Source organism: Microbacterium algeriense (assembly GCF_008868005.1).
In the GTDB taxonomy this organism is placed as follows: domain Bacteria; phylum Actinomycetota; class Actinomycetes; order Actinomycetales; family Microbacteriaceae; genus Microbacterium; species Microbacterium algeriense.
This window is the reverse complement of the sequence record NZ_WAAO01000003.1, coordinates 565,973-677,831: the sequence shown is the minus strand read 5'-3', so window position 1 is coordinate 677,831 and position 111,859 is coordinate 565,973. Positions and strand designations below refer to the sequence as shown.

Sequence of the window (111,859 nt, the reverse complement as noted above, 5' to 3'; positions counted from 1 at the left end):
TCAATGCTGTCCTCCAGGTCGGTCCACGTTTCCAGCACGACAGGCTCTCCATCGATGAAGAACGAGGGGGTACTGCTGACACCGAGCTGCTCACCCTCGTCGAGATCGAACTGGACCCGTTCTGCTGTCGCCGGATCAGCGACCGCATCATCGAACGCGGCCATGTCCAATCCGAGTTCCTCCGCAAACCCCCGGAACAGGTCCGCACGAGACTCTTGAGCCTCACCCCATTGAGGCTGCGTCTCGAACAGGCGGTGATACATGTCTTCCAGCCGCCCCTGCTGCGCTGCGGCTTCGGCAGCGATTGCGGCGTTCTTCGAGTTGAGGTGACCAGGCAGCGGGAAGTAGCGGATCACGTACGTGATCTCGCCATCGAACTTGCCGCGGAGATCCTCGACGAGGGGATAAAACGCACCGCAGGCCTCGCACTCGAAATCGAGGAATTCGACAACCGTCACCGCCCCTTCCCCTCCGTCATCGAGGACATGCGAGTTCTCACGGACGACCTGTGGACCGTCAGCGGTCCCCGTCTCGGGTGCGGCAGCTCGATTCTGATTGACAAGGACGAAGACCAGCGCGACGAACAGCAACACCACGGCGAGAGCAACGGTGACAAGTACCGCTTTCACGGAAGATTTCATAGACACTCCAAACACACACAACGAACGAGGGCGACCAGTGGAGCGCCATCGAAGAGATGGCGCCGCCAGAGTCAGGTCCGCGACAGAGAAAGCTGTGTGAGAGAAGGAGGCAATGCGAACAGGCGCCCCGTCATGGCCGCCAGTGATGGTGCGCGCGGCAAACGTTCGCGAATGTGAGAACCGGGGACGTGCCGGCGGAAGGTCCGCGTGACGATGAGCACCAAGAAGCAGCAGATGATACCCAAGAGGCACCCGGCAACACCGATCACGATGTCGTTTGCGGTATCCCCGGTCACGAATTGTTCGGCGGTCGCGCCGACAACGCTTTCACCGGAACCAGCGGAGTCCTGGCCGACAGAAGGCGTCCCTAGTGACGACGAGGATGTCGTGCTCAGATACGGAGTCGTATCTGTCACGTCACGATGGCCGCCCGGCCATGCTCCGACAACGAGAAGAAGCGCCAGCCCGAGGGCTGTAATGATCTTCGTTATCAGGAACTCGTCGGCTCGGCTAACGCATTTGTGAGCGCGACCGTGGACGACCATGACCTCAGGATGATACCAGCCCCACCAATCAAGTCTTCTTGCGAACCCGTGAGCCACGCGCCCGTTCTACGGGCGAAGCGAGAAAGCCTTGGGACGTCGTCCGCTGAGCCAGCCCATCACCCATCAACTGGACCAGTTCCAACAAACCGCCACCACACCCAACCCGCCCCGATCATGCCCGGAACGATCACCAGCCATCCCAAGTAGAAGTTCTCGGCAGGGCGGCCATACGCGTTACTCCAGAGTGCGATGAGACCGCCGTGCAGCAAGTACAGGGACAACGCCACCTGACCGCACGCGCACAGGGGAACAAAGACAGCACCCCAAAAACGCTCTGCATGCTCCCGCCTCACCGTAGCCCCCAGCACAACGCAGACGTAGACGGCGAACACCAAGCCAATATCCCTCAGAGAGTCCAGGTAGTCCCCCGATAACACCGTGCCGAAGCGCTGCCCGAAACCCCAGGCAAGATACGCCAACAGCGCCACAGCCGCCATGATCCACAACAAGCGATCGCGTTTCAAGCCGTGACGGATCAACAGGGCACCGATGAGGAACACCGGCAACAGGTTGACCACCCGATACTGAGGGCCCAGGAACATCCAGGTCGTGACCTCACGCACGGGCGGCGGCGCGGTGTAGACCCAAATCCAGGTGCGTGCGACGCTCAGCAATGGCTGACTGGCCAGGACAAGGACCGCTGTCGCGGCGATCACGACCGAGCTGCGCAGGAGTAGAAGGGGCGCGCCGAGGATGATGAGCAGCCCGAGATAGCTCAGGATGACCGCCAGCCAGGAGCCCCACGTGGCCATCCACACACCCAGGACGATGAGGAACAGGCCACGCAGAGCCTGTTGCAGCAACGTCACCCCCGCAGCGCCGCCGCGTCTCCACACAAGCTCCGCCGACATGCCCATGACGAGTGCGAAGAGCGGCGACGCGACACTACTGAAGTTCGCCGTGACGAATTGCACCGCCCACGGTGCGTTCGGCACGAACGGAGCAGCGTGCGCGATGAGCATCGCGACAATCGCGAACCCGCGGAGCGCGTCCGGAACCAGAAGACGGCTCATGTCAGAGACGCGTCGAGCTCGCCTGTGCATTCTGGGCGGCAGCGTTCTTTCGGGCTCGAAGACCATGCCCTGAGGGCATTGGCTTGACCGCATAGGAAATAGGTCAGCGGAGACTGTATAGTTCAGCTTATGCTGACCATTGCTTCTCGTCTCGACGTCATGAACCGGCTCGGCCGCGCCATGGCTGATCCTACGCGTTCTCGGATTCTCATGACTCTGCTCGGTGGCCCGAGCTACCCCGCAGTCCTGTCCCGTGAGCTAGAGCTGACGCGCTCCAACGTGTCGAACCATCTCACCTGCCTGCGTGACTGCGGGATCGTTGTCGCCGAGCCTGAGGGCCGGCAAACCCGCTACGAGATCGCCGACCCTCATCTCGCCGCGGCCCTCCTCGCGCTTGTGGATGTGACGCTGGCTGTGGACGAGCACGCGCCGTGTGTGGACTCGGCCTGCACGGTGCCGGGCTGCTGCGGAGCAGGGGCTGACGCGTGAGCGCGGCGTGCGGCTGCGAGCACGAGTCCGCCGCCCCGGCGGGAGAGGAACACGAAGAGGCTGAGCGGCCGTGGTGGAGGGACCGCGGGATCATGGTGCCGGTCCTTTCCGGCGTTGCGTTCCTCGTCGGCCTGATCCTCGAGTGGTCCGGCCTCGAGATTCCGGCGCTCGTGCTGTTCTGGGCCGGTCTGCTGCTGGGTGCGTCGACGTTCACGCCTGGCGCGATACGAAAGCTGTTCAAGGGCAAGCTCGGCATCGGACTGCTGATGACCATCAGCGCCATCGGTGCAGTCGTCCTCGGATACGTCGAGGAGGCCGCGGCTCTGGCGTTCCTGTACTCGATCGCTGAGGCGCTCGAAGACAAGGCGATGGACCGGGCCCGCGGGGGGCTACGGGCGCTCCTGAAGCTCGTCCCGGAAACAGCGACCGTGCTGCAGGGCGGCAACGCTGTGCAGGTGCAAGCGAGAGAGCTTATGGTCGGTCAGGTCATGGTGGTCCGCCCGGGCGAGCGGATCGCAACGGATGGGATCGTCCGCTCCGGTCGCTCCAGCCTGGACACCTCGGCGATCACTGGGGAGTCGATCCCGGTCGAGGTCCAGCCTGGCGATGTTGTGTCGGCCGGCGCGATCAACAGCGCCGGCGCGCTGGAGGTCGAAACGACGGCTGCGGGCACCGACAACTCGCTCACCACGATCGTCGAACTGGTAGAGAAAGCACAGACCGAGAAGGGCGAGCGTGCTCGTCTCGCGGACAGGATCGCCCGCCCGCTGGTGCCCGGCGTGCTGATCCTCGCAGCGCTTGTCGCGATCATCGGTTCGCTGCTGGGCGACCCCGAGGTGTGGATCACCCGCGCGCTCGTCGTGCTCGTCGCGGCCTCCCCGTGTGCGCTGGCGATCTCGGTGCCGCTGACGGTCGTCGCTGCGATCGGTGCGGCGAGCAAGTTCGGTGTGATCATCAAGTCCGGCGCCGTTTTCGAGCGCTTCGGGACGGTCCGGCACGTCGCCGTCGACAAGACCGGAACCCTCACCCGCAACGAGCCCGTGGTCACCGCCGTGCTCACCACGAACGGTGTAACCGAGGTCCAGGCGTTGGCGTGGGCGGCTGCCCTGGAGCAGCACAGCACACATCCTCTTGCCTCAGCAATCACCGCCGCAGCCTCGGGGACACCGGCAGCTGCAGATGTGACCGAGCAGGCCGGCCACGGTATTGACGGCACCGTCGACGGATCGAGAATCACCGTCGGCAGTCCCCGCTGGCTGGACGCCGGCGACCTCGTCGAGCGGGTCGCAACGCTGGAAGAGCAGGGCATGACCGTCGTCATCGTGCACCGCGACGGGTCACCGGTCGCCGCGATCGGCGTCCGTGACGAGCTGCGCCCTGAAGTCTCTGACGTAGTCCGGACACTCACCGGCCAGGGCGTCGGCGTGACGATGCTCACCGGCGACAACGCCCGGACCGCTCGTGCTCTGGCTGCGCAGGCCGGGATCAGCGCCGTGCGAGCGGAGCTGCGCCCGGAGGACAAGGCGACCGCGATCGCAGAACTGTCGAAGGCAGGACCGGTCGCGATGATCGGCGACGGCATCAACGATGCCCCGGCCCTCGCTAGCGCAGACGTCGGCATCGCGATGGGCGCGACAGGCTCCGACGCAGCGATCGAATCCGCCGACGTGGCCTTCACCGGCCATGATCTGCGCCTCATCCCGCGGGCGTTCGATCACGCCCGGCGCGGTCGACGGATCATCAACCAGAACATCATCCTGTCGCTGCTGATCATCACCGCCCTGCTCCCGCTCGCGCTCTTCGGCGTCCTGGGGCTCGCGGCTGTCGTCCTGGTCCACGAGGTCGCGGAGGTCATCGTGATCCTCAACGGCCTGCGTGCCGCCCGCACGCCACGACTGGAAAGCTGATGCTCGCCACCATCGGTTCAGCGATCGGCCTTTTTGCGGCGACGAACATCGACGACATCGTCGTGCTCACCGTGCTGTTCCTCGCCTCCAGTCGAGGGAAACCCCGCCCGTGGCAGATCATCGCAGGCCAGTATCTCGGGTTCATCACCCTGGTCGTGATCAGTGTGATAGCCGCGCTCGGGCTCACGATCGTTCCGGACGAATGGGTCGGGTTCCTGGGTCTGATCCCGCTCGGCATCGGCGTGTGGACGCTCATTCGCGGCTTGCGCCGCAACGGCGACAATGACGACGACGACTCCAAGATCACCGCGGTCGGACTATGGGGCGTCGCAGGGATCACGATCGCCAACGGGGCCGACAATATCTCCCTCTACACGCCAATCTTCCGCACCAGCACCCCAGTCGACGTCGCGATCATGATCGTCGTGTTCCTCATCCTCGTCGCGGTCTGGTGCGCGGCCGGCCGGCTGATCGGCACCAACAAGGCTGTTACCGAGGGGCTGGAGCGCGTCGAGCACTGGCTCGTACCGGCCGTGTTCATCGGCCTGGGCCTGTTCATCCTGATCGAATCTGGGGTCATCGTCCGTCTGATCGAGGTGCTCGCATGACCTCCTCCCAGTCAGAGGCTCATCCGCCCGCTGCGCGCAAGCTGTCGTCGACCCGGCGGCGGCAGCTCACTGGTGGAGCGCTCTTGATCGCCGTGGTCGTCGTGCTGATCGATCAGGGAACCAAGGTGTGGGCCGAAGCGACCCTCACCGACCGTGAGCGCATCCCGCTGATCGGTGACCTGCTGGGTTTGCAGCTCGCCTATAACCCCGGAGCGGCATTCTCCTTCGGGGAAGGCTTCACCTGGGTGTTCGCGCTGCTCGCTGTCGCCGCCACGGTCACAGCGATCGTGTTCGCGTTCCGAGTGCAACGCGTGAGATGGGCGATCGTCATCGGCGCGCTCGGCGGCGCTTCCGCCTCACACGCAGGCGACCGCCTTTTCCGGGACCCCGGATTCGCCCGTGGTCACGTCGTGGACTTCCTCGCCTACGGAAACTGGTTCATCGGCAACATCGCCGACATCGTAATCTTCGCCGCAGCGATCACCGGAGCAGTTTTCATGATCCGCGCCGGGGATGAGAGCACCGAGTGAGATCCGTTGTGCGGTGGTGGGACACCCATCAACTCGCCCTCTACATCGGCGCGATCGCCGTGGGCAGCCGTTGAGTGAGTTCACGCTTAGGCAGGCGGGCGGTCGCGATGTAGGCGCAGAGCCACCCACCAGCCGCATCGTCGACAGATGAAAGCGCGATCGTCTCCGAGTGCGTGCAGCTTCTTGCGTGGCAGATGTCGCCCGCAGCACGTGCACGCAACGTCCTCGTCAGTCGCCATGAGCGGAGAGCGCCTCTCGAATCTGTTCAACCGTTGGCATCCCGGCCAGCCCAGCAGGGGTGCTGTAAATACGGCAGGCGAGGTCATTGCTTCGCCCCGACCCCGGAAAGAGATCGTTGCCATCCAGGGTGATCGTGGGGGAGCCCGCGAACGAGACTGCGCCCGCGTCCTCCTCCGTCCGGATGAGTCGGTAGTGAACCTCCGATTCGTCGTGGCCTGTTTCTCGTAGCGCCTCAGAAACACGAAGGCCAGCCTCAACCCAGCTGGGGCAACCGGCGATATAAAGCAGCTCAATCTCCACGACTCAATCATCCTCGACTTCGCTGTTGATGTCGTGCCCGGGCTACCACCGAAAACGATCGTTTGCGGCCGGGCACCCGTGGTGGTGCTGGGGAAGTGCGACACGCCGAGCGTCGCCCCGCCGTAACCCCCTGCCGAAACGTTAGGGCGCCGAAACGGGTGGTGTATGGGTTTCGGCGCAGGTTCTGCCGACCGCCAACCATCCGTATTCGGGGTCTGGATGTGCGCGCGTTTTGACCGTCGTCCTGCATGAGTCGGCCTGACGATCTGACTTTCCTCGCGACCGCAGCTGGCTTCATTGCCACTCCGAAGGGAGGCGGCCCCCAGCACTCTGCTTTAGATCGGACTTAGTCCGATCTCGCCGCGGGTAGTCCGGTGTAAAGCCGTTAGTCCGATCCAAAGGCGGAAATCACAATAGAAGTATTGACACCGCTTCGCCGTGGGCATAACGTACAACCAAATGGTTGCACAAGAGAAGTTGAGCGAAGCGGAGGTCGACCGTGTGTTCCACGCACTGGCGACGTCGACCCGGCGCGACATCCTGCGCCGGACGATCGAGCGGGAGCAGTCCGTCTCGACCCTCGCCTCCGAATACGAGATGTCGTTCGCCGCGGTGCAGAAGCACGTCGCCGTGCTCGAGGCCGCGAACCTCATCGTCAAGCGCGCCGAGGGACGCGAGCGGCTCGTCCGCGCGAACCCCGAGATGATCGCCCGCGCCAGGGCGCTCCTCGCCCGATACGAAGAGCTGTGGCGGTCGCGCATCGCCCGACTCGACGACCTGCTGGCGGACCCTTCGACAAGCTCAGGGACCCACGGGGTGAGCTCAGGGACCCACGGGGTGAGCTCAGGGACCCACGGGGCCCCAGGGGGCGACCGCACCGAGAGCACCGAGAACACGAACACCGAACAAGGAGACTGAAATGCCCGTCACCGATGTCACCACCGACGCCGACAACCTCACCATGACCGTGGTCGCGGACTTCGCCGCCCCGGTCGAGCGGGTCTGGAGCGCCTACAGCGACCCGCGCCAGCTCGAGCGCTTCTGGGGCCCTCCCGGATGGCCGGCGACCTTCACCGCCTGGGACCACACCGTCGGCGGCAAGGCCGTGTACACGATGAACGGACCGCGGGGCGAGCGCTCCTCCGGCTCGTGGGAGTTCCTCTCCATCGACGAGCCGCGCGGCTTCGAGGTGATCGACTCCTTCGTCGACGAGAACGGCACACCGCTGGACGGCTTCCCCGCGCAGCGCATGTCGTTCGCCTTCGAGCCGACCGCGGACGGCACCCGCATGGTCACGACGAGTCACTTCGACTCGGTCGACGCGCTCGAGCAGGTCGTGTCGATGGGCCAGGTCGAGGGCATCAAGATGGCGATGAGCCAGCTGGACGCGGTGCTGCAGGACCTCCGCGACTACGCGCAGGGCAAGGGCACGCGTGTGGAGCTGCTCGACGACACGCACGTGCGCATCACGCGGCTGGTGGAGGGACCGCGCGAGCTGGTCTGGCGCGCCCACTTTGAGCCGGAGCTCATCCGCCAGTGGATGCTCGGTCCCGACGGCTGGGAGATGACGGAGTGCGTCGCCGCGACCGAGGTCGGCCAGTCGTACCGGAACTCCTGGGCGCCGGTCGGCGACACCGAGGGCGAGCCGTTCGGTTTCGAAGGGGAGGCGCTGCTGATCGACGCGCCCCGTCGCGCCGTGACCACCGAACGGATGCAGGGCATGCCCACCGAGACCCTGAACGACCTGAACCTCTACGAGGAGGACGGCGCGACCCTCGTCACGGTGCTGATCGAGTACCCGGACAAGGAGACGCGCGACATGATCCTCGCCACCGGCATGGCCGACGGCATGGAGGCATCGTTCTCCCGCCTGGAGCGCCAGCTGCTCGCGGTCTGACCCCCCGCCCCCGCGCCATCCCGCGCCGGATCAGGCGGTCACGCCGGTCAGGCGGTTCTCTCCGGAGACCGCCTGATTCGGCGTTTCTGCCTGTACTGGGGGAACCGGGGCGCCGGGCGAGCGAAGCGGAGGCGACGGATGAGGGATAAAGTGGCGACACGATGAGGATCACGCGCCGTACTCTGCTCCTCGGCGCCGGAGCCGGTGTCGCCTCGGTGCTGCTCGCCTCCTGCACACCCGAGCCCGTGCCGACGCCCACCCCGACCCGCACGCGCGAACCGGAGCCTCCCCCCGGGGTGCCCGCCCCGGCGGGGAGCATCCGCAGCACGTGGACCACCGACCCGTTCGCCCTCGGCGCGGTCAGCTTCACCCCGGTCGGCGTGCTGTCCGACACCCGCACCGCGCTGGCCCGACCCGTCGACAAGCGGCTGTTCTTCGCGGGCGAGGCGACCGATCCGGATGCTCCCGGCACCGTGCGCGGCGCGATCAGCTCGGGGCAGCGGGCGGCGGACGAGCTCCTGATCCCGGCGACCTCGGGAGAGCGCATCGCCGTGATCGGGGCAGGGCTCGCCGGAGCCACCGCCGCGGCCCGACTCGCGGAGAGCGGGATGCAGGTGACGGTGTTCGAGGCGCGGGACCGCGTCGGCGGCCGTGTCCTCTCGCGCGAGGACGACTCCTGGCCGCTCCCGGTGCAGCTCGGCGCGTGGCTCTTCGGCGCGGACGACGCCGAGGTGCTCGACCGCCTGGGCGGCGGCGAGGTCGACGTCGAGGACCTGACCGGCGAGCTCTGGCGCAGCCCCGAAGGCGACACCGACCCCGTCGACCCCGAGCCCTTCACCGCCGCCGTCGCCACGGCCCAGGCCGCCCCCGAAGACTCCTCGATCGCAGACGCGCTGGCCGCGGCGGGCCTCGACCCCGCTGATCCGGGGACCGCCGCGCTGCTCGCGATCCTCGCCACCCGCACGGGCGCCGGAGCCGATGAGCTCTCCAGCTGGTTCGCACCGCCGCTGCCGACGGGAGACCTGTCCGGCGCGCGCGACAGCCTCACCCCGTTCGTGGATCAGGCGCTCGACGGCGTCCAGGTGGGCCTGAACTCCCCGGTCTCCCGACTCGCCTACGACGACAGCGGGGTCAGCGTGCGCCTCGGCACGGGCGAGGCGATGTCGTTCGACCGGGTGCTGGTGACCGTGCCGCTGGGTGTGCTGCAGGATCGTGCGATCGAGTTCGATCCGCCGCTGCCCTTCTCGAACCGCGGCGCGATCTCCGCCCTCGGCATGGGCGCGATCGAGACCGTGTGGCTGCGGTGGGACGAGCCGTTCTGGGAGAACGAGGAGGCCATCTGGCACTCGGTGGGCGCCGACGTGGCCATCCCGACCTGGATCAACCTGCGACCGGCGACCGGCGAGAACGTGCTGGTCGGGATCGTCGGGGGATCGGCGGCAGCGGACTTCGCGGCCCTCGACGAGGACGACGCCCTCGATGCGGCGCTCGCCTCACTCGCCCTCTACCTCTGAGTCACGCGCTCCCGGACGGCGAGGGCGTCCGGCGCAGGTCCCTGCGCCGCATCCTCCTCGCCGCCGCGTCGTCTCGGCAGCGGCATCCGGCTGATCAGGACGAGCGCGCAGGCCACCACCGCGAACGTGCCGAGAGCGATCGCGGAGGAGACGAGGAATTCGAGCGGTCCGCTCACCTGTCGGGGGTCGAGGAAGTAGTACGGGTACCAGCCGATCATCGGCCCGCGGACCATCGTGAACACGCCCCACAGCACCGGGTAGGCGAGCGTGATCGGCACCACCCGCCAGGGGACGGAGCGGTGACCGGGAGCGAGCGCCCAGGCGGCGACCGTCACCGCCGGAAGCCAGAAGTGCAGCACCTGGTCCGACCAGGGCACGTCGATGCGGATCCCCCGGAGCCCGGCCTGCCACACGAGGATCGCGAAGACGAGCCCGGCCGTGATCGTCCAGGTGAGCACGAGCGCCAGGGCGACCGTGAGCCACCGCGGATCGCGTGCTGTGCGGAGGGCGATGACACCGGCGATCGACAGCAGCACCACGAACGCGATGTTGGACTGGTTGGTCAGGTAGGCGAAGAAGTTCTGGCTCGCGATGGTGTGGGATGCGAGACCCCACGCGAGGCGATGGATCAGCGCCACGAGGCAGACGACGGCGGCGGCGAGGCGGAGCAGGCCGAAGACGGTGCGGGCCTTCACCGCTGCGTCACCACCCATTCCGTCATCCGCCGAGTCTACGGATCGCGGGTCAGCGGATCATCGAGAGCAGGAGTCGTCCGGCCTCGTCGCGCGTCGGCGCGGTGAACATCGGCAGCGCCAGCACGTAGCGGCCGAACAGGAATCCGACGACGGCCACGGCGATGCGGCGGGCATGCTCGCGACCGAAGTCGACGGCGAGCGGCTCGAAGACGGAGCGTTGGATGTAGTCGCCGATCGCGTCGGACGAGCCGTCGCCGGACGCCAGCCGCCGCGCGAACTCGGCGAGTCGAGTGCCGTGCTCCTGGTGCTCCCAGACCGCGAGGATGCCGTGAGCAAGGCGCGACAGATCGACTCGTCCGCCCTCGTCGCGGGACAGGGCGATGACGTCGTGCGGCGCGGCACGCAACGCGATCGCCGCGGCCACCAGCTGCTCTCGCGAGCCGAAGTGATAATTGACCAGGGAGTGGCTGACGCCGACCTCGGCGGCGAGGTCCCTGGACGAGACGGTCGGCAGGTCGCCCGCGTCGAAATGGCGTTGGGCGGCATCCAGGAGCCGCTGTCGCACGGTCGACGGCCCCCGTGGGCGCCCGGCTCGTTTATCGACCATGCTCGCATCGTTGCACGGAGCGATGCACGCTTTCCCCATGGACACGGAGATCGAGACGGATGCCGTCATCGTCGGCGGCGGGCCCGCAGGACTCATGCTGGGGCTTCTGCTGGTGCGCCGCGGCCTCGACGTCACGGTGATCGAGAAGCACGCCGACTTCCTGCGGGATTTCCGCGGCGACACGATCCACCCCTCGACGCAGCAGCTGCTCGCAGAGCTCGGCCTCCTCGACGAGTTCCTGGCCCGTCCGCACGCCGACATGTCGCGGGTCACTCTCAGCTGGCACGGCGCCGAGTTGACGCTCGCCGACTTCTCCCGTCTGCCGACCGCGAGGCGGGTGATGACGTTCATGCCGCAGTGGGACTTCCTCGATCTGCTGGCGGATGCCGCGGGCCGGCGCCCCGGGTTCCATCTGCTCCGGTCGACGCGGGTGGCGGGTGTGACCAGGGAGAACGGGCGGATCGTCGGCGTCACGGGCACCGGACCAGACGGCGCGGTCGACGTGCGCGCCCGCGTCGTCGTCGACGCATCCGGGCGCGATTCCGAGGTCCGAGCCGCGGCGGGCCTGACGCCCGTCGGGGTGGCGGCCGCGATGGATGTGCTCTGGTTCCGGCTGCCGAAGCACCCGGGAGAGACGCATCCGTTCATCCAGGCGGGCGAGGGGATGATCATCACGATCGACCGCGGGGAGTTCCTCCAGATCGCGCATGTGATCCCCGCCGGGACCTGGACCGGATCGACGGACGATGTGCAGCGGATGATCCAGCGGGTGCGCCGCATCGCCCCCGGGCTCGGAGCCGCCGCGGCCGATCTGACCGGCGAGGATGTGCACCTGCTGCGCGTGCGGCTCGAGCGCCTGCGTCGCTGGTGGAGCGACGGCCTGCTGTGCATCGGCGATGCCGCCCACGCCATGTCCCCGGCCGGAGGCGTGGGCATCAACCTCGCGATCCAGGATGCGGTGGCCGCCGCGCGCGTCCTCGGTCCGGCGCTGGAGCGGGGGACACCCCGCATCCGCGACCTTCGACGCGTGCAGCGCCGACGCACCTGGCCGGTCGTCGTCACGCAGGGAGTGCAGCGGATCCTGCAGCGTCCGCTGCTCGCCTCCACGCCGGTCGGCGCACCGCTTCCCGTCCCGCTGCGGCTGCTGCGCGATCATCCGGCGCTGACGCGGGTCACCGGGCGGTTCGTGGGACTGGGAGCCCGGCCGGAGCGACTGTGACGGGGGCGGTCGCGGGCGTCAGCGGCGAGCGGGGCGGGTCGACCACAGGGCCAGTGCGACGAGCACGGGCTGGAAGAACAGCCGCACGAACCGCTTCATGTCCGTGTCGAGTCCGAAGCCGTCGCGGTGATGCATCCACTGCGCCACGTTGCCCGGGAACACGGCGATGAAGAACAGGGCCGCGATCCGCCCGACCGCGCGTCGGCGCCGATGCGCCCAGAGCAGCGCCGATCCCAGCGCGATCTCGGCCACGCCGGACGCGAGCACCGTCGCATCCGGATCGAGGGGCAGGGATTCGGGCACCTGCGCCTGGAACTCCTTCCGCGCCACCGTGAGGTGCGACACTCCCGCGAAGACGAGGGAGGAACCGAGGAAGATGCGGCCGATGGTGCGAGCGGGAGTCGACATGGTGCGAGTGTACGCGCCGACGCGGGGTGCGGCGCCGGTGCCTCAGATCAGACGGCGCAGAGCCTCTTCCAGGGTGACCCCCTGCGCCTCGGCGCGGTCGCGCAGCCGGGCGTGCTCGTCGGAGGAGAGCGGGATGCGCACCTCGATCGGGTCGTCCACGGGGGCGTCGAGACCGTCGAGCAGGTCGGATGCCTCGGCCCAGAGCGGCTCTGCGGCAGCGGGGGCCGGTGTCGCAGTCGGTGCCGGATCGGGAGCGGGGGCGGCGGCTGCGGCCACGGAGGCGGACGCGGCCACGGCGGCTCCGGCATCCGTCGCCAGCGTGAACCCGGGGCCACGACGCGGCTCCTGCTTCTGCTGGTACGCCTTGGCCGCGGCGTTCGCGCGCTCGTCCGCGGCCTCGTTCAGGGGGTGCCCCGCGTGTCCCTTGACCCAGGAGAACTCCACGTCGCGGCCGCGGATCGCCTCATCGATCCCCTCCAGCAGGTCACGGTTGAGCACCGGGCCGCCGTCGGACTTGCGCCATCCGCGCCGCTTCCATCCCGGCATCCACTTGGTCACGGAGTCGATCACGTAGCGGCTGTCGCATTCGATGAGCAGCTTCTCGTCGGTGCCGGCCGTCGCGCGCAGCAGTTCGAGCACCGCACGCAGCTCGCCCTGGTTGTTCGTCCCGTGCGGGGAGCCGCCGGCCGCCCAGTTGGCTTCGTCGATGTACCAGGCCCAGCCGTTGGGGCCGGGGTTTCCCAGGGCGGAGCCGTCTGCGGCGGCGGTGATCGTCATCCCTCCACCGTAGCCGCGGGCGGGTGCGTGCCCGTGCCACCGCCGTTTCGCACCGAGGTCGCAGCGGAGGGGCGCAGGGATGCGACGCGAGCGCGAATCTGCGGCGGGGTCAGTCCTCGGGCTCTCCGGTCTCCGCGCGCTCCTCGGCAGGGGGCGGGGGCGGCGCGACGGGGAACAGGATCGAGCTGAGGTCGCCGCTGGTCTCGGCCCCGAGGCCGATCGAGAGCGGATCGACCACGGGGGCGGTGTCCAGCTGATCCGACTCCGAGTGCTCGAGCGGCTCGGAGGGCAGAGCCCACGGGTTCTCTTCTTCTTCAGGCTTGTGCTGGAACAGTCCCATGCGGTCCATTGTGACCCCCGGAGGGGGTAGCCGGGTCTGATTCACACCGGATTGATCGGATGCCGGTGCCTGCGCGATCCGTCAGGCAGCGGCAGCGCGGACGGCCTGGACGAGCGCGAGCCAGGGGCCGTCCAGGGCAGAGTCCGGGAGCTCGCGCTCGCGGCGCTCGGAAGGGGTGCGGGCGCGGATCCGCCAGACGAAGCGGTCGGCGCCGGTGTCGGCATCCGTCTCCTGGTCCCAGGGGCAGCGGTCGATCAGGTCGATCCACTCCGACGCGTCCGACGATTCCACCTCGACCCGCCACTGCCGGCGGATCCCCGCGATGCCGCCGGAGCGCACCACCGCGACCACGACCTGCGGGTCAGTCGGCGGAGGGGACTCGCTCATCCTCATAGACTCCCACGGCCGTCCACGCGCGTCGAGCCGCTGCGACCGTGGCGCGGTCGATGGCCTCGGCGGCGGAGACCGTGGCGTCAGCGAACTCGGTGAACGTCGCGGTGTCGGACAGCCCGCCGGTCAGCGCCCGATACCAGACCGTGCCAGCGCGCTCCCAGGCGTTGCCGCCGAGATCGCGGGCGAACAGGGCGAAGGCCCGGTTCGGGATGCCGGAGTTGATGTGCACCCCGCCGTTGTCCTCCGTCGTGCGGACGAAGCCGCTCATGTGGTCGGGCTGCGGGTCTTTGCCGAGCTCATCGTCGTCGTAGGCCGTGCCCGGAGCGATCATCGACCGCAGGGCCGCACCCTCGACGGCGTCGGTGAAGATCTCGGCGCCGATGAGCCAGCTGGCCTGGTCGGCGGTCTGCCCGAGGGCGTACTGCTCGGTCAGGGCGCCGAAAACATCGGCGATCGACTCGTTCAGGGCGCCGGGCTGGCCCTGGTATTCGAGGTTGGCCGTGTGCTGCACGACCCCGTGTGCGAGTTCGTGGCCGATCACGGTGAGAGACGCGGTGAACCCCTGGAACACCTCGCCGTCGCCGTCGCCGAACACCATGCGCTCGCCGTCCCAGAAGGCGTTGTCGTAGTCGACGCCGTAGTGCACCGTCGCGTCGAGCGGCGCGCCGGCATCGTCGAGCGAGTTGCGGCCGAACGCCGCGAGCAGCATCTCGAACGTCGCCCCGAGGCCGTCGAAGGCCTCGTTCACCGCGGCGTCTTCGACCGGGGCGTCGTCTTCGCCGCGCACGATCGCCCCCGGGAGCTGCTGCGTGTTGCCGGCGTCGCTGATGGTGCGGTTCGGCGCATCGGAGAGCTGCGCGACGAGGTCGCCGTTCTCGTCGATCGAGAGGTCGATGCGGGCGCGGAACGGCGGGCGCCCCGCGGTCAGCGTCTGCCGGGCGGCGGCCGCGGCCTTCGGGAAGCGGCCGGACTCGGCGAGGCGCGCCAGCAGATAGGAGGGAATCACTCCGTGACGTACCGCCGCTGTGCTGCTCATGCTGCGACCCTACGCCGGGGTGGCGACGTTCGCGCGCATCCGTCTCCGACGCCCGGACCCACGCGGCATCGGACTTCCGACTTGAGGATGAGAATCATTCTCAATAGGGTGAGAGAGCCATGACACGCTCCGCTCCCCGCCTCGCCGTCGCCTCCGCCGGACTCGCGCTCCTGCTCACCCTCGCCTCCTGCGCGGTCGCCCCGACGCCCCGCCCGGCCACCACCGAGGTTCACGGCTTCGACGCCGGGGGTGCCGCCGAGGTCGCCTCCCCTGCCCTCGCGCTCGTCATCGCCGACGAGGAGGGAGCGCTCACCCTGATCGACCTCGACACCGAGGAGCGGGAGAAGTTCGCATCCCCCGGAGACGTGACCGCGGTGTCCGGCGACGGGCGCCTGATCTACCGGGCTCTCGCAGACGACGCCGGCGTCGAGGTGATCGACACCGCACGCTGGACCGTTCCGCACGGCGACCACACCCATTCGTTCCGCGGCGACGCGCGGTCGCGGGGAACGCTCGACGGCACCGGCGACGTGCGCGTGACCGCAGGAGGGCAGCGTGCGTCCGTCGCGTTCGGCGGCTCGAGCCTCGTGGTCCTCGACCATGAGGAGCTCGGCGCGGGGCTCGAGTCCGCGGACCCGGTCGCCGTCATGCACACCGGCCCGGTGGTGCCGTTCGCCGGCGGGCTGCTCGTGCCCGCCGACAGGGCGGTCGCGGCGACCGATCTCTCCGGCGCCGCGCTCGATGCATCCGCGCCCTGCCTCGACGCTTCCGACGCGGACGTCACCCGCGTCGGCGCCGTGTTCGCGTGCCCCGACGGCGCTGTGCTGTTCACCCGCGAGGTGGGGGGAACCGTCGCCGCCGAGGTCATCCCCTTCCCCGCGGATGCTCCTCCGGCGACCGACCTCGCCGGGCGAACCGATCGTCCTGATCTCGCCGGCGTCGCCGGTTCCGCGGGGGCCTGGCTGCTCGACGTCCGGCAGCGCCGCTGGACGTTCCTGCACTCCGATGTGCCGCTGCTGCGTGCCGTCGCCGTGGGCGATGACGACAGCCGCACGGTCGCGGTCGACGCCGAAGGGTGGGTGCGGATCCTGGCAGCGGACGGCTCGGTGCTCGCACGGACGGAACCGCTGCTCGCGGATGCCGTCTCCGACCCGGCGCTGCGCGAGCGGGTGCAGCTCGTCGTCGGCGGGCGGCACGCGTACCTCGCAGACCCCGCTCTCGGCGCCGTGCACGAGATCGACCACACCGACGCGCGCATCACCCGTTCCTTCGACGATCTCGACCCCTCGTTCCTCCAGCTCGTCGGCTGACCCGAGTCTTCGGCGGCCCCGGTCGTCACCGCGCACCCGCGCACCCACCACACAGAGAAGGAGACCACCCATGTCCCGACCCCGCACCCGCTTCGCGCTCGCCGCGTTCGGCGCGCTCGCCGTCGCGGCGCTCGCCGGATGCGCCGGCGCCGCCCCCGCCGGCTCCTCGGCCGACGCCCCGAGCGGCGAACAGCATGACGGCGACACGCGCGTCGCCGTCACCTACGACGGAGGAGTCCTGGTGCTCGACGGGAAGACCCTCGAGACGATCGGGGAGGCGCCGCTCGGCGGCTTCCTGCGCGTCAACAGCGCCGGCGATCACGACGGTCACGTCTTCGTCACCGCGGAAGACGGCTTCCACGTCCTCGACAGCGGCCTCGCCTCCGACGCCGTGGAATTCACGGGCGAGGTGTTCGAAGCCGTCGCAGCCGGCCACGCCACTCCGCATGCCGGACGCACGGCCCTGTTCGACGACGGCACAGGCGAGGTGCGCGTGTTCGACACGGACGCCATCGGCACCGGCACGCTCCCCGAGGTGGACACCCTCACCTCCGAGGCGGCCCACCACGGGGTCGCCATCGAACTCGCCGACGGCACCGTCCTGTCGACGATCGGCACCGCCGAGGCGCGTTCGGGTGTCCGGCATCTGGCTGCCGACGGCACCGAGCTCGCCCGCAGCGAGCAGTGCCCCAGCGTGCACGGCGAAGGAGCCCTGAAGGACGAGGTCGTCATGTTCGGATGCGAGGACGGCGTGCTGCTCTTCGACGACGGCGCGTTCACCAAGATCGAGGCGCCCGACCCGTTCGGTCGCACCGGGAACGCCTACGTGTCCGAGACCAGCTCGATCGCCTTCGGCGACTACAAGACCGACCCGGATGCGGAGGGATACCTGCTGTCGCAGCTCGTCCGGATCGACGCGGACTCCCGGACGCTGTCGGTCGTCGACCTGCCGGACGGCGTGGAGTACACGTGGCGCGGGGTCGGGCGCAGCGCCCACGATGACGTCGTCGTGCTCGGCGCGGACGGGGCGCTGACCGTGCTCGACGAGGCCGGCGCGCCGGTGGACTCGTGGCAGGTCATCGATCCGTGGGAGAGCCCGACCGAGTGGCAGCAGCCGCACCCTGGCCTGCGCGTGGTGGGGGATGTCGCGTACGTGACCGAGCCGGCGAAGAAGCGCATCCTCGCGGTCGATCTGCACACCGGCGAGGTGGCGGCGGAAGCCACGCTGGATGTCGTGCCGAACGAGTTCGTCGTCGTGGGAGCCGCGGGCCACTGAGTCCCCTCGAAGGGCGGGCCGGCGCGGCCCGCCCTTCGTCGTCCCCTGAGGTCAGTCGCGCTCGATGCTCAGCACGGTCGTGCGGAGGCCGTCGGACTCGTGCTGCACCGGCATGCCGGGGTGGTCGATCGAGAACCAGAAGACGCCGTCCGCGGTGTCGTAGCGCCGACACGTGAGATCGCCCAGCGGAGTGCTCAGGGCCACCGTCGAGACGCTGGTCGTCTCCGCGTCGAAGGCCGCATGGCTCTGCAGCTCGACCCAGGTCACCCGGTTCGACACGACGGCCTTCGGATCGTCGACGGCCCAGCGGTCGAGGGTGGCGCCCTCGTCGTCGGTGTCGTGGAAACGGTTCACGTGCTCGCCGAGCGGACCGTCGGGGCCTTCCAGCAGCAGGTGGACGGTCGTGCCCGCTCCCGTCGCATCGCGGATCTCGGCGGCGGTGAACGGCGTCGGCAGGAGCCCTGGTCCGAGGAGGTGGGGATCGGTCATGAGGACAGTCTGCGCCATGATCCTCCGAGGCGCCGGGTCCCGACTGCGGGCGTCGAGTGCACGGGATCTCGACGAGTGCACGGCTTCGTCGCGTCGTTAGGCCGTGCGCTCGGCGACGAGCCGTGCACTCGACGACCGACGACCGGCAACCGACGGCGGGCGTGCTCGGCGCCGGGCGGATGCCCAGGACACTCGCGTAAAATCAGGACAATGACCGACGCCCCCTCCGACGCTGCACCCGACCTCGGACCGGGCATCGACCCCGAAGACCTCGCCACGACGCTGCGCGTGCTGGCCGAACTGCACGAGATCGACAACGAGCACCCCGACTTCGTCGCCGTGCGCCATGCGACCGCGGCGATGTTCAAGGCCGTCAAGCGCGTGCGGCGCAAGGAGATCCGCGACGCGATCGCGGAGGCCGACAAGGCCGTCGTCGCCCGCACCGCCACCGGGGCGCCGGACCGCATCGACGACGAGACGCGCGGCAACGACCTCGCCACCAGCGTGGTCGACGCCCCGATCGCCGGCGAGCTCTTGAAGCCGCGCAACTGCTACATCTGCAAGCAGCCCTACACGCTCGTCGACGCCTTCTACCACCAGCTCTGCCCGGACTGCGCCCGCTTCAGTCACGGCAAGCGCAACGCCCGCACCGACCTCACCGGCAAGCGTGCCCTGCTCACCGGCGGCCGCGCCAAGATCGGCATGCACATCGCGCTGCGGCTGCTCCGCGACGGCGCCCACACCACGATCACGACCCGCTTCCCGCGCGACGCCGTGCGCCGCTTCTCGGCTCTTCCCGACTCGGCGGACTGGCTGCACCGGCTGCGGGTGGTCGGGATCGATCTGCGCGACCCCGCCCAGGTGATCGGTCTCGCCGACTCGGTCGCGGCCCAGGGCCCGCTCGACATCCTGATCAACAACGCCGCGCAGACCGTGCGCCGCTCACCCGGCGCGTACTCGCTTCTCGCGGATGCCGAGCTGCAGCCGCTTCCCGATGGACCGCTGCCCGAGATGGAGACGTTCGGGCACACGGCCGACCCGCACCCGCAGGCGCTGCAGGCTTCGGTCGACGCGCACCCGCTGCTCTCCGTCGCAGCCCTCGGCGGCACGGTCGCCGAGCAGGGCGGCCAGGCGCTCACGGCCGAAGACCTCGCGCGGCTCGCGATGGCCCCCGGATCCTCCTCGCTCGAGAAGCACGCCGACGGCACCGCGATCGACGCCGGCGGACTCGTGCCCGACGTGAACCGCGTGAATAGCTGGGTGCAGTCGATCGATCAGGTCGATCCGCTCGAGATGCTCGAGGTGCAGCTCGCCAATACGACGGCGCCGTTCCTGCTGATCAGCCGCCTGCGCGCCTCGATGGCCGCGTCATCGGCGCACCGCAAGTACGTGGTGAACGTCTCGGCCATGGAGGGCCAGTTCTCGCGCCGCTACAAGGGCCCTGGCCACCCGCACACGAACATGGCCAAGGCCGCACTGAACATGCTCACCCGCACCAGCGCCGGCGAGATGCTCGAGAAGGACGGCATCCTGATGACCGCCGTCGACACCGGGTGGATCACCGACGAGCGCCCGCATTACACGAAGGTGCGCCTCGCCGAAGAGGGCTTCCACGCCCCGCTCGACCTGGTCGACGGTGCCGCCCGCGTGTACGACCCGATCGTGCGCGGCGAGGCGGGCGAAGACATCCACGGCGTGTTCCTGAAGGACTACGAACCCAGCCCCTGGTGAGCGCCTCCGGCTAGTGGGCGCGTTCGGCGAGGTTCGCCGAGGCCCAGCGGCCGAGCTGATCGAGGATCGGCAGGAGTCCCTCGCCGCTGGACGTGAGCGCGTAGGAGACCGCGACGGGAGGGCCGGCGTCGACGGTGCGGGCGACCAGCCCGGCGTCGGCGAGTTCGGCCAGCCGGTCGGACAGCACGGTGTCGCTGATACCGCCCACCGCGCGGCGGAGCGTCACGAAGCTCGAGGGGCCGCCGCCGAGCGACGACACGATCATGCCGTTCCACCGTTTCCCGAGCACGGTGAAGGCCAGGGTGACGGCGGTATCGCACACCTGACGCTCTTCGTCGATCTCGGACATGCGCCCATCCTACCCGTGCTACGTTAACCGATGCCGCTAAGAAAAACCTAGCGACTACGAAAACGAGAGGTAGGCCCATGTCCCTGTTCCGCCTGGATGCCAGCATCCTTCCCGCGTCGTCCGCCAGCCGTGCGCTCGCCGACATCGTCGAGGCCGAGTGGACCGCGTCGCACCCCGACTCCACCGTCACCCGCCGCGATCTGGCGAGCGACCCGGTGCCCGCGACCGCGTGGGCTGATGCCGTGACCGGCGGCTTCGTCGACGAGGCCCAGCGGACCCCCGCGCAGAACGAGGCCCGCGCCCTCGCGACGCAGTTCGCCGATGAGCTCATCGGCGCCGACGCGCTGCTGTTCGCGGTGCCGCTGTACAACTACGGCGTCTCGCAGCACTTCAAGACCTGGTTCGACCTGGCCTACACCGACCCGCGCATCGATCCGACCGGCACCGCCCTGAACGGCAAGCCCGCCACGCTCGTCACGGTCCTCGGCGGCAACTACGCTCCCGGTTCGCCCAAGGAGGGCTGGGACCACTCGACCGGCTGGCTGCGCCGTGTGCTCGAAGACGTCTGGGGTCTCGACCTGCGGGTCGTGCAGCGCCCGTTCACACTGGTCGGCGTCAACCCGGCGCTCGACGCGTTCGCCGACACCGCGCGCGAGCTCAAGGAGAACGCCGAGGCCGACGCCCGCACCTACGGCCGGGAGCTCGCCGCGACGCGCGATCCTCGCGTGGCCTGAGTCTCTCCGTACACCTGTCGGGCGGACGGACGGATGTCGGACCGGAAACCGCGTTCCGGTCCGACATCCGTGAAACCGTCCGACATCCGGCACCCGGCACCCGACACCCGACACCCGGCACGCACCCGGCACGGGTGTGGGGGGTCAGGACAGGGCGGCGGGATAGGGGTGCGGGAGCCAGACCGTCACTATGAGGCCGCCCTCCGCGCGGGGCGTGAGCACCAGGGTGCCCCCGTGCGCCTGCGTGAGGCGGTCGACGATCGCGAGGCCGAGCCCTGCGCCGCCGTGATCCTCGTCGCGGGTGCGGTCCGCTCCCCGCTGGAACGGCTCCACCAGGGTCGCCACGCGGTGGGCGGGCACCACATCGCCGGTGTTCTCGACGACGAGCGCGACCGCGTGCGGCAGCGCATGCGTGCGCACGGCGATCGAGCCGCCCGAGGGCAGGTTGTGCACGATCGCGTTGACGACGAGGTTCGTGACCAGCTGCGGAAGCAGCGCGGACGACCCGAGCGCGGGTGCCGACGCTCCGCTCACCTCCACCGAGACGCCCCGGCGATCCGCGAGCGGCAGCAGGACCTCGACGGCCTCCTCCGCGAGCAGGGACAGATCCAGGACCTCGCGACGGAACGTGCGCTGGTCGGCCTTGCTGAGCAGGAGCAGGGCCTCGGTCAAGCCGATCGCGCGGCTGTTGACCTCCTGCAGCCGTGCGATGAGCGCATCGACGTCGCGGTCGGGGTCGTCCCGTGCGACCTCGAGCATGGCCTGTGTGATCGCCAGCGGGGTTCTGAGCTCGTGCGAGGCGTTGGCCGCGAACCGCTGCTGCTCGGCGACGTGGGCCTCGAGCTGCTCGAGCATCGAGTCGAAGACGTCGGCGAGGTCCCGGAACTCGTCCCGCGGACCGGGGAGCGCCACCCGGTGGGACAGCGATCCCTGGGCCGCGAGCCGCGCCGCGTCGCCGATGCGCTCGAGAGGGGCCAGCATCCGCCCGGCGAGGATCCACCCGCCACCGAGGCCGATCGCGAGCAGGACGATCATCGCGATCGTGACGACGGGAACGAAGGCTCTCGTCAGATCACTCCGGTTGGGGAACACGTTGACGGTGTCGGGGACGTACCTCAGGAGGTAGAGGACGACCACGGCGAGCAGCAGCACCCCGGACACGACGACGACGCCCGCATAGCTCAGGGTCAGCTTGAGGCGGGCGCTCATCCCGGGGCGGCGTCTAGGCATCCGCGTCCGTTCCGATCCGATACCCGACACCGGGCACGGTGAGGATGATCCAGGGCTCGCCGAGCCGCTTGCGCAGGGAGGAGACGGTGATGCGGACGGCGTTCGTGAACGGATCCGCGTTCTCGTCCCAGGCGCGCTCGAGCAGCTCCTCGGCACTGACGACGCCGCCGTCGGCATCGACGAGCACCTCCAGCACGGCGAACTGCTTGCGGGTGAGCGCCACATATCGGTCGTCGCGGTAGACCTCGCGACGGAACGGGTCGAGACGGAGCCCGGCCACCTCCAGCACGGGGGGCCGCGAACGCTGGCGTCGACGATCGAGAGCCCGCAGTCGCAGCACGAGCTCGCGCATCTCGAACGGCTTGGTCAGGTAGTCGTCGGCGCCGATCTCGAAGCCGCTCGCCTTGTCGTCCAGGCGGTCGGCAGCGGTGAGCATGAGGATCGGGATGCCGCTGCCGGACGCCACGATCCACCGGGCGATGTCGTCGCCGGAGGGACCGGGCACGTCGCGGTCGAGCACGGCGATGTCGTAGGAGTTGATGCCCAGCAGCTCCAGGGCGGTGTCGCCGTCGCCCGCGATGTCGGCGGCGATCGCCTCCAGGCGCAGGCCGTCGCGCACCGCCTCGGCGAGGTAGGGCTCGTCCTCGACGATCAGCACACGCATGGCAGCGATCCTACGCACCTCGGCATATCGGGAGCATATGGAAAAGCGCATACGCCCTCGCAACCGGCGCCCTTCTTCACTGGGAGCATGAACACCCGCACCATCCCCCACTCCTCACGGCGCCGCCGACGCCGCATCGCCGTCGTGCTGACCGCGCTCGCCTCCGCCGTGGTCATCGCGTTCGCCGTGCAGCAGTCGCTGGCTGCGGCATCCGCCGATGCCGTCCAGGAGGGCACGTCCCCCGCCGCGCCTCCGGCGCCGTCCGAGCAGATCGACGGCACGGTCATCGCCCCGAGCGAAGCCGACGGGGTGATCCGCGACGGCGACCAGCCCACGGTCTTCGACGTGGACCGGGTGGCGGTCGGCAACCTCGACCCCGCCCTCCTCGCGGCGCTGCAGCGGGCGGCGACCGACGCGGAGGGCGACGGCGTCACGTTCCTCGTGAACAGCGGCTGGCGCTCGCCAGCCCTGCAGGAGCGGCTGCTGCAGGACGCGATCGCCGAGTACGGCTCCGAGGCCGAGGCACGGCGCTGGGTGGCGACCGCGGAGACCTCAGCCCACGTGTCGGGAGATGCAGTCGACCTGGGTCCGCTTCCCACGCTCGACTGGATCGCCCAGCGCGGATGGCGCTACGGGCTCTGCCAGATCTACGGCAACGAGTCCTGGCACTACGAGCTCCGCCCCGAGGCCGTGACCGACGGCTGCCCCGAGATGTACACCGACCCCACCGAAGACCCGAGGATGCAGCCATGACCGCCCTTCTCCTGCCGCCGCGCGCGACGACCACCCGCCTGCAGGCGCCGATGCTGCGCACCCTGCCGGAAGCCGTCGCGGAGAACGTCCGCCGGGTGCGAAGCCGGACCGCCGTCCCCATCATGGCCGTCGTCAAGGCGGACGGATACGGGCACGGCGCCGCCGCAGTGGCCCGGTCGGCCGTCGATGCGGGCGCCGCGTGGCTGGGGGTCACCGATGTCGCGGAGGGCGTCGCGCTCCGCGATGCCGGACTCGAGGTGCCGATCCTGACCTGGCTCAACCCGGCCGGGGTCGACGCGACGACGGCCGCCCACGCGCGGATCGACGTCGCGGTCGGCTCGGTCGACGAGCTGCGCCGACTGATCGCGGATGCGGCCGAGCCCGTGCGCATCCACCTGCACCTGGACACCGGGATGGCCCGCGGAGGGTGCCCGTTCGGGGAGTGGCCGGAGCTGCTCCGCGTCGCCAGGGCAGGGCGGGGCAGGGTGGAGGTCGTCGGGGTGATGGGGCACCTGCCGCGAGCGGACGAGGCCGACCCTGCAGCGAACGCCGCGGCAGTACTGCGCATGCGCCAGGGGAGGGATGCCGTGCTGCGGGCAGGCTTCGGACCGGTCATCGTCCATCTGGCCGCGACAGCGGGCGCGCTCACCGACCCCGCCACGCACTTCGGCATGGTGCGGATCGGGGCGGGGCTGGTCGGCATCGATCCGTCCGAGACGACCGAGCTGGCCGGAGCGTCGCGGTGGACGGCCCCGGTCGTGCACAGCGCGCGGATCGCGGCGGGGACCGCGGTCGGCTACGGCGGCGACCACGTCGCCGAGCGGGAGACGCACCTCAGTGTGATCGGCGTGGGATATGCGGACGGCATCCCCCGCGAACTCTCACCCGGAGCCGGTGTGGCGATCGGTGGCGTGCGGCATCCGATCGTCGGACGCGTCTCGATGGACCAGATCGTCGTCGACACGGGGCCGGTGATGTTCCCCCGGGGTGAGGTGGCGACCGTGTTCGGACCGGAGGGAGGGCCGGTGCCGTCGATCCAGGAATGGGCCCAGTGGGCGGGAACGATCCCGCACACGATCGTCACGGGCATCGGGAACCGCGTGCAGAGGAGTGCGGCATGACGACGAAGGTGCTGGTCATCGGCGGCGGGCAGAACGCCGAACACGAGGTGTCGCTCGCCTCGGCCGCTGCCGTCGCGGCCGCCCTGCGACTGGGAGACCACGAGGTCACGAGCGTCACGATCGACCGGGAGGGCGTGTGGCGTGCGGACGGCCTGCCGAACGGGGGCACGGTCGCCGACTCGCTCGCGCAGGCTCTTCCCCTGCTCGCCCGCACGGACGTGGTGTTCCCTGCTGTGCACGGCGCGCTCGGGGAGGACGGTGCCCTCGCCGCCCTGTGCGCGCTCGCCGGGGTGCGCGTGGTGGGGTCCGCGCTGCGGGCGGGAGCGATCGGCATGGACAAGTGGGCCACCAAGCTCGTGGCCGCCGCCGTCGGACTCGGCACCGCGCGGGGACGCCTCATCGCGGCGGACGACATCGGCGACGTGGAGTTTGAGGGGGACGTCGTGGTGAAGCCGGTGTCGGCCGGATCGAGCCACGGGGTGAGCCTGGTCACCGAGGAGGATCGGCTGTTGGAGGCGCTGCGCGAGGCGGCGCGCTTCGACCGGAGGATCCTCGTCGAGGAGGTCGTGCGGGGGCGCGAGATCGACGTGGCCGTGCTGCGCGAGAAGGGCGGCATCCGATGGGCGGCCCCTCCGCTGGAGATCCACACCGCCGGACTGTTCGACACCGCGACGAAGTACGACGGCAGCGCACGATTCACCGTGCCGGCGCAGCTCACCGCGGCGGAGAGCACCGCGCTCAAGCGGGCGGCCATCGCCCTGTTCGATGCGCTGGGATGCGACGGCGTCGCGCGGATGGACTTCTTCCTCACCGACGGGGGGCCCGTGCTGAACGAGGTCAACACGATGCCGGGGCTGACCGCGGCCTCGCAGGTGCCGCGGATGTTCGCGGCCGCCGGCGTGGACTACGTCGACCTCGTGGGACGGCTCGTGCGCGCCGCGGTGTGAGAGGGCCTCGACAAGCGGCGGGCGGAGGCGGATGCTGGACCCATGGCAGCTTTCACGACGGACAACGCGTTCAGCGGATTCAGCGTCGACGACATCGACGCGGCGAAGGAGTTCTACGGCACGACCCTCGGGCTCGACGTGGAGGTCAATGCGATGGGGTTCCTCGATCTGAAGCTGCCGCGCGGCGGCTCGATCCTCGTGTACGCGAAGCCGAACCACACCCCGGCGAGCTTCACGATCCTGAACTTCCCGGTGGCGGACGTCGACGCCGCGGTGGACGAGCTCAACGACCGAGGCGTGCAGACGAAGATCTACAGCGACGACGAGTTCCCGTCCGATTCGCGCGGCATCGTCCGCGGTAACGGCCAGGGCCCGGACATCGCCTGGTTCCGCGACCCCGCGGGCAACGTGCTCGCGGTGATGCAGGCCTGAGCTACAGCCGGTCCACCCCGGTCACCGTGACCACCGCCTGACCGGCCTCGTCCGACGCGGCAAGGTCGACCGTCGCGGAGATGCCCCAGTCGTGGTCGCCGGCGGGGTCGTCGAAGATCTGCCGTGCGGTCCACGCGGTCGGCCCCTCCGTGAGGATCAGCAGCTTCGAGCTGCGGGCGTCCGCGCCGGTCAGGATCTCGTCGTGGTCGGCGAAGTACCCGTCGAGCGCGTCCGACCAGGCGTCGGCGCCGAAAGCCGGATCGAGTTCGGCGAGGGCATCCACGTCTTCCCTCGCCGCGAGCTGCACCCGGCGGAACAGTTCGTTGCGCACCAGGATGCGGAAGGCGCGGAGGTTGCTCGTGAGCCGCTTGGGGGCGGGCGGGACGATCGGCTCGTCGGGCGCATGCGGGTCGAAGCGACCGTTGTCGACGCCGGCGATCAGCTCCTCCCACTCGTCGAGGAGGCTCGAGTCGACCTGGCGGACGAGTTCACCGAGCCACTCGATGAGGTCGCGCAGATCCTCGTCCTTGAGCTCCTCCGGGATGGTCTGCGAGGCCGCGCGGTAGGCGTCGGAGAGGTACCGCAGCACGACCCCTTCGGAGCGAGCGATCTTGTAGTAGGCGACATATTCTCCGAACGACATGGCTCGTTCGTACATGTCGCGGACGACGGACTTGGGGTGAAGCTCGAAGTCGCGGATCCACGGCTGCGCGGTGCTGAACACCTCGAAGGCGGCGGTCAGCAGCTCGTCGAGGGGCTTCGGGTAGGTGATCTGCTCGAGCAGCTCCATCCGCTCGTCGTACTCGATGCCCTCGGACTTCATCGCCGCGACCGCTTCGCCGCGGGCGAGGAACTCCTGCTGGCTCAGGACGGCGCGCGGATCGTCGAGCGTCGACTCCACGATCGAGATCATGTCGAGCGCGTACGACCCCGTCCCGACCCCCTGGGTCCCTGAGCCTGTCGTCCCCTGGGTCCCTGACCCTGTCGTCCCCTGGGTCCCTGAGCCTGTCGTCCCCTGGGTCCCTGAGCCTGTCGTCCCCTGGGTCCCTGAGCCTGTCGAAGGGTCGAGCAGCTCGAACGCGGCGAGGGCGAACGGGGACAGCGGCTGGTTCAGGGCGAAGTTCGGCTGCAGGTCGACCGTGAGGCGGATGTCGCCGTCTGGCGTCTTCTCGACGACGCCCGATTCGCGGAGCGTCCGGTAGATGCCGATAGCGCGGAGGGCGAGCTCGCGCTGGCGCTTCCGCGGTTCGTGGTTGTCGTATACCAGCGCGCGCATATTGGCGAAGACGTCGCCGCCACGGGCGATCACGTTGAGCATCATCGCGCTGGTGATCTGCATGTGCGAGGTCAGCGTCTCGGGAACGGCATCGATGAGCTTGCGGAAGGACGGCTCGCCCCACGACACGAAACCGTCCGGTGCCTTCTTGCGGACGATCTTGCGCTTCTTCTTCGGGTCGTCGCCGGCCTTCTTCACCGCCGCGACGTTCTCGCTCTCGTGCTCCGGCGCCTGGGCGACCACGGTGCCGGCGGTGTCGTAGCCCGCGCGACCCGCACGGCCGGCGATCTGATGGAACTCGCGCGCGTTCAGCTGTCGCATCCGGGTGCCGTCGAACTTCGTGAGCGCGGTGAGCAGCACCGTGCGGATCGGCACGTTGATCCCGACGCCGAGGGTGTCGGTGCCGCAGATCACCCGCAGCAGGCCGCGCTGGGCGAGCTGCTCCACCAGCCGCCGGTACTTCGGCAGCATGCCGGCGTGGTGCACGCCGATACCCGCACGGAGGAAGCGGGAGAGCGTCTTGCCGAACGCCGTCGTGAAGCGGAACTCGGCGATCAGGGCGGCGATCTCGTCGCGCTGCTCTCGGGTGGCGACCTTGGTGCTCGACAGCGCCTGAGCGCGTTCCATCGCGGCGGCCTGAGAGAAGTGCACGACGTAGACCGGCGCCTGCCCGGTGCTCAGCAGGTCGTCGATCGTCTCGTGGATCGGGGTCGTCTCGTAGAAGTAGTGCAGCGGGACCGGCCGCTCGACTCCGGTGACCGTGGCCGTCTCGCGTCCGGTCCGGCGGGTGAGGTCGGCGGCGAGCTCGGTGACATCGCCGAGGGTCGCCGACATCAGGATGAACTGCGCCTGCGGCAGCTCGAGCAGCGGCACCTGCCACGCCCATCCGCGGTCCGGGTCGCCGTAGAAGTGGAACTCGTCCATCACGACCCGCCCGACCTCCGCATCGGCGCCCTGGCGGAGGGCGAGGTTCGCGAGGATCTCGGCCGTGCAGCAGATGATGGGGGCGTCGGCGTTGACGGAGGAGTCGCCCGTGATCATGCCCACGTTCTCGGCACCGAACACGTCGACGAGGGCGAAGAACTTCTCGCTCACGAGGGCCTTGATGGGCGCGGTGTAGTAGCTGCGCACGCCGGCGTTGATCGCGGCGAAGTGGGCGCCGACCGCGACGAGCGACTTCCCCGTGCCGGTCGGGGTCGACAGGATCAGGTTGTTGCCCGAGATGATCTCGATGACCGCCTCGTCCTGAGCGGGGTACAGGCGGATGCCCGTCGACTCCGCCCATTCGACGAACGCCAGGTAGACCGTGTCCGCGTCTGCTCCGGCGGGAGGGGCGGCGTCGAGGAGGGAAGGCATGATCCATCGATCATCCCATCCGGCGTCGGGGGGCTCAGCGCCGGAGAGCCCTGGCCCGGTATATTCGCGCGTCGCTCGCTAGGAGGCCGCACACGCCCGTGGCATCATCGACGGACGACCGGATGCGGTGGCCGCACCGCGAAGGAGGGACGACGATGTCTGACCAGATCTACACGTTCGCCGCACTCGGGGTGTACTTCGCGGCGATGCTGCTCATCGGCTGGATCGCCTTCCGGCGCACCGGCGACCATGAGGACTACATGCTCGGCGGACGCAATCTGCCGCCGTGGGTGGCCGCGCTCAGCGCCGGGGCCTCCGACATGTCGGGCTGGCTGGTGATGGGACTCCCCGGCGCGATCTACGTCTCCGGACTCATCGAGGCCTGGATCGCGATCGGCCTCACGATCGGCGCCTACCTGAACTGGCTGCTCGTCGCTCCGAGGCTCCGCGCTTACACGCAGGTCTCCCGGAACTCGATCACGGTGCCGAGCTTCTTCGAGAACCGCCTCCGCGATACGACGCGACTGCTCCGCGTGGTCTCCGGCGTCGTCATCCTCGTGTTCTTCACCCTCTACATCTCCTCGGGCATGGTGGCCGGAGGAGTCTTCTTCGAGAGCTCCTTCGACGGCGACTACCTCACCGGGATGCTGCTGGTCACGGGGGTCACCCTCGCGTACACGCTCTTCGGCGGGTTCCTCGGCGCGTCGCTGACCGACGTCGTCCAGGGGCTGATGATGGTGATCGCGCTGATCGTGATCCCCGTCGCCGCGATCGTCGCGATCGGCGGCCTGGCGGAGACGGGCGAGCTGATCAACGAGGTCGCGCCCGACCATCTCTCGCTGCTCTCCGGAACCGCGCTCACGGGCGGCACCATCCTCGCCATCGTCTCCTCGCTCGCGTGGGGTCTCGGATACTTCGGTCAGCCCCACATCATCGTGCGCTTCATGGCGCTGCGCTCGCCGCAGGAGGCCAAGAGCGCCCGGCGCATCGGCATCTCGTGGATGATCGTCTCCCTCGGCGGCGCGGTGCTCTCGGGTCTCGTCGGCGTCGCCTACATCGCCAAGACGGGCGTCGATCTGGCCAATCCGGAGACGGTCGTGCTGCTGATGTCGCAGACGCTGCTGCATCCGTTCGTCGCCGGGCTCGTGCTGGCGGCTGTGCTCGCCGCGATCATGAGCACGATCTCCAGCCAGCTGATCGTGTGCTCCTCGGCGCTGGTGGAGGATCTGTACGGGGTCTTCCGGCGCACGCCGCCGTCGCAGAAGACGCTCATGCTGATGGGGCGACTCGGGGTGCTCGGCGTCGCGATCGTGGCGGCGGTGCTGGCGATCACCCCGAACGACACGATCCTCGGGCTCGTCTCCTTCGCGTGGGCGGGGTTCGGAGCCGCGTTCGGCCCGGTCATCCTGCTGAGCCTCTACTGGCGCAAGCTCACCAACTGGGGCGCTCTGGCGGGGATGTTCGTCGGAGCCGCGACCGTCTTCATCTGGAAGGCACTCGACACCGGGCTCTACGAGCTGCTTCCCGCCTTCGTGTTCGCCCTGATCGCGGCGGTCGCCGTGAGCCTGGTGACGTACCGGCACGACGACGAGATCCAGCAGGAGTTCACGGACACCGGCGCGATGGTGGCGCTCCCGCGCCCTCATGCCGTCGGCGACACCCCCTGACCCGCGTCCCGCCGCGCCTTCGCGCCTGTCGAGCTCAGGCGATCCCGCCACCTCAGGCGACTTTCGTCAGCATCCGCCTGACGCGGCGTGATCGCCTGATGCGGCGGGGCGGCGGATGCCGCGTCAGGAGGTGGCGGCGCGCAGCGCGATGCGGATCATGTCTCCGAACGTCTGCTCGCGCTCCTGCGCGGTGGTCTCCTCGCCGGTGACGATGTGGTCGCTGACCGTGCAGATCGCGAGGGCGCGGCGACCATGGAACGCCGCGAGCGTGTAGAGCCCGGCTGCCTCCATCTCCACGCCGAGGATGCCGTGCCGCACGAAAGGCTCCGTGGCCTCGGGGCGGGTGCTGTAGAACTGGTCGCTCGAGAACAGCTGTCCCACGTGCACGGTCGACTCGAGGGTCTCGGACTCGCTCGCCTCCACCGCGGCCCGCAGCAGCGAGAAGTCGGCGACGGGGGCGAAGTCGAGTCCGTGGAAGCGCACCCGGTTGATGCCCGAGTCGGTGCTGGCGCCGTTCGCGATGATGATGTCGCGGATCTTCACCCGCTCGGTCAGGGCGCCGCACGAACCGACACGCACGATGGTCTGCACGTCGTACTCGGTGAACAGCTCGTTCGCGTAGATCGCCATGGAGGGCTGCCCCATGCCCGACCCCTGGACGGAGACGCGGTGCCCCTCCCAGGTGCCGGTGAATCCCAGCATCCCGCGCGTCTGGCTGTACAGCTCCGCGTCGTCGAGGAACGTCTCGGCGATCCACTTCGCCCGCAGCGGGTCGCCGGGGAACAGGACGATGGGGGCGATCTGACCGGGTGCGGCGGCGATGTGCGTGCTCATGGCTTCAGCGTAGCCAGGTCCGCGTGCGCCGACTCAGGGGGTGCAGCGGGATCAGGCGGATACGCGGGAGAAGTGCCTGATCCCGCGCGAATGCCTGATCCGGCGGGGGATGCCGCGCGTGCTCAGCCCTCGCGGCGGCGGACGATCTCGCCGATCCACAGCGGCGCGAAGGGCGAGGTGCAGCCGGGTGCGGTCGGGTAGTCGGCGAGCACCTGCAGCCGCTCGCCGATCTCGAGCGCTCTGGTGCGGAGCTCGGGATGGAAGATGCCGATGTTGGCGAGGGTCTCGTTCATCGCCCACTGCAGCCGCGACGGCGCGTCCTTCAGGTCGCGCTCGATCAGGTCCAGCAGGTGCGGGAGGTCGAGGCCGGCGGAGTCCTTCGTCACGCGCACGGTCGTGAGCGACCAGGCGGCGGCCGCGACGGTGGGATCGGCGTCGTCGAACCAGCGCAGACGCAGCTCCTCCGCGTGCGGGCTCTTCTTGAGCACGTAGTTCACGAACCAGTCGTCGACCTTCGGCGGGAGGGGCTCTCGGAGCATCGCGTCGAGCTCGTCGGCGGCGAACTCCCGCGGAGCGCAGATCAGCAGCGCCAGCAGCCGGGCCGGAGTCTCGCCGGTCGCCCACAGCTCCCGAGCGAGCGGCTGATCGGTCTTGATCCGCTTCGCCAGCGCCCGCAGCCTGCTCAGGTTCATGCCGTGGTCGTCGCCGCGCTTCTCGTTCGCGGCGCGCATCTTGGGGTCTTCCAGCGCTGCGAGCTCGCCCAGCGCCTCGGTCACGGTCATGTCCGCCATGCCACCAGCGTAGGACGGTCAGTCCTCGTCGAGCAGCTCGCCCCTGATCCGGCGCAGGTCCTCCATGAGGGAGCCGATCAGGATCCAGTGCTGCGAAGACGGCGGCCGGATCACGAGCGGAGCCGTGAGCGCGGGGATCGCGGAGGTCATGGCCTCCGGCTCCGGTGATGCGGCGGCGATCTGCACCGCGAGGCGGACATCGTGCCCGGCGCGGCGCAGCTGCTCGGCGATGGCGGCGACCGCTGGTTCCTCGCCGATCGAGTCGTCGTAGTGGTCGAAGTAGGCGCGGGTCATGCCGATCGTCTGCGTCACGATGGGGGAGAGCCGGTCGAGCAGCGCCCGCATCTCCGTCAGGTCGGCCCGGTGCGTCGAGCGCCGCGGGTTCAGGGTGAGCGACTCCTCCCCGGCGGCGATGGATGCCTCCGCCGCGTCCTTCATGGGGCGCAGCAGTCGCACCTCCAGCATCAGCTCCTGCAGCCGCGCCGGCGTCTGGGGTTCGGGCAGCGCGTCGGCGAGGCGGTCCAGGCTCGCCGCGAGTTCCCGCCCCAGCAGACCGACGTCCCGGCGTGCCGGCTCGACCAGCACGGGCGGCACGATCAGGGCGTTCACCACGATGCCGATCACGACGCCGATCAGGGTCTCCACGATGCGGGCGAAGGCGTACTCCGGACTCGACGAACCCAGGGCCAGAACGAGCATGGCCGAGATCGCCACCTGGTTGCCGGTTCCCGGCGATGCGCGGAAGATCCAGGCCACGAGCATCGCGATCACGATCGCGAGCAGCACGATCCAGCTCGGCGACCCGAGCAGCAGGCCGAGAGCGACGGCGATCACGACGCCGACGATCACCCCGATGCTGCGCTCCAGGGCCTTCGACAGCGACTGGTTCACGCTGGGCTGCACCACGAGCAGCGCCGCGATCGCCGCGAAGACCGGCAGCTGCGCGGGGAACACCCACCCGGCGATGAGCCACGCGGCGATCGTCGCCGCGGCGGACTTGACCACCTGCAGCAGCGGGGAGCGCTTCGAGGCGCGGATCGCGGCGGGGATGCGCATGTCCTCCACGGTAGTCCCGCCGGTGCGACGTCGCCCACGCCGGACCGGAGCGCCCGCGGCGGGGCATGATACGCGCCGCGGCGGATGCCGTCCATCGGGGTGGTGGATCGGCGGCGGGGGCACAGAGTGGGCCGTTCATCCCCGACGCCGAGGAGGCCGACATGTACTTCCATCTGCAGCAGCTGATCAACGAGATCGAGCCGGACGAGCCGGATCCCGCGGCGGCGAACGCCCTGCAGGAAGGGCTGGGAGGGCAGTTCGGCGAGATGCGCACGATGATGCAGTACCTCTTCCAGAGCATCAACTTCCGCGGCCCGGCCGGCAAGCCCTACCGCGACCTGATCCAGGGGATCGGCACCGAGGAGATCAGCCACGTCGAGCTCATCGGCACCACCATCTCGCGCCTGCTCGACGGCTCCCCCGCGTATCAGGGCAAGAAGGACGCCCCGGTCGACGCTCCCGGAGCCGGCGGCGCGGTCCCGCTGGAGATCGCCCTCGACCACAGCAACATCCACCACTACCTGGTGGGGGCGCAGGGTGCGCTGCCGGTCGATGCGGCGGGGAACCCGTGGATGGGCAGCTACGTCTACAACTCCGGCAACCTCGTGCTCGACCTGCTCTACAACCTGATGCTCGAGTCGACGGGGCGCCTGCAGAAGTGCCGGCTGTACGAGATGACCGCGAACAAGACCGCGCGCTCGACGATCTCGTACCTCATCGTCCGCGATCAGGCGCACGAGAACGCGTACGCGAAGGCACTGGAGACGCTCGGTGTGAACTGGCGGACCAGCCTGCCCATCCCGAAGACGAACGCCGAGAGCTTCCCCGAGGTCAAGCGCCTGCTCGATCTGGGTCTGCAGAGCAAGCAGTACTCGTTCGATCTCGACGACAGGTCGGAGGCCGGTCGCATCTTCCAGGGGATGTCCCCGTCGGGAGACGGCACGCATCTGGTCGCCGACGAGCAGGCGCCCGAAGGTGTGCCGTCGACGATCGCTCCTGAGCGTCCGGAGGAGTTCTCGCCCGGCGCGGACGCCGACCTGCAGGCCCTCATCGAGGCGACCGCCGAGATGGAGATGGCCGACATCGATGCGACGTTCGGTCGGATGTCGACCAGCTGAGCACATTCGCGGGATCGGCGGCGGATGTCAACCCCGTCGCCGATCTTCGCGATCACCGGCTGAATGGAACCACACGAACGACGAACAGTGAGGAGCATCCCATGGTGCAGATCATCGAGACCATCGACGTCGACGTTCCCGTCCGCACGGCGTACAACCAGTGGACGCAGTTCGAGAGCTTCCCCAAGTTCCTCGACGAGGTCGAGTCGATCACCCAGATCGACGACACGCACACGCACTGGAAGGTGAAGGTCGGCGGCGCGACGCGCGAGTTCGACGCCGAGATCACCGAGCAGCACCCGGACGAGCGGGTCGCCTGGAACAGCGTCGGCGGCGAGACGGAGCACGCGGGGGTCGTGACCTTCCACAAGCTCACCGACACCTCCACGCGCGTGAGCGTGCAGCTGGACTGGGAGCCCGAGGGGCTGCTCGAGAAGCTCGGCTCACTGGTGGGTGCGGGATCGCACGCCGTGAAGAAGGACCTGGAGAACTTCAAGGAGTTCATCGAGGGCCGCGGTGTCGAGACCGGCGCCTGGCGCGGAGACGTGGACGCCTGACCGGAGATCAGATGCAGAGAAGGCCCGACGGCAGTGCGCCGTCGGGCCTTCTTCGTGCGGCAGGGGGGTCAGACGAAGGTCTTCCCGCCGTCGGGGGTGCGTGCTTGCATGGGCGCATGGACCGGGATGAGCGGTTGCGCGCGGAGACGAGGGCGGTCTGGGCGACCGTCATCTGCTTCGTGCTCGGCGCGGTCGTCGGCGGGCTGCTTCTGCGCGGCGATGCGCGTCCGCTCACCGGCGAGGCATCGCTCGCCGTGCCCGCCGCGACGGGCGCCGGTGCCGTCGCCGCCGCCGCGTTCCTCGCGAGCACGCTGATGCACCGCCGCGCGGAGACGACCCCGATGCCGCGGTGGCAGGCCGTGGTGTCCGACCTGTCGACCGGCGCGGTGACCATCGCGTTCGGCGCGGTCACCGCGGTGGGTGTGCTGCTCGCCGCGGAGGTTCTTGCGGCCGGGCTCGAAGGGCTCCGGCTCGCGGCGGTCGGCGGCGGGATCCTGACCGGCGTGGCCTCCGCCGTCGGAGGACGCTTCGCCTTCGGAGCGGGCGTCGAGCTGAGGACCGCCGACCTCGCAGCGCTCCTGTTCGGGTTCCTCGTGATCGGCACGCTGTTCGCCATGGTCACCGCGGCGGATCCGCGCTGGTGGGAGGCGAACTTCTCCCAGCTCGGGGTCGGCTGGGCGTTCAACGGCACCCTGGTCGTGGCGGGACTCCTGGTCGCGACCGTCGGCTCCTACATCGGCCGCGATCTGCACCGGTTGCTCGGCGACGGGGCTCTCGGGCGCGTGGCGGCGGTGGTCGCGCTGTGGGCGGTCACGGGTCTCGCGCTCGCCGCAGTCGGACTGCTGCCGCTGCACCGCGTGCCGGTCCCGCATGACATCGCCGCGTTCGCGAGCCTGGTGCTGTTCGTCGCGGCCGCGGCGTGGACGACTTCCGTGGTGCCGGACACCCCGCGCGCGCTGCTGCTCACCTCCGTCGGGGTCGGCGTGCTCGTCGCGGTCGCCGTGCTGCTGTGGATCCCGTTCGGTCTGTACTCGGCCACCGCGCTCGAGGCCGTGGTCGTGGGACTCGGGCTGCTGTGGATGGCGACGCTGGTCCGGGTGCTCGCCATCCTCACTCCGCCGCAGTCGCGGCCCTCCGCTCGCCGCACGCTGCGGTCGCACGCGTGAGGTCAGGCGATCACGCGGGATCAGGCCGTTCGCGCGTCCACCCGCCTGATGTGGCGTGACCGCCTGATTCCCGGTGGCATCCCTATGGGGAGAGCTCCGAAAGATAGGGCATCCGTCCGATGTGACGAGGGGGACTCAGAGCGGAATCTAGGGATACAGCAGATCGTCGAGGAGAACCCATGTACGAGCACCCGTATCTCAGCCAGCAGCTCACCCGCTTCGAGCAGGAGGAGCTGGAGCGCGCCGCAGCCCGACGCCTGTTCCTCGCCGAGCACGCCGACCAGATCGTGCCGCGTCCGGCCGGGGCGCTGCGGCGGATGCTGCAGCGACTGTTCGCGCGTCCCGCAGCCCGGCGGACCGGAGCGCGGGAGGCGGGGGCGAGCGCGCGGATCACGGTCGACCGCAGCGCCAGGCCGTGCGACACCGCCGCCGTCTCCGCACGGTGACGGCCGTCATCTCCGCGGAGCCGGGAGGCGCCCCGAATGTCGGTCGGGGGTGGGACGATGAATCCATGTCCTCCTCTCTGTCGAGCGTCGCGATGGTCGGCCGTGCGGCCGAGCTCGCCGAGCTGCGCCGGGTGTTCGCAGAGGTCCGCGACGGCGCCCCGGCCGCCGTGCTCGTGGAGGGCGAGGCGGGGATCGGCAAGTCGCGGCTGCTGCGCGAGTTCGCCGCCGAGATCGGACAGACCGCCGACGTGCACGTGGGATGGTGCCTCGACCTCGGCGCCTCGCGCACCCCGTACGGCCCTCTCACCGGCGTCCTGCGATCGATCGTCGCGCGCATGGGCGTGGAACACGTGCGTGAGTCGGTCGGCGTGGGCGCCGAGGCGCTCGGCATGCTGCTGCCCGAGCTCGTCGACGCGCCGACCGAGCGGGAGCGCACCAGCCCCGAGCGCCTCCGCGACGCGATCGCCTCCCTGATCGAGGCGGCGGCCGAGCGCGCCCCGCAGGTGCTCGTGATCGAAGACCTGCACTGGGCGGACGAGTCGACCCTCGCGATCCTCTCCTTCCTGCTGCGGGCGCTCGGGCGCGGACGCATCCTGCTGCTGCTGACGTGCCGCACCGACGACGTGCGCCGCGGCGATGCCGTGAGCCGCTTCATCGGCGAGGCCACCAGGGCGCGGCTGCTCCAGCGGCTGACGCTCGGACGGCTCGACGACACCGCGGTGCGCGAGCTGGCCGAGCAGATCACGGGCACCCCGCTCACGGCGTCAGCGCTCGACCGGATGCAGGAGCGCGCCGAGGGCGTGCCCTTCTTCATCGAGGAGATCGCCGGATGCTCGCAGGGGCCGCTCCCCGACAGCCTGCGCGACCTGCTGCTGGCCCGCTTCGACCGTCTCGGCGACGACGCGCGCCGGGTGGTCCAGGTCGCGTCCGGGGCGGAGCGTCCGCTGTCGCACCCTCTCATCACGCGTCTGGTCGGCATGTCGGAGGAGCGGCTCGACGAGGCCATCCGCGAGGCCACGCGCAGCGGCATCCTCGTCGTGGTCGACGACGACTACCGCTTCCGGCATGCCCTGCTGCGCGAGGCGGTGCACGACGACCTGCTTCCCGGGGAGCGCGCGCGCCTGCACCGCTCGTACGCCGAGGCGCTGGAGGCCCACTGCGCGGAATCCGAGAGCGGTGACGCCGCCGCGCTCGCGTATCACTGGCAGCTCGCGCAGGACGATCGGAAGGCGCTGATCGCCGCCGCGGAAGCGATGCGTCAGGCGAAGGCGCAGTACGCGTTCGCGAGCGCCGCGCGCTTCGGCGAGCTCGTGCTCGAGCTGTGGCCGCTGGTCCCCGATGCCGCCGAGGCGGCGGGAACGGCCCGCCTCGACCTGCTTCTGGTCCTGGGGTCGATCCTGCGCAACGCCGGCGACGGCGAGCGCGCTCTCGCGGTGGCGAACGTCGCCCTGGCCGAGGTCGATCCGCAGACCGTCGATCCGCGGCTGCACGCGCGGCTGCTGCGCAACAAGGCGCTGTACCTGGTGAACCTGGGGCGTCTCGGTGCGATCCCGCTCCTGCAGGAGGCGCTGGCCATCGCGGAAGAGCATGTGCACGACGAGGTGTTCCGCGCCGAGCTGCTCAACCAGCTCGCGAGTCGCCGCATGATCGCGGGCGACCGGGTGGAGGCCATCCGGCTCGCCGACGAAGCCGAACAGGCGGCGGCCGGGGCGGCGACCACGGATCAGCTGTCCATCGCCGCGAACGTGCGCGGGGGATCCCTGGCTCACCTCGGGGAGGTCGACGCGGGTGTGCGCGAGTACGAGCGCGCCCGCGACCTCGCCGCAGGGTCGACCGCCGAGATGCGGTATCGCGTCAACTACTCCGACCTGCTGACGCTGCTCGGGCGCTACCGGGAGGCGGTCGACGTGGCGGAGGAGGGGCTGCGCCGCGCACGAGAACTCCGCGTCGAGCGCACCTCGGGTTCGATCATGGCGCAGAACATGGTGGTGCCGCTGTTGGAGCTGGGCGAGATCGACCGCGTCGAGGAGATGCTCGCGCGCGATTTCATGCAGGGCACGCTGCGGGTCTTCCGGATGTACATGAGCATGACCCGCGTGCGGGTGCTGGCGTGGCGCGGCCGCGCGACGGAGGCGGCGGAGCTGCTGCAGGACTGGTTGCCCGCGTTCGAGGAGACGGGCGTCTCGGAGCGGCAGATCTGGTACGACCGGGTGATGATGCAGGTCGCGGTGGCGGAGAGCCGCGGCGACCTCGGGGATGCGCTCGACACGATCCGCGAGATGATCCGCGACGAGCGGCCCGCTCTGCTGCACCAGCGCCGACTGCTGCTGGAGGGGGCGGCGCTCATCGCCGAGCTGCGGGCGGACGGTGTCGACACGGCAGCGGCGCGCGACGAGATCAGCGCCGCGTGGCTCGCTCAGCCCACGCAGCTCCAGGGCGACGCGTGGTCGATCGTGCTCCACGCCCTGCTCGACCCGACCGCCGACGCACTCGATCACGCCCTCCGCTGTGCGGCCGGAGACGATGTGCCGGTGACTTTCCGCGTGGTGCTCCGCATCGAACGGGCCCGGCTGCACGTGGGCGAGGGCGATCGCACGGCGGCCTCGCTCGTCCTGGCGGAGGCCGCCCGCATCGCCGAATCCCTCGGGCACGTGCAGCTGCAGCTCGCGGTGGAGCGGTTCGCCACGAACGCCGGGCTGGCCGTGCGCCCCGTTCCGCAGTCCTCCGCCGGGACCGAGGCCGACGCCCTGACGGCACGCGAGCGGCAGGTGCTCGACCTCATCGCCGAGGGGCTGAGCAACCGGCAGATCGCCGAGCGGCTGTTCATCAGCGTGAAGACCGTGAGCGTGCACGTGTCGGCCGTGCTGCGCAAACTCGGCGTGAGCACGCGCACCGAAGCCGCACTCCGGCAGAAGAATCCGAATCTCCGGACTGACCGTCAGCCTGTCGTGGTAGCGTGACAGAGCGCGCGTGTCGGATGTTCCGGCACGGTGCAGGCTGTGAGAACAGCCGTTCAACAGAAAGTAGAAAACACATGGCCACTGGCACTGTGAAATGGTTCAACTCGGAGAAGGGCTTCGGCTTCATCGCTCCCGATGACGGCTCGGACGACCTCTTCGCCCACTACTCGGCTATCGCCGGCTCCGGTTTCAAGGAGCTCCGCGAGAACCAGAAGGTCGAATTCGACGCTGAGCGTGGCCCCAAGGGCATGCAGGCGGCGAACATCCGCGCTCTCTGAGCGCGCGCTGACTTCCTGAAGCCGGCCGGATCCTCACGGATCCGGCCGGCTTTTCGCATGTGGTCGAGGTGAGGTTCACCTAACCTCCGTGTTAGATTAGGCCAGGCTTACCAAAGGCCGAGGCGCGTTCTGCGCCGCTCACCCGAAACCACACCGAAGGGAACGCCTGTGCGCATCTCTCGAATCCTCGCCATCGGCGCGGCCGCCGCGCTCGCCGTCGGCCTCTCCGCCTGCGCCTCCTCCGCGCCGGAGTCGACGGCCCCGTCCGGCGGCAACCCGGCTTCCGACGACGCGTTCCCGGTCACGGTCGAGCACGTCTACGGCGAGACGACGATCTCGGAGAAGCCCGAGCGCGTCGCGACGATCGCGTGGGCGAACCACGAGGTGCCGCTGGCCCTGGGCATCGTGCCCGTCGGCATGAGCAAGGCCACCTGGGGAGATGACGACGACAACGGCGTGCTGCCCTGGGTCGAGGAGAAGCTCGACGAGCTGGGGGCCGAGACCCCCGTGCTGTTCGACGAGACGGACGGCATCGACTACGAGGCCGTCGCCGACACCGAGCCCGACGTGATCCTCGCCGCCTACTCCGGCCTCACGCAGGAGGAGTACGACACCCTCTCCAAGATCGCTCCGGTCGTCGCCTTCCCCAAGGTCGCCTGGGGCACGTCGGTCGACGACATGATCGAGCTGGACTCCAAGGCGCTCGGCCTCGAGAAGGAGGGCGAGGCGCTCATCGAGCAGCTGCACGCCGATGCCGACAAGGCGCTCGAGGAGAACAGCATCCTGAAGGACAAGAAGGTCCTCTTCTCCTACATCGATCCGACCGACCTCAGCCAGGTCGGCTACTACACCGCGATCGACACGCGCCCCGGGTACCTGCACGAACTCGGACTGCCGCTGCCGGCGATCGTCGAGGAGAACAAGGACAGCACGCAGTTCTACTTGAGCGTCAGCGCCGAGGAAGCGCAGAAGTTCGACGACGTCGACCTGTTCATCACCTACGGCGACGACTCGATCATCCCCCTGCTGCAGGCCGACCCGCTGCTGTCGAAGATCCCCGCCATCGCCGAGGGTCGCATCGCGGTCCTGCCGGACGCCACCCCGATCGCCGCGTCGGCCAACCCGTCGCCGCTGTCCATCCCGTGGGGGCTGAGCGACTACCTCGGACTCCTGGCCGCTCCGCTCGCTCCGTAATCGCTCGATCCGCCTCCGCGGAGTGACGCAGTGACCACAGCAACCGTCCTCGCACCGGACGCCGCAGACCTGCGGCGTCCGGTGCTCCGGCGCACCCTCTGGCTGGTAATCGGGGCGGTCGTCCTCCTCGTGCTGTGCGTGATGTCGATCTCCTTCGGGGTGCGGGCGGTCACGGTCGACGACATCGTCGCCGCGCTCAACGGACACACCGATACCATCGCCCAGGCCGCGATCGTCAAGCGCATCCCCCGCACGGTGCTCGCCCTCCTCGTCGGGGCGGCGCTCGCCCTCGCCGGCGCGACCATGCAGGCGGTGACGCGCAACCCCATCGCCGACCCCGGCATCCTCGGCGTCTCCAACGGCGCGTCGCTCGCCGTCGTCCTCGGCATCGCCTTCTTCGGTCTCGCGAACCCGTACGGCCAGATGGCCTTCGCGATCGCCGGGGCGGGCCTCGCCGCCGTGTTCGTGTACGCCGTGGGCTCGCTCGGGCGCGGCGGAGCCACGCCGCTCAAGCTCGCACTCGCCGGCGCCGCCACCTCCGCCGCCTTCGCCTCGCTCATCAGCGCGGTCATGCTGCCGCGGGTCGACCTGCTGCAGACCTTCCAGTCCTGGCAGATCGGCGGGGTCGGCGGGGCGGAGTGGCCGCGCATCGCCCTCACCGCCCCGGTCCTCGCCGTCGGCGCCCTCATCTGCTTCCTGTGCGCGCGGGGGATGAACTCCCTCGCGCTGGGTGACGAGATGGCCAAGGGGCTGGGCGAGAACGTGTTCCGCACGCGCATGATCTCCGCGCTCGGCGCGGTGATCCTCGCCGGAGCCGCGACCGCGATCGCCGGGCCCATCGGATTCGTGGGGCTGATCATCCCGCACGTCTGCCGCATGCTCGTGGGGACCGATCACCGCTGGCTGCTGCCGTTCTCGGCCATCGCCGGAGCCGCGCTGCTGACCGCGAGCGACATCGTCGGCCGGGTCATCGCGCCGTCGTCCGAGGAGATCCAGGTCGGCATCATCACGGCCGTCATCGGCGCCCCGTTCTTCATCTGGATCGTCCGCCGGCAGAAGGTGCGTGAGCTGTGAGCATGACGGAGCACACCGAGCACACCGAGCACACGCTCGAGCGGGTGGATGAGCCCGCCGCGACGAGGGTCGCGCGCATCGTGGCAGGCCGGCGGTCGCGTCACCGTCGCCACGCCGTCGCGACGATCGTCCTCGGCATCGTACTGTTCGTGCTCTTCGCGGTCGCCCTGATGGTCGGCAACACGTTCTACACGCCCGATGAGGTGATCCGCGTCATCCTCGGCGAGACCGTGCCCGGCGCCTCCTTCACCGTCGGCGACCTGCGCCTGCCGCGCGCCGTCCTGGCCGTCCTCACCGGGATCGGCTTCGGCATGGCCGGCGTGTGCTTCCAGACCATGCTGCGCAACCCGCTCGCCTCGCCCGACATCATCGGCATCTCGAACGGCGCCGGCGCGGCCGCGGTGTTCGGGATCGTGGTGCTGTCGCTCAACGGTCCGGTCGTCTCGCTGTTCGCCCTCGGCGGCGCGATCGTCACGGCCCTGGCGATCTACCTGCTCTCCATCAAGGGCGGCTTCGCCGGTACCCGCCTCATCCTGATCGGCATCGGCGTCGCCGCCATGCTGCAGAGCGTCATCTCGTACCTGCTGTCGCGCGCGGCGAACTGGGACATCCAGACGGCGATGCAGTGGCTGACCGGAAGCCTCAACAACGCCTCCTGGGAGCGGGTGCTGCCGATGGCGATCGCCGCGGCGGTGATCGTGCCGCTGATGCTCTCTCAGGGCCGCGCGCTGGGCGCCCTGCAGCTCGGCGACGACTCGGCCGCCGGCCTCGGCATCCGGGTGAACGCGACGCGGCTCCTGCTCATCCTCGGTGCGGTCGCCCTGCTGGCGTTCGCCACCGCGGCGACCGGGCCGATCGCGTTCGTCGCCTTCATGGCGGGACCGATCGCCGCGCGCATCACCGGCCCCGGCGCCAACCTGCTGCTGCCGTCGGCGTTCGTCGGCGCGGTGCTCGTGCTCGGCGGAGACCTGATCGGCCAGTTCGTCTTCGGCACCCGCTACCCGGTCGGCGTCATCACCGGTGTCGTCGGCGCGCCGTACCTGATCTACCTGCTCATCCGCACCAACCGCTCCGGGGGTTCGCTATGACCGTGTCCCACAGCCTGTCGGCCGACGGGGTGACGCTCGCCTACGGCGACCGCACCGTCATCGACGGACTCGACCTGCAGATCGCACCAGGGAAGATCACGACCATCGTGGGGGCGAACGGATGCGGCAAGTCGACGCTGCTGCGCTCGCTCGCCCGGCTGCTGTCGCCGACCGCCGGGCAGATCGTGCTCGACGGGAGGTCGGTGCACACGCGGCCCACCAAGGAGGTCGCGCGCATCCTCGGGCTGCTTCCCCAGTCTCCCGTCGCGCCGGAGGGCATCGCCGTCGCCGACCTCGTCGGCCGTGGAAGGCACCCGCATCAGAAGATGCTGGCCCGGTGGAGCACGCACGACTACGAGGTGGTCGCCGACGCCCTCGACGCGACCGGCATCACCGAGCTCGCGGACCGCAGCGTCGACGAGCTCTCCGGCGGCCAGCGGCAGCGGGTGTGGATCGCGATGGCCCTCGCGCAGGAGACAGACATCCTGCTGCTGGACGAGCCGACCACGTTCCTCGATGTCGCCCACCAGGTGGAGGTGCTCGACCTGCTCACCGACCTGAGCGTCTCGCGCGGCACGACCATCGTGATGGTGCTGCACGACCTCAACCTCGCCGCGCGCTATGCCGACGAGCTGGTCGCCATGAAGGACGGACGCGTGCACGCCGTCGGAGCCCCGCAGGACGTCGTCACCGCCGAACTCGTCGAAGAGGTCTTCGGCCTCGCCAATCAGATCACCATCGACCCGGTCTCCGGCAAGCCGATGGTCACACCCATCGGGAGGCACCATGTCCGCTGAGACCACCACGACCGAGCGCCCGACGTACATCCTCACCCGCGCCGAGGTGCGGGCCGTCACCCGCGTCTCCCCGTCCTTCGTGCGGGTCACCTTCGGCGGCGACGAGCTGTTCGAGTTCGGCACCCCCGGCGAGGTGTTCGACAGCCGGGTCAAGCTCGTCTTCCCGCCCGCATCCGGCGTGCTCCCCGACCTCGACCGGAGCTCGGACAGCTGGTGGCAGGCGTTCCTCGCCGTCCCGGAGGACGAGCGCGGGTCGATGCGCACCTACTCGGTCCGGGAGCTGCGGCTCGATGCGGACGGTGGCACGGAGGTGGACATCGACTTCGTGCTGCACCTCGAGCCCGGGCTCACCGGTCCCGCATCGCTGTGGGCGAGCCGGGCCGCGGTCGGGCAGGAGCTGTACCTCGTCGGACCCCGCCGCGGCGTCGACGTCGATGCGCACGGGGGAGCGGAGTACGCGCCGGGCACCGCCGACTCGGTCGTGCTGGCCGGGGACGAGACGGCCGCTCCGGCGATCGCCCGCATCCTGGAGGACGCCCCCCGCGACCTGCGCGGCGTCGCCTTCATCGAGGTGCCCTCGCCCGCCGACATCCTGCGCATCGAGGCGCCCGCGGGCGTGGAGGTGCACTGGCTGCCGCGGGATGCGGGGGAGCCGCACGGTCTGCGCCTCATCCCCGCGGTGCTCGGATACCTCGGCGACGCCGATGCCACCGACGCGATCAGCGTGACCGACATCGACAGTGAGGACCTGCTGTGGGAGACCCCGGAGTATTCGGGTCTCGGGGAGGACCTCGCACCGCGGACCGCTCCGGCCGAGCGCTACTTCTGGATCGCAGGGGAGAGCGGCGTCGTCACCACTCTGCGCCGCCACCTGGTCAAGGACCTCGGCATCGACCGCGGGCAGGTCGCGTTCATGGGCTACTGGCGCCGCGGCGTCGCCATGCGGGGCTGAGATGACCGACACCGTGGATCGCCACAGCCTGGAGGGGGAATCCCTCGTCCTCGGCTACGGCCGCACCCGCGTCGTGCACGACGTCTCCCTGCGCCTCGCGCCAGGCCGGGTGACCGCGCTGATCGGGCCCAACGGCAGCGGGAAGTCGACCGTCCTCCGCGCCCTCGCGCGGCTGCACCGCATCGAGGCGGGGACCGTGCGTGTCGGCGGCGCGGAGAAGCGCGACGCCGCCGCCCTCTCCGCCAAGGAGTTCGCGAAGACCGTCGCGATGCTGTCGCAGTCCCGGCCGCACCCGTCCGGGATCGAGGTCTCCGACGTCGTCGCGTACGGGCGGCACCCGCACCGCGGACGCTTCTCCGGCGTGAGCGACGCCGACCGCGCCGCCGTGGCGCGTGCCCTCGCCCTCACCGGACTGTCCGCCATGGCCGCCCGCCCGGTCGACCAGCTCTCCGGCGGCGAGCTGCAGCGCGTGTGGCTGGCGACCGCGCTCGCCCAGGACACCGGGGTGCTGCTGCTGGACGAGCCGACCAACCACCTCGACCTGCGCTACCAGGTGGAGACCCTCGACCTGGTGCGGGAGCTCGCCGACGACCACGGCACCGCGCTCGGCGTCGTGCTGCACGACCTCGACCACGCCGCCTCGGTCGCCGACGACGTCGTGCTGATGCACCGAGGGCGGGTGCACGCGGCGGGGGCTCCCGCCGAAGTCCTCACCGGCGAGAACCTGTCGCATGTGTACGGCCTGCGCATCGACACCGCCCTCGACGAGGAGACCGGCCTGGTGCGGGTGCGTCCGCGCGGCCGCCACCACGGTCGCCTCCGCACTCCCTCCGCCTCCTGATCCCGACCCCTGAAGGAACCACCGATGAAGAAGACCCCCCTCGCCGTGCTCGCCCTCGGCGGCGCCCTCACCCTCGCGCTCGCCGGCTGTGGCACCACGCAGACGCCGTCCGCCCAGGGATCGGACGCCCCGACCTCGACGAGCGCGGGCTGCACGGACGACACGACGAGCACCTCGACCGGGGCGGTCTCCGTCACCGACGACCTCGGCCGCACGGTCGAGCTCGACAAGCCGGCCGAGCGCATCGCGGTGCTCGAGTGGCAGCAGATCGAGGACGCCCTGTCGCTCTGCGTCACGCCCGTCGCGGTGGCCGACGCCGAGGGCTACAGCACCTGGGTGACGGCCGAGGAGCTGCCGGAGGGCGTCGTCGACGTGGGCACCCGCCAGGAGCCGAACCTGGAGACGCTGTTCGGCACCGACCCCGACCTCGTGATCGTCGAGGTCAACGCCGCGGACGACCCCATCGTCGCGCAGCTCGAGGCCTACGACGTGCCCGTGCTCGCGACGGTCGGCGCCGATGCGAAGGACCCGATCGCCAAGATGCTGAACACCTTCGACCTCATCGCGCAGGTCACCGGCCGCGAGGAGCGCGCCGAGGTCGTCACCGACGCCTTCCAGGAGCACCTCGACACCGCGAAGGCCGAGCTCGCCGACCGCGACCTCGCCACCACCGACTTCGTGTTCTTCGACGGCTGGGTCGACGGCGGCAACGTGGCGCTGCGTCCGTTCGGCCAGGGCTCGCTCGTCGGCGAGGTGGGCGAGGAGCTCGGGTTGACGAACGCCTGGACCGGGGAGGTCGACCCCGTATACGGCCTCGGGCAGACCGATGTCGAGGGCATGACGACGGTCGGCGACGCGAACCTGTTCTACACCGGCACCGAGGACCCGGATTCGGAGAGCTTCGTCGACGCCCTCGCGGACAACCCCGCCTGGACCTCGCTCCCCGCGGTGGCGGAGGACCGTCTGACCGCGTTCCCGGCCGGCATCTGGACCTTCGGCGGCCCGCGCTCGACCGAGCAGATCATCGACGGCTACGTCGAGGTGCTCTCGAAGTGACGGAGACCCTCCGCCTCGACGACACGACGGCGACGGCGGAGCCCGCCGCTCCGCCGTCCGCCGTCCCCGTGGGGGCGGAGGGTCGGAAACCGGCGGTGTGGACGGGCGTCGGTGTGCTCATCGCGCTCGCCGTCGTGCTGGTCGCGGTCGCCTGCTGGCACCTCACGCAGGGCACGAGCGGCGCCGTGTTCGCCGACACCGACGTCCTCTGGGGTTCGCGGGTGCCGCGGCTCGCCGCCGGCGTCGCGGTGGGCGTGGCCCTCGGCGTCGCCGGCATCCTGCTGCAGTCCCTCGCCCGCAACGCCCTCGCGTCGCCGGACACGCTCGGGGTGACCGCCGGCGCCTACCTCGCCGTCACGGCGCTCGCGGCGTTCGGGATCGCCGTGCCGGTCTGGGCCTCCGGCGCGGTGGCGTTCGCGGGCGGCATCGTCGCCGCGGGCATCGTGCTCGGACTCGCCGGCGGGGCGGGGTCGTCCACGACCCGCCTCATCCTCGCGGGCACCGCGCTGGCGCTCGCCTTCCAGGCCGCGACCTCGACCCTGCTCATCCTGTTCGACGAGGAGACCAAGGGACTGCTGGCGTGGGGAAGCGGGAGCCTGTCGCAGCTCGGACTCACCGCTTTCCTGCAGGCGGCGCCGGTCGTCGTGGTCGTCACGGTGCTGGCCCTCGTCCTCGCGCGGCGCCTCGACATCCTGTCCCTGGGAGACGACACCGCCTCGTCGCTCGGCGTGCCGATCCGGTCGACCAGGGCCATCGGGATCCTGCTCGCGGTCACCCTGACGGCGGTCGCGGTGACCCTCGCCGGGCCGATGGGATTCGTCGGGCTGTGCGCGCCGGTGCTCGCGCGGCTGCTGACCCGCGTGGTGCCGAGCCTGAACCGCCATGTGCTGCTGATCCCCGCGGCCGGCCTCCTCGGCGCGCTCGTCGTCATCCTCTCCGACGCCCTCCTGCGCGCGCTCATCGGCGCGGAGGCCGCGATCCTCATCCCGACCGGCGTCGCGACGACGCTGCTCGGCGCGATCGTGCTCGTGCTCATGGCCCGACGCCTCCGCGACGCCGGGCCCACGCGCGAGCCTCCGCGGGTGCGCTTCGGCGTCCGCAGCCGTCTGCGCTTCCGGATCACCCTCGCCCTCGTCGCCCTCGGCGTGGTCGGGGTGCTGCTGCTCGGACTGCTGGCCGGGCACACCTGGCTGCTCACCGGCGACATCGCGCTGTGGCTGCAGGGGCAGGCTCCCGCGCCCATCGCCTTCGCCCTCGACGAGCGGGCGCCGCGGATCGTGGCCGCCGTCGTCGCCGGCGCAGCGCTCGCGCTCTCCGGCGCCGTGATCCAGGGCGTGAGCCGCAACCCGCTGGCGGATCCCAGCATCCTCGGCGTCACCGGCGGCGGCGGGCTCGGCGCGGTGTTGGTGCTCACGAGCATCACGTCGTCGACGGGCGGGATGATCGCGGGGGCCGTCACCGGTTCGCTGCTCGCCTTCGCCCTCGTCTACCTGCTCTCGTGGCGGGGAGGCCTGAATGCGGACCGGTTCCTGCTGATCGGCATCGGGGTGTCGTACTTCACGGTCTCCCTCACGACCTTCTTCCTGCTGCGCTCGAACCCGTGGGACACCCCGAAGATCTACACCTGGCTCTCCGGGACGACGTACGGGCGGGTGTGGGAGCAGGTCATCCCGCTGGCGATCGTCCTCGTGATCGCGGTGCCGTTCGTGGTGATGAGTCGCCGGGAGCTCGATGTGCTGTCGCTCGATGAGGACACGCCGCGACTGGTCGGCATCCGCCTGGAGCCCGTCCGGCTGACGCTGCTGCTGGTGGCGGCGATCCTCGCGGCGCTGAGCGTGACGGCGATCGGGGTCATCGGCTTCGTGGGGCTCGTGGCACCGCACGCCGCGCGGGCCCTGGTGGGGGCCCGGCACTCGCGGGTCATCCCGACGGCGGTGCTCCTCGGCGGTCTGCTCGTGGGCATCGCGGACACGATCGGCCGGACGGTGATCGCCCCCGCGCAGCTTCCGGCGGGTCTCGTGGTCGCGCTGATCGGCGCCCCGTACTTCGTCTGGCTGCTCTGGCGCTCCCGCTGACCCGCGCCGAATCGCCCGGATGGCCCCATCTCCGGGGAAACGGGGCCATTCGGGCGATTCGAACGAGGGTTACTTCGCCAGGAAGGACTTCAGCGCGGCGTTGACCTCGTCGGCGTGGGTCCAGAGGAGGCCGTGCGGGGCGCCCTCGACCTCGACGTACTCGGCCTCGGGAACGGCCTGGTGGAACCGGCGGGCGGTGGCGTCGATCGGAAGGATGTTGTCCTTCGTGCCGTGCAGGATGAGCGTGGGCTTGCCGGCGGCGCGGACGGCCTCGACATCTCCGCGGAAGTCCTCGATCCAGGCGGGGACGACCGCGTAGGCGGCGACAGGGGCGCTGCCGACGGCCACGTTCCAGCTGCCGGTGACGGCCTCCTGGCTGATGCGGGATCCGAGGTTCTCGTCGAGGTTGTAGAAGTCGTTGTAGAACTGCGTGAACCAGGCGAAGCGGTCGCCCTTGGCGGCAGCTTCGATCCCGTCGAAGACATCCTGCGGCACGCCCTCGGGGTTGTCGTCGCGCTGCACGAGGAACGGCTCGAGCGAGGCGAGGAAGGCGAGCTTGGCGACGCGGTCGTGTCCGTAGCGGGCGACGTAGCGCGCGAGCTCTCCGGTGCCCATCGAGAAGCCGACGAGAACGACGTCGCGCAGGTCGAGGGTCTCGAGCACGGTGTTCAGATCGGCGGCGAAGGTGTCGTAGTCGTAGCCGGCTCCGACCTTGGACGACTGGCCGAAGCCGCGGCGGTCGTAGGTGATGACGCGGTAGCCCTGGGCGAGGAGCTCCCTGGTCTGGCGCTCCCAGCTGTGTCCGTCGAGCGGGTAGCCGTGGATCAGGACGACGGGCTGGCCGGCTCCCTGGTCTTCGTAGTAGAGCTCGATCGGGGTGCTGTTCTCGTTTCCGACGGTGATGTAACCCATGATCCTGTCCTTTCGGTTCCGGTGAGAACGATCGTTCTCGCTCGATATGATCAACATAGAGAACGTTCGTTCTCGTGTCAAGTAAACTTCTGGGTATGACCGAAGACGACGCCCGCGAGCGCATCCTCTCCGCCGCGGAGGAGCTCTACTACCGCAAGGGCTACGCCGCCGTGGGTATGGACGAGCTCCGCTCCGCCGCCGGCGTGTCGCTGCGCCGGCTGTACTCGCTCTTCCCTGCGAAGACCGACATCGTCGCGGCCGTCCTCGCTCGCAAGCACTCCCAGTGGGAAGCCGGACTCTCCGGCGCAGTGGCGGATGCCGGCGACGACCCGCGCACGCGACTCCTCGCGGTGTACGGATACCTCGAGAACTGGTTCTGCGCCGACGACTTCCGCGGGTGCGCGTTCATCAACGCGTTCGGCGAGCTCGGCGGCACGAATTCCGAGGTCGCCGCGATCGTCCGGGCGCACAAGGCATCGTTCCAGCAGTACATGGCGGAGCTCGTCGCAGCGACCGGTGCTCCCGGCGCCCTGGCGGCTCAGCTGTCCATCCTCGCCGAGGGCGCCCAGAGCACGGCGGCGATCTCGGCCGATCCGGATGCCGCGGTGCACGCGCGGCGCGCGGCCGAGGTCCTGATCGACGCCGCCGTCCCCCACCCCTGACCCTCGGCGCTGATCCCACCGCCGCCCGCACGGATGTCGGGCGTTCGGACGGATGTCGGGCGAAACGGCGGCGTGCAGCCCGACGGGTGCTCATCCGTCCGACATCTGTCCACGCCATCCGTCCGCTCGAGCCATATGGCTAACCTGGTTAGCGACATGGCTGTCGGCTGTCAAGGCGGGTGTGGGCGAAGGGGAGGCCACCTAGGGTCGGGGCATGGAATCACGCACGAGGGGCATCGCTCGCCAGTCGCTCATCATCGCCGCGGCCGTCTTCATGCTGATCGCGGCTGCGGTCGGCGGAGGGGCCTTCGGCGGCGCGTCCGTCGATGAGCTGCAGAACGGTGCGCTGTCGGCCCAGGGGTCGTACCTCGCCCCGGCCGGACCGGCGTTCTCGATCTGGTCGCTCATCTACCTCGGACTGATCGCCTACACCGTGTGGCAGGCGCTCCCGGCCCAGCGGCAGGACGCCCGGCAGGAGGCGGTGGGCGGATGGATCGCGGCATCCATGGTGCTCAACGGGCTGTGGCTCGTCACCGCTCGCTACCTGACGCTGTGGCTGACCGTGCTGGTCATCGCGGCGCTCGTCGCCGTCCTCGCTCGGGTGATCGTGATCCTGGGACGCTTCCCGGCCCGCAACCTCGTCGACCGGATCCTCACCGACGGGGCGAACGGACTGCACTTCGGCTGGGTCACGATCGCGACTGTCGCCAACACCGCCGCCTGGCTCACCCAGATCGCCCCGTCGAGCTGGGGCGAGGCCGCCGATGTCTGGGCGGTCGCCGTGCTGGCCGTGGTGCTGGTGATCGGCGTCGCGGCGGCGTGGTCCACCGGGCGCATGGCCCCCGCCCTGGCCACCGCCTGGGGCTTGGCTTGGCTCGCCGTCGGTCGGCTGACGGGCGAGCCCGAGAGCACGCCCACCGCGGTGACGGCGATCGTCGTCGCGGTGCTGCTCGTGCTCGCCGGTGTCGTGGCCGTACTCCGTCGGCGTCGCGTCGCCGGTGCGCACGACCGTGCCCCGCTGGGTCGCTAGAGCACCAGCCGGTAGCCCATCCCCGACTCGGTCAGCAGGTGGGCGGGCGCTCCGGGCTCCCGCTCGAGCTTCTTCCGCAGCTGCGACATGTACAGGCGCAGGTAGCCGGAATCGGAGACCTGCTCGCTGCCCCAGATCTCCTTCAGCAGATCCTGGCGGGTGACCAGCGCGCCGGGATGCCGGGACAGGTGCTCGAGCATCCGCCATTCCGTCGGCGTCAGGTGCACGCGCGTGCCGCCGCGCGTGACGGTCTTGGTCACGAGGTCGACGACGACGTCGCCGAAGGCAACCGTGGACTCCCCGCCTGCCGGGACGGAGCGACGCGACAGCGCCCGCAGCCGCGCCAGCAGCTCGTCGACCTGGAAGGGCTTGGTCACGAAGTCGTCGGCGCCCGCGTCGAGAGCCTCGACCTTGTCGGCGGAGCCGGTGCGGCCGGACACCACGATGATCGGCACGTTCGTCCATCCGCGCAATGCCTGGATGACCTCGATGCCGTCGAGGCGGGGCATGCCGAGGTCGAGCATGATGAGGTCGGGGTGCGTCTGGGCGGCGGTCGCGATGGCGGCCGCGCCGTCCGGTGCCACGACGACGTCGTAGCCGTGTGCGGCGAGGGTGATGCGCAGGGCGCGCACCATCTGCGGGTCGTCGTCGGCGATGAGCAGCTTCACTCCGAGCCTTCCGTGTCGCGGGGTCCTGCAGCCAGCGGCAGGGAGATGACCATGGTGAGGCCCCCGCCCGGGGTGTCCTCGGGTGTCAGGGTACCGCCCATGCCCTCGGTGAATCCGCGCGACAGGGCGAGACCGAGACCGAGCCCTGTCGTGTTGTCGGTGTCGCCGAAGCGCTGGAACGGCTGGAAGATGCGGTCGCGTCGCTCGGGTGAGACGCCGTCTCCGCGGTCGATGATGCGGATCTCGGCGCGGTCGCCGAGGGCGCTCGTCGACACGATGACGCGTGAACCGTCGGGGGCGTGCCGGTGGGCGTTGGCGATCACGTTGACCAGCACGCGCAGGAGCAGCACGGGGTCGGCGTGCAGCGGCGGAAGGTCGGGGTCGAGGGCCAGTTCGACGTCGGAGGGGCCGAGGCCCAGCTCGTCGACGGCCGCGAGCACGATGCCGGCGGCATCCATCCGGGACGACGACACGGCGAGCACCCCGGCCTGCACGCGGCTCACGTCGAGCAGATCCGTGACGAGCGTCGACAGCGTCGCGAGACTCTCGTCGGCGGTCGCGAGCAGCTCTTCGCGATCGGATGCCGACAGGCGGTGGGCGGCGCGGAGGCCGCCGATGGCCGCGACGGCCGAGGCCAGCGGGCGTCGCAGATCGTGGCTCACGGCCGACAGCAGGGCGCTGCGCACCTGATCGGTCTCGGCCAGCGCCTCGGCTTCCCGCGCGGTCGCCCGCAGGTCGGTGTGCTCGATGGCCGCGGAGAGCTGGGCGACGATCGCATCCAGCAGCCGCCGCTCGGGTCCGGCGAGCGGTTCGCCGTTCAGCTCCAGCACGGCGCGGGGACCGCCGCCCGTGACCACGCCGACCGGGATGGTCGTGGCGCGTCCGTCGGCCACGGGCTCGCCGTCGCTCGCGAGCACCTCGCCGTCGGGTGCGATCAGCCGCACGCCGCTGAGTCCGAACGCTTCTCGGGTGCGGCTGACCAGCGCGAGCACGGCGTTGTCGCCGCGGAGCACATTGCCGGCGACGGCGGCCAGCAGCTCGGCCTCCGCGGCAGCGCGCTGCGCGGTGCGGGCACGACGCGCGGCCTGGTCGACGATGATGCTCACCAGGATCGCGATGACGACGTAGAGCGCGAGGGCGAGCACGTGCAGCGGGTGCGCGATCGTGATCGTGAAGAGCGGTGCGACGAAGAGGAAGTCCAGCGTGACGCCCGAGAGCACCGCGGCGAACACAGCGGGACGGATGCCGCCGATGAGGGCCACCACGACCACGAGCAGCTGATACGCCAGCACCTCGGCCGTGATGGACTCCGGGCTGCGGAAGGTGAACATGATCCACGACAGCAGCGGACCGATCGCCAGCGCGACTCCGAACCCGAGCGCCTGTCGCCGCCAGCCGAGCGCGCCGCCGGTGATGCGCGGGAGGGCGATCCGACCGCCGGCCGCGGCATGCGTGACGATGTGCACGTCGATGTCGCCCGACCGGCGGATGACCTCGGCGCCGATGCCGGGACCGGTGAGCGCGGCCGTGAGGCGACCGCGGCGGCTCACGCCGATGACCAGCTGCGTGGCATCCGCTCCCTGGGCGAACTCGACGAGCGTGCCGGGGATGTCGTCCCCGACGACCTGGTGGTACGTGCCGCCGAGGGACTCCACGAGCGTGCGCTGTGCGGCGAGGGCTCCCGGCGTCTCGTCGCGCAGACCGTCCTGCGCTGAGATGTGCACGGCGAGCAGCTCGCCCCCGGCTGAGCGGGCGGCGATCCGCGCGCCGCGGCGGATCAGCGTCTCACCCTCCGGGCCTCCGGTCAGCGCGACGACGACGCGCTCCCTGGCCTGCCACGCCCCCTCGATGCCCTGCTCGGCACGGTAGCTGCGCAGTGCGCTGTCGACCTCGTCGGCGAGCCAGAGCAGGGCCAGCTCGCGCAGGGCGGTGAGGTTGCCCAGGCGGAAGTAGTTCGACAGGGCGGCGTCGATCCGCTCGGCGGGATACACGAGTCCTGCCGAGAGCCGATCGCGCAGGGTCTGCGGGGCCAGATCGACGACCTCGATCTCGTCGGCGGCGCGGACGACGGCATCCGGGATCGTCTCCTGCTGCGCGACGCCGGTGATCTTTTCGACCACGGCGTTCAGAGACTCGATGTGCTGCACGTTGACCGTGGTCACCACGTCGATGCCGGCGTCCAGCAGCTCGTCCACGTCCTGCCAGCGTTTGGCGTTGCGGGAGCCGGGGGCGTTCGTGTGGGCGAGCTCGTCGACGAGGGCGATCTCGGGGGCGCGGTCGAGCACGGCGTCGATGTCGAGCTCGGTCAGAGTGATGCCGCGGTGGGTGTCGACGCGCCGGGGAACCTCGGGGATGCCGACCGTCTGCGCCCTGGTCGAAGCGCGGTCGTGCGTCTCCACGATCGCGATCACGACGTCATGGCCTTCGTCGAGCATCCGCCGTCCCTCGGCGAGCATCTCGTAGGTCTTGCCGACGCCGGGCGCGGCCCCGAGCAGCACCCGGAGCCGACCGCGACGCGACGGAGGTCGACGGAGCGGTTCTCCGGTCATTCGCCCTCCCGATCATCGAGCGCGAGGTTGAGTTCGGCGACGTTGATGCGCTCCTCGCCGAGGAATCCCAGATCCCGCCCTTGAATCCTAGACTCCACGAGGTCGCGCACCTCCTGCGCGGACAGCCCGCGGGCCGCGGCTACGCGCGGCACCTGCAGCAGGGCGTACGCCACGCTGATGTGCGGGTCGAGACCCGACCCCGAGGAGGTGACCGCGTCGGCGGGCACCTCGGACGGGTCGATGCCTTCGCGTTCCGCGATCATGGCCTTGCGCTCCGCGATCGCGGCGACCAGGTCGGCGTTCTCGGGTCCGAGGTTGCTGCCGCTGGAGCCGGCGCCGTCGTACCCGTCACCCGCGGCGGAGGGGCGTGACTGGAAGTACTCCGGGAGCGCCTCCCCGTCGGCATCCGTGCCTGTGCTGAGCCTCGTCGAAGTGAAGGACTGTCCGATCAGCGCGCTGCCCCTGTCGTCGGGGAGCGCCGATCCGTTGGCCTGCCAGGGGAGCAGCAGCTGGCCGACGCCGGTGACCAGGAGCGTGTAGCCGACGCCGAGTACGAGGGTGAGGACGAGCATCGCGCGGACGGCGACACCGGTGGTGCGGAGGGTGGTGCGAGTGGATGACATGACTGGATTCCGTTTCCGAGCCGGGTCAGAAGCCCGGGATGAGGCTGACGACGAGGTCGATGAGCTTGATGCCGAGGAACGGGGCGATCACACCGCCGAGACCGTAGATCAGCAGGTTGCGCTGCAGGATCTGCGAGGCGCTCGCCGGACGGTACTTCACTCCGCGCAGGGCCAGCGGGATCAGGAACACGATCACGATCGCGTTGAAGATGATCGCGCTGGTGACAGCGGATGCCGGCGAGTGCAGCTGCATGATGTTCAGGGCCGCGAGTCCGGGGAAGACCCCCATGAACATCGCCGGGATGATCGCGAAGTACTTGGCGATGTCGTTCGCGAGGGAGAACGTGGTGAGCGCTCCGCGCGTGATGAGCAGCTGCTTCCCGATGCGCACGATGTCGATGAGCTTGGTGGGGTCGGAGTCGAGGTCGACCATGTTGCCTGCCTCCTTCGCCGCCGAGGTGCCGGTGTTCATCGCGACGCCGACATCGGCCTGCGCGAGGGCGGGGGCATCGTTCGTGCCGTCGCCGGTCATCGCGACCAGGCGCCCTCCCTCCTGCTCCCGCCGGATGAGGTCGAGCTTGTCTTCGGGGGTGGCTTCGGCGAGGAAGTCGTCGACGCCGGCCTCCTTCGCGATGGCGGCGGCCGTGAGCGGGTTGTCGCCCGTGATCATGACGGTGCGGATGCCCATCGCCCGCAGTTCGTCGAAGCGTTCGCGCAGGCCGTCCTTCACGATGTCCTTGAGGTGCACGACGCCGAGGATGCGGGCGTCCGGCGCTTCGACAGGCTCAGCGACCCAGTCAGGATGGGTCCCTGAGCTTGTCGAAGGGCCCTTGACCGCGACGACCAGGGGCGTGCCGCCGCTCTCGGCCACGGCGTCGGTGCGGCTCGTGAGCTCGAGGTCGTCGCCGTCGAGTCCGAGCCAGGCGCGCACAGCGGAGCCGGCACCCTTGCGGATCTGCGTGCCGTCGGCGAGGTCGAGCCCCGACATGCGGGTCTGTGCCGTGAACGGAACGACCACGGCGTCATCGGGGGCTGTCACCCGGATGCCCTGCGCGGCGGCGAGCTCGACGATCGAGGCCCCCTCTGGCGTGGGGTCCGCGAGAGACGACAACGCCGCGACGCGCAGCAGTTCGTCCGCATCGACTCGCGGAAGAGCCAGCACCTCGTGGGCGCGGCGGTTGCCGTACGTGATGGTGCCCGTCTTGTCGAGCAGCAGGGTGGTGACGTCGCCCGCGGCCTCGACCGCACGACCGGACATCGCGAGCACGTTGCGCTGCACGAGCCGGTCCATCCCGGCGATGCCGATGGCCGAGAGCAGCGCCCCGATGGTGGTCGGGATCAGGCAGACGAGCAGGGCGATGAGCACCGGGATGCTGACGGGGGATGCGGCGTACGACGCGATCGGGTTCAGGGCCAGCACCACGACCACGAAGATGATCGACAGGCTCGCGAGCAGGATGTTCAGCGCGATCTCGTTGGGGGTGCGCTGGCGACTCGCACCCTCGACGAGCGCGATCATGCGGTCGACGAACGTCTCGCCCGGCTTCGAGGTGATGCGCACCACGATCCGGTCGGACAGCACCCGGGTGCCACCGGTCACCGCACTGCGGTCTCCACCGGACTCGCGGATCACCGGAGCGCTCTCGCCCGTGATGGCCGACTCGTCGACCGTGGCGATGCCCGAGACGATGTCGCCGTCGCCGGGGATCAGCTCGCCCGCCGTGACGATCACGATGTCGTCGCGCTGCAGCTCGGCCGACGAGATCTGGGCGGTCGCTGCGTGCTCGGCCGCCGCATCCGTCGTGCCGTCGTAGTCGACCACGCGGCGGGCCATCGTGCTGGTGCGGGTCTTGCGCAGGCTCGCGGCCTGCGCCTTGCCGCGGCCCTCGGCCACAGACTCCGCGACGTTCGCGAACAGCACCGTCAGCCACAGCCAGATCGCGATCCCCCAGGTGAAGGGGGCGGGCACCGGGGTGCCGCCCGAGTCGGACGGGCCGCCGAGGAACGGCTCGGCGATCGCGAGCACCGTGGTGAACGCCGCGCCGACCCACACCAGGAGCATGACGGGGTTGCGGACGAGAGCTGCCGGGTTGAGCTTGCGCAGCGCGCCGGGGAGCGCCTGCACGAGCTGCGACCAGCCGAAGGAGCGCGGGGCGGCCGCGGGTGCCGACCCTTCGACGGGCTCAGGGACCGCGGGATGCGGATCGGAGGGGGTGGTGATGAGAGTCATGGTCAGACGAGTCCTTCAGCGAGCGGGCCCAGTGCGAGCACAGGGAAGTAGGTGAGCGCGGTGACGATGACCGTCACCGTGAGGAGCAGACCGACGAACTGGGGTCGGTGCGTCGGCAGGGTTCCGGAGGTGGCGGGGATGCGCTCCTGCGCCGCGAACGAGCCGGCAAGGGCCAGCACGAGCACGATCGGCAGGAACCGGCCGAGCAGCATCGCGATACCGAGGGCGGTGTTGAACCACGGGGTGTTCGCGGTGAGTCCGGCGAACGCGGAGCCGTTGTTGTTCGAGGCCGAGGTGAAGGCGTAGAGCACCTCGCTCATGCCGTGCACTCCGGGGTTCAGGATGCTGGTGGACTCCACGTCCTCCCTGATACCGGGGATCGCGAAGCTCATCGCGGTGCCGAGCAGCACCAGGGTCGGCGTCACCAGGATGTACAGGCTGGCGAGCTTGATCTCGCGCGGCCCGATCCTCTTGCCGAGGCACTCCGGCGTGCGTCCGACGAGCAGTCCGCCGACGAACACCGCGATGATCGCGAGCACGAGCATCCCGTACAGGCCCGAGCCGACGCCACCGGGGGCGACCTCGCCGAGCATCATGTTCAGCATCGGCATCATGCCGCCGAGCGCCGTGTACGAGTCGTGCATCGAGTTGACCGCGCCCGTCGAGGTGAGGGTGCTCGCGCTGCCGAACAGGGTCGAGCCCAGGATGCCGAAGCGCACCTCCTTGCCCTCCATCGCGGCTCCCGCGAGTTCGGGCGCCGTGCCACGGCCCGCGAGCTCGAGCGCCGAGAGGGCGAAGGTCGAGACGAGGAAGATCGTGCCCATGACGGCGGCGATCGCGTAGCCCTGACGGTGGTCGCCGACCATGCGGCCGAAGGTGCGGGGGAGGGAGAACGGGATCACGAGGATCAGCAGCACCTGCAGCAGGTTCGTGAAGCCGGTCGGGTTCTCGAACGGGTGCGCGGAGTTGACGTTGAAGAAGCCGCCGCCGTTGGTGCCGAGCAGCTTGATGGCCTCCTGCGAGGCCACCGGGCCGCCGGGGATGGTCTGCGTACCGCCCGAGACGGTGGTGACGTCGGTGAAGCCGGCGAAGTTCTGGATCACGCCGCCCGCGAGCAGGGCCACGGCGCCGATCAGGGCGAGCGGGAGGAGGATGCGGCCGAGGCCGCGGATCAGATCGACCCAGAAGTTGCCGATCGTGGTCGACCCCCGGCGGGCGAGACCGCGGATGAGGGCGATCGCGATCGTGAGACCGACCGCCGCAGAGACGAAGTTCTGCACCGTGAGGCCCGCGAGCTGCACGGTGTAGCCCATGGTCTGCTCGGGGGAGTACGACTGCCAGTTGGTGTTGGCCACGAACGACGCGGCGGTGTTGAAGGACAGCCCTTCCGGCACGGCCGGCAGCCCGAGCGACTGGGGGAGGAAGGCCTGGAGTCGCTGGAGACCGTAGACCAGGAGAACCCCGACCACCGAGAAGGCGAGCACGCTGCGGGCGTAGGCGCGCCAGGTCTGCTCCGACGAGGAGCTGACACCGATCAGCCGGTAGAGGCCGCGCTCGACCCGCAGGTCACGCGCCGAGGAGTACACGTGGGCGATGTAGTCGCCGAGCGGGCGGTAGAGGAGCACGAGCACGACCACGACGGCCGCGACCTGCAGGATGCCGAACCAGATCGTCGCGTCCATCAGAACCTCTCCGGGGCGACGAGCGCGACCACGAGGTAGACGACGGCGGCGACGGCGAGAGCGGCCGCGAGGATCTCGAAGACGATCACAGTCGCTCCACCCCCTTGGCCGCCAGGGAGACGAGGGCGAACAGCGCGAGAGTCAGCGCGATGTAGATGATGTCGAGCACGGATCCGATCCAACTCCCGCCCGGAGTCCGATCCCGCGATCCTCACGCTTCCCCTACGCCTCCGCCGCGGATGCATGCACCTTTCTGACGCCCGCCGCTCCCCGCGCGACGGGAGCCTCTACACGGGAGCGCGGAGTGCGGCGTCCAGGCTCCAGCGGTGGCGCGGAAGCCCCGCGAGCAGCACGGCCGCGGCGGTGAAGAGGAACACGGGATACCGGAAGGGGGCGAGCGGTCCGAGGAACACGAACATGCTGAGACCGAAGACGAGCGTGAGCGCCGCGGCTCCCGTCGCCGCGAGGCGGGTGACGAATCCCGCGATCAGGAGGACGGCCAGCAGTGTCTCGAGGATCGTGGCGCCGACCGCCGCGGCGTCCACGAGGAGATCCACCGGCACGGGAACAAGACGCGCCGTGTACTCGCGGAAGGCTCCCCACGATCCCCAGGAGACGCCGGGGTCACCGGGGCCGCCGAGCATGCCGAGGCGATCTGCGACCGCGAGAAGGAAGCTCACGGCGATGATCACCCGGACGCCGAGCTGTCCGATGTCCGTCGCCAGGTCTGCGGTTCGGCGAGTACTCATCTGCATCCTCCTCGGAGCCCGCTCTTCGCGACGCTCCTCGCTCGATTCCGTGCACATCCTGTGTCGAAGCGCTCCGTCGTCTGGTGAGACTCGTCAGCGCCGGGGAGATCACGCGTCGCGGGAGGATCGGCCCTATGCTCACCAGGTGGGAGTGCGAAGGGTGCGGATCAGTGCGGGGACGGGGGTCGTCGCCGGTCTCGTCGCGGCCGCCCTCCTGTGCGTGATCACGGGGCTCCTGCCGCGGGCGGATGCCGGTGCCCTGGGAGAGCGGATCGCGCCCGTGCTGGGGTTCGTCATCGCGATCACGGTCGTGGCCGAACTCGCCCGCGACGCCGCGGTGTTCGACGTCGTCTCGCAGCGCCTCGCACGCTGGGGTCGAGGCCGCGTCGTCGTGCTGTGGATGCTCGTGGTCGTCCTCGCCGTGGTGAGCACCGTGTTCCTGTCGCTCGACACCACGGCGGTGATCGTCACGCCCGTGGTGGTCGTGCTCGCCCAGAGCGTGGGGGTGTCTCCGATCCCGTTCGCGCTGGCGACGGTGTGGCTGGCCAACACCGCGTCGCTGGCCCTGCCGGTGTCGAACCTCACCAACCTGCTCGCAGCTCCCGCGATCGGCGACGGGCCCACGGCGTTCCTCGCCCTGAGCTGGGCGCCCACGCTCGCCGGCATCCTCGTACCAGTCGCGATCCTCACGCTCCTGCATCGACGCACCGTGTTCGGCACATACGAGACCCCGGTGCCGCGAAGACCCGCCGATCCGACGCTGTTCTGGAGTGCGACCGGCATCCTCCTCGTGCTGATGCCCCTGCTCGCCCTGACGCACGACGTGTGGATCCCGGCGACCGGGGCGGCACTCGCGCTCGTGGTGCTGTTCGCCGTCCGCCGCCGCCGTGCGCTGCGGCTCTCACTCGTTCCGTGGCAGGCGGTCGCGCTCGCCGCGGCGCTGTTCGTGCTGGTCGAGGCCGCGCATGCGCAGGGACTCCTCGATTTCCTCACCGCGCTGACCGCATCGGGGGACTCTCCCGGCGACCTGTTCCGGCTCGCCGCGCTCGGGGCTGCGAGCGCCAATGCGATCAACAACCTCCCGGCCTATCTGGTGCTCGAGCCCGCGGCCGGCGATCCCGTGGCGCTGATGGCGCTGCTGATCGGCGTGAACCTCGGACCGCTCATCACGCCGTGGGCATCGCTCGCGACGCTGCTCTGGCACCACCGGATCGTCGCGCTGGGGGTCACGATCCGGTGGAGCCGCTTCATGCTGTGGGGCGCGGTGGCCGCGGTGTCCACGGTCTGCACCGCCGTCCTCGTCCTGGTCGTCGTGTCGGGCTAGCCCCACCCGCCCGGGAACGGGCGGGGCCGGGTCAGGGGGCGACCCGGCGCATCTCCTGCGCGAGAGCAGCGTTCGTGTCGTCGAAGCGCGTGATGATGTTCTCGCGCACCTCGGCGGACTTGTTCTGGCTGAGCTTGGCGCGCGCGTCGAAGCGGTCGACGCGCAGGCGCAGACCGACGGTGCCCTTCGCGGCGCGGCGGGTGCCCGGCTCGTCCTCGGACAGGTGTCGGCCGTGCTCCCTGCCGTCCTCGAAGTGGTCGGTGAGCCGGGTGAGCATGGCGTAGTTCTCCTCCTCGCTCAGGATCTCCGGCGTGCCGTACAGGTGCGCGGTGACGTGGTTCCACGTCGGCACCAGGTCGCCCGGCGCGTACAGGCTCGGGGACACGTAGTCGTGCGGACCCTGGATGATCACGAGCAGCTCGTGGCGGCCGAGCTCGTGGAGCTGCTCGTCCGGTCGCCCGAAGTGGCTCGCGATCACGATGCCGTCCGCATCCTCCACGAGCAGGACCGGGTAGTGCGAGGCGACCAGGCCCCCGCTCGCCGGCGAGACGAAGGTCGCCCACGGATTGCCGCGGATGAGGCGCTTGACCTCGTCGGGGTCGGTCATCAGATACCGGGGTGTGTGGCGCATCAGGATTCCTCTGTTCGGTGGTCGTTCGATCGGCGGGGGGTCAGGCGGGTGCGGACGGCCAGCGCGGCGCACGCGATGACGGCGAAACCGCCCACCGCCGTGGCCCAGCCGACCGGCTCCTGCAGCAGGAGGGCGGCCCAGGCGATGGTCATCACGGGCTGGACGAGCTGGATCTGACTCACCTGCGCCATCGGTCCGATCGCGAGGCCGCGGTACCAGGCGAAGAAGCCGAGGTACATGCTCACGGCGGAGAGGTACGCGAACGCGAGCCATGGCACGGGCGTCGCGATCGGCGGCTCTGCGACCGCCGATGCCACGGCCAGCGGCGTCATCACGGGCAGGGCGACGAGGAGTGCCCAGGAGATGGTCTGCCACGATCCGAGTTCGCGGGCGAGCAGGCCGCCTTCCGCATAGCCGATCGCCGCGGCGATGACGGCGCCGAACAGCAGCAGGTCGGCGGCGGTGAGCGCACCCAGTCCGCCGTTCTGCAGGGCGGCGAAGACGACAGCGGCGACCGCACCGAGGCCCGCGAACACCCAGAACGCTCGGGCGGGGCGCTCGCGCGTTCGAAGCACGACGGCGACCGCTGTCGCGGCCGGAAGGAGGCCGATCACGACGGCGCCGTGACTGGCGGGCGCGGTGGTCATCGCGAAGGAGGTCAGCAGCGGGAACCCCGCGACGACTCCGCCGGCCACGATCACGAGTCGGGGCCACTGCGCTCCGGTGGGGATGCGTTGCCGAGCCGCGGCGAGGGCGATGGCCGCGAGGAGTGCCGCGACGACGGCGCGGCCCGAGCCGATGAACAGCGGGGAGAGATCGCCCGCGGTGACGCGTGTGAGCGGGAGCGTGAAGGAGAACGCGGCGACGCCGAGCGCCCCCCACCACAGTCCCGCGCGCGGCGATAGCACTGTCGATCGCGACACGATAACGCTACTGTTGGCTTCCATGAGTCAGGATAGCAGTGCCCGGATCGTCGAGGGGGTGCGCGCGTGGATCGCCTCCGCCTCCCCGGGCGCGAGGGTCCCGTCGAACCGCGCGCTGACGGCGGAGTACGGCGCGAGTCCCGTCACCGTGCAGAAGGCGATGCGGCAGCTCGTCCGGCTCGGCCTGGTCGAATCGCGTCCGGGTGCGGGGACCTTCGTGCGCGCCGTCCCCGCCGCCCGCTCCGTCGACTACGGCTGGCAGACGGCGGCCCTCGGCACGCCACCCTCGGGCCTCGGGGGCCTCTCCTCGACACAGCGCACGGTGGCCCCCGACGCGATCGGCCTGCACTCCGGTTATCCCGCGGCAGACCTCCTCCCCGAGCGACTCGTACGGCAGGCGCTCGTGCGGGCGGCGCGGTCCGATGCGGCGCTGACCCGCTCTCCCGCGGCGGGTCTCCCCGAGCTGCAGGCCTGGTTCGCGGGCGAGCTCGCGTCATCCGCCCCGCCCGGAGTCGTTCCCGCCTCGACGCGAGACGCCCTCATCATCTCGGGCAGCCAGAGCGGACTGAGCTCGATCTTCCGGGCGGTCGTCGGTGTCGGACAACCGCTGCTGATCGAGTCGCCGAGCTATTGGGGTGCGATGCTCGCCGCGGCCCAGGCGGGGGTCGTGCTGGTGCCGATCCCGTCGGGTCCGGACGGGCCCGACCCGGACGACGTCGAACGGGCGTTCGCGCAGACCGGCGCGAGGGCGTTCTACGCGCAGCCCACGTTCGCCAATCCGACGGGGGCGCAGTGGCCGATCGCGACGGGGCAGGCCGTGCTCGAGGCCGTCCGTCGTCACGGCGCCTTCCTGATCGAGGACGATTGGGCGCACGACCTCGGGATCGACACCGAGCCGCGCCCCGTCGCCGCCTCCGACGACGACGGACACGTGGTCTACCTGCGCTCGCTGACCAAGAGCGCGTCTCCTGCTCTGCGCGTCGCGGCGGTGATCGCACGCGGACCGGCCCGCGACCGGATCCTCGCCGACCGGGCAGCCGAGTCGATGTACGTCAGCGGGCTGCTGCAGGCCGCGGCGCTCGACGTGGTGACCCAGCCGGCGTGGCGTACGCACCTGCGGGGGTTCCGCGAGCACCTGCGCGTGCGTCGCGACCTGCTGATCTCGAGCCTCGCCGCGCACGCACCCTCCGCGCGGGTGGAGAGCGTGCCGGTGGGCGGGCTGAACCTCTGGGTGCGGCTGCCCGACGGAGCGGACGTCGGACAGGTGGTGCGCGAGTGCGAAGTGCGCGGGCTGATCATCGCCCCAGGGTCCGAGTGGTTCCCCGCGGAGCCCTCCGGGTCGTACGTGCGACTCAACTACGCGAACGCGGATCCTGCCCGCTTCCCCGAGGCCGCCGACATCCTCGGCGCGGTGCTCGCCGGATCCTGACCCCGCCCCCTGCCCCCGCCTCACCGGAGCAGGAGGAACGGGGCAGACGAAAGCGGGTGGGTGACAGGGCGGGAGCAGCGCGCGACCGCGCGGCTCAGGCCTCGGGGGCGCCGTCCTGCGGCGGGCCGGCGGGCCGATGCGCGCGTCGTCCCGACACCACCACCGGGCGACCGGCACGCTCCTGACCCGGCAGCGGGCGGGAGCGGCGGCCGTAGATGAGCTCCGACGAGTCGAGCAGCCACGGCACGAGTGTGATGGAGACGCCGTGCACGAGCATCAGCTGGTTCGCCAGCCGGCGGGCGCGACGGTTGTGCAGGAACGTCTCCCACCAGTGGCCGACGATGTACTGCGGCAGATAGACGGTCACGACGGACGAGCCGTGCTTCTCGCGGTACTGCTTGATGAACTGGGTGATGGGCTGCGCGAAAGACCGGTACGGCGACTCGACGATCACGAGCGGGATCGGCACCAGGTGGTCGGCCCAGTCCTTCTGCAGCGCGGCCGCGTCGTCGGAGGCCACGGCCACGTGCACCGCGAGGGTCTTCCCGTGCTTGGCCGCGATCGCGTAGTCGATGGCCTTGATCACCGGCTTCTGCAGCCGGTTGACGAGGACGATGGCCAGGTCGCCGGTCGCCCCGAACCGGGTGGTGTCGTCGATCGCGATCTCGTGCTCGACGTCGCGGTAGTACCTCTTCACCCCCATCATCAGGAACGCGAGGATCGGGATGGCGAAGAACACCAGGTAGGCGCCGTGCGTGAACTTCGTGATCGTCACGATCAGGAGCACCAGCACGGTCAGGGTCGCGCCGGCCGAGTTGATCACGAGTCCGACCTTCGCGGAACGCCGGTCGGAGGCGGATGCTCCGTCGATCCCCGAACCGGTCGTGCTCTCCCTCGGGCCGCGCAGCACGCGCCGCCAGTGGCGCACCATGCCGATCTGGCCGAGCGAGAACGACACGAAGACGCCGATGATGTACAGCTGGATCAGGGTCGTCAGCTTCGCCTGGAACACCACGAGCACCGCGATCGCGGCGATCCCGAGCAGGATCATGCCGTTCGAGAACACGAGACGGTCGCCACGGGTGTTGAGCGACTTGGGGGCGTAGCCGTCGCGGGCGAGGACGGCGCCCAGCAACGGGAAGCCGTTGAACGCGGTGTTCGCGGCGAGCAGCAGCACGCACGCGGTCGCCGCCTGCACGATGAAGAACGGGATGCTACCGCCGCCGAACGTGGCGGAGGCGATCTGCGCCATCAGGCTCGGCTGTGGGTTGCTGCAGTCGAAGCCGATCAGGTCGCACGGGTTCTCCGCATAGTGCACACCCGTGATCAGCGCCAGGGCGGTGAGCCCGGAGAAGAGGCAGATCGCGATGGTGCCCATCAGCACCAGGGTCGATTGGGCGTTGCGGACCTTCGGGGCGCGGAAGGCCGGAACCCCGTTCGAGACCGCTTCGACACCGGTGAGCGCGGAGCATCCGCTCGAGAAGGCGCGCAGGATCAGCAGGATCACGGCCGCCTGGCTCAGGCTCTCCGCCTGCACCGAGAACTCCGCGCTCGAGGCAACGGGGGCGTCGCCCAGGAAGGTGCGGATCAGGCCGGTCACGATCATGATCCCGACCGAGGCGATGAAGACGTACGTGGGGATCGCGAACACGAGCGAGGCTTCGCGCACGCCGCGGAGATTCACGATGATGATGAGGATCACGAAGCCGACAGCCAGCTCGACGCGGAACGGGTCGAGCCCCGGAACCGCCGAGATGATGTTGTCCACGCCCGAGGCGACGGACACCGCCACGGTCAGCACGTAGTCGACCAGGAGCGCAGCCGCGACGATCACACCGGGGACCTCGCCCAGGTTCTTCGATGCCACCTCGTAGTCGCCGCCGCCGGAGGGGTACGCCTTGATCAGCTGGCGGTAGCTCAGGACGACCACCACCAGCAGCACGACGACGGAGATCGCGACGAGCGGTGTGAACGACAGGAAGGTGAGTCCGCCGATCAGCAGGATCATCACGAGTTCCTGCGGCGCGTAGGCCACAGAGCTCAGCGCATCCGACGCGAAGATCGGCAGGGCCATGCGCTTGGGCAGCAGCTGGTCGTCGACCTGCTGGCTCGTCAGCGGTTCCCCGATGAGGATGCGCTTCGCGCGTGGCGGCGCATCCACGCTCTCCCTGTTTTCGTCTGACACGTCCGGCGACACTACGCCTTGGAGCGGCATCCTCACGCGATCCTCACGGAATCCCTACGGGCGGATCGCCGCTCCTCACGGAATCCTTACGGGGCGTCTACACTGGCACGCTGTGGGGGATCAGGTACTGCTCGCGTTCATCGCGATAGCGATCGGCGTGGCGGTCGGCGTCGTGCTGTTCGTGCCGTTCGTGGCGGTCAGCTACCGTCGCCGCGGGCGCCTCGGACTCGGCCGCACACTCCTGTGGCTCGCGGCCCTCATCTACTTCTGGGCGATCTGGACGTACACGCTCCTTCCGCTGCCCGACCCCGACACGATCCGCTGCGTCGGGGCGATCACCGACCCGATGTCGGTCGTCCGCGACGTGCAGAAGGCGTTCGCGGCGCCGGGCAATCCGCTGCGGCAGCCCGCCCTGCTGCAGCTGGTGTTCAACGTGCTGCTGTTCGTGCCCCTCGGCTTCTTCGTGCGGGTGCTCGCCGGCCGCGGGATCCTCGTGGCGCTCGCCGCGGGGTTCGGGCTGTCGCTCCTGGTGGAGACGACGCAGCTGACCGGAGTGTGGGGCGTCTACCCCTGCGCGTATCGCTTCTTCGACGTGGGCGACCTGATGACGAACACGCTCGGCGCGGTGGTGGGCTGCACGATCGCGCTGGTCGTCCCGCCGTCGATGCGAGGGTCTGAGGCGAAGCCGGATGCCGACCTCCCCCGTCCGGTGACGCGCGGACGGCGGGCGCTCGCGATGCTGTGCGACGGTCTGGCGTACTTCTTCGTGAGCTTCGGTGCCGGCGTCGCCGTGCAGCTCTGGCTCGAGTACGTGGTGCGCGACCGGGAGGCAGTGCTCGACGGTTCCATCGCCGCCGCGGTGGGGACGATCGCGCCGGCCGGCGTCTTCCTGGTGCTGATCCTGTCGACCGGCCGCTCGATCGGCGACATCGCCGTGCAGCTGCGTTACTCGGGTTCGCGTCTTCCGGCACCGTTCGCGCGCCTCCTGCGCTGGGCCGGCGGCATCGGCGGCCTGAGCGCCCTCGCACTCGGCGGCGGCCTGTTCGATCTTGCGTCTTCGCTCCTGATCCTCGTCGCGATCGTGATGCTCTTCACCACCCGCGCGGGCCGTGGACTCCCGGGGGTCCTCTCCGACCAGCACCTCGCCGACGCCCGCACCCCCGCGCGCCCGCACGCCCGCCCATGAGCCTCGCCCGCCTTCCCGTATCCCGGAGGGATCCACAGCGGTTTCCGATCACGAACGCGTAACGTCACGGTCATGACGACTGTTCACGTCACCGAGGCCACGATCAACCAGGCCCGCGAACTGCGCGACGAGCTGCAGCGGTTCCTGCGCGAGTACGAGTTCGGGATGCGCGAGGTCGAGACGAAGATCTCGATCCTCCGTGACGAGTTCACGCACGACCACGCGTACAACCCGATCGAGCACGTGAAGAGCCGCCTGAAGTCACCGGACAGCATCGTCGAGAAGCTCGCCCGGAAGGGCATCGACGAACCGGACTTCGACCGCATCCGCGCCGACATCACCGACATCGCCGGCGTGCGGGTGACCTGCAGCTTCGTCGCCGACGTGTACCGGCTGTTCGATCTGCTCACGGCGCAGGACGATGTCACGGTCCGCACGGTGAAGGACTACATCGCGCAGCCGAAGGCCAACGGCTACAAGAGCCTCCACGCGATCATCGAGGTGCCCGTCTTCCTGTCGACCGGTGCGCTCTCGGTGCCGGTCGAGGTGCAGTTCCGCACGATCGCGATGGACTTCTGGGCGAGCCTGGAGCACAAGATCTACTACAAGTTCTCGAATCAGGTGCCGGCTCATCTCGTCGACAGCCTGTCGGATGCCGCGGATGCCGCCGCGGAGCTCGACAGCCGGATGGAGCGGCTGCACCGCGAGGCGCACGGCGTGCCGCAGCGTCAGCTCGCGCCCCCGCCGCCGCCCGCTCCGCCTGCACCCCCGGTCGCTTCTCCGCCGCGGGTCGTCGGCGTCTAGAGCCCGGCCGCGAGGCGGAGGTCGCCGCGCTCGGACGGGGCGGCGGCGTCACAGGATCGTCGTGAGCGTCCCGCCGTCGGCACGAAGGGCGGCGCCGTTCGTCGCCGACGATCGCGGGCTCGCCAGGTACAGCGCCAGCTGCGCGATCTCCTCCGGCTCGATGAAGCGCTCCAGGAGCGAGGTCGTGTTGCGCGCGGCGATGGCCTGCTTCAGCTCGGATGCGGGCAGCCCCTGTGCCAGAGCGATCTGCTCCACGGCGCGCGCGACGCCCTCCGAGTAGGTGGGTCCGCCGACGATGCTGTTGACCGTGACGCTGGTTCCGCGCGTCGACTTGGCCAGGCCGTTCGCGAGGGCGAGCATCGCCGCCTTGGTCGCACCGTAGTGCGTCATGTCCGCGGGGACGTCGATCCCCGACTCGCTCGCGACGAAAACGATCCGTCCCCAGCCCCGGGCGAGCATCCCGCCGAGCATGTGGCGGGAGAGGCGGACTCCGCTCATCACGTTCACGTCGAAGTACCGCTGCCACTCCTCGTCGTCGATGTCCGTGAACGGCCGCACGTCGAAGATGCCGACGTTGTTGACCAGGATGTCGATCTCGCCCAGTCGGCCGAGCAGGTGGCGTACCTGCTCGGCGTCGGCGAAGTCGGCAACGATCCCGGTGACGTCCGCATCGGGTCGGAGGGCCCGCAGCTTTTCGGTCGCGGCGCAGAGACGCTGCTCGTCGCGCCCGTTGACGACCACGGCGGCGCCGGCGCGGACGAGCCCGGCAGCGATCGCGTATCCGATCCCTTCGGTCGATCCGCTGACGAACGCCCGCTTGCCGGTGAGTTCGAGTTCCATCTGTGTCTCCTCTGCGTAATGACTTTCCTGAGCAAGTCAGCCTGACTTTCCTGGTCAAGTCAAATCGCGTGAGGCGATACGCTGTGGGGATGACGACGAACGGCGCGATCCCGCCGCTGGCGGGGGAGGAACTCGAGACCTGGTCGGCCATGGCGACGGTGCTCGAGTGGTTGCCTTCAGCACTCGATGCCCAGCTCCAGCGGGACGCGCAGGTCACCCATTTCGAGTACGGCGTGCTCTATGCGCTCGCCCATGCCGAGGATGGGCGGCTGCGGATGAGCGTGCTGTCGTCCTACGCGAACAGCACGTTGTCACGGCTGTCCCGTGCGGCTACCCGCTTGGAGGGCAAGGGGTGGATGCGGCGCTCCCCCGACCCGAGCGACGGCCGATTCACGCTCGCGCACATCACCGACAGCGGCCGCGCCAAGGTCGACCAGGCGTCCCCCGGTCACGCGGAACTCGTGCGCGAGCTCGTCCTCGATCGGCTCACGGCCGTGCAGCGCCGACAGCTACGGGAGATCTCCCGGCGGATCGCCGGTGCCCTCCGCGACGAAGGCGGCTGGCGCCCGCCGACGCCCTCCGACGAGGACTGACGCCGCGGCCGGCGGTCGGCCACGGAGATCCGCACTGCCGTCGCCCATTTCCCGACAGAGAGTGCGACACGGGCGCGTTTCTCCGACGAGAGCGCGACGCGGGACGCGCGTCCGAACGGCGGCCTAGCCGAGGAACTCGCGGGCGGCGGCCGACATCGCAGTGACGCCGACCTCGATCGTGGGGTGGATCTCCGGAGCGTAGAACGGCGAGTGGTTGGTCGGGATGTCCTGCTCCAGGCGGCCTGCGGAGGCGGCCTCGGCGAACCGTGCCGGGTCGACGCCGCCCCAGAACCAGAACACCAGCGGCGCCCCGGCATCCCGCGCGAACCACGAGACGTCCTCGCTGCCGGTGAACATGCCGGGATCGATCACGGCCGCTTCGCCGAGTGCGCGCTGCAGCGCCGCGGACACCCGTGCCGTCGCCTCGTCGTCGTTGATCGTGGCGGGGAGCGTGTGGTCGGTGCGGATCTCGGGCTCACGCTCCGCACCCGATGCCGTGGCCTCCGCCCGCACGATGCGCTCGACGCTCGTGAGCACCTTCTCGCGCACTTCTTCGTTCGGATAGCGCAGGCTGAGCTCGAGCTTCGCCTCCGCGGGGATGATGTTGTTCTTCAGTCCGGCGTGGATGGATCCGACCGTGACCACGGCGACGCCCTGCGGGTCGATCTCGCGCGAGGCGATGGTCTGCAGGCGCATCACGGTGGCCGCGGCCATCACGACGGGGTCGATCGTGGCGTGGGGGCGCGAGCCGTGCCCGCCGCGGCCGTGCAGGGTGACGGTGAGTCCGTCGGAGGCCGCCATCTGCGTCCCGCTGCGCACGCCGATCACGCCGGCGGGGAGCGGGGTCACATGCTGGCCGAGCACGACGTCGGGCTTCGGGTGGCGGTCGAGGATCCCGTCGTCGAGCATCGCGCGCGCCCCGGCGCCGTACTCCTCGGCGGGCTGGATCAGCACGACGAGCGTTCCCGACCAGTCGGACCGCTCGGCGACGAGTCTCTCGACGGCGCCGATCATCGCGGTCACGTGCATGTCGTGTCCGCAGGCGTGCATGACGGGAACGGTCGTCCCCGCGGGGTCGACGCCCTTCGCAGTGCTGGCGTACGCCAGACCCGTCTGCTCCTCGACCGGCAGTGCGTCCATGTCGGCCCGCACCCACACCACCGGGCCGTCGCCGTTGCGCAGGACGCCGACGACGCCCGTGACCCCGACGCCCTCTTCGACCTCGAGGCCCAGGTCGCGCAGGTGCTGGGCGGCGATGCCGGCGGTGCGCGTCTCCTGGAACGAGAGCTCCGGATGCTGGTGCAGGTCGATGTAGAGCGCTTCGAGGTCGATCGTCATGGCCCGAGCCTAGCCGGGCGTCAGGTGCGGGAATAGGAGTTCAGGGCGGGGCCCGGATGCAGGACGGCGTTGACGATGGCCTCGATCGCGAAGGCGCTGGCGTCGCCGAGTCCGATCACGTCGGGGTGCAGCAGCCACTGCAGCTGGAGTCCGTCCATCACGGCCAGGATGGCCGCGGCTGCCGAGGCGATCGTGTCCGGATCGGAGACGCCCTCCTGCGCGCACAGCTCGTGGAACGCGGCCGTGACCTCGCGGCGCAGGGTCGTGTAGCGCTCCTCGAAGAACGGTCGCGAAGGGTGGTCGTCGGTGACGGATTCCGCCGACAGGACCGTGTAGGCCTGCACGATCCCCGGGCGCTTCTCATTCGTGAAGGCCGTGCGCACGAGGTGCAGGAACAGTTCCGGTCCCCCGGGGATGTGCTTCTGGGCGAGGCCGGCCACGTCGTCCTGGTCGCGGTAGGCCAGCACCTCGAGCAGCAGCTTCTGCTTCGAGCCGAAGTGATGGAGCACCCCGGCGTGCGTGATGCCGACCTGCTCCGCGACGTCGGCGAGGGTGCCGTTCGTCGAGCCCTTGTTGCCGAAGATCTCGATCGCGGCCTTGAGGATCTGCTCGCGTTTCGCGAGGGTCGCCGGGCGCACGCGCACTGTCTGGTCGCCGTCTGCCACCGCGTCTTCCTCTCCGTCGTCGAGCTGTGGTTGCGAACCAACTTACTACTCGGTAACCTCACCACAGCTTACTTTCTCGACAGTAAGCAAATCACGACCGTCGGCGGGCTCCCGTCCTCCGGCGACGCAGCACAAAGACCCGTGCCAAGGAGAAGCAATGAAGCTCAGGAAGTCTCTGATCGCCGTGACCGCGATCACCGCACTCGGCATCTCGGCCCTCGCCGGATGCTCCGCTGGAGGAGGGGATGACGACTCCGGCAGCGGCGCCGGATCGGCGGCCCTCACCATCGCGAAGCCCGACGGGGCGATCACCACCGAGTCGAACAACCCCTACGTCGGCGACTCGTCCGCCTCGAAGTACGGCTACGGCAAGGTGATCTTCGAGACGCTCGGACTCGTCAACCAGACCGGTGACCGCGGCGTCACGCCCTGGCTCGCCGAGAGCATCGAGTGGAACGACGACTACACCGTCCTCACGGTCGTCCCCCGCAAGGATGTCACCTGGAGCGACGGCGAGCCCTTCACCGCCGACGACATCGTGTACAGCTACGAGCTCGTCTCCACGCCGGCGCTGGACACCGCCGGTCTCAAGTTCCAGAGCGCCGAGATCGACGGCGACGCGGTGGTGCTGACCTTCGGCGAGTCGAAGTACGTCAACCAGGCGCGCGTGCTGCATGTGCCGATCGTCCCGAAGCACATCTGGGAGAACCTCGACGACCCCGCCACGAACCCCGTCAAGGGCGACGACCTCGTCGGCACCGGCCCCTACGTGCTGTCGAACTGGTCGACCGAGTCGGTCACCCTCGAGGCGCGCGACGACTACTGGGGCGGCGACCTCGCCGTGCCCGAGCTGCACTACGTCTCCTATGGCGACAACACGGCGCTCACCACCGCTCTCGCGCAGGGCGAGGCCGACTGGGCGCAGGCGTTCATCCCGCAGATCCAGGAGCAGTTCCTCGACGCCGACCCCGAGCACAACAAGTTCTGGGCCGCGCCCACGACGGGCTCGGCCACGCTGTTCATGAACCTGCAGCAGAAGCCGTTCGACAACCCGGCCTTCCGCCAGGCTCTCGCCTGGGTGATCGACCGCGACGCCTACGTCGACATCGCGCGTGAAGGCGCCAGCGAGCCCGTGTGGTCGGTGACCGGACTGTCGTCGATCCTCGAGGACGAGATCCAGCCCGAGTTCCAGGGCGAGGAGTACGAGGTCGACGCCGAGAAGGCGCGCGACCTGCTCGAGACGGCCGGGTACACCTGGAAGGACGACGCGCTGATCGACCCCGACGGCGCTCCCGTCTCCTTCACGCTGTCCGTCCCCTCCGGCTGGAGCGACTGGAACACGGCGCAGGAGCTCATCGCGGAGGACGTGACCGAGTCCATCGGGGCCGAGGTCAAGATCGACATGCCGGACTGGGGCGGATGGGCCGACCCCCGCGACAACGGCACCTTCTCGGCGATCATCCACTGGCTGGAGGACAGCGGCACGGCCTACGGCCTCTACACCTCGACCATGGACCCGCGCTGGATCTCGCCCGAGGGCAAGGCCGGCTTCAACTTCGGCCGCTTCGACGACCCGGTGGCCACCGAAGCGCTGAACACCTACGCCAACGCGTCGTCGGACGAGGAGCGCACCGCCGCCCTCGACACCCTGCAGCAGATCTTCGTCGAGCAGGTGCCGGCGATCCCGCTCGGCGCGCACCCGCTGCTGGGCGAGTTCAACACCCGCAACTACGTGGGGTGGCCGTCGGAGGAGGACCCGTACGCGTCTGCCGACCCGACGCAGCAGAACATCGTGCAGATCCTCACGAAGCTGACCCCGGCCGAGTGAGGGCTTCGACAGGCTCAGCCACCCACGGCGGGGCTTCGACAGGCTCAGCCACCCATCCGGGTTGCTGAGCCTGTCACCCCCTGGGTCCCTGAGCCTGTCGAAGGGCCACCATCCCTGGGTCCCTGAGCCCGTTGAAGGGCCACCATCTCTGGGTCCCTGAGCCTGTCGAAGGGCCACCATCTCTGGGTCTCTGAGCCCGTCGAAGGGCCGAACCCGCGATCCACACCGAGGACACCCCATGCCAGATCCCCTGCTCACCGTGCGCGACTTCTCCGTCGTGTACGACGTCGATCCGCCCGTCGAGGCGGTGAAGAACGTGACCCTCGAACTGCAGCGCGGCGAGATCCTGGGCCTCGCCGGGGAGAGCGGCTGCGGCAAGACCACGCTCGCCTACGGGGTGCAGCGCCTGCTGCGTGCCCCGGCCGTCATCACCGGCGGCAGCGTGACCTTCCACGACGTGACCGGTGTCGACATCGACATCAACGCGCTGGACGTCGACGCGATGCAGCGATTCCGCTGGGACAAGGTGTCGATGGTGTTCCAGGGCGCGATGAACGCCCTGAACCCCGTGGCGACGATCGGCTCGCAGCTGGAGGACGTGTTCGAGATCCACCGCCCCGACATGAACCGCAGGCAGCGGCGTGCCGAGGCGGAGGAGCTGCTCGAGATCGTCAAGGTCGGGCGCCAGCGCATCCGCTCCTTCCCGCACGAGCTCTCCGGCGGCATGCGCCAGCGCGTCATGATCGCGATGGCCCTCGCGCTGCGTCCGCAGCTGATGGTCATGGACGAGCCGACGACCGCGCTCGACGTGCTGGTGCAGCGGGAGATCCTCAAGCAGATCTCCCAGCTGCGGCACGAGTTCGGCTTCTCGGTGATCTTCATCACCCACGACCTTCCGCTCCTGCTGGAGATCAGCGACCGGATCGCGATCATGCGCGAGGGAGAGATCATCGAGCTCGACACGGCAGAGCGCATCTGGACGCAGCCGGAGCACGAGTACACGAAGACCCTGCTGTCGTCGTTCCCCCGGCTCACCGGGGAGAGAGGGGTGCTGGTGCGATGACCACCCTCGAATTCCGTCACGTCACGAAGGCGTACAACGTGCGCGGCGCCGGCCAGATCAAAGCTCTCGACGACGTGAGCTTCACGCTGACGTCCGGCCAGACGATCGGCCTGGTCGGACAGTCCGGCAGCGGCAAGTCCACGATCGCGAAGATCCTCACCCAGCTCGAGACCCCGACCAGCGGCGAGGTGCTGCTCGACGGCACGCCGATCCCGCGCCGCGGCAGAGGCCTGCGGACCTACCGCCAGCAACTGCGCATGGTGTTCCAGGACCCGTTCGCCTCGCTCAACCCGTACCACTCGATCCGCTACCACCTGGAGCGGCCCATCCGCCTCGACGATGTGGTGCCCAAGAAGGACACCGAGAACGAGGTGCGTCGGCTCCTCGACCGGGTGCGCCTCGACGCGGACGCGGTGATCGACCGCCGCCCCCACGAGCTGTCGGGCGGCCAGCGGCAACGCGTTGCGATCGCCCGTGCCCTGGCCTCGCGTCCCTCGCTCCTGGTCGCCGACGAGCCGGTGTCGATGCTCGACGTCTCCATCCGGCTCGGCGTGCTGAACCTGCTCGCCGACCTGCAGCGCGAAGAGGGACTCGGCGTGCTCTACATCACGCACGACCTGGCGACCGCTCGACACTTCAGCGACGAGATCATGGTCCTCAACCAGGGGCGCGTGGTCGAGTACGGCACCGCCGACGATGTGATCCTCAACCCGCAGGACCCCTACACCCGCGAGCTGCGCGCGACCTCTCCCGATCCGGAGAAGCACTTCGCCGCGGCGGCATCGAACGGAGGCACGCTGTGAGCACCGCATTCCCCCAGCTCGACGACAACGACCTCGTCGCCCGCGATGCCCTCGAGGTCGGCACCACGGCGACCACGGCAGAGCGCTCCAGGCGGCCGGTGCCGTGGCGCTTCTTCGCCGGTCGCGCGGCCTTCTACCTGTTCACGCTGTGGGCGGCGATCACGATCAACTTCTTCCTCCCGCGGCTCATGAAGGGCGACGCGGTCAGCTCCTACCTCGCCCGCAATCGCAACGTGAGTCCCGAGGCGGCTGACGCCCTCCGCATCCTGCTCGGCATCGACACCGACAAGTCCATCTGGCAGCAGTACCTCGAATACTGGGGGATGCTGCTGCGCGGCGACCTCGGCATCTCGACCCTGCACGGGCTGCGGCCCGTCGCGGAGGTGCTCGCCGCCGCCCTGCCCTGGACGCTCGGGCTCGTCGGCATCGCGACCATCATCTCGTTCGCGATCGGCACGCTGCTCGGAGCCGTCGTGGGATGGAAGCGGGGCAGCAGGCTCGACGCGATCATCCCGGTGACGACGTTCTTCAACACGATCCCGTACTTCTGGCTCGGGCTCATCGCGATCGCGATCTTCTCCTCGACCCTGAAGTGGTTCCCCTCATCGCACGCCTATGACAAGGGGCAGTCGCCGGAATGGAGTCTCGACTTCATCGGCCAGGTGATCGCGCACGGCACGCTGCCGGCACTGACGATCGTGGTCGCCTCGCTCGGCGGCTGGGTGCTCGGCATGCGCAACATGATGCTGACCGTGCTCGACGACGACTACATCACGGTCGCGCAGGCGAAGGGCATGCCCAACAAGCGGGTGCTCTGGGGATACGCCGCCCGCAACGCGGTGCTGCCGCAGATCCAGAGTTTCGCGCTGTCGATCGGCTTCATCGTGGGCGGCACCATCGTGATGGAGATGGTCTTCAGCTATCCGGGTGTCGGCAAGCTGCTGCTCGACGCGACCAACGCCAAGGACTTCGCCCTCATGCAAGGTGTGTTCCTCGTGATCACGCTGTCGGTGCTCGTGGCCAACATCCTCGCCGATGTCGTCTACGCCTACCTCGACCCGCGCACGCGCCAGATGGAGTCCTGACATGACCGTTCCCACCACCGCAGCGACGACAGCGCCCGACGGATCGGCCGTCGTCTCCGGCATGCCCGAGACCGCGACACTGCGCACCCCGCCGGCGGGAGCGCCGCCGCGCAAGACGTTCTGGTCGCAGCTCGCGCAGGCGTTCGCGATGTTCCGCAATCCCAAGTCGATCGCCGGGCTCATCATCCTCGGGGTGTTCGTGCTCATCGCGATCCTCGCCCCGTGGATCGCCCCGTACGGACCGACCCAGAAGGACCGCACGGCGCTGCGTCAGCCGCCCTCCTGGGAGCACTGGCTGGGCACGACGCACATGGGCGAAGACGTGCTGAGCCAGATCATCTACGGCACCCGCGGGGTGATCGTCGTCGGCTTCCTCGCCGCCTTCATCGCCACGATCATCGCGATCACGATCGGTGTGATCGCCGGCTACGTGCGCGGCTGGAAGAGCGAATCGCTCTCGGCGCTGACGAACGTGTTCCTGGTGATCCCCGGCATCCCGCTCATCATCATCATCGCCTCGCAGTTCGAGAACCCGCCGCTGATCGTGATCGCCGCGGTGCTCGGGCTCACCGGGTGGGCGTGGGGCGCCCGCGTGCTGCGGGCTCAGACCATGTCGCTGCGCAACCGCGACTTCATCCAGGCCGCGCGCGCGAACGGCGAGCCGCTGCGCCGCATCATCACGGTCGAGATGCTCCCGAACCTCATGGCGCTCATCGCCTCGAGCTTCGTCGGCACCGTGACCGCGGCCATCCTCGGCCTCACGACCCTGGCCTTCATCGGGGTGATCCCGGTCAGCAACCTGAACTGGGGGACCATCCTGTTCTGGGCGCAGCAGAACGGCGCCTTCCCGCGTCTGTGGTGGTGGTACGTGCCGGCCGGGCTCTGCATCGCGATCATCGGCGTCGCGCTCTCGCTCATCAACTTCGGCATCGACGAGTACGTCAACCCGCGCCTGCGCTCGGCGGGAGAGCGGGCCAGGGCGATGAAGAAGAAGGGGCTGAACGTGAACGACGCCGTCACGGCCGTCCGCAGCGTGCCCCTGCCGAAGAAGGCCCCCGATCCCGTAACGTCGGCGACTCCCGACGACTCCGCGAAGACCTCGACACAGAACACGAAGTGATGACCTCTCAGACCCTGACCACGCAGCTCCCGTACCAGGACCCCGCTCTCTCGATCCCCGAGCGCGTGGCCGACCTCCTCAGCCGCATGACGCTGGAGGAGAAGGTCGGGCAGATGCTCCAGCTCGACGCTCGCGACGACATCGACGACCATATCGCCCGCCGTCATGCGGGCTCGATCCTGCACACCTCGCCCGAGCGCATCCTGCGGGCGAACGAGCTCACGGCCCAGACGCGCCTCCGCATCCCGCTGCTGGTGGGCGAGGACTGCATCCACGGCCACTCGTTCTGGCCGGGGGCGACGATCTACCCGACGCAGCTCGGCATGGCCGCGTCCTGGGACTCCGCGCTCGTCGAACGCGTCGCTCGTGCCACGGCCGAGGAGGTCGCGGTGACCGGCATCCACTGGACGTTCTCGCCCGTGCTGTGCATCGCCCGCGATCTGCGCTGGGGCCGCATCGACGAGACGTTCGGCGAAGACCCGTTCCTGATCGGCGAGCTGGCTTCGGCCATGGTGCGCGGGTACCAGGGCGACGGGCTCGACGACCCCACCGCCATCCTCGCGACGGCCAAGCACTTCGCCGGCTATTCCGAGACCCAAGGCGGGCGCGACGCGAGCGAGGCCGACATCTCCCGCCGCAAGCTGCGCTCGTGGTTCCTGCCGCCGTTCGAGCGCGTCGCCCGCGAGGGGTGCCGCACGTTCATGCTCGGCTACCAGACCACCGACGGCGTGCCGATCACCACCAACGACTGGCTGCTCAGCGACGTGCTGCGAGGGGAGTGGGGCTACACCGGCACGCTCATCACCGACTGGGACAACGTCGGACGCATGGTGTGGGAGCAGCGGATCCAGCCCGACATCACGCACGCGGCCGCGGCGGCCGTGCGGGCGGGCAACGACATGATCATGACCACGCCGGCCTTCTTCGAAGGAGCGCTGGATGCCGTGGCGAAGGGCATGCTCGCCGAGGACGCCTTCGACGCGGCGGCCGCCCGCATCCTGACGCTGAAGTTCGAGCTGGGGCTCTTCGAGAACCCGCGCCTGCCCGGCACCGAGCTCGACGCCGTGGTGGGCAGCGCTGAGCACGCGAAGCTGAACCTCGAGGTCGCCCGCCGCTCGCTCGTGCTGCTCGAGAACGACGGCGTGCTGCCGCTCGACCCCGCGTCCGCGCTGAAGGTCGCGCTCACCGGCCCGCTCGCCGACGACGCGCAGACGCAGCTCGGCGACTGGGCCGGCGGCTCCGGCCAGGCGGGCTGGCTCGACGGTCAGCCCCGCGAGATGATCACGACCGTGCTCGACGGGCTGCGGTCGATCGACGGCTGGAGCATCACCCACGCCCGCGGTGCCGACATCCTCACCCTGGAAGAGGACCCGCAGGGGGCGTTCTTCCCGGACCATCAGCCGCGTCCGCCCGTGGTGAAGCCCTGCGAGCCCGACGCCGCGCTGATCGCCGAGGCGGTCGCCGCCGCATCGGACTCGGATGTCGTCGTGGCAGTCGTCGGCGACCGGATCGAGCTCGTCGGCGAGGGGCGCTCCACCGCGACGCTCGAGCTCATCGGCGGGCAGAACGCCCTGATCGATGCGCTCATCGCGACCGGGAAGCCCGTCGTGATCGTGCTGCTCGCCTCGAAGCCGCTCGTGCTCCCGGCCTCCGCGTCGAAGGCGGCTGCCGTGATCTGGGCGGCGAACCCCGGGATGCAGGGTGGGCGTGCACTGGCGGACATCATCTCCGGAGCGGCCGAGCCGTCCGGGCGCCTGCCGATCTCGTTCGCCCGCCACGTGGGTCAGCAGCCGACGTACTACAACCAGATCCGCGGACAGCACGGCGACCGGTACGCCGACCTCACGCAGTCGCCGGCGTGGGCGTTCGGCGAGGGGCTGTCGTACACGACCGTGGAGTACTCCGACCTGTCGCTGGAGGAGACCTCGCTGGGGGAGTCCGACACGATCGTCGGACACGTCACGGTGTCGAACACCGGCGAGCGGCCCGTGCGCGAGACGGTGCAGGTGTACGTGCGCGACTCCGTGACCAGCGTGAGCTGGACCGACAAGGAGCTCAAGACCTTCCGCCAGGTCGACCTCGCTCCCGGTGAGTCGGTGCGGGTGCGCCTGGAGCTGCCGGTGTCCGACTGCACGATCGTGGATGCTGCGGGCAACCGTCTGGTCGAGCCCGGCGCGTTCGAGCTCCTGGTCGGCCCGAGCTCGCGCGACGAGGTGCTCCTCTCCGCCACCTTCCAGGTCGACTGACCCGTTCCGGTCGCGATATGACAGCCAAAACCGCCCGGTTTCGCTGTTATATCGCGACCGGAACGGGGGTCAGAGACGCTGGGGGCCGGCACCCTGGGTGCCGAGGGCGTCGTCGGGGTTGAGCAGGCCGCAGGCCTTCATCGACAGGCAGCCGCAGCCGATGCAGCCGGTGAGCTCGCGCTCTAGGCGCTCGATGCCCTCGCGGCGCTTCTCCAGCTCGCGCTTCCACCTCCGCGAGGCCCGCTGCCAGTCCTCATGACTCGGAGTCTCGGTCAGAGGCACGTCGGCGAAGGCCGTCTGCACGTCGGAGAGCGGGATGCCGAGGCGCTTGGCGACCGTGATGAGCGAGACGCGACGCAGCATGTGCCGGGCATAGCGGCGCTGGTTGCCGGGCGTGCGGGTCGACGCGATGAGGCCGAGGGACTCGTAGAAGTGCAGGGCGGATGCCGCGACGCCGGTGCGCCTCGTCATCTCGCCGATCGACAGCGGTTCGTCGGGTGCGTGCGGACTCATCCGGTCGACCTTCCTCGATTTGACCTCAAGTATACTTGAGGTTTTACGGTGGAAACCGTGACCCGAACGAAGACCGACCGATGACCTACGTGATCGCCCTGCCGTGCGTCGATGTGAAGGACAAGGCCTGCATCGACGAGTGCCCCGTCGACTGCATCTACGAGGGCGAGCGCTCGCTGTACATCCACCCCGACGAGTGCGTGGACTGCGGCGCCTGCGAACCCGTCTGCCCCGTGGAGGCGATCTTCTACGAGGATGACCTGCCCGACGAGTGGCAGGACTACTACAAGGCGAACGTGGAGTTCTTCGACGAGATCGGCTCGCCCGGCGGTGCCGCGAAGACCGGGATGCTCCCCTTCGACCACCCGCTCATCTCGGTGCTTCCCCCGCAGGAGGCGCACGCATGAGCCCGCGCATCGCGGTCGTCGGAGCCGGCCCCGCTGGCATCTACGCCGCCGACATCCTCCTGACGCAACTTCCGGACGCGAAGATCGACCTGATCGAGAAGCTGCCGGCGCCCTACGGACTCGTCCGCTACGGCGTCGCCCCCGACCATCCCCGGATCCGCAAGATCATCGACGCCCTGCACGAGGTCGTCGGGCACCCTTCGATCCGGCTGCGCTGCAACGTCGAGGTCGGGGCCGACATCACCGTCGATGAGCTGCGCGCCGCCTACGACGGAGTGGTCATCGCCACCGGAGCGGACCGCGACGTGCCGTTCGAGGTGCCGGGAGCGGAGCTGCCCGGCTCCTTCGGTGCTGCGGACTTCGTGGCCTGGTACGACGGCCACCCCGATGTGCCACGGGACTGGGGTCTGGATGCGGAGTCCGTCGCCGTGCTCGGCGCGGGCAACGTCGCCCTCGATGTGACCCGCATCCTCGCCAAGCACGCGGCGGCTCTCGAATCCACCGACACCCCGGATCCGATCCTCGATCAGCTCGCCGCGAGTCGCGTGCGCGACGTGCATCTGTTCGCCCGCCGCGGTCCCGCCGACGTGCGGTTCTCGGCGCTCGAACTGCGCGAGCTGGGCGAGCAGCATGACGTGGAGGTGATCGTCGACCCCGCGGAGCTCGCCCTCGACGCCCACGCCGAGCGGATGCTGGAGCAGTTCTCCCAGCGGCGCATCATCGTGCGGACCCTGACCGAATGGGCGCAGCGTCCGCAGTCGGGCGCATCGCAACGCATCCACCTGCACTTCCGCCACCGGCCGGTGCGCGTGCGCGGCACGGACCGCGTCGAGAGCGTGGAGTTCGAGCGCACGGCGTCCGATCCCCTCGGCCGCATGGTCGGCACGGGCGAGTTCGTGAGCTACGACGTGGGGGCGGTCTACCGCGCGATCGGGTACCTCTCGTCGCCGGTGCCCGGCGTGCCCTTCGACGCCGAACGCGGCATCGTCCCGAACGCCGAAGGGCGCGTGCTCGACGGCGACGGGGCGCCGATCCCGCGCCTGTACGCGACCGGCTGGATCAAGCGCGGTCCGATCGGGCTCATCGGCTCGACGAAGTCGGATGCCGCGCAGACCGTCGCGCACCTCGTCGAGGACCTGGCTGCGGCCGAGGCCGGATCGGTCGAGTCGGCCGATCCGCTCGCGCACCTCGGCGCCGCCGTCGACCGGGAAGGCTGGCTGCGCATCGACGAGGCGGAGCGCCGTGCCGGTGCAGCCCGCGGCAGGGAGCGGACCAAGATCGTCGACCGCCGCACCATGCTCGGCCACGCGCACCTCGAATCCGTGAAGGAGACCGTCCGATGACCACCGATGTCCCCCAGCCCACCCCGCATCCCGCGGCGCCCGTCCCCACCCCGGTGGGTGAGGGCCTCAAGGCCGCGTTCCGGACGCACCCCGCCGGCGTCGCCATCATCACGGCGCAGACTCCCGACGGACCGGTCGGCCTCACCGCCTCGAGCGTGTCGTCGGTCGCGGTGGATCCCGCCGCGATCGTGTTCTCCGTCACCCGGGCCACCGGCAGTGCGGGCGCGATCCTCGGGGCCGACACCTTCCTCGTCCACCTGATCGACGACGAGCACTCCGCTCTCGCGCAGAGCTTCGCGATCAGCGGATCCGAGCGCTTCACGCCGGAGCAGGGCTGGACCACGCTGCCCACGGGAGAGCCGCATCTCGCGGAGGCCCGCGCGGCGCTGCGGTGCCGATCGATCCAGAACGTCCCCGTCGGCTCGTCCACGGTCGTGATCGCCGAGGTCCTGGAGGTGCTGCCGGGGCGCGCCGCTCGCCCGCTGGTGTACCTCGACCGCCGGTTCCACGCCCTCTCGCACGACACCGCCCTCTGAATCCGCATCACCGAAAGGAAACACGACATGTCCGCTCTCTACACGCTCCCCGAGCTTCCGTACGACTACTCCGCGCTCGAGCCGCACATCTCCGGCAAGATCATGGAGCTGCACCACTCCAAGCACCATCAGGCGTATGTGACGGGCGCGAACACCGCCCTCGAGCAGCTCGCAGCCGCCCGCAGCGCCGGCGACCTCGCGAACGTGAACAAGCTCGAGAAGGACCTGGCCTTCAACCTCGGCGGACACATCAACCACTCCGTGTTCTGGCAGAACCTGTCGCCCGAGGGCGGCGGTGCTCCCGAGGGCGAGCTCGAGGCCGCGCTGGTCGACGCTTTCGGGTCGATCGACGCCTTCCGCGCGCACTTCACCGCGACCGCGCTCGGCGTGCAGGGCTCGGGCTGGGCCGTGCTCGCCTGGGACGGCGTTGGTGCGCGTCCCGTGATCTTCCAGCTGTTCGACCAGCAGGGGAACGCGCCCCTCGGCGTCACCCCGCTGCTGCAGCTCGACGTGTGGGAGCACGCCTACTACCTGGACTACCTCAACGTGCGCGCCGACTACGTCAAGGCGTTCTGGAACCTCGTCAACTGGCCCGACGTGCAGCGTCGCTTCGAGGCCGCACGCACGGCGACGCAGGGTCTGATCGTCGCCTCCTGATCCTGCCGGGGTGCACCGCGTCCGCTCAGGCACGCACCGGCGTGACCGTCTAGGGTGGAGGAAGGAGCGTCGGGAAGCCTGGTCGACACCATGTTCGTCGACACCTCGGAGCTCCCATGACAGACACCCGTCGTTCCTTCCCCGCCCGCGGCAGCTACCGCGAGGTCCGCCGTATCGGCACGCTCCTGCGCAAGGAGAGCGTCGGCGGCATCCTCCTCGTCGTGATGGCCGCGATCGCCCTGGTGTGGGCGAATTCGCCGCTCGCGGAGAGCTACTTCGCGCTCCGCGACTTCGAGGTCGGCTACGAGCCGTGGCATCTGCGCCTCAGTCTCGGCGCCTGGGCCGCCGATGGCCTGCTGGCGATCTTCTTCTTCCTCGTCGGCCTCGAGCTCAAGCGCGAGTTCGTGGTCGGCGACCTGCGCGACCGGCGAACCGCGATCGTGCCGGTGGCCGCGGCGGTCGGCGGCGTCGTCGTGCCGGCGGCCATCTTCGTGCTGGTCATCGGGCCGGACCCCGAGCTGCTGCGCGGCTGGGCGGTGCCGACGGCGACGGACATCGCGTTCGCCGTCGCCGTGCTCGCGATCATCGGCTCGCACCTGCCCGCGCGACTGCGCCTGTTCCTGCTGACGTTGGCGGTGGTGGACGACCTCATCGCGATCGGCATCATCGCGATCTTCTACACCGACGACCTGAACCCGATGCCGCTCCCCGCCGCGATCCTGGGTCTCGCCCTCTACGCGGCGCTGGCCCAGATGCGGCAGGGGTTCTTCGCGCGCAACCGCTTCGCGGCCTGGCTGATCCTGCTTCCGATCGGCGTGGTCGTGTGGGCGTTCGTGCACGCATCCGGCATCCATGCGACGATCGCGGGCGTCGCGCTCGGCTTCATGATCCCGGTCCGCTCCGGGGAGACGGATGCCGACGGGGTCGAGCGGACCGGTCTCGCCGAGGAGTTCGAGCACCGATTCCGGCCGCTGTCCGCCGGTTTCGCGGTGCCCGTGTTCGCGTTCTTCGCGGCCGGCGTCGCGGTGGTCGGCGACGGCTTCGTGGAGACGGTGTCGCATCCGGTGGCGATCGCGATCGTGTGCGGTCTGGTGCTCGGCAAGCCCGTCGGCATCGTGCTCGCCACCTGGATCGCGACGAAGGCGACGCGCAGTCGATTGGGTGGGGGGCTGCGGTGGATCGATCTGGTGGGCGTCGGCATGCTCGCCGGCATCGGATTCACGGTCTCGCTGCTCGTGGCGGAGCTCAGCTTCCCCGGCGGGCTCGAGCATGATGCGGCGAAGGTCGCCATCCTCCTCGCCTCGGTCCTCGCCGCGGTCGGCGCCTCGGTCCTGCTGGGCGCGCGGAACCGCCGGTACCGGGCGATCGCGGCGCAGGAGTCCGTGGATGCTGACGGCGACGGCGTCCCCGATGTGTACCAGCGCGAGGAGTAGCCGCGGGCGCGGATCAGGCGAGCGAGAGGAAGAGCTTCTCGAGTTCCGGGAGCGACACCTCGTCGGCGCCCGGCTCGCCTTCGGCCTCGACGAGGCAGTCCTTCATCGCGGACGCGATGATCTGGAAACCGGCCCTGTCGAGGGCCGAGCTGACGGCGGCGAGCTGGGTGACGACGGCTCGGCAGTCGCTCCCGTTCTCGACGGCGGCGATCACGGCGCCGAGCTGTCCCTGGGCGCGCTTGAGCCGGTTGGCGATCTTGCGCTGCGTCTCGGCGTCGGTGGATGACATGGCACTCCCTGAGGGTCGGCTGTGCGGACCATCATACCCCCTGGGGTATAGTCTCGTTATACCCAGGGGGGTATAACGACGAGAAGGAGCGGATCCATGTGCCGAGCAGTCCGATGCAAGACCTGTGGCAAGACGACCTGGGCGGGGTGCGGTCAGCACGTCGCCGACGTGCGCCATACGGTCCCGGCGGCCCAGTGGTGCGCCGGGCATCCGAAGGAGCAGAACCAGGGAGGCTTCCTCTCCCGGCTGTTCCAGCGATGACCGCGGCTCCGCTCACCGTGGTGGTCGTCGGCGGTGTCGCCGGCGGCATGTCCGCCGCGACACGGCTGCGTCGTCTCGACGAGTCCGCGCACATCGTCGTGTTCGAGCGCGGCCCCGAGGTCTCGTACGCGAACTGCGGCCTCCCGTACTACGTGGGTGGCGTCATCGAGGACCGTCAGGCCCTGCTGCTGCAGACGCCCGCCTCACTGCACCGGCGCTTCCGGCTCGACGTGCGCGTGCGACACGAGGTCGAGCGCATCGACACGACGGCCAAGGTGGTCGAGGTCGTCGACCACGGGAGCGGTCGTCGGATCACGCAGCCGTACGACCGGCTGATCCTGGCCACGGGCGCACGCCCCCGCCGGGACGAGCCGGACGCGGTCACGCCCACCCGCAGTCTGCGCACGGTCGAGGACGCCGACGTGATCGAGGCCGCGCTCACCCGTCCGGGGCTTCCCGTCGTGGTCGTCGGAGGCGGATACACCGGACTGGAAGCGGTCGAGAACCTCGTGGCCCGCGGCGCGTCCGTCACGCTCGTGCAGCGCGGGGAGCAGCTGCTCGCCCCGCTCGACGTGGAGATGGCCGCCCCCATCCTCGCGGAGGTGCGCGCACACGGCGTCGACGTGCGCCTCGGCGTCCGCGTGCAGGAGGTCGCTGCGACCGGCGTCACCCTGAGCGATGGATCGGTCGTGCCGGCCGAGTTCATCGTCGACGCGTCCGGAGTCATCCCGGAGGTCGGGCTGGCGTCGGCGGCCGGGATCCGCATCGGTGCGACCGGCGGAATCGCCGTCGACGCATCGTGCCGGACCAGCGCGCCCGACGTGTTCGCGGTGGGCGACGGCGTCGAGAAGCAGGATCTGATCGGAGGAGGCGAAGCGCTGATCACCATGGCCGGTCTGGCGAACCGCCACGGACGCCTGGTCGCCGACGTGATCGCCGGGCGGCAGGAGGCCGCCCGGCCCGCCGTCGGGACGGGCATCGTGCAGGTCTTCGGCGTGGCGGCGGCGAAGGCGGGGTGGAGCGAGAAGCAGCTCCGCGCCGCGGGGCGTGACTTCTACGCGGTGCACGCGCACCCTGCGTCGCACGCCGGCTACTATCCCGGGGCCGAGACGCTGTCGATGAAGCTACTCGCCGACCCGGCGTCCGACCGCATCCTGGGCGTGCAGATCGTCGGACGCGACGGTGTGGACAAGCGCGTCGACGTCGTGGCGACCGCGATGCAGGCGGGACTGCCCGCTGCAGAGCTCGCGCACCTCGAACTGGCTTACGCCCCGCAGTTCGGCTCGGCCAAGGACGCCGTGAACATCCTCGGCTCCGTGGCGGAGAACACCCGCACCGGCACCACGCCCTCGCTGCAGTGGCACGAGCTCGACGACGCCGTCGCCGCCGGGGCGACGCTGATCGACGTCCGCTCGCCCGCGGAGTTCGCGGCCGGGGCGATCCCCGGTGCACGCAGCATTCCGCTGGATGAGCTGCGGGAGCGGATCGACGAGCTTCCCGCCGGGCCGCTCGTGGTGCACTGCCAGGTCGGGCTGCGCGGACACGTCGCCACGCGACTGCTCCTCCAGCACGGCCGAGAGGTGCGCAACCTCGACGGCGGCTACCGTACCTGGTGCGATGCGACCGGGGCGTCCCGCTGAGAGGACCCCCGGTCAGACGAGCCGCGCCGTGGTGCCGCGCACGTTCAGCTCGAACGGCAGCGCCGACGGGATGTGCACGGCGTCCGGGGTGGTGAGCTTCGCCAGCACGGCGTCGGCGGCCCGCTCGCCCTGGCCGAGGGGGAACTGGTCGACGGTCGTGAGGCGGAAGAACTCGCCGAGCTCATGGCCGTCGATGCCGACGATCGACAGCTCCTCCGGCACGCTGAAGCCGAGATCGCGGGCCGCCAGCAGAGCGCCGATGGCCATCTCGTCCGACGCGGCGAACACGGCGGTCGGGCGGGGGCCCGGTCGCCCGAGCAGCTGCTTCGCCGCGCGGTAGCCGCCTTCGACCGTGAAGTCCGCGGGCTCGAGGAAGGCGTGGTTCAGGGGGAGCCCCGCCTTCGCGAGCGCTTTCTCGAACCCGAGCCGCCGGTTGGTGGGGATGTGGAAGTCGATGTCGAACTCGGGGTTCGCGCCGATGTGCGCGATGTCGGTGTGCCCGAGTCCGATCAGGTGCTCGGTCGCGAGCTGGGCGACGGCGACGTCGTCGACCGTGAGGGTGTCGAGCTTGGGGTTGGGGCCGCCGATCGCGATCACGGGGAGCCCGAGCTCCAGCAGATGCTGCGTCTCCTCGTCGTCGAGCTCGATAGACACGGCGATGACCGCATCCACGCGCTGCCGCCGCAGGAACGTGTCGAACACGTGGCGACGCACGTCCTTGTCGGCGGTGATGTTGTAGAGCGTGATGTCGTAGCCGGCGCGCATCAGAGCGGACGAGACCCCCGACAGCACGGTGCTGAAGAACCAGCGGTCGAGGAAGGGAACGACCACTCCCACGTTGCGGGTGCGGCCGGACGCGAGACTCGACGCCCGCGACGACACCACGTAGCCGAGCGACTGCGCCGCGGCCTGCACCCGTTCCTTGGCGGACTCGGACACGTGGCCTCGTCCGCTCAGCGCGCGCGAGACGGTGGCGGTGGAGACCCCGGCGAGCCGGGCGACCTCATCGATGCTCGCCATGGGTTCCTTCGTTCTGGTCCGCTCCCGTCGCCTTCGTGTCGCCTGCGGAGGCTGAGAGCGACAGAAAGTGCGACGGGAGCGGGTGGGATGTATCAGGCGGTGGTGTACCAGACAGCCGTGTCGACGGGGAGGGCTGCACCGTCGAAGGGCTGGCTCTGCAGGATCACGAGGGCGTCCGCGGGCAGCTCGACCGGCGCGGTGCCGAGGTTCGCGATCACGTGGACGTCGCCGCGGCGGAACGCCACCGTGTCGGGACCGGCATCCTCCCAGACCAGCGAGCCCGCGCCGAAGCCGTACTCGCGGCGACCGGCGAGGAGCCGCTTGTACAGGGCGAGCGTGGACGCGGGGTCGACCTCCTCGACGTCCCGCGCGTAGCCCGCCCAGTCCGCCGGCTGGGGCAGCCACGACAGCCCGGTGTCGTTGAACCCGAAGGCCGGAGCCTCGGCCTCCCACGGCAGCGGCACGCGGCAGCCGTCGCGTCCGTAGCGCTTGCCGTTCGTGCGGAACCAGGTCGGATCCTGACGGAACTCGTCCGGGATCTCCATGGCCTCCGGCAGTCCGAGCTCCTCGCCCTGGTAGAGGTAGGCCGAACCGGGAAGCGCGAGCATCAGCGTGGTGGCTGCACGGGCGCGGGCCAGTCCGATCACGGTGTCCGGCTTGTCCGGGGTGTTCGGGCCGATGCCCTCGCCCTGCGGGTTCTCGGAGGTGAGGGCGAGGCGGGTCGCGTGGCGCACCACGTCGTGGTTCGACAGCACCCACGTGCTCGGGGCTCCGACGGCGCCGAACTCGTCCAGCGACTCGCGGATCACGTCGCCGAGGGCCTTCGCGTCCCACTCCGTCATGAGGTAGGGGAAGTTGAACGTCTGGTGCATCTCGTCCGGACGCACCCACAGCGCGGTCTGCTTGAGGGTGGGCATCCAGGCCTCGCCGCAGAGGGCGCGGTCGCCGTCGTACTCGGCCAGCACCCGGTGCCAGTCGCGGTAGATCTCGTGCACGCCGTCCTGGCCCCAGTACGGCACGTTCGACTCGCCGCCGCCCATCGAGTCGGCGTCGGTCGGCGGGGTGTAGTCGGGCAGGCCCTCGGTCTTGATCATGCCGTGGGCGACGTCGACCCGGAAGCCGTCGACACCGCGGTCGAGCCAGAAGCGCAGGATGGAGCGGAACTCCTCCTGCACCTCCTCGTTGTTCCAGTCGAAGTCGGGCTGGGTGGCGTCGAAGATGTGCAGGTACCACTGGCCGGGCGTGCCGTCGGCCTCGGTCACGCGCTGCCACATGCCGCCGCCGAACACGGACTCCCAGTTGTTCGGAGGCAGTTCGCCGTTCTCGCCGCGGCCGTCGCGGAAGATGTAGCGCGCGCGCTCCGGGCTCCCCGGTGCAGCCTTGAGGGCCTCCTGGAACCAGGGGTGCTGGTCGGACGAGTGGTTCGGGACGAGGTCGACGATCACGCGGATGTCGCGGGCGTGGGCCTCGGCGAGCATGAGGTCGAAGTCGGCGAGCGTGCCGAACAGCGGGTCGACGTCGCGGTAGTCGGCCACGTCGTAGCCGGCGTCGCGCTGCGGGCTCGTCATGAACGGGCTGAGCCAGATCGCGTCGACGCCCAGCTCCTGCAGGGAGTCCAGGCGGCTCGTGATCCCCGGGAGGTCGCCGATGCCGTCGCCCGACGCGTCCGCGAAGGAGCGGGGGTAGATCTGGTAGATGACGGCGCTGCGCCACCACTCGGAACCGGGGGCTGCGATCTGCTCAAGCTGTGCCATGCGAATCAGGCTACTGCAAACGCTTACATTCCTGCCAGAGCGCGTATCGAATCGGTTCGGTCGCCGTCACGGCCGACGCGGGCGTCACGGTCCTCGTGATGGCGGTGCTGATCGGCGTCTGGCCGCCCGCGCTCGCGGCCTGACGCCGATCAGGACTCACGGGGTCGGCATGCCGCCGTTCACGTTCAGCGTCTCGCCGGCGACGTAGCTCGACTCCGCGGAGGCGAGGAAGACGTAGGCGGGGGCGAGTTCGGCCGGCTGACCCATGCGACCGAGCGGCGTGTCCTTGCCGAACTCGGCGATCTTCTCCTGCGGCTGACCGTCACTGGGCTGCAGAGGCGTCCAGATCGGCCCCGGCGCGACCGCGTTCACGCGGATGCCCTTCGGGGCGAGTTGCTGCGCGAGGCCTTTCGTGAAGGCGTTGATGGTCGCCTTCGTCGAGGCGTAGTCGACGAGGATGTCCGAGGGGGAGTACGCCTGGATCGACGTCGTGTTGATGATGGTCGACCCGGGGGACAGGTGCGGCAGTGCGGCCTTGGTGACCCAGAACATGGCGTAGACGTTGGTCTTGAACGTGTCGTCGAACTGCTCGTCGGTGATGTCGGTGAGCGACTCCTGGAAGACCTGCTTGCCGCCGTTGTTCACGACGATGTCGAGGCCTCCGAGAGCGCCGACCGTCTCGGCGACGAGAGTGCGGCAGTACTCGGGGTCGCGCAGATCCCCGGGGATCGCGGCGACCGTCACGCCGGCGTCGCGGAGGATGTCGGCGATGCGGCTCGCATCCTGCTCCTCCTCGGGGAGGTAGGAGATCGCGACGTCGGCGCCCTCGCGCGCGAAGGCGATCGCTGTGGCCGCGCCGATGCCGGAGTCGCCGCCGGTGATGAGCGCCTTGCGCCCGGTCAGGCGTCCGGTGCCGCGGTAGGTTTCCTCGCCGAGGTCGGCCTGCGGGGTCAGGTCGGCATCGAGGCCCGGCTCCGGCATGTGCTGCTTCTGCGGCTCGATGTCGGCATACAGCGCGGTCGGGTCGGTGAAGGTGTACTGGTCACGGGACATGGGGAGTCCTTTCCGGGAGGTCGGGGACGGGATGACCATCGTGCGCGCCGCCCGACGCCGAGACAAACGCCTTGCACGCTCCGCAGCGCTTTGCTACGCGCGGGCGCGCATCGACATCCCGCGGCGAAGTCTGGCCGAAAGACACTTCACCGGCCGCCCCCTGTGATGACAGGCTTCCCACATCCCCCCGTGTCGCTCGCGGCATGTCCCCCCGGGGGTCTTCCGTCCGAGAGGTCCCGATGTCCGGTTCTGTCCGCCGTTGCGCACCCTGGGCCGCCGTCGCCGCACTCGTGGTCGGCGCCGTGCTCGTCGGCGCGGCTCCGGCCGTGTCGGATGCGTTCGCGGCGCGGGACGAGACTCCGGCGGACCCGGTGACCGACCCTGCCGCCTCGGTCGCGCTGGCGTACGAGTTCCTGGACGCGCGTGTCGACGAGTTCTGCGACGGCGAAGGACACTGCCTGCCGCGCAGCTACCAGGGCGGTTTCTTCACCACCCCGACCTGGGACTTCACGCCGTCCTTCGTCTACGACGACGCCCTCGTCGTGATCGCGTACACGGCCCGTGGGCTGCCGGACGATCTCCGTCGGGCTCGCGCGATCGGCGACACCCTGTTGTTCGTGCAGGAGAACGACCCGATCGGAGACGGCCGCACCCGGGCGTCGTACGAGCCCCACGGCATCCGGCAGGGGCGGGTGGAGATCACCGGACCCGGCACCTTCACCGGCAACCAGGCCTGGGTGGGCATGGCGCTGGCGCGGCTCGCGCATGTCACCGGAGACGAGCGCTACCTCGACGGCGCGCTCCGCGTCGGCCGGTGGATCCAGGACAACACCGCCGACATGGCCCGTGCGCCTTACGGATACACCGGCGGCCAGCTCGAGGACGGCACCTCTCTGACGTGGAAGTCCACCGAGCACAACAGCGATATCGCCGGTTTCTTCACCCAGCTCGGCCAGCTCACCGGCGACCCTGTGTGGACCGATCGGGCGGCTGTCGCTGCAGAGTTCGTCGCGGCGATGCAGCACGCGGACGGACATGTGAACACCGGCACCGGCCTCGACGGCTCCACGATCAACACGCGTCCCATCCCGCTGGATGCCCAGACGTGGAGTTCGCTCGCCACGGGTGACCCGCGCTACGGAACGGCCCTGGATTGGACGCTCGCCCATCTGATGGCGACCGACGGCCCGTACACGGGCCCATCGATCAGCGAGGTCGACGTGTCGAAGGCGTGGTTCGAAGGCGGTGGACACCTCGCGCTCGCGCTGGGGCTGCGCGACGCACCGGGCGACGCCGCGGCGGTGGACACCCTGCTGAGCAGCATCCGCCTGGCGCAGCGGGATGCCCCGAACGGTGACGGCAAGGGCATCGTCGCGACCTCGAACGACGGGCTCGACTCCGGTTTCGGCGACCTCTACTACGCGAGCCTGCACACCGGCGCGACGGCCTGGTACCTGCTCGCCGCGACGGGCGACAACCCCTTCCGCCTCCCGGTCGGCCGAGCCTAGGCGGCGACGCGTGAGGTTCGGGCTGCCGGGGGATGAGATCCTGCTGCGCTATCGGTATCCGGATGGTCGCCCCCAGGCGGGCCTGCCGCTGCGCGTCGTTGAGGACGGCCCCGAGCGCACAGTGGCGTGGCTGTCTCCGGGGACCGAGATCTCCTATTGGGCGCTCTCCGACGGTCGAGATCCGCGCACGATCCCGCTGGCCGAGAGATTCCGATCGCCGATGACGACCGCGCGCCGTATCTGGCAGGGGTCAGGCGTTCTTCGGGTGATGCCCACGGGCGCCGAATACCAGGTGCTGCACTTCTGGGACGAGGGACGGTTCGCCGGCTGGTACGTCAACCTCGAACGACCGCGAAGACGTCGGGGATCCTGCTTCGACAGTCTCGATCGACATCTGGATCTCGTCATCGCACCGGATGGCACGTCGGCGTGGAAGGATGTCGACGAAGCGGAGACGGCCGTCTCCGCGGGGCGGCTTCCGGAGGGCGACCTGGTCGCCGCCCGGCGGACTGGCGATGCGATCGTCCAGGACCTCGACGCATGGCTCGCCGTCGTGGGCGACTGGCGTGGATGGCAACCACCTGAGGGCTACGAGGCGCCTCTGGAACTGCCGGACGACTGGGGCTCGCGCTAGGCTCTGTGCCCCTTCCGCCTCCCGGTCGGCCGAGCCTAGGCCGCGACGCGGGCGACGGCGGCGATCGCGCTCGTGAAGAAGTCGAGGCCGTCGACACCGCTGCGCATGGCGGCGGCGGTGTCCGGGCCGAAGCCGGGCTCCGTGGCGTGCTCGGGGTGCGGCATCAGCCCCACCACGTTGCCCGCCTCGTTCGTCAGCCCCGCGATGTCGCGCAGGGAGCCGTTCGGGTTCACGCCGGCGTAGCGGAAGGCCACGAGACCCTCGCCCTCGACGCGGTCGAGCGTCTGCTCGTCGGCGATGTATCCGCCGTCGGCGTTCTTCAGCGGGATCACGATCTCCTGGCCGGTGCGGAAGGCGTTGGTCCAGGCGGTGTCGGCGTTCTCGACCGTGAGCTTCTGGTCGCGGCGGACGAAGTGCTGGTGGTTGTTGCGGATCAGCCCGCCGGGAAGAAGATGCGCCTCGACCAGCATCTGGAAGCCGTTGCAGATGCCGAGCACGGGCATTCCCTTGGCTGCGGCGTCCTTCACCTCGGCCATGATCGGGGAGAGCGCGGCGATGGCGCCGGCGCGCAGGTAGTCGCCGTAGCTGAAGCCGCCGGGGAGGACGAGCGCATCGACGCCCTCGAGGTCGTGCGAGCCGTGCCACAGGGCGACGGGCTCTGCCCCGGCGATGCGGACGGCGCGCTGTGCGTCGCGGTCGTCGAGCGAACCGGGGAAGGTGATGACCCCGATGCGCGTGGTCACTCCGCGACCTCGATGCCGACGACGTCTTCGATCACGGAGTTCGAGAGCACCTCGTCGGCGATGCGACGAGCCTCGGCGAGGACCTCGTCGGTCACCTCGCCCTCGACGGTGAGCTCGAAGCGCTTGCCGATGCGGACGTCCGTGAATCCCTCGACGCCGAGGCGGGCGAAGGCGCCGGAAACGGCCTTGCCCTGCGGGTCGAGCAGTTCGGGCTTGGGCATGACGTCGACGACGATGGTGGGCATGACGGCTCCAAGAGTCGCGGGCGGAGGGGCGCACCCAGTCTACTGCCCCGCCCGTCCCCGTCTCTCCGGCGTCCCCGTTCGGTTCGCCGAGTGTACGGCTTGGTGCCGAGTGCACCGCCTCCTCCCGCGCAGAAGCCGTGCACTCGGCGAGAACCCGTGCACTCGGCGTCAGGGAGGGGGGAGGGGGGAGGGAGGGGACGGAGAGGGGGAGGGGGGAGGGAGGTTAGGCGGAGTGGAAGACGGTGTGGAGGTCGCCGACGGCCTCGCGGCCGCCGAGGCCGTCGATCTCGAAGAGGACGGAGATGCCGATGACGTGGCTGCCGAGACGCTCCACGAGCTGGCGGCCTGCGGCCAGGGTGCCTCCGGTCGCGAGGACGTCGTCGATGAGCAGCACGCGGGATCCGACCGGCAGGTCGTCGTGCATCTCGATCGTGGCGGTGCCGTACTCGAGGGCGTAGTCGACGGATGCTGCAGGCCGGGGCAGCTTGCCTGCCTTGCGGATCGGGATCAGCCCGACTCCGGCGGCGATGGCTGCGGCGCTGGCGAGGATGAAGCCGCGCGCCTCGATGCCCGCGATCACGTCGAACTGCCCGGCGAAGGGCTCGATGATCGCCTCCGTCGTCACCCGGAGGGCCTCGGCGTCGGCGAGGAGCGGCGTGATGTCGCGGAAGATGATCCCCGGCTGCGGGTAGTCCGGGACGTTGCGGATCAGGGCTTCGGCACGGACGAGGGCAGGAGACAGGGTGGCTTCGGGCACCGGACAAGGGTACGCCGGTCGGCAAGGGCTTGACGATTCGCCGACGCGGTGACGATCCGCGGACGATGTCCCGGCCGCTGCTCGGCGGATCGTCGCGGCATCGGTGATCCGTCGCCCGCAGGGCTGGCTTGACACTGTGGGAGCGCTCCCATAGAGTGACTGCTCAACGCGTGGGAGCGCTCCCACGACGTCCCGACGCATCACACCGCACGACCACCACAAAGGAGTGAACTGTGAACACACGTGCCCGCCACCGGATCCTCGCGATCGCCGCCGTGGCATCCGCATCCGCCCTCGCCCTCGCCGGCTGCTCCGGCAACAACGGCGACAGCGGCGACGCGAACGGCGACGAAGAGGTCACGCTGACCGTCACCACCTTCGGCACCTTCGGCTACGACGACCTGTACAAGGAGTACGAGAAGGCGCACCCGAACGTGAAGATCGAGGCGACCAACATCGACACGGGTGGCAACGCCCGCACCGACGCCTTCACCAAGATCGCCGCCGGCTCCGGCCTCAGCGACATCGTCGCGATCGAGGAGGGCTGGCTCGGCGCGATCATGGACGTGTCCGACACCTTCGTCGACCTGCGCGACTACGGCATCGAGGACCGCAAGGACGACTGGGTCGACTGGAAGTACGGCCAGGCCACCGATGCGGAAGGCCGGGTCATCGGCTACGGCACCGACATCGGACCGAGCGGCATCTGCTACAACGGCGCCGCGTTCGAGGCCGCCGGCCTTCCGAGCGACCGCGAGTCCGTCGCCGAGCTGCTCAACGGCGACTGGGAGAACTACTTCAAGGTCGGCGCCGACTACACGGCCAAGACCGGCAAGGCCTGGTACGACCACTCCGGCTTCGTCTGGAACGCCATGGTCAACCAGCTCGACGAGGGCTACTACACCGCCGACGGCGAGCTGAACGTCGAGGGCAACGACGAGCTCCAGGAGCGCTTCGAGCTGCTGGGCGCCGCGACCGAGGGCGGCCAGTCCGCCGCGCAGACCGCCTGGGACTGGAACGGCGGCAAGTCGTTCGTCGACGGCACGTTCGCGACCTTCGTGTGCCCCGGCTGGATGCTCGGCGTCGTGCAGGGCCAGGTCGAGGCCGGCGGCGGCGACGCGTCGACCGGATGGGACTTCGCGGACGTGTTCCCCGGCGGCGCGGCCAACTGGGGTGGCGCGTTCCTGTCGATCCCGGAGACCTCGGCCCACAAGGAGGCCGCGGCGGAGCTCGCCGACTGGCTGACGCAGCCCGAGCAGCAGGTGAAGCAGTCCGCTGCGGCCGGCAACTTCCCGTCGACCATCAAGGCGCAGGAGTCCCTCGCCGAGGAGGCCACGCCCAACGAGTTCTTCAACGATGCGCCGACCGGTGCGATCCTCGCCGAGCGGGCCAAGGGCGTCGTCGCGCAGTTCAAGGGCGCTGATGACTCGGTGATCCAGGAGAACGTGTTCGGGCCGGCTCTCAGCAGCCTCGACCGCGGCGAGACCGATACGCAGGGTGCCTGGGACCAGGCCATCGGCCTGCTGAACGACCTCGTCGGCTGACCTGAGTCGCTGACTCCCCTCCCGTCGCAGTTTCTGTCGCCTCCGCGCACGGATGGCGACAGAAACTGCGACGGGAACCCTCGGACCCCGGGATAAGGAGACCCCCATGACTCTCACCGCCCCGCGCGCGGAGCAGCAGCGAGCGGCATCCGCGACGTCGGATGTGCCGCCGAAGCGCTCCTGGCGCCACCGCCTCTCGCGGTTCGATCAGAACGCCTCGCCGTACTTCTACATCTCGCCGTTCTTCCTGCTGTTCGGGCTGGTCGGGCTGTTCCCGCTGCTCTACACGGTGTGGGTGGCCGTGCACGAGTGGGACCTGCTCAAGGGCGAGGGCGACTTCGTGGGGTTCGGCAACTTCGTCGAGATCCTGGGCGATGCGATGTTCTGGAACTCCATCGGCAACACCCTGAGCATCTTCCTGCTCTCCGCGATCCCCCAGCTGGCCGTGGCCCTCGTGATCGCCTACCTCCTCGACCGCGGCCTCCGCGCGCCGACGTTCTGGCGCATGAGCGTGCTGATCCCGTTCGTGGTCACCCCGGTCGCCGTCGCCATCATCTTCTCGAGCATCTTCAACGAGGCGGACGGCCTCGCCAACAACCTGCTCAACCTCATCGGCATCGCCGACCAGGAGTGGAAGCACAACACTGCGCTGTCGCACATCGCGATCGCCGTCATGGTGAACTTCCGCTGGACGGGCTACAACGCCCTCATCCTGCTCGCCGCGATGCAGGCCGTGCCGCGCGACCTCTACGAGTCCGCCGCCCTCGACGGAGCCGGCGCCGCCCGTCGGTTCTTCTCCATCACGATCCCCACGATCCGTCCGACGCTGATCTTCGTGATCATCACCGCGACCATCGGCGGGCTGCAGATCTTCGCCGAGCCGCGACTGTTCGACGTGTCGACCGCGGGCGGCATCGGCGGCAGCGACCGGCAGTTCCAGACCACGGTCCTGTTCCTGTGGGAGCTCGCGTTCTTCCGGCGCAACCTCGGCGAGGCCTCCGCGGTCGCGATCCTGCTGTTCCTGCTGATCGTCGGCATCGGCGTCATCAACTTCCTCATCTCGCGACGCATCTCCACCGGGGACGCGCCCAAGAGGAACCGCGCTGCGCGCCGCCGCGCACGCACCGTCGACACCGCAGCCGCCTCGGCCGCCGCCGGGACGACGCTCGCCACCACGACCGAGGAGAATGCGCGATGACCGCCACGCAGGCGCTGAGCGTCCCTGAGAAGATCCGTCGCCGTCGCGGAGCCGCGGGTGGCACCGCCGGCATCGGCAGCCGTCCCGGGTTCCTCACCTACGGGCTCCTCGCCGCGTTCATCATCGGCAGCGTGTATCCGCTGTGGTGGTCGGTCGTGGTCGCGAGCGGCACGAACGCCACCCGCGGGGAGACGCTGCCCCTGATCCCCGGCGGGAACTTCCTCGCCAACGCGGCGCAGGTGTTCGACGCGATCCCGTTCTGGCTGGCCCTCGGCAACTCGTTCCTGATCTCGGGCATCATCACGATCTCGGTCGTGACCTTCTCGACGCTCGCCGGCTACGCCTTCGCGAAGCTGCGGTTCAAGGGCCGCGACGGGCTGATGATCTTCGTGATCGCCACGATGGCGATCCCGACGCAGCTGGGCATCATCCCGTTGTTCATGCTGATGCGCGAGCTCGGCTGGACCGGCTCCATCGGCGCCGTCATCGTGCCCACGCTCGTCACCGCGTTCGGCGTCTTCTTCATGCGGCAGTACCTGGTCGACGTGATCCCGGACGAGCTGATCGAGGCCGCGCGCATGGACGGGGCGAACCAGTTCCGCACCTTCCTGACCGTGGGGCTCCCCGCGGCGCGACCGGCCATGGCGATCCTCGGCCTGTTCACGTTCATGACGGCGTGGACGGACTACCTGTGGCCGCTGATCGTGCTCTCCCCGCAGAACCCGACCCTGCAGACGGCGCTCAGTCAGCTGCAGTCGGGCTACTACATCGACTACTCGATCGTGCTCGCCGGTGCGGTGCTCGCGACCCTTCCGCTGCTCGTGCTCTTCGTGGTCGCGGGTCGGCAGCTGGTCAGTGGCATCATGGCGGGCGCGGTGAAAGGATGACCCCTATGACCCGCCCCTTCCCCGAGAACTTCCTCTTCGGCGCCGCGACGGCCGCCTACCAGATCGAGGGGGCGGCGTTCGAGGACGGCCGCACCGCGTCGATCTGGGATGCGTTCGCCCGGGTGCCCGGCGCCGTGATCGGCGGGGACGACGGCGATGTCGCGTGCGACCACTATCACCGGTATCCGCAGGACGTCGCGCTCATGAAGGAGCTCGGGCTGCAGACGTACCGCTTCTCGACCTCGTGGTCGCGGGTGCGTCCCGACGGGGGAGCGGTCAACGCGGCCGGCGTCGACTTCTACCAGCGCCTGGTCGACGAGCTCCTCGCCGCCGACATCCTCCCCTGGCTGACGCTGTACCACTGGGACATGCCGCAGGCGCTGCAGGAGCGCGGTGGATGGACGGACCGCGACACGGTCGACCGCTTCCTCGAGTACGCGGGCACCATGCACGATGCGCTCGGCGACCGGGTGAACGTGTGGACCACGCTGAACGAGCCGTGGTGCTCGTCGTTCCTCTCCTACACAGGAGGGGAGCACGCCCCTGGCCACACCAGCATCGCGGAGGGGCTGCTCGCCTCGCATCACCTGCTGCTCGCCCATGGCGCGACCGTGCAGGAGCTGCGCGGACGTGACGCCTCCCTCAACCTCGGCATCACGCTGAACCACACGGTCGCCGATCCCGCCGATCCGCAGAACCCGGCAGACATCGACGCCGCCCGGCGCGTGGACGGGCAGTTCAACCGCTGGTTCCTCGACCCGATCTACCGCGGCAGCTACCCGGCCGACATCATGGAGGACATCCGCGCGGTGGACGCCGACGCCGTCGCGCAGTTCGAGGCGGCCGTCCGCGACGGCGACCTCGAACTGATCTCGCAGCACATCGACACCCAGGGCGTGAACTACTACCACGGCGACCTCGTGTCCGGTACGGCTCCGGCAGACGCCCCCGTCTCGGGCGGACCCGCGACCGCCCGCCCTGTGCGGAGTCCGTACCCGTCGAACGAGGGCATCCACGCCGTCGAGCGAGGACTGCCGCGCACCGCGCAGAACTGGGAGGTGCAGCCCGAGGGGCTCACCCGCCTGCTGCAGCGCGTCTGGACGGAGTACGCCGAACCGGCAGGCACCGTCCTCTCCATGACGGAGAACGGCGCGGCCTACGACGACGTCGTGGTGGTCGAGGACGGCGAGAAGCGGGTGCACGACGCCGACCGCACGGAGTTCCTGCGACTGCACCTCGGCGCGGTGCTGGACGCCGTCGACGCGGGCGTGGACGTGCGCGGCTACTTCTACTGGTCGCTGTTCGACAACTTCGAGTGGGCCTGGGGATACGACAAGCGGTTCGGCATCGTGCGCGTGGACTACGACACCCAGGAGCGGACGGTCAAGGACTCCGGCAGCGAGTACTCGCGGATCATCGCGGCGCGCGCGCTCTGATCCGCGGTTCCGGTCGGACGGAGGGCTCCGTCGACCGGACACGACGACGACTCCGCGATTCGATCGCGACCCGAGCCGCGCCGACCGGTGAGAATGGGGCGATGGAAGAGTGCGTACGTTGATGTCGCCCCGAGCGACCATCGAAGAGGTGGCATCGGCCGCGGGAGTCTCGCGGTCGACGGTGTCGCGCGTCGTGAACGGCTCGACCGCGGTGAGCCCGGAGGCCCTTGCCGCGGTGCGCGCCGCGATCGACGAGCTGAACTACGTCCCCAACCGGGCGGCGCGCTCGCTGGCGTCGCGGCAGACGCATGCGATCGCCCTCATCGTCCCGGAGGACACCACGCGCTTCTTCGGCGATCCGTTCTTCGCGGCGATCGTCGCGGGCATCACGGGCGCGCTGGGGGGATCGGACTACCTTCTCAACCTGCTCATCGCGAGCGACGATCCCGGCGACAAGATGACCAGCTTCGTGCGCAACGGCGGTGTGGACGGGGCGCTGATCGTGTCGCATCACACCAGCGACGCGTTCATCGACCGGATCGCCGATGCGGTGCCGGTCGTGTACGGCGGTCGACCTGTGCGGCGGCACGAAGGCGACTACGTCGTCGACGTCGACAATGTGACCGGCGCCCGCAACGCCACCCGTCGGCTGATCGAGATCGGTCGCACGCGCATCGCGACGATCTCCGGGCCGCTCACGATGGTGGCCTCGGAGGATCGCGTGCAGGGGTTCCGGGACGCCCTGGCCGAGGCCGGTCTCACTCCGTACGCGGAGGAGGAGGGCGACTACAGCGAGGCCAGCGGCGCCGAGGCCGCGCGACGTCTGCTCGACGGCGGACGTCCGGATGCGATCTTCATCGCGAGCGACCTGATGGCACGGGGAGCCATGACGGCCCTGCGCGCCGCCGGCGTCCGCGTGCCCGAAGACATCGCGGTGGTCGGCTTCGACGACTCCTCGGTCGCCCTCACGACGGACCCGCCCCTGACCACCATGCGCCAGCCGATGTATGCGCAGGGCGAGGCCATGGCGCAGGTGCTGCTGTCCCGCCTCGCCGGTGAGGATCCGCCCATGACCACGATCCTGCCGACCGAGCTCGTGGTCCGCGCGTCCGCCTGACCCTCGCGCTGGGACCGCCCGTCCGGCCCCCTGACCCTCTCGCTGGGACCGCCCGTCCGGCCCCCTGGCCCTGGGGTGAACACGGGCGCGCCCCTGGCGCCCCCTCCGGGCCAGGGACGCACCCGTGCGTCTGTGCTGCACAACTTCGGAGTTCCGCACCGACGCGCCGGGCGCCCGGGCGGATGCTGCGGCGTGTCGCCTCCAGTCTCCGAAGTTGTGCGGGGTTGGGCGCGTCAGCCGAGATCGGGAGCCGCGCAGAAGGTCATAGGTTGAACAGGCGTTCAGTAACTAATCTATAGGGCAGGGGGCGATCGGGGAAAACGAGCGGTGGAGTCGGGAGAGGTGGATGCCCATGGCGCGCTCCGACGAGCACAACCGCCTGGCCCGGGAACGCGCGAGGGAGCGGATCCTCCAGGCGGCGATCGAGGTCTTCGCCGAACGAGGCGTCGCCGGCGCCAGCATCGCGGGGATCACCGAGAGAGCCGGCGTCGCCCAGGGGCTGGTGAACTACCACTTCGGCGGCAAGGAACAGCTGGTCGCGGCCGTCATCGATCGGTGGTTCGAGACCGTGCTCGGGTTCGCCCGGGTCGAGGGGACTCCCGACGAGATGCTGGCTGCCGTGATCGACGGGGCGCTCACGGCCACGGCGTATGCCATCCCGCTGCAGCGGGCGGTCCTCGCGATGCAGCAGCAGCCGGCGACGCATCGGCTGTTCGCCGAGTCCGAGGCGCGGCACGAAGCGGGAGCGACCGCGGCCGAGGATGCGGTGCGGGATCTGTTCCGCGCGCGCGGCGCCGCGGACCCCGCGCTGGAGGAGATCATGCTCCGGAGCACCATCGAGGGAGTGTTCGTGAAGTCGGCCGTCTTCGGCGACACCTATCCCCTCGAGGACGCACGGCGCTGGCTCCATCGCCGCTACGGGCTGCCGGAACCCCGCGCGGCCATCGCCCCGCCGGCTCCGCTCCGCGACGGCGAGCCGCGTCCCCGCGCCACGGCGGCGCTGCGCTCCGAGGGTCCGGTCGCCGGTTCGCCCGCCTGACTCCGTCCGCACAGCCGGACCCGGTCGACAGCGACCGGGTCCGGCTGATCGGAGGAAGCTCCGGCGGAGGATGTCAGTTCCCGTACAGGGCGACCACTCCCGCGACGTCGACCCCCGTCATCGACAGGTCGTCGGAGGAGCCGTTGCACTGCGGGTAGTGCATGATCGACGACGAGTCGTACGGCGTCAGCGGACGCCAGTTGTTGTCCTCGAAGCAGGTGCCCGCCTCCGGGCGGGTGTGCTCGTGCCGGAAGCCGAGGACGTGACCGAGCTCGTGGCCGAGAACGTTCGTCGGCGTCCACGAGGAGCCGGGCGTCCAGATGGAGTCGTCGATGAGGACGTTCTGCTGGCGCTCCGGCGAGCTCGGGAAGAACGCCCGCGCGATGTACTGCGTGGTCTGCACCGGCTCGACCGAGAAGAGGACCGAACGGTTGCGGGTCGTGCAGTTGCCGTCCGCGCTGCCGACGTAGACGAAGTCGATCTTCGACGACGCGGACTCCCAGAGCGCGGCGCCGCTCTCCATCGCGTTGACGACGTCGGCGTGACGGGCTCCGAAGGCGGTGCTGACGCAGTAGGTGAGGTTGCTCACCTGGGCATCCGACCAGCGATCGTCGACGTTGTTGACGGTGTTGACGATCAGGCCGTCGTTCAGGGTCACGGGGCCGAGGAGCTGTTCGTAGAAGTCGCGCAGCTGGCCCTTGTTCGCGATGATCTCGTCTCCGTTGACGACGTAGGCGCCGTCGACATCTCGGAACGTCGACGCCTCGAACTCCTGATAGGTGGGGATGTCGTCGGCGTCGGGCGCGGTGTTCGCGGCAGCGGGGATGACCGTGCCGAGGCAGAGCGCAGCAGCCGCGGTAGCGGCGAACGCCAGTCTTCTCGTGAATCGCAAAGCGGTAGTCCTTTTCGATCGGAACGATCCGCACGCCCCCTCGACGTGCGGCCCTCGACCGGAGAGCCGGGCGACTCTGTGCCGCGGATCCCGCCGAAGTCCGCTCACGGTAAGCACGCCGTCCATGCGGCGGCAAGCGATCTCACGGCTCGTTCACAGATTTCTGCACTCAGGTCAACAATCACCGGGACATGACTGGTCGAAAGGGTGAGCCGGCTTTCGCTGATGGTGCCGGGTCAGGCGTGACCCATGCGGGCGAAAGCACCCAGGACGCTGCGCTCCGAGGCGGTGAGGTAGCGCTCGAGCTCCTCGGCCGCGGCGTCGGGTCCCCGTTCGAGCAGCGCTTCGAGGACGGCGCGGTTGCGGCGGACGAAGGGCTCGTGCAGCGAACGGGGGTCGTCGATCTCGAGGAACACCAGCCGCAGCTCGGCGGCCACGTCGCGGTAGGTCCTGGCGAGACGGGCGCTGTCCGCCAGGGCGACGATCGCGTCGTGGAAGGCCATGTTCGCGCTGCCGACCCGCTGCCAGTCCTCGCGCGGGAGCTGCTCCTCGGACTCGGCGAGCGCGTCGCGCATCCGCTGCACCGCGGGGTGCTGCGGCTCGGACTGGCGCAGCGCCGTGCACTCGATGACCCGCCGGGCGCGGTAGATGTCGATCACGTCGGCGATGGTGGGCGAAGCGACCGAGACGCCGCGGTGGGGGATGTGCTCGACGAGTCCCTGTTCGGCCAGGACGCGGAACGCCTCGCGGAGCGTGTTGCGCGACACGTCGAACTGCTCGGCGAGGGCCGATTCCGACAGGCGGGATCCCGGCGCGAAATCCCCGTCGATGATCCGCTGACGAAGCACGTCGGCGAGCACGCCCTGCTGGTTCATGCCTTCATCGTAGGCGGGCGTTCGCCGGATCGTCTGGCCGGGAGGCGAGGATGCACACACGAAAGCAACGGCGTTGTAGCACGGGCGTAACATTATTGTTGAACAATCGGGCTGTATCCGTTCTACACTGGGGGTCACCCGACACCCACCAACGACGATGGGAATCCCCCTCCATGTCTGAACAGTCCACTGCCTCCCTCTCGCCGGAGGACGAAGCCCGCGTCTCCGTCGCCAAGAAGCGCGCAGGCCGCAGCGCCGTCATCGGCGCCATCTTCCTCATGGCCACCAGTGCCATCGGCCCGGGGTTCATCACGCAGACGGCGACCTTCACCGCCACGATGGGGGCGGCCTTCGCCTTCGCGATCCTCGTGTCGATCCTCGTCGACATCGCCGTGCAGCTGAACATCTGGCGCATGATCACCTCCTCCGGCAAGCGCGCGGGCGAGCTCGCCAACAGCGCCATCCCCTACTCCGGACATGTGATCGCGGTGCTCGTCGTCATCGGCGGCCTGGCGTTCAACATCGGCAACATCGCCGGCGGCGGCCTCGGCCTGAACGCCCTGCTCGGCATCGACCCGAAGCTCGGCGGCGTCCTCACCGGCGTCCTCGCGATCATCATCTTCCTGATCAAGAAGGCGGGCCGCGTGATGGACATCGTGCTCGTCGTCCTCGGTCTGGGCATGATCGTGATGACGCTGATCGTGGCCTTCGTCGCCCAGCCGCCGATCGGGGAGGCCCTGCGTCAGACCTTCGTCCCGGACGAGCTGAACTTCGCCACCATCACGACCATCGTCGGTGGCACCGTGGGCGGGTACATCACCTACTCCGGTGCGCACCGTTACCTCGACTCCGGGCACACCGGGCCGCAGCAGGCCGGTCCCGTGATGCGTGCGGCTGCGAACGGCATCCTCGTCACGGGCATCATGCGCTACGTCCTGTTCCTCGCGATCCTCGGAGTCGTGGCCTCCGGCGTCACCCTCGATCTCTCCGGTCAGGGTGCGAACCCCGCGGGCCAGGCCTTCGGTGCGGTGCTCGGCGACGCCGGCCTGCGCATCTTCGGCGCGATCTTCTGGGCCGCGGCCATCAGCTCGGTCATCGGCGCCGCCTACACCTCGGCGACCTTCCTGTCGACGTTCGCGAAGCGGTTCACGGGCGGCTGGTCGCTGCAGCTCGCGACCGTGGCCTTCATCGTCGTGTCCCTGATCGTGTACCTCTCGATCGGCACCGCTCCCGCCGCGATCCTCGTCTTCGTCGGCGGGTTCAACGGCCTGATCCTGCCGATCGGACTGACGGTGTTCATGTACATCGGATGGTTCCGTCGCGACCTGCTCGGCGCCAAGAAGTACCCGCTGTGGCTGCTCATCGCCGGCACGGTCGTCACCCTGCTCACCTGGTACATGGGTGTCGTCTCGGTCGGCCCCATCTTCGCCTTCCTCGGAATCGGAGCGTGATCGCATGACCTCGATCGACCTGAACTCGGACCTCGGGGAGAACGTCCCCGATCGGGTCGTGAGCGATGACGAGAGCATGCTCCGTCTCGTCACGAGCGCGAACGTGTCCTGCGGCTTCCACGCCGGAAGCCCGGAGGGCATCCGGGAGACCCTGGCCTCCGCCGTCCGGGGCGGGGTCGTGATCGGCGCCCACCCCGGTTACCGGGACTACGAGAACTTCGGCCGGACGAAGGTCGACATCGACTCGACCACCCTGCAGGGGCACGTCGAGTATCAGCTCGGCGCTCTGCTCGGACTCGCGGCCGCGGTGGGCGGACGGGTCGCGTACGTCAAGCCGCACGGGGCGCTGTACAACACGATCGCGCGCGACGAACGGCAGGCGAAGGACGTGGTGGCGGCGATCCGCGCGATCGACCCGAGCCTGGTCCTGCTCGGTCTCGCCGGCGGGGTCGTGCTCGACGTCGCCGAGAAGGCCGGTCTCGCCGTGGCGGCCGAGGCTTTCGCCGATCGCGCCTACCAGCCCGACGGCCAGCTGGTCTCCCGCACCGAGGACGGGGCGGTGCTGCACGACCCGTCCGAGGTCGCCGAGCGCATGGTGCGCCTCGCCGCCGACGGGGTGATCCGCGCGATCGACGGCACCGATGTGCGGGTGGCGGCGCAGTCCATCTGCGTCCATGGGGACACCCCCGGCTCGGTGGAGATGGCGGCGGAGACCAAGCGCCTGCTGCAGGCCGAGGGCATCGCGATCGCACCCTTCGTGCAGGCCTGACATGAGCGTCCTCGCCACAGCGCAGCAGCTCGCCGACGTCCGCGCCGCCCGCGCCGCCCATCGCGCGGGCAGCGCAGCGCCGACCAGCGGCGTCGCCGCCGGGCTCACCCAGGCCAACCTGATCGCCGTGCCCGCCGACTGGGCCTTCGAGACGCTGCTGTACGCGCAGCGCAATCCGAAGCCGTGCCCCGTGCTCGAGGTCATCGAGGAGGGGCAGGTCGAATCCGTGCTCGCGCCCGGCAGTGACATCCGCACCGACATCGGCCGCTACCGCATCTGGCGCGACGGCGAACTGGCCGAGGAGGTGGCCGACGCGCGCGCGGCGTGGGACGAGCACCCCGACCTGGTCGCATTCCTGATCGGCTGCAGCTTCACCTTCGAGACCGGCCTCGTGCAGGCGGGCATCCCGATCCGGCACCAGGAGCTCGGTCGCAACGTCCCGATGTACCGCACCTCCGTCGACTGCGTCCCCGCCGGTCGGCTGCGGGGGGAGATGGTGGTGTCGATGCGGCCCATCGCCGCCGATCGGGTCGCGGACGCGGTTCAGATCTCCGGACGCACGCCCGCCGTCCACGGCGCTCCGGTGCACGTCGGCGACCCTGCCTCGTTGGGCATCGCCGACCTGTCGCGCCCGGACTTCGGGGATGCGCCCGAACTCCGCGACGGCGAGATCCCGGTCTTCTGGGCGTGCGGCGTCACCCCGCAGGCGGCGATCATGGCGTCCAAGCCGCCGTTCGCCGTCACGCACGCTCCCGGGTACATGTTCATCACCGACGTCCCCGATGCGGAGTTCCTCGTCTGATGCGCATCCTCACGGCATCCGACCGGGCCCTGCTCGTCGAGGCGCACGACCTCGACGAGGCCATGCGGCTGAACCTCGCCTGGGACGGCGTGCCCGGGGTGGTCGAGCGCATCCCCGGCGCACGCACCGTGCTCGTGCGGTTCGACCCCCTGCGCACCTCCGCGTCGGAGCTCGCCGCCGTGCTCGCGGCGACCGAGATCGGCACCGGAGACCTCCCGAGCGCCGGCGAGGTGACGGTGCCGGTCCGATACGACGGGGAAGACCTCGACGAGGCCGCCTCTCTGCTGGGCGTCTCGGCGGACGAGCTCATCCGCCGACACCTGGCCGCCGCCTGGCAGGTCGCCTTCTCCGGCTTCGCGCCCGGCTTCGGATACGTGGTGAGCGGGGATCCGCTGTTCGACGTGCCGCGACGATCCTCTCCGCGCACCCGCGTCCCCGCCGGTTCCGTCGCACTGGCCGGGGCCTTCACCGGGGTGTATCCGCGGGAGAGCCCCGGAGGCTGGCAGCTGATCGGTCGGACCGATGCGGCGATGTGGGACATCGACCGCGATCCTCCCGCACTCCTCTCCCCTGGAGCGCTCGTGAGCTTCACCCGCGCCGAGCGCGACGCGATCAGGGCGGGATCGGGGTCACCTTCTTCTGCGGGCGGCCCGAACCAGCGCGACGACCGGAGCGAGGCGCCCACGCCGTCCGACGATCCGCGCTCATCGGCGGTGGAGGTGGTGCGCCCCTCGCTGCAGCTGCTGGTGCAGGATGCCGGCCGCCCCGGTTACGCGGCGCTCGGCGTCTCGGCCTCCGGCGCCGCGGACAGGCAGGCGATGCGCGACGCGAACCGGGCCGTGGGCAACCGAGCCGAGGCCGCGGTGCTGGAGAGCGTCGGCGGCGCCGTCCTGCGCTTCCACGGCGAGGGTGTCGCCGTCGTCACCGGTGCCGTCGGAGACCTGCTCCTCACCGACGCCCAGGGAACCGGCCGCGACGTCGCCCCCGGAGTGCCGTTCGCCACGGTCGACGGCGACGAGCTCACCCTCGGCCACCCGAGCCACGGACTCCGCTACGTCATCGGCGTCCGCGGCGGCATCGCCGCCGCACCCGCGCTCGACAGCCGCGCAGCCGACACCCTCGCCGGGCTGGGGCCGGCCGCGCTCGCCGCCGGCGACGCGGTCGCGATCGGCGCCGACGCCCCGCACTCCGTCGAACCGCTCCCGGTGCCGCGCGCCCTCCCGGCTCCCGGCGACCTGGTCGACCTGGAGATCACGCTCGGCCCCCGGGACGACTGGTTCACGCCCGCTGCGCTCGACGCGCTCACGACGCAGGAGTGGACCATCACGCCGCGCTCCGACCGCGTCGGCATCCGGCTCCACGGCGACGTGCCGCTGGAACGATCCCGCTCGGGAGAGCTGCCCAGCGAAGGGGCGGTCACCGGGGCGATCCAGGTTCCGCCGGACGGGCAGCCCGTGCTCTTCCTCCCCGACCATCCCCTCACCGGCGGCTACCCGATCATCGGAGCCGTCACCGATCGCAGCCTCGACCTCGCGGGCCAGCTCCCGCCCGGGGCGCGGATCCGCTTCGTCCTCAAGGAGTCCTCATGACCAAGGTGCTCATCGCCAACCGCGGCGAGATCGCGGTGCGCATCGTCCGCGCCTGCGCCGAAGCCGGATACACCTCCGTGGCGGTGTACGCCGATCAGGACGCGGATGCCCTGCACGTGCGCCTGGCGGATGAGGCTGTGGGACTGGACGGAGACACCGCCGCCGCCACGTACCTGTCCGTCGAGGCGCTGCTCGACGCCGCGGCCCGGTCCGGCGCCGACGCCGTGCATCCGGGATACGGCTTCCTGTCCGAGAGCGCAGCGTTCGCCCGTGCGGTCGAGGACGCGGGGCTCGTCTGGATCGGCCCCTCGCCCGAGAGCATCGACGCACTGGGGGACAAGATGACCGCGCGCCGGATCGCTCAGCGCGTCGGGGCTCCTCTCGCCGCGGGCACCGACGAGCCGCTGTCCGGCCCTGCGGCGGCGGTGGCCTTCGCCGAGGAGCACGGACTGCCGATCGCCATCAAGGCGGCGTTCGGCGGTGGCGGACGCGGCCTGAAGGTGGTGCGCGAGCTGTCCGACGTCGCCGAGGCCTTCGACGCGGCCACCCGGGAGGCGGTCGCCGCGTTCGGCCGGGGCGAGTGCTTCGTGGAGCGCTTCCTGGAGAGTCCGCGGCACATCGAGGTCCAGGTGCTCGGCGACGGGGCCGGCGGCGTCGTCGTGGTCGGCGACCGCGACTGCTCGCTGCAACGCCGCAACCAGAAGCTCATCGAGGAGGCACCGGCCCCCGGCTTGACGGCGGAGCAGCGTGCGCGCTTCCACGACGCCGCGCGGTCGATCTGCGCCGAGGTGCAGTACCGCGGGGCGGGGACCGTGGAGTTCCTGCTCGCCGCCGACGGCACGATCTCCTTCCTCGAGGTGAACACCCGCCTGCAGGTCGAGCACCCGATCACCGAGGCCGTGACCGGAACGGATCTCGTGCGCGAGCAGTTCCGCATCGCGTTCGGCGAAGGCCCGTCGTTCACCGACACACCGGAGCCCGCCGGGCACGCCTTCGAGTTCCGGATCAACGCCGAAGACCCCGGGCGCGGATTCCTGCCCAGTCCCGGCCGCGTCGATCGTCTGCGCATCCCGGGAGGACCGGGTGTGCGCTGGGACAGCGGGATCGAGGAGGGCGATGTCGTGCAGCCGGCCTTCGACTCGATGATCGCCAAGCTGATCGTGCACGCCGGATCCCGGGACGACGCGCTCGTGCGGGCCCGACGCGCCCTGCGGGAACTGACCGTCGAGGGGCCGGCGACCGTCATCCCGTTCGACCTGGTCGCTCTCGACGACGAGGCGTTCGCGACCGACACGTTCGCGGTGCACACGCAGTGGATCGAGAGCACACTCCTGCCGAAGGGCGAGGTGCAGTCGCGTCCGGCCGCGGTCCCGGATGCCGCGCTGCAGCGGTTCCCCGTCGAGATCGACGGTCGTCGCGTCATGCTCGGTCTGCCGGTGGCGCTGCTCGCGGGATTCGCCGCGTCCGGGAAACCTGCGGACGCGGCACCCGCTGCTGATCCGTCCGAGTTGCGCGCGCCCGTGCCCGGAACGCTGGTGCGCTGGCTGGCCGATGAGGGTGCGAGTGTCGCCGAGGGCGATCCGGTGGCGGTGCTCGACGCCATGAAGATGGAGACGACCGTGACCGCGCACCGTGCCGGCACCCTGTCGCAGCGTGTCGCCCTCACCGCCGCGGTCTCCGCCGACGCGGTCCTCGCCACCATCGCCTGACCTCGGCCGGGCTCCCCACCCCGGACCCCCGGCCCCGCATGCACGCGGGAGTGCGGGACACGGGAGTGCGGGTGGGGTGAGGACTACTCGGGGTCGCCGCCGAGGGGGCCGACGGGCTCGAGGGGACGCGGGTCGTCGGCGCCGGTCTTGCGGGCGCGGGCGATCAGGTTGCCCAGGTGATAGATGAGAAGGGCCGCGACCGTGCCGAGCACGATGCCGCCGAAGGCGAAGTCGCCCAGCTGCATCGAGAACCCGGCGATGCCGATCACGAGCGAGACCGCGGCGGTGTACTGGTTCACTGGGCGGGAGAAGTCCACGCGGCTGTCGACCCAGATCTTGATGCCGATGATGCCGATGAGACCGTACAGCGCCGTGGTGGCACCGCCGAGCACGCCCGCCGGGATCGAGTTGAACACTTCGCCGACCTTGGGCGAGAACGCCAGCAGGATCGCGAACAGTCCGGCGACCCAGTACACGGCTGTCGAGTAGACGCGGGTCGCCGCCATGACGCCGATGTTCTCGCCGTAGGTCGTGGTGCCGGACCCGCCGAAGCCACCGGCGACGGTCGTGGCGACGCCGTCGGCGATCAGCGCCCGTCCGGTGTGCTTGTTGATCGAGGGATCCTCGGTCATGGTCGCGACGCCGCGCACGTGCCCCACGTTCTCCGCGATCAGCACCAGCACGACCGGCAGGAACATCGCGATGGTCGACCAGGTGTTCGGCTCGACGAAGTCCGGGAACTGGAAGTGCGGCAGCCCGATCCACGGGGCGTCGGAGATCAGCTCGGCCGGCGTCTTGCCCCCGCGGAGTTCATTGGGAACGTCGAACGAACCGGCGAAGGCCGCGTAGATGAAGCCGACCGCGACGCCGAGGAAGATCGAGATGCGCCCGAGGAAGCCTCGGAAGAGGACGGCGAAGAGGATGATCGCGACGAGGGTGATCGTCGCGGTGATCGGGTCGAGGGCGAAGTTGCTCCACGCGGTCGGGGCCAGGTTGAACCCGATGAGGGCGACGATCGCTCCCGCGACCACGGGAGGCATCAGCGCGTCCACCCAGCGCAGCCCGGCGAACTGCACGACGAGTCCCACGACCACGAGGAGCAGGCCGACCGCGACGACGCCCGCCAGTGCGGAGCCGGTGCCGCCCGCGGCCACGGCCGCCGTGATGGGGGCGATGAAGGCGAACGACGAGCCCAGGTAGCTGGGGAGCTGGTTCTTCGTGATGAGCAGGAAGATCAGCGTGCCGAGACCGCTGAACAGCAGTGTCGTCGAGACGGGGAAGCCCGTCAGGGTCGGCACGAGGAACGTGGCGCCGAACATCGCGACGACGTGCTGAGCGCCGATCGCGATCGTCGCGGGCCAGCTCAGACGCTCTTCGGGGGCGACGACGGCGCCGGGTTCGACCGTGCGGCCGTTTCCGTGCAGCTTCCACAGGGCCATGCGGGCTCCTCAGGGTTCGGGGGATGGCAGGAGTGCCGGAGCAACACTATCGATTCCTGAGTTTTCACTGAACGATCGGCGCGGTGGAAGATGCCGTTCGGCGGCGCCTCGCCGCGTTGGAGGAGGGCCGGGACTTCGTCCATGCCGACGTGCGTCTCGTCGAGGAAGTCGGTCTGGTCGGCGCTGACGGGTGTCAGGCGCCGAGGCGCTCGATCAGCTCGCGGTAGCGGTCGGCGGTGCGCTCGACCACGTCGTCCGGGAGCAGCGGCGGCTCGCCCTGCTTGTCCCAGTTGGCGGCGAGCCAGTCGCGCACG

Annotated in this window: 108 protein-coding genes (2 of these 108 cut by a window edge); 63 read left to right on the top strand and 45 right to left on the bottom strand. The window is 70.0% G+C overall.

Annotated features, from left to right (window positions below):
• The 3 genes from F6A08_RS16920 to F6A08_RS16910 form a co-directional block, all read right to left on the bottom strand.
• Nucleotides 1-641, bottom strand: the 5' portion of a protein-coding gene (locus F6A08_RS16920) for a DsbA family protein (RefSeq protein ID WP_151460099.1). Its footprint begins 25 nt before the window's first position; 641 of the gene's 666 nt are visible here — the first part of the coding sequence; its start codon is at nt 639-641; its stop codon lies beyond the left edge, outside the window.
• Between the two features lie 71 nt (nt 642-712).
• A complete protein-coding gene (locus F6A08_RS16915) occupies nt 713-1,186 on the bottom strand; it encodes a hypothetical protein (protein ID WP_136025676.1) in 474 nt (157 codons plus the stop codon).
• A gap of 116 nt (nt 1,187-1,302) precedes the next feature.
• Complete coding sequence (locus tag F6A08_RS16910; protein WP_017201918.1) at nt 1,303-2,259, bottom strand: acyltransferase family protein; 957 nt, start codon at nt 2,257-2,259, stop codon at nt 1,303-1,305.
• 129 nt (nt 2,260-2,388) lie between these two features.
• Between F6A08_RS16910 and cmtR the strand changes: the two genes are divergently transcribed.
• From cmtR to F6A08_RS16890, 4 genes are read left to right on the top strand one after another with little or no spacing between them, the layout of a single operon-like run.
• On the top strand, nt 2,389-2,748 hold the full coding sequence (gene cmtR, locus F6A08_RS16905; RefSeq protein WP_017201917.1) for a Cd(II)/Pb(II)-sensing metalloregulatory transcriptional regulator CmtR: 360 nt from the start codon (nt 2,389-2,391) through the stop codon (nt 2,746-2,748).
• The gene (locus F6A08_RS16900; RefSeq protein WP_040568236.1) at nt 2,745-4,655 is read left to right on the top strand and encodes a heavy metal translocating P-type ATPase; all 1,911 of its coding nucleotides are present in this window, start codon (nt 2,745-2,747) and stop codon (nt 4,653-4,655) included. The genes cmtR and F6A08_RS16900 overlap by 4 nt, the downstream gene beginning before the upstream one ends.
• The gene (locus F6A08_RS16895) at nt 4,655-5,263 is read left to right on the top strand and encodes a cadmium resistance transporter (protein ID WP_017201915.1); all 609 of its coding nucleotides are present in this window, start codon (nt 4,655-4,657) and stop codon (nt 5,261-5,263) included. Before F6A08_RS16900 ends, F6A08_RS16895 begins: the two co-directional genes overlap by 1 nt.
• A complete protein-coding gene (locus F6A08_RS16890) occupies nt 5,260-5,793 on the top strand; it encodes a signal peptidase II (RefSeq protein ID WP_029264099.1) in 534 nt (177 codons plus the stop codon). The genes F6A08_RS16895 and F6A08_RS16890 overlap by 4 nt, the downstream gene beginning before the upstream one ends.
• A gap of 228 nt (nt 5,794-6,021) precedes the next feature.
• On the opposite strand, the gene F6A08_RS16885 is transcribed toward F6A08_RS16890, so the two are convergent.
• On the bottom strand, nt 6,022-6,333 hold the full coding sequence (locus F6A08_RS16885) for a hypothetical protein (protein ID WP_017201913.1): 312 nt from the start codon (nt 6,331-6,333) through the stop codon (nt 6,022-6,024).
• Between the two features lie 477 nt (nt 6,334-6,810).
• Here F6A08_RS16885 and F6A08_RS16880 point away from each other — a divergent pair, with 477 nt between their 5' ends.
• The 3 genes from F6A08_RS16880 to F6A08_RS16870 all read left to right on the top strand — a co-directional run bounded on the left by F6A08_RS16880 (nt 6,811) and on the right by F6A08_RS16870 (nt 9,744).
• Entirely contained in the window at nt 6,811-7,251 is a 441-nt protein-coding gene (locus F6A08_RS16880) for an ArsR/SmtB family transcription factor (RefSeq protein WP_420846046.1), read from the top strand.
• 1 nt (nt 7,252) lies between these two features.
• Nucleotides 7,253-8,230 carry an SRPBCC family protein gene (locus tag F6A08_RS16875; RefSeq protein ID WP_151460097.1) on the top strand — a complete coding sequence of 326 codons (978 nt, stop codon included), beginning with the start codon at nt 7,253-7,255 and terminating at the stop codon, nt 8,228-8,230.
• A gap of 161 nt (nt 8,231-8,391) precedes the next feature.
• Nucleotides 8,392-9,744, top strand: a complete 1,353-nt coding sequence (locus F6A08_RS16870) for a flavin monoamine oxidase family protein (protein ID WP_151460096.1) — start codon at nt 8,392-8,394, stop codon at nt 9,742-9,744.
• On the opposite strand, the gene F6A08_RS16865 is transcribed toward F6A08_RS16870, so the two are convergent.
• Both F6A08_RS16865 and F6A08_RS16860 read right to left on the bottom strand, forming a co-directional pair.
• Nucleotides 9,735-10,457, bottom strand: coding sequence for a Pr6Pr family membrane protein (locus tag F6A08_RS16865; protein WP_151460095.1), 723 nt, complete (start codon nt 10,455-10,457; stop codon nt 9,735-9,737). The genes F6A08_RS16870 and F6A08_RS16865 overlap by 10 nt on opposite strands.
• A 31-nt stretch (nt 10,458-10,488) precedes the next feature.
• Nucleotides 10,489-11,046, bottom strand: a complete 558-nt coding sequence (locus F6A08_RS16860; protein ID WP_192576809.1) for a TetR/AcrR family transcriptional regulator — start codon at nt 11,044-11,046, stop codon at nt 10,489-10,491.
• 37 nt (nt 11,047-11,083) lie between these two features.
• On the opposite strand from F6A08_RS16860, the gene F6A08_RS16855 reads away from it, so the two are divergent.
• Nucleotides 11,084-12,265, top strand: a complete 1,182-nt coding sequence (locus tag F6A08_RS16855; protein WP_192576808.1) for an FAD-dependent oxidoreductase — start codon at nt 11,084-11,086, stop codon at nt 12,263-12,265.
• Nucleotides 12,266-12,283: 18 nt separating this feature from the next.
• On the opposite strand, the gene F6A08_RS16850 is transcribed toward F6A08_RS16855, so the two are convergent.
• The 5 genes from F6A08_RS16850 to F6A08_RS16830 form a co-directional block, all read right to left on the bottom strand.
• Nucleotides 12,284-12,673: a DoxX family protein gene (locus F6A08_RS16850; RefSeq protein WP_124894648.1), complete on the bottom strand. Its 390-nt coding sequence runs from the start codon at nt 12,671-12,673 to the stop codon at nt 12,284-12,286.
• Nucleotides 12,674-12,715: 42 nt separating this feature from the next.
• Entirely contained in the window at nt 12,716-13,450 is a 735-nt protein-coding gene (locus F6A08_RS16845) for a ribonuclease H family protein (protein ID WP_151460092.1), read from the bottom strand.
• A 109-nt stretch (nt 13,451-13,559) separates the two neighbouring features.
• Nucleotides 13,560-13,790, bottom strand: coding sequence for a hypothetical protein (locus tag F6A08_RS16840; RefSeq protein WP_017201904.1), 231 nt, complete (start codon nt 13,788-13,790; stop codon nt 13,560-13,562).
• Between the two features lie 81 nt (nt 13,791-13,871).
• Nucleotides 13,872-14,177, bottom strand: a complete 306-nt coding sequence (locus tag F6A08_RS16835) for a protealysin inhibitor emfourin (RefSeq protein ID WP_017201903.1) — start codon at nt 14,175-14,177, stop codon at nt 13,872-13,874.
• On the bottom strand, nt 14,152-15,219 hold the full coding sequence (locus F6A08_RS16830) for a M4 family metallopeptidase (RefSeq protein WP_151460091.1): 1,068 nt from the start codon (nt 15,217-15,219) through the stop codon (nt 14,152-14,154). Before F6A08_RS16830 ends, F6A08_RS16835 begins: the two co-directional genes overlap by 26 nt.
• 119 nt (nt 15,220-15,338) lie before the next feature.
• Between F6A08_RS16830 and F6A08_RS16825 the strand changes: the two genes are divergently transcribed.
• Nucleotides 15,339-16,529: a hypothetical protein gene (locus tag F6A08_RS16825; RefSeq protein ID WP_151460090.1), complete on the top strand. Its 1,191-nt coding sequence runs from the start codon at nt 15,339-15,341 to the stop codon at nt 16,527-16,529.
• Nucleotides 16,530-16,599: 70 nt separating this feature from the next.
• On the top strand, nt 16,600-17,805 hold the full coding sequence (locus tag F6A08_RS16820; protein WP_151460089.1) for a hypothetical protein: 1,206 nt from the start codon (nt 16,600-16,602) through the stop codon (nt 17,803-17,805).
• A gap of 51 nt (nt 17,806-17,856) precedes the next feature.
• On the opposite strand, the gene F6A08_RS16815 is transcribed toward F6A08_RS16820, so the two are convergent.
• Nucleotides 17,857-18,294 (bottom strand): hypothetical protein, encoded by a 438-nt coding sequence (locus F6A08_RS16815; RefSeq protein ID WP_225855877.1) that lies wholly within the window; start codon nt 18,292-18,294, stop codon nt 17,857-17,859.
• 210 nt (nt 18,295-18,504) lie between these two features.
• On the opposite strand from F6A08_RS16815, the gene F6A08_RS16810 reads away from it, so the two are divergent.
• The gene (locus F6A08_RS16810) at nt 18,505-20,025 is read left to right on the top strand and encodes an SDR family NAD(P)-dependent oxidoreductase (RefSeq protein WP_151460087.1); all 1,521 of its coding nucleotides are present in this window, start codon (nt 18,505-18,507) and stop codon (nt 20,023-20,025) included.
• Nucleotides 20,026-20,035: 10 nt separating this feature from the next.
• On the opposite strand, the gene F6A08_RS16805 is transcribed toward F6A08_RS16810, so the two are convergent.
• Complete coding sequence (locus tag F6A08_RS16805; RefSeq protein ID WP_124894663.1) at nt 20,036-20,374, bottom strand: winged helix-turn-helix transcriptional regulator; 339 nt, start codon at nt 20,372-20,374, stop codon at nt 20,036-20,038.
• A gap of 77 nt (nt 20,375-20,451) precedes the next feature.
• Between F6A08_RS16805 and F6A08_RS16800 the strand changes: the two genes are divergently transcribed.
• Entirely contained in the window at nt 20,452-21,108 is a 657-nt protein-coding gene (locus F6A08_RS16800) for an FMN-dependent NADH-azoreductase (RefSeq protein WP_017201894.1), read from the top strand.
• 144 nt (nt 21,109-21,252) lie between these two features.
• Here F6A08_RS16800 and F6A08_RS16795 read toward each other — a convergent pair whose 3' ends face one another.
• Both F6A08_RS16795 and F6A08_RS16790 read right to left on the bottom strand, forming a co-directional pair.
• On the bottom strand, nt 21,253-22,317 hold the full coding sequence (locus F6A08_RS16795) for a sensor histidine kinase (protein WP_151460086.1): 1,065 nt from the start codon (nt 22,315-22,317) through the stop codon (nt 21,253-21,255).
• 13 nt (nt 22,318-22,330) lie between these two features.
• Nucleotides 22,331-23,002 carry a response regulator transcription factor gene (locus F6A08_RS16790; protein WP_151460085.1) on the bottom strand — a complete coding sequence of 224 codons (672 nt, stop codon included), beginning with the start codon at nt 23,000-23,002 and terminating at the stop codon, nt 22,331-22,333.
• A gap of 87 nt (nt 23,003-23,089) precedes the next feature.
• Between F6A08_RS16790 and F6A08_RS16785 the strand changes: the two genes are divergently transcribed.
• From F6A08_RS16785 to F6A08_RS16770, 4 genes are read left to right on the top strand one after another with little or no spacing between them, the layout of a single operon-like run.
• Nucleotides 23,090-23,755 (top strand): M15 family metallopeptidase, encoded by a 666-nt coding sequence (locus F6A08_RS16785; RefSeq protein ID WP_151460084.1) that lies wholly within the window; start codon nt 23,090-23,092, stop codon nt 23,753-23,755.
• Nucleotides 23,752-24,876: an alanine racemase gene (gene alr / locus F6A08_RS16780; protein WP_225855876.1), complete on the top strand. Its 1,125-nt coding sequence runs from the start codon at nt 23,752-23,754 to the stop codon at nt 24,874-24,876. Before F6A08_RS16785 ends, alr begins: the two co-directional genes overlap by 4 nt.
• Complete coding sequence (locus F6A08_RS16775) at nt 24,873-25,823, top strand: D-alanine--D-alanine ligase family protein (RefSeq protein WP_124894667.1); 951 nt, start codon at nt 24,873-24,875, stop codon at nt 25,821-25,823. Before alr ends, F6A08_RS16775 begins: the two co-directional genes overlap by 4 nt.
• Before the next feature lie 42 nt (nt 25,824-25,865).
• A complete protein-coding gene (locus F6A08_RS16770) occupies nt 25,866-26,255 on the top strand; it encodes a VOC family protein (protein WP_017201888.1) in 390 nt (129 codons plus the stop codon).
• 1 nt (nt 26,256) lies between these two features.
• Here the strand turns inward: F6A08_RS16770 and F6A08_RS16765 are convergent, their stop codons facing one another.
• Nucleotides 26,257-28,887, bottom strand: a complete 2,631-nt coding sequence (locus tag F6A08_RS16765; protein ID WP_151460083.1) for a DEAD/DEAH box helicase — start codon at nt 28,885-28,887, stop codon at nt 26,257-26,259.
• Nucleotides 28,888-29,042: 155 nt separating this feature from the next.
• On the opposite strand from F6A08_RS16765, the gene putP reads away from it, so the two are divergent.
• A complete protein-coding gene (gene putP, locus F6A08_RS16760; protein WP_124894670.1) occupies nt 29,043-30,554 on the top strand; it encodes a sodium/proline symporter PutP in 1,512 nt (503 codons plus the stop codon).
• Between the two features lie 123 nt (nt 30,555-30,677).
• Here putP and deoD read toward each other — a convergent pair whose 3' ends face one another.
• From deoD to F6A08_RS16745, 3 genes are all read right to left on the bottom strand, one after another.
• Complete coding sequence (gene deoD, locus F6A08_RS16755) at nt 30,678-31,388, bottom strand: purine-nucleoside phosphorylase (RefSeq protein WP_151460082.1); 711 nt, start codon at nt 31,386-31,388, stop codon at nt 30,678-30,680.
• Between the two features lie 122 nt (nt 31,389-31,510).
• On the bottom strand, nt 31,511-32,179 hold the full coding sequence (locus tag F6A08_RS16750; protein WP_151460081.1) for a DNA alkylation repair protein: 669 nt from the start codon (nt 32,177-32,179) through the stop codon (nt 31,511-31,513).
• Nucleotides 32,180-32,197: 18 nt separating this feature from the next.
• Nucleotides 32,198-33,235: an FUSC family protein gene (locus F6A08_RS16745; RefSeq protein ID WP_151460080.1), complete on the bottom strand. Its 1,038-nt coding sequence runs from the start codon at nt 33,233-33,235 to the stop codon at nt 32,198-32,200.
• A gap of 161 nt (nt 33,236-33,396) precedes the next feature.
• On the opposite strand from F6A08_RS16745, the gene F6A08_RS16740 reads away from it, so the two are divergent.
• The 14 genes from F6A08_RS16740 to F6A08_RS16675 all read left to right on the top strand — a co-directional run bounded on the left by F6A08_RS16740 (nt 33,397) and on the right by F6A08_RS16675 (nt 48,837).
• Complete coding sequence (locus F6A08_RS16740) at nt 33,397-34,353, top strand: manganese catalase family protein (protein ID WP_124894674.1); 957 nt, start codon at nt 33,397-33,399, stop codon at nt 34,351-34,353.
• A gap of 101 nt (nt 34,354-34,454) precedes the next feature.
• A complete protein-coding gene (locus F6A08_RS16735) occupies nt 34,455-34,910 on the top strand; it encodes an SRPBCC family protein (protein ID WP_017201881.1) in 456 nt (151 codons plus the stop codon).
• A 116-nt stretch (nt 34,911-35,026) separates the two neighbouring features.
• Entirely contained in the window at nt 35,027-36,076 is a 1,050-nt protein-coding gene (locus tag F6A08_RS16730) for a hypothetical protein (RefSeq protein ID WP_225855875.1), read from the top strand.
• Between the two features lie 179 nt (nt 36,077-36,255).
• Complete coding sequence (locus tag F6A08_RS16725; RefSeq protein ID WP_124894675.1) at nt 36,256-36,522, top strand: hypothetical protein; 267 nt, start codon at nt 36,256-36,258, stop codon at nt 36,520-36,522.
• Nucleotides 36,523-36,587: 65 nt separating this feature from the next.
• The gene (locus tag F6A08_RS17895) at nt 36,588-39,482 is read left to right on the top strand and encodes a helix-turn-helix transcriptional regulator (RefSeq protein WP_151460079.1); all 2,895 of its coding nucleotides are present in this window, start codon (nt 36,588-36,590) and stop codon (nt 39,480-39,482) included.
• Between the two features lie 74 nt (nt 39,483-39,556).
• Nucleotides 39,557-39,760 (top strand): cold-shock protein, encoded by a 204-nt coding sequence (locus F6A08_RS16715; RefSeq protein ID WP_017201878.1) that lies wholly within the window; start codon nt 39,557-39,559, stop codon nt 39,758-39,760.
• 168 nt (nt 39,761-39,928) lie between these two features.
• Complete coding sequence (locus F6A08_RS16710; protein WP_124894677.1) at nt 39,929-40,954, top strand: iron-siderophore ABC transporter substrate-binding protein; 1,026 nt, start codon at nt 39,929-39,931, stop codon at nt 40,952-40,954.
• Between the two features lie 30 nt (nt 40,955-40,984).
• Nucleotides 40,985-42,028 (top strand): FecCD family ABC transporter permease, encoded by a 1,044-nt coding sequence (locus F6A08_RS16705; protein WP_124894678.1) that lies wholly within the window; start codon nt 40,985-40,987, stop codon nt 42,026-42,028.
• 2 nt (nt 42,029-42,030) lie between these two features.
• A complete protein-coding gene (locus tag F6A08_RS16700) occupies nt 42,031-43,116 on the top strand; it encodes a FecCD family ABC transporter permease (protein WP_151460078.1) in 1,086 nt (361 codons plus the stop codon).
• Nucleotides 43,113-43,913 carry an ABC transporter ATP-binding protein gene (locus F6A08_RS16695; protein WP_017201874.1) on the top strand — a complete coding sequence of 267 codons (801 nt, stop codon included), beginning with the start codon at nt 43,113-43,115 and terminating at the stop codon, nt 43,911-43,913. The genes F6A08_RS16700 and F6A08_RS16695 overlap by 4 nt, the downstream gene beginning before the upstream one ends.
• Complete coding sequence (locus F6A08_RS16690; RefSeq protein ID WP_017201873.1) at nt 43,903-44,865, top strand: siderophore-interacting protein; 963 nt, start codon at nt 43,903-43,905, stop codon at nt 44,863-44,865. Before F6A08_RS16695 ends, F6A08_RS16690 begins: the two co-directional genes overlap by 11 nt.
• A 1-nt stretch (nt 44,866) precedes the next feature.
• Nucleotides 44,867-45,706: an ABC transporter ATP-binding protein gene (locus tag F6A08_RS16685; protein ID WP_151460077.1), complete on the top strand. Its 840-nt coding sequence runs from the start codon at nt 44,867-44,869 to the stop codon at nt 45,704-45,706.
• Between the two features lie 24 nt (nt 45,707-45,730).
• Nucleotides 45,731-46,762 carry an ABC transporter substrate-binding protein gene (locus F6A08_RS16680; protein ID WP_151460076.1) on the top strand — a complete coding sequence of 344 codons (1,032 nt, stop codon included), beginning with the start codon at nt 45,731-45,733 and terminating at the stop codon, nt 46,760-46,762.
• Nucleotides 46,759-48,837 (top strand): iron ABC transporter permease, encoded by a 2,079-nt coding sequence (locus tag F6A08_RS16675; RefSeq protein ID WP_124894683.1) that lies wholly within the window; start codon nt 46,759-46,761, stop codon nt 48,835-48,837. The genes F6A08_RS16680 and F6A08_RS16675 overlap by 4 nt, the downstream gene beginning before the upstream one ends.
• A gap of 69 nt (nt 48,838-48,906) precedes the next feature.
• Here F6A08_RS16675 and F6A08_RS16670 read toward each other — a convergent pair whose 3' ends face one another.
• Nucleotides 48,907-49,749, bottom strand: coding sequence for an alpha/beta fold hydrolase (locus F6A08_RS16670; RefSeq protein WP_124894684.1), 843 nt, complete (start codon nt 49,747-49,749; stop codon nt 48,907-48,909).
• 95 nt (nt 49,750-49,844) lie between these two features.
• Between F6A08_RS16670 and F6A08_RS16665 the strand changes: the two genes are divergently transcribed.
• Nucleotides 49,845-50,411, top strand: coding sequence for a TetR/AcrR family transcriptional regulator (locus F6A08_RS16665; protein ID WP_151460075.1), 567 nt, complete (start codon nt 49,845-49,847; stop codon nt 50,409-50,411).
• A gap of 214 nt (nt 50,412-50,625) precedes the next feature.
• Nucleotides 50,626-51,441 carry a tryptophan-rich sensory protein gene (locus F6A08_RS16660; RefSeq protein ID WP_151460074.1) on the top strand — a complete coding sequence of 272 codons (816 nt, stop codon included), beginning with the start codon at nt 50,626-50,628 and terminating at the stop codon, nt 51,439-51,441.
• On the opposite strand, the gene F6A08_RS16655 is transcribed toward F6A08_RS16660, so the two are convergent.
• The 7 genes from F6A08_RS16655 to F6A08_RS16625 all read right to left on the bottom strand — a co-directional run bounded on the left by F6A08_RS16655 (nt 51,438) and on the right by F6A08_RS16625 (nt 59,942).
• Nucleotides 51,438-52,109, bottom strand: a complete 672-nt coding sequence (locus tag F6A08_RS16655; RefSeq protein ID WP_151460073.1) for a response regulator — start codon at nt 52,107-52,109, stop codon at nt 51,438-51,440. The two genes, F6A08_RS16660 and F6A08_RS16655, sit on opposite strands and share 4 nt — an antisense overlap.
• Nucleotides 52,106-54,658 carry an ATP-binding protein gene (locus F6A08_RS16650; RefSeq protein ID WP_151460072.1) on the bottom strand — a complete coding sequence of 851 codons (2,553 nt, stop codon included), beginning with the start codon at nt 54,656-54,658 and terminating at the stop codon, nt 52,106-52,108. The genes F6A08_RS16655 and F6A08_RS16650 overlap by 4 nt, the downstream gene beginning before the upstream one ends.
• A complete protein-coding gene (kdpC, locus tag F6A08_RS16645) occupies nt 54,655-55,281 on the bottom strand; it encodes a K(+)-transporting ATPase subunit C (protein WP_151460071.1) in 627 nt (208 codons plus the stop codon). Before kdpC ends, F6A08_RS16650 begins: the two co-directional genes overlap by 4 nt.
• 25 nt (nt 55,282-55,306) lie before the next feature.
• Nucleotides 55,307-57,511, bottom strand: coding sequence for a potassium-transporting ATPase subunit KdpB (gene kdpB / locus F6A08_RS16640; protein WP_151460070.1), 2,205 nt, complete (start codon nt 57,509-57,511; stop codon nt 55,307-55,309).
• Nucleotides 57,512-57,513: 2 nt separating this feature from the next.
• Entirely contained in the window at nt 57,514-59,193 is a 1,680-nt protein-coding gene (kdpA, locus tag F6A08_RS16635; protein WP_151460069.1) for a potassium-transporting ATPase subunit KdpA, read from the bottom strand.
• Nucleotides 59,193-59,282, bottom strand: a complete 90-nt coding sequence (locus F6A08_RS16630) for a potassium-transporting ATPase subunit F (protein ID WP_017201862.1) — start codon at nt 59,280-59,282, stop codon at nt 59,193-59,195. Before F6A08_RS16630 ends, kdpA begins: the two co-directional genes overlap by 1 nt.
• A gap of 198 nt (nt 59,283-59,480) precedes the next feature.
• A complete protein-coding gene (locus F6A08_RS16625; protein WP_192576806.1) occupies nt 59,481-59,942 on the bottom strand; it encodes a DoxX family membrane protein in 462 nt (153 codons plus the stop codon).
• Between the two features lie 160 nt (nt 59,943-60,102).
• Between F6A08_RS16625 and F6A08_RS16620 the strand changes: the two genes are divergently transcribed.
• A complete protein-coding gene (locus tag F6A08_RS16620) occupies nt 60,103-61,266 on the top strand; it encodes an SLC13 family permease (protein ID WP_151460151.1) in 1,164 nt (387 codons plus the stop codon).
• A 31-nt stretch (nt 61,267-61,297) separates the two neighbouring features.
• Here F6A08_RS16620 and F6A08_RS16615 read toward each other — a convergent pair whose 3' ends face one another.
• Entirely contained in the window at nt 61,298-61,897 is a 600-nt protein-coding gene (locus F6A08_RS16615; protein WP_151460067.1) for an FMN-binding negative transcriptional regulator, read from the bottom strand.
• On the bottom strand, nt 61,897-62,844 hold the full coding sequence (locus tag F6A08_RS16610) for a DMT family transporter (protein ID WP_151460066.1): 948 nt from the start codon (nt 62,842-62,844) through the stop codon (nt 61,897-61,899). Before F6A08_RS16610 ends, F6A08_RS16615 begins: the two co-directional genes overlap by 1 nt.
• Here F6A08_RS16610 and F6A08_RS16605 point away from each other — a divergent pair.
• Nucleotides 62,843-64,249, top strand: coding sequence for an aminotransferase-like domain-containing protein (locus tag F6A08_RS16605; protein WP_151460065.1), 1,407 nt, complete (start codon nt 62,843-62,845; stop codon nt 64,247-64,249). The two genes, F6A08_RS16610 and F6A08_RS16605, sit on opposite strands and share 2 nt — an antisense overlap.
• Before the next feature lie 94 nt (nt 64,250-64,343).
• On the opposite strand, the gene F6A08_RS16600 is transcribed toward F6A08_RS16605, so the two are convergent.
• Nucleotides 64,344-66,464, bottom strand: coding sequence for an APC family permease (locus F6A08_RS16600; RefSeq protein WP_225855874.1), 2,121 nt, complete (start codon nt 66,462-66,464; stop codon nt 64,344-64,346).
• Nucleotides 66,465-66,546: 82 nt separating this feature from the next.
• Between F6A08_RS16600 and F6A08_RS16595 the strand changes: the two genes are divergently transcribed.
• Both F6A08_RS16595 and F6A08_RS16590 read left to right on the top strand, forming a co-directional pair.
• Nucleotides 66,547-67,620 (top strand): VanZ family protein, encoded by a 1,074-nt coding sequence (locus F6A08_RS16595; RefSeq protein ID WP_151460064.1) that lies wholly within the window; start codon nt 66,547-66,549, stop codon nt 67,618-67,620.
• Nucleotides 67,621-67,692: 72 nt separating this feature from the next.
• Complete coding sequence (locus F6A08_RS16590; RefSeq protein WP_124894695.1) at nt 67,693-68,424, top strand: GTP pyrophosphokinase; 732 nt, start codon at nt 67,693-67,695, stop codon at nt 68,422-68,424.
• A gap of 48 nt (nt 68,425-68,472) precedes the next feature.
• Here F6A08_RS16590 and F6A08_RS16585 read toward each other — a convergent pair whose 3' ends face one another.
• On the bottom strand, nt 68,473-69,264 hold the full coding sequence (locus F6A08_RS16585) for an SDR family NAD(P)-dependent oxidoreductase (RefSeq protein WP_151460063.1): 792 nt from the start codon (nt 69,262-69,264) through the stop codon (nt 68,473-68,475).
• A gap of 89 nt (nt 69,265-69,353) precedes the next feature.
• On the opposite strand from F6A08_RS16585, the gene F6A08_RS16580 reads away from it, so the two are divergent.
• Nucleotides 69,354-69,857 carry a MarR family winged helix-turn-helix transcriptional regulator gene (locus F6A08_RS16580; RefSeq protein ID WP_151460062.1) on the top strand — a complete coding sequence of 168 codons (504 nt, stop codon included), beginning with the start codon at nt 69,354-69,356 and terminating at the stop codon, nt 69,855-69,857.
• A gap of 123 nt (nt 69,858-69,980) precedes the next feature.
• Here F6A08_RS16580 and F6A08_RS16575 read toward each other — a convergent pair whose 3' ends face one another.
• Both F6A08_RS16575 and F6A08_RS16570 read right to left on the bottom strand, forming a co-directional pair.
• On the bottom strand, nt 69,981-71,195 hold the full coding sequence (locus F6A08_RS16575; protein ID WP_151460061.1) for an amidohydrolase: 1,215 nt from the start codon (nt 71,193-71,195) through the stop codon (nt 69,981-69,983).
• 20 nt (nt 71,196-71,215) lie between these two features.
• A complete protein-coding gene (locus F6A08_RS16570) occupies nt 71,216-71,860 on the bottom strand; it encodes a TetR/AcrR family transcriptional regulator (RefSeq protein ID WP_017204228.1) in 645 nt (214 codons plus the stop codon).
• A gap of 157 nt (nt 71,861-72,017) precedes the next feature.
• Here F6A08_RS16570 and F6A08_RS16565 point away from each other — a divergent pair, with 157 nt between their 5' ends.
• The 6 genes from F6A08_RS16565 (at nt 72,018) to F6A08_RS16540 (ending at nt 80,005) form a co-directional block, all read left to right on the top strand.
• Nucleotides 72,018-73,688, top strand: a complete 1,671-nt coding sequence (locus F6A08_RS16565) for an ABC transporter substrate-binding protein (protein ID WP_151460060.1) — start codon at nt 72,018-72,020, stop codon at nt 73,686-73,688.
• A 238-nt stretch (nt 73,689-73,926) separates the two neighbouring features.
• Complete coding sequence (locus F6A08_RS16560; protein ID WP_017204230.1) at nt 73,927-74,751, top strand: ABC transporter ATP-binding protein; 825 nt, start codon at nt 73,927-73,929, stop codon at nt 74,749-74,751.
• Nucleotides 74,748-75,554 (top strand): ABC transporter ATP-binding protein, encoded by an 807-nt coding sequence (locus F6A08_RS16555; RefSeq protein WP_151460059.1) that lies wholly within the window; start codon nt 74,748-74,750, stop codon nt 75,552-75,554. The genes F6A08_RS16560 and F6A08_RS16555 overlap by 4 nt, the downstream gene beginning before the upstream one ends.
• Entirely contained in the window at nt 75,551-76,639 is a 1,089-nt protein-coding gene (locus F6A08_RS16550) for an ABC transporter permease (RefSeq protein ID WP_151460058.1), read from the top strand. Before F6A08_RS16555 ends, F6A08_RS16550 begins: the two co-directional genes overlap by 4 nt.
• 1 nt (nt 76,640) lies before the next feature.
• On the top strand, nt 76,641-77,759 hold the full coding sequence (locus F6A08_RS16545; RefSeq protein ID WP_192576804.1) for an ABC transporter permease: 1,119 nt from the start codon (nt 76,641-76,643) through the stop codon (nt 77,757-77,759).
• Nucleotides 77,759-80,005, top strand: a complete 2,247-nt coding sequence (locus tag F6A08_RS16540) for an exo-beta-d-1,3/1,6-glucosidase (RefSeq protein ID WP_192576803.1) — start codon at nt 77,759-77,761, stop codon at nt 80,003-80,005. The genes F6A08_RS16545 and F6A08_RS16540 overlap by 1 nt, the downstream gene beginning before the upstream one ends.
• A 69-nt stretch (nt 80,006-80,074) precedes the next feature.
• Here the strand turns inward: F6A08_RS16540 and soxR are convergent, their stop codons facing one another.
• Nucleotides 80,075-80,518 (bottom strand): redox-sensitive transcriptional activator SoxR, encoded by a 444-nt coding sequence (gene soxR, locus F6A08_RS16535; protein WP_017204240.1) that lies wholly within the window; start codon nt 80,516-80,518, stop codon nt 80,075-80,077.
• Nucleotides 80,519-80,598: 80 nt separating this feature from the next.
• On the opposite strand from soxR, the gene fdxA reads away from it, so the two are divergent.
• From fdxA to nhaA, 5 genes are all read left to right on the top strand, one after another.
• A complete protein-coding gene (gene fdxA / locus F6A08_RS16530; RefSeq protein WP_017204241.1) occupies nt 80,599-80,925 on the top strand; it encodes a ferredoxin in 327 nt (108 codons plus the stop codon).
• Nucleotides 80,922-82,268 (top strand): FAD-dependent oxidoreductase, encoded by a 1,347-nt coding sequence (locus tag F6A08_RS16525; protein WP_151460057.1) that lies wholly within the window; start codon nt 80,922-80,924, stop codon nt 82,266-82,268. The genes fdxA and F6A08_RS16525 overlap by 4 nt, the downstream gene beginning before the upstream one ends.
• On the top strand, nt 82,265-82,804 hold the full coding sequence (locus F6A08_RS16520; RefSeq protein ID WP_017204244.1) for a flavin reductase family protein: 540 nt from the start codon (nt 82,265-82,267) through the stop codon (nt 82,802-82,804). Before F6A08_RS16525 ends, F6A08_RS16520 begins: the two co-directional genes overlap by 4 nt.
• 27 nt (nt 82,805-82,831) lie before the next feature.
• Entirely contained in the window at nt 82,832-83,461 is a 630-nt protein-coding gene (locus tag F6A08_RS16515) for a superoxide dismutase (RefSeq protein ID WP_124894702.1), read from the top strand.
• Nucleotides 83,462-83,577: 116 nt separating this feature from the next.
• A complete protein-coding gene (gene nhaA / locus F6A08_RS16510) occupies nt 83,578-84,894 on the top strand; it encodes a Na+/H+ antiporter NhaA (protein WP_151460056.1) in 1,317 nt (438 codons plus the stop codon).
• Nucleotides 84,895-84,907: 13 nt separating this feature from the next.
• Here nhaA and F6A08_RS16505 read toward each other — a convergent pair whose 3' ends face one another.
• On the bottom strand, nt 84,908-85,183 hold the full coding sequence (locus F6A08_RS16505; RefSeq protein ID WP_151460055.1) for a metal-sensitive transcriptional regulator: 276 nt from the start codon (nt 85,181-85,183) through the stop codon (nt 84,908-84,910).
• 257 nt (nt 85,184-85,440) lie between these two features.
• Here F6A08_RS16505 and F6A08_RS16500 point away from each other — a divergent pair, with 257 nt between their 5' ends.
• Nucleotides 85,441-87,084 (top strand): FAD-dependent oxidoreductase, encoded by a 1,644-nt coding sequence (locus tag F6A08_RS16500; RefSeq protein ID WP_151460054.1) that lies wholly within the window; start codon nt 85,441-85,443, stop codon nt 87,082-87,084.
• Nucleotides 87,085-87,096: 12 nt separating this feature from the next.
• On the opposite strand, the gene F6A08_RS16495 is transcribed toward F6A08_RS16500, so the two are convergent.
• From F6A08_RS16495 to F6A08_RS16485, 3 genes are all read right to left on the bottom strand, one after another.
• Nucleotides 87,097-88,104: a LacI family DNA-binding transcriptional regulator gene (locus tag F6A08_RS16495; RefSeq protein ID WP_017204249.1), complete on the bottom strand. Its 1,008-nt coding sequence runs from the start codon at nt 88,102-88,104 to the stop codon at nt 87,097-87,099.
• Between the two features lie 92 nt (nt 88,105-88,196).
• The gene (locus tag F6A08_RS16490; protein WP_124894706.1) at nt 88,197-89,858 is read right to left on the bottom strand and encodes a glycoside hydrolase family 13 protein; all 1,662 of its coding nucleotides are present in this window, start codon (nt 89,856-89,858) and stop codon (nt 88,197-88,199) included.
• A gap of 156 nt (nt 89,859-90,014) precedes the next feature.
• A complete protein-coding gene (locus F6A08_RS16485) occupies nt 90,015-90,911 on the bottom strand; it encodes an SDR family oxidoreductase (protein WP_017204251.1) in 897 nt (298 codons plus the stop codon).
• A gap of 239 nt (nt 90,912-91,150) precedes the next feature.
• Between F6A08_RS16485 and F6A08_RS16480 the strand changes: the two genes are divergently transcribed.
• Nucleotides 91,151-92,419 (top strand): glycoside hydrolase family protein, encoded by a 1,269-nt coding sequence (locus F6A08_RS16480; protein ID WP_151460053.1) that lies wholly within the window; start codon nt 91,151-91,153, stop codon nt 92,417-92,419.
• A gap of 10 nt (nt 92,420-92,429) precedes the next feature.
• Complete coding sequence (locus F6A08_RS16475) at nt 92,430-93,053, top strand: ribonuclease FAU-1 family protein (protein WP_151460052.1); 624 nt, start codon at nt 92,430-92,432, stop codon at nt 93,051-93,053.
• A gap of 35 nt (nt 93,054-93,088) precedes the next feature.
• On the opposite strand, the gene purQ is transcribed toward F6A08_RS16475, so the two are convergent.
• From purQ to F6A08_RS16460, 3 genes are all read right to left on the bottom strand, one after another.
• On the bottom strand, nt 93,089-93,796 hold the full coding sequence (purQ, locus tag F6A08_RS16470) for a phosphoribosylformylglycinamidine synthase subunit PurQ (protein WP_124894708.1): 708 nt from the start codon (nt 93,794-93,796) through the stop codon (nt 93,089-93,091).
• The gene (purS, locus tag F6A08_RS16465; protein ID WP_017204254.1) at nt 93,793-94,041 is read right to left on the bottom strand and encodes a phosphoribosylformylglycinamidine synthase subunit PurS; all 249 of its coding nucleotides are present in this window, start codon (nt 94,039-94,041) and stop codon (nt 93,793-93,795) included. The genes purQ and purS overlap by 4 nt, the downstream gene beginning before the upstream one ends.
• A 223-nt stretch (nt 94,042-94,264) precedes the next feature.
• Nucleotides 94,265-94,798, bottom strand: a complete 534-nt coding sequence (locus F6A08_RS16460; RefSeq protein ID WP_017204256.1) for an adenine phosphoribosyltransferase — start codon at nt 94,796-94,798, stop codon at nt 94,265-94,267.
• A gap of 233 nt (nt 94,799-95,031) precedes the next feature.
• On the opposite strand from F6A08_RS16460, the gene F6A08_RS16455 reads away from it, so the two are divergent.
• From F6A08_RS16455 to F6A08_RS16430, 6 genes are all read left to right on the top strand, one after another.
• The gene (locus F6A08_RS16455; protein ID WP_124894710.1) at nt 95,032-96,342 is read left to right on the top strand and encodes an ABC transporter substrate-binding protein; all 1,311 of its coding nucleotides are present in this window, start codon (nt 95,032-95,034) and stop codon (nt 96,340-96,342) included.
• A 106-nt stretch (nt 96,343-96,448) separates the two neighbouring features.
• On the top strand, nt 96,449-97,540 hold the full coding sequence (locus F6A08_RS16450; protein ID WP_017204258.1) for a carbohydrate ABC transporter permease: 1,092 nt from the start codon (nt 96,449-96,451) through the stop codon (nt 97,538-97,540).
• Nucleotides 97,537-98,427: a carbohydrate ABC transporter permease gene (locus F6A08_RS16445; RefSeq protein WP_017204259.1), complete on the top strand. Its 891-nt coding sequence runs from the start codon at nt 97,537-97,539 to the stop codon at nt 98,425-98,427. Before F6A08_RS16450 ends, F6A08_RS16445 begins: the two co-directional genes overlap by 4 nt.
• A 5-nt stretch (nt 98,428-98,432) precedes the next feature.
• A complete protein-coding gene (locus tag F6A08_RS16440) occupies nt 98,433-99,863 on the top strand; it encodes a GH1 family beta-glucosidase (protein ID WP_192576802.1) in 1,431 nt (476 codons plus the stop codon).
• A 121-nt stretch (nt 99,864-99,984) separates the two neighbouring features.
• Nucleotides 99,985-100,980 (top strand): LacI family DNA-binding transcriptional regulator, encoded by a 996-nt coding sequence (locus F6A08_RS16435; RefSeq protein WP_124896789.1) that lies wholly within the window; start codon nt 99,985-99,987, stop codon nt 100,978-100,980.
• Between the two features lie 352 nt (nt 100,981-101,332).
• Nucleotides 101,333-102,019 (top strand): TetR/AcrR family transcriptional regulator, encoded by a 687-nt coding sequence (locus F6A08_RS16430; protein ID WP_225855873.1) that lies wholly within the window; start codon nt 101,333-101,335, stop codon nt 102,017-102,019.
• A gap of 73 nt (nt 102,020-102,092) precedes the next feature.
• Here F6A08_RS16430 and F6A08_RS16425 read toward each other — a convergent pair whose 3' ends face one another.
• Together F6A08_RS16425 and F6A08_RS16420 are read right to left on the bottom strand one after the other, a co-directional pair.
• Entirely contained in the window at nt 102,093-102,911 is an 819-nt protein-coding gene (locus tag F6A08_RS16425) for a matrixin family metalloprotease (RefSeq protein ID WP_151460050.1), read from the bottom strand.
• A gap of 236 nt (nt 102,912-103,147) precedes the next feature.
• A complete protein-coding gene (locus tag F6A08_RS16420; RefSeq protein ID WP_017204264.1) occupies nt 103,148-103,786 on the bottom strand; it encodes a GntR family transcriptional regulator in 639 nt (212 codons plus the stop codon).
• A gap of 173 nt (nt 103,787-103,959) precedes the next feature.
• On the opposite strand from F6A08_RS16420, the gene F6A08_RS16415 reads away from it, so the two are divergent.
• Genes F6A08_RS16415 through F6A08_RS16395 form a run of 5 tightly spaced genes read left to right on the top strand, consistent with a single transcriptional unit; the run spans nt 103,960 to nt 110,106 of the window.
• Nucleotides 103,960-105,237 (top strand): NRAMP family divalent metal transporter, encoded by a 1,278-nt coding sequence (locus tag F6A08_RS16415; protein ID WP_017204265.1) that lies wholly within the window; start codon nt 103,960-103,962, stop codon nt 105,235-105,237.
• A gap of 4 nt (nt 105,238-105,241) precedes the next feature.
• Nucleotides 105,242-106,006 (top strand): LamB/YcsF family protein, encoded by a 765-nt coding sequence (locus F6A08_RS16410; RefSeq protein ID WP_151460049.1) that lies wholly within the window; start codon nt 105,242-105,244, stop codon nt 106,004-106,006.
• A 1-nt stretch (nt 106,007) separates the two neighbouring features.
• Entirely contained in the window at nt 106,008-106,808 is an 801-nt protein-coding gene (locus tag F6A08_RS16405) for a putative hydro-lyase (RefSeq protein ID WP_151460048.1), read from the top strand.
• Nucleotides 106,808-108,397: a 5-oxoprolinase subunit B/C family protein gene (locus F6A08_RS16400; protein ID WP_151460047.1), complete on the top strand. Its 1,590-nt coding sequence runs from the start codon at nt 106,808-106,810 to the stop codon at nt 108,395-108,397. The genes F6A08_RS16405 and F6A08_RS16400 overlap by 1 nt, the downstream gene beginning before the upstream one ends.
• Nucleotides 108,394-110,106, top strand: coding sequence for an acetyl/propionyl/methylcrotonyl-CoA carboxylase subunit alpha (locus tag F6A08_RS16395; RefSeq protein ID WP_151460046.1), 1,713 nt, complete (start codon nt 108,394-108,396; stop codon nt 110,104-110,106). Before F6A08_RS16400 ends, F6A08_RS16395 begins: the two co-directional genes overlap by 4 nt.
• A gap of 83 nt (nt 110,107-110,189) precedes the next feature.
• Here the strand turns inward: F6A08_RS16395 and F6A08_RS16390 are convergent, their stop codons facing one another.
• Both F6A08_RS16390 and F6A08_RS16385 read right to left on the bottom strand, forming a co-directional pair.
• Complete coding sequence (locus F6A08_RS16390; protein ID WP_124894717.1) at nt 110,190-111,545, bottom strand: uracil-xanthine permease family protein; 1,356 nt, start codon at nt 111,543-111,545, stop codon at nt 110,190-110,192.
• 193 nt (nt 111,546-111,738) lie between these two features.
• On the bottom strand, nt 111,739-111,859 hold the end of the coding sequence (locus tag F6A08_RS16385) for a phosphoribosylaminoimidazolesuccinocarboxamide synthase (protein WP_151460045.1). 758 nt of this gene lie beyond the right edge of the window; only the last 121 of its 879 coding nucleotides appear in the window; the start codon falls outside the window, past its right edge — the gene reads right to left on this strand; its stop codon occupies nt 111,739-111,741.

Excerpts from the sequence above, each read along its gene's own strand:
- F6A08_RS16915 (WP_136025676.1), bottom strand. The coding sequence starts at position 1,186 with ATGGTCGTCCACGGTCGCGCTCACAAATGCGTTAGCCGAGCCGACGAG.
- F6A08_RS16910 (WP_017201918.1), bottom strand. The coding sequence starts at position 2,259 with ATGAGCCGTCTTCTGGTTCCGGACGCGCTCCGCGGGTTCGCGATTGTC.
- cmtR (WP_017201917.1), top strand. The coding sequence starts at position 2,389 with ATGCTGACCATTGCTTCTCGTCTCGACGTCATGAACCGGCTCGGCCGC.
- F6A08_RS16895 (WP_017201915.1), top strand. The coding sequence starts at position 4,655 with ATGCTCGCCACCATCGGTTCAGCGATCGGCCTTTTTGCGGCGACGAAC.
- F6A08_RS16890 (WP_029264099.1), top strand. The coding sequence starts at position 5,260 with ATGACCTCCTCCCAGTCAGAGGCTCATCCGCCCGCTGCGCGCAAGCTG.
- F6A08_RS16875 (WP_151460097.1), top strand. The coding sequence starts at position 7,253 with ATGCCCGTCACCGATGTCACCACCGACGCCGACAACCTCACCATGACC.
- F6A08_RS16870 (WP_151460096.1), top strand. The coding sequence starts at position 8,392 with ATGAGGATCACGCGCCGTACTCTGCTCCTCGGCGCCGGAGCCGGTGTC.
- F6A08_RS16865 (WP_151460095.1), bottom strand. The coding sequence starts at position 10,457 with ATGGGTGGTGACGCAGCGGTGAAGGCCCGCACCGTCTTCGGCCTGCTC.
- F6A08_RS16860 (WP_192576809.1), bottom strand. The coding sequence starts at position 11,046 with ATGGTCGATAAACGAGCCGGGCGCCCACGGGGGCCGTCGACCGTGCGA.
- F6A08_RS16855 (WP_192576808.1), top strand. The coding sequence starts at position 11,084 with ATGGACACGGAGATCGAGACGGATGCCGTCATCGTCGGCGGCGGGCCC.
- F6A08_RS16850 (WP_124894648.1), bottom strand. The coding sequence starts at position 12,673 with ATGTCGACTCCCGCTCGCACCATCGGCCGCATCTTCCTCGGTTCCTCC.
- F6A08_RS16845 (WP_151460092.1), bottom strand. The coding sequence starts at position 13,450 with ATGACGATCACCGCCGCCGCAGACGGCTCCGCCCTGGGAAACCCCGGC.
- F6A08_RS16840 (WP_017201904.1), bottom strand. The coding sequence starts at position 13,790 with ATGGGACTGTTCCAGCACAAGCCTGAAGAAGAAGAGAACCCGTGGGCT.
- F6A08_RS16835 (WP_017201903.1), bottom strand. The coding sequence starts at position 14,177 with ATGAGCGAGTCCCCTCCGCCGACTGACCCGCAGGTCGTGGTCGCGGTG.
- F6A08_RS16830 (WP_151460091.1), bottom strand. The coding sequence starts at position 15,219 with ATGAGCAGCACAGCGGCGGTACGTCACGGAGTGATTCCCTCCTATCTG.
- F6A08_RS16825 (WP_151460090.1), top strand. The coding sequence starts at position 15,339 with ATGACACGCTCCGCTCCCCGCCTCGCCGTCGCCTCCGCCGGACTCGCG.
- F6A08_RS16820 (WP_151460089.1), top strand. The coding sequence starts at position 16,600 with ATGTCCCGACCCCGCACCCGCTTCGCGCTCGCCGCGTTCGGCGCGCTC.
- F6A08_RS16815 (WP_225855877.1), bottom strand. The coding sequence starts at position 18,294 with ATGACCGATCCCCACCTCCTCGGACCAGGGCTCCTGCCGACGCCGTTC.
- F6A08_RS16810 (WP_151460087.1), top strand. The coding sequence starts at position 18,505 with ATGACCGACGCCCCCTCCGACGCTGCACCCGACCTCGGACCGGGCATC.
- F6A08_RS16805 (WP_124894663.1), bottom strand. The coding sequence starts at position 20,374 with ATGTCCGAGATCGACGAAGAGCGTCAGGTGTGCGATACCGCCGTCACC.
- F6A08_RS16800 (WP_017201894.1), top strand. The coding sequence starts at position 20,452 with ATGTCCCTGTTCCGCCTGGATGCCAGCATCCTTCCCGCGTCGTCCGCC.
- F6A08_RS16795 (WP_151460086.1), bottom strand. The coding sequence starts at position 22,317 with ATGAGCGCCCGCCTCAAGCTGACCCTGAGCTATGCGGGCGTCGTCGTC.
- F6A08_RS16790 (WP_151460085.1), bottom strand. The coding sequence starts at position 23,002 with ATGCGTGTGCTGATCGTCGAGGACGAGCCCTACCTCGCCGAGGCGGTG.
- F6A08_RS16785 (WP_151460084.1), top strand. The coding sequence starts at position 23,090 with ATGAACACCCGCACCATCCCCCACTCCTCACGGCGCCGCCGACGCCGC.
- alr (WP_225855876.1), top strand. The coding sequence starts at position 23,752 with ATGACCGCCCTTCTCCTGCCGCCGCGCGCGACGACCACCCGCCTGCAG.
- F6A08_RS16775 (WP_124894667.1), top strand. The coding sequence starts at position 24,873 with ATGACGACGAAGGTGCTGGTCATCGGCGGCGGGCAGAACGCCGAACAC.
- F6A08_RS16770 (WP_017201888.1), top strand. The coding sequence starts at position 25,866 with ATGGCAGCTTTCACGACGGACAACGCGTTCAGCGGATTCAGCGTCGAC.
- F6A08_RS16765 (WP_151460083.1), bottom strand. The coding sequence starts at position 28,887 with ATGCCTTCCCTCCTCGACGCCGCCCCTCCCGCCGGAGCAGACGCGGAC.
- putP (WP_124894670.1), top strand. The coding sequence starts at position 29,043 with ATGTCTGACCAGATCTACACGTTCGCCGCACTCGGGGTGTACTTCGCG.
- deoD (WP_151460082.1), bottom strand. The coding sequence starts at position 31,388 with ATGAGCACGCACATCGCCGCCGCACCCGGTCAGATCGCCCCCATCGTC.
- F6A08_RS16750 (WP_151460081.1), bottom strand. The coding sequence starts at position 32,179 with ATGGCGGACATGACCGTGACCGAGGCGCTGGGCGAGCTCGCAGCGCTG.
- F6A08_RS16745 (WP_151460080.1), bottom strand. The coding sequence starts at position 33,235 with ATGCGCATCCCCGCCGCGATCCGCGCCTCGAAGCGCTCCCCGCTGCTG.
- F6A08_RS16740 (WP_124894674.1), top strand. The coding sequence starts at position 33,397 with ATGTACTTCCATCTGCAGCAGCTGATCAACGAGATCGAGCCGGACGAG.
- F6A08_RS16735 (WP_017201881.1), top strand. The coding sequence starts at position 34,455 with ATGGTGCAGATCATCGAGACCATCGACGTCGACGTTCCCGTCCGCACG.
- F6A08_RS16730 (WP_225855875.1), top strand. The coding sequence starts at position 35,027 with ATGGACCGGGATGAGCGGTTGCGCGCGGAGACGAGGGCGGTCTGGGCG.
- F6A08_RS16725 (WP_124894675.1), top strand. The coding sequence starts at position 36,256 with ATGTACGAGCACCCGTATCTCAGCCAGCAGCTCACCCGCTTCGAGCAG.
- F6A08_RS17895 (WP_151460079.1), top strand. The coding sequence starts at position 36,588 with ATGTCCTCCTCTCTGTCGAGCGTCGCGATGGTCGGCCGTGCGGCCGAG.
- F6A08_RS16715 (WP_017201878.1), top strand. The coding sequence starts at position 39,557 with ATGGCCACTGGCACTGTGAAATGGTTCAACTCGGAGAAGGGCTTCGGC.
- F6A08_RS16700 (WP_151460078.1), top strand. The coding sequence starts at position 42,031 with ATGACGGAGCACACCGAGCACACCGAGCACACGCTCGAGCGGGTGGAT.
- F6A08_RS16695 (WP_017201874.1), top strand. The coding sequence starts at position 43,113 with ATGACCGTGTCCCACAGCCTGTCGGCCGACGGGGTGACGCTCGCCTAC.
- F6A08_RS16690 (WP_017201873.1), top strand. The coding sequence starts at position 43,903 with ATGTCCGCTGAGACCACCACGACCGAGCGCCCGACGTACATCCTCACC.
- F6A08_RS16685 (WP_151460077.1), top strand. The coding sequence starts at position 44,867 with ATGACCGACACCGTGGATCGCCACAGCCTGGAGGGGGAATCCCTCGTC.
- F6A08_RS16680 (WP_151460076.1), top strand. The coding sequence starts at position 45,731 with ATGAAGAAGACCCCCCTCGCCGTGCTCGCCCTCGGCGGCGCCCTCACC.
- F6A08_RS16670 (WP_124894684.1), bottom strand. The coding sequence starts at position 49,749 with ATGGGTTACATCACCGTCGGAAACGAGAACAGCACCCCGATCGAGCTC.
- F6A08_RS16665 (WP_151460075.1), top strand. The coding sequence starts at position 49,845 with ATGACCGAAGACGACGCCCGCGAGCGCATCCTCTCCGCCGCGGAGGAG.
- F6A08_RS16660 (WP_151460074.1), top strand. The coding sequence starts at position 50,626 with ATGGAATCACGCACGAGGGGCATCGCTCGCCAGTCGCTCATCATCGCC.
- F6A08_RS16650 (WP_151460072.1), bottom strand. The coding sequence starts at position 54,658 with ATGACCGGAGAACCGCTCCGTCGACCTCCGTCGCGTCGCGGTCGGCTC.
- kdpC (WP_151460071.1), bottom strand. The coding sequence starts at position 55,281 with ATGTCATCCACTCGCACCACCCTCCGCACCACCGGTGTCGCCGTCCGC.
- kdpB (WP_151460070.1), bottom strand. The coding sequence starts at position 57,511 with ATGACTCTCATCACCACCCCCTCCGATCCGCATCCCGCGGTCCCTGAG.
- kdpA (WP_151460069.1), bottom strand. The coding sequence starts at position 59,193 with ATGGACGCGACGATCTGGTTCGGCATCCTGCAGGTCGCGGCCGTCGTG.
- F6A08_RS16625 (WP_192576806.1), bottom strand. The coding sequence starts at position 59,942 with ATGAGTACTCGCCGAACCGCAGACCTGGCGACGGACATCGGACAGCTC.
- F6A08_RS16615 (WP_151460067.1), bottom strand. The coding sequence starts at position 61,897 with ATGCGCCACACACCCCGGTATCTGATGACCGACCCCGACGAGGTCAAG.
- F6A08_RS16605 (WP_151460065.1), top strand. The coding sequence starts at position 62,843 with ATGAGTCAGGATAGCAGTGCCCGGATCGTCGAGGGGGTGCGCGCGTGG.
- F6A08_RS16610 (WP_151460066.1), bottom strand. The coding sequence starts at position 62,844 with ATGGAAGCCAACAGTAGCGTTATCGTGTCGCGATCGACAGTGCTATCG.
- F6A08_RS16600 (WP_225855874.1), bottom strand. The coding sequence starts at position 66,464 with ATGCCGCTCCAAGGCGTAGTGTCGCCGGACGTGTCAGACGAAAACAGG.
- F6A08_RS16590 (WP_124894695.1), top strand. The coding sequence starts at position 67,693 with ATGACGACTGTTCACGTCACCGAGGCCACGATCAACCAGGCCCGCGAA.
- F6A08_RS16585 (WP_151460063.1), bottom strand. The coding sequence starts at position 69,264 with ATGGAACTCGAACTCACCGGCAAGCGGGCGTTCGTCAGCGGATCGACC.
- F6A08_RS16580 (WP_151460062.1), top strand. The coding sequence starts at position 69,354 with ATGACGACGAACGGCGCGATCCCGCCGCTGGCGGGGGAGGAACTCGAG.
- F6A08_RS16575 (WP_151460061.1), bottom strand. The coding sequence starts at position 71,195 with ATGACGATCGACCTCGAAGCGCTCTACATCGACCTGCACCAGCATCCG.
- F6A08_RS16565 (WP_151460060.1), top strand. The coding sequence starts at position 72,018 with ATGAAGCTCAGGAAGTCTCTGATCGCCGTGACCGCGATCACCGCACTC.
- F6A08_RS16560 (WP_017204230.1), top strand. The coding sequence starts at position 73,927 with ATGCCAGATCCCCTGCTCACCGTGCGCGACTTCTCCGTCGTGTACGAC.
- F6A08_RS16555 (WP_151460059.1), top strand. The coding sequence starts at position 74,748 with ATGACCACCCTCGAATTCCGTCACGTCACGAAGGCGTACAACGTGCGC.
- F6A08_RS16545 (WP_192576804.1), top strand. The coding sequence starts at position 76,641 with ATGACCGTTCCCACCACCGCAGCGACGACAGCGCCCGACGGATCGGCC.
- F6A08_RS16540 (WP_192576803.1), top strand. The coding sequence starts at position 77,759 with ATGACCTCTCAGACCCTGACCACGCAGCTCCCGTACCAGGACCCCGCT.
- soxR (WP_017204240.1), bottom strand. The coding sequence starts at position 80,518 with ATGAGTCCGCACGCACCCGACGAACCGCTGTCGATCGGCGAGATGACG.
- fdxA (WP_017204241.1), top strand. The coding sequence starts at position 80,599 with ATGACCTACGTGATCGCCCTGCCGTGCGTCGATGTGAAGGACAAGGCC.
- F6A08_RS16525 (WP_151460057.1), top strand. The coding sequence starts at position 80,922 with ATGAGCCCGCGCATCGCGGTCGTCGGAGCCGGCCCCGCTGGCATCTAC.
- F6A08_RS16520 (WP_017204244.1), top strand. The coding sequence starts at position 82,265 with ATGACCACCGATGTCCCCCAGCCCACCCCGCATCCCGCGGCGCCCGTC.
- F6A08_RS16515 (WP_124894702.1), top strand. The coding sequence starts at position 82,832 with ATGTCCGCTCTCTACACGCTCCCCGAGCTTCCGTACGACTACTCCGCG.
- nhaA (WP_151460056.1), top strand. The coding sequence starts at position 83,578 with ATGACAGACACCCGTCGTTCCTTCCCCGCCCGCGGCAGCTACCGCGAG.
- F6A08_RS16505 (WP_151460055.1), bottom strand. The coding sequence starts at position 85,183 with ATGTCATCCACCGACGCCGAGACGCAGCGCAAGATCGCCAACCGGCTC.
- F6A08_RS16500 (WP_151460054.1), top strand. The coding sequence starts at position 85,441 with ATGACCGCGGCTCCGCTCACCGTGGTGGTCGTCGGCGGTGTCGCCGGC.
- F6A08_RS16495 (WP_017204249.1), bottom strand. The coding sequence starts at position 88,104 with ATGGCGAGCATCGATGAGGTCGCCCGGCTCGCCGGGGTCTCCACCGCC.
- F6A08_RS16490 (WP_124894706.1), bottom strand. The coding sequence starts at position 89,858 with ATGGCACAGCTTGAGCAGATCGCAGCCCCCGGTTCCGAGTGGTGGCGC.
- F6A08_RS16485 (WP_017204251.1), bottom strand. The coding sequence starts at position 90,911 with ATGTCCCGTGACCAGTACACCTTCACCGACCCGACCGCGCTGTATGCC.
- F6A08_RS16480 (WP_151460053.1), top strand. The coding sequence starts at position 91,151 with ATGTCCGGTTCTGTCCGCCGTTGCGCACCCTGGGCCGCCGTCGCCGCA.
- purS (WP_017204254.1), bottom strand. The coding sequence starts at position 94,041 with ATGCCCACCATCGTCGTCGACGTCATGCCCAAGCCCGAACTGCTCGAC.
- F6A08_RS16450 (WP_017204258.1), top strand. The coding sequence starts at position 96,449 with ATGACTCTCACCGCCCCGCGCGCGGAGCAGCAGCGAGCGGCATCCGCG.
- F6A08_RS16445 (WP_017204259.1), top strand. The coding sequence starts at position 97,537 with ATGACCGCCACGCAGGCGCTGAGCGTCCCTGAGAAGATCCGTCGCCGT.
- F6A08_RS16440 (WP_192576802.1), top strand. The coding sequence starts at position 98,433 with ATGACCCGCCCCTTCCCCGAGAACTTCCTCTTCGGCGCCGCGACGGCC.
- F6A08_RS16435 (WP_124896789.1), top strand. The coding sequence starts at position 99,985 with ATGTCGCCCCGAGCGACCATCGAAGAGGTGGCATCGGCCGCGGGAGTC.
- F6A08_RS16430 (WP_225855873.1), top strand. The coding sequence starts at position 101,333 with ATGGCGCGCTCCGACGAGCACAACCGCCTGGCCCGGGAACGCGCGAGG.
- F6A08_RS16420 (WP_017204264.1), bottom strand. The coding sequence starts at position 103,786 with ATGAACCAGCAGGGCGTGCTCGCCGACGTGCTTCGTCAGCGGATCATC.
- F6A08_RS16415 (WP_017204265.1), top strand. The coding sequence starts at position 103,960 with ATGTCTGAACAGTCCACTGCCTCCCTCTCGCCGGAGGACGAAGCCCGC.
- F6A08_RS16410 (WP_151460049.1), top strand. The coding sequence starts at position 105,242 with ATGACCTCGATCGACCTGAACTCGGACCTCGGGGAGAACGTCCCCGAT.
- F6A08_RS16405 (WP_151460048.1), top strand. The coding sequence starts at position 106,008 with ATGAGCGTCCTCGCCACAGCGCAGCAGCTCGCCGACGTCCGCGCCGCC.
- F6A08_RS16400 (WP_151460047.1), top strand. The coding sequence starts at position 106,808 with ATGCGCATCCTCACGGCATCCGACCGGGCCCTGCTCGTCGAGGCGCAC.
- F6A08_RS16395 (WP_151460046.1), top strand. The coding sequence starts at position 108,394 with ATGACCAAGGTGCTCATCGCCAACCGCGGCGAGATCGCGGTGCGCATC.
- F6A08_RS16390 (WP_124894717.1), bottom strand. The coding sequence starts at position 111,545 with ATGGCCCTGTGGAAGCTGCACGGAAACGGCCGCACGGTCGAACCCGGC.